Origin of the sequence: Arthrobacter sp. YAF16, assembly GCF_052113385.1 — a bacterium.
In the GTDB taxonomy this organism is placed as follows: domain Bacteria; phylum Actinomycetota; class Actinomycetes; order Actinomycetales; family Micrococcaceae; genus Arthrobacter.
Genome location: NZ_JBFRDC010000001.1, coordinates 1191195 through 1303143, shown reverse-complemented (window position 1 = coordinate 1303143; position 111949 = coordinate 1191195). Strand labels below are relative to the sequence as shown.

Below are 111949 nucleotides of genomic sequence, written 5' to 3'. Positions count from 1 at the left end.
CTCGCGCTGCTGCACGGACGTCTCGTTGGCGGCGCCCTGGGCTCGGCTGGCGCTCCGGTTCCGGCGCACCCGTCGGGGTCCGGTGGTGTCCGGGGCCTGGGCCTGGGCCGCAGGGGCCTTGCGGGCTTCCTGGCGTACCGGGGCCTGGGCCGCAGGAGCCTTGCGGGCTTCCTGGCGGGCCGGCGCCTGGGCCGCGGGGGCCTTCGCAGCTTCCTGGCGAGCCGGGGCCGGGGCCTCGGCCTCGGCGGTACGTACACTCGGCGGCTGGATCCGCGCCGTCCTGGCGCGGCCGCGGCCCCGGGTGGCGCGGGACGGCGCTGCAGCTGCAGGCGCAGCGTGCTCCGCCGCGTGCTCGGCCGTGGGAACCTCGGCTGCGGGCGACTCGGCAACCGGAGCCGCGGCGGCTGGCTTGCCGGTCTCGGCGTCGCCCAGGTGGGCGAACGCTTCGGTCAGCAGGTCCAGGGTCAGCGCGGGCTGCGGGGTTTCCTCGGCGTGCTCGACGAAGGGCAAGGCAACCTGTTCGCCGCCGAAGGTCAGCACGGCCGCGGGACGACCCGCTGCCTCCTCCGACGAAGCGAGTTCCACGGCGGCGTCGAGCGCGGCCTGGCGGGTTTCGGCGTCGGGAGCTGCTGTCGCTTCACCATCGTGCAGGTGGGCAGCGTGCGCCGCGGCGGCGATGTTGGCCAGCGCGGCGCGCGTCGCCTCTGCCTTGGCGTGGCGCTCCGCCTCGGTGGGCTCGGCGTGCACGGCGACGGGTGCGGACGGCATGGCTTCGCCGCCCTGGCCGCCCTTGCCGCGGCGACGCTTGCGCTCACTGCGTGCGGCGGGCTGGTGCTCGGTCCGCGGGACGTGGTGTTCTGCGGCGACGGTGTTGGCACGGCGGTGTTCCACGGGCTCGTCGTGGGTGACGATGCCGCGGCCGGCGCAGGCCTCGCACTGTTCGCCGAAGACTTCGAGCAGCCCGGTGCCCATCCGCTTGCGGGTCATCTGCACGAGGCCCAGCGAGGTCACCTCGGCAACCTGGTGCTTGGTCCGGTCCCGGCCTAGGCACTCCACCATGCGTCGCAGCACGAGGTCGCGGTTGGATTCCAGCACCATGTCGATGAAGTCGATCACGATGATGCCGCCGATGTCACGCAGCCTCAGCTGCCGGACGACTTCCTCGGCCGCTTCGAGGTTGTTCTTGGTGACGGTTTCCTCGAGGTTGCCGCCGCTGCCGGTGAACTTGCCGGTGTTGACGTCCACCACGGTCATGGCTTCGGTGCGGTCGATCACGAGCGAGCCGCCGGAGGGCAGGAAGACCTTGCGGTCCAGTGCTTTGTGGATCTGCTCGTCGATGCGCCACGCAGCGAAGATGTCTGTGTCCTTGGTCCACTTCTCAAGCCGGCCCACCAGGTCCGGTGCCACGTAGGTGACGTAGGCCTCGATGGTGTCCCAGGCTTCCTCGCCGGAGACGATCAGCTTGGAGAAGTCCTCGTTGAAAACGTCGCGGACCACCTTGATGGTCAGGTCAGGTTCGCCGTAGAGCAGCTCGGGGGCGAGGATCTTGGTGGACGTGGACTGGCTTTCGATGCCCTCCCACTGGGCTCGCAACCGGTTGATGTCATGCGTCAGCTCTTCTTCCGAAGCGCCCTCGGCCGCGGTGCGGACAATGACACCGGCGTCTTCCGGCAGGCGGTCCTTGAGGATCCGCTTGAGCCGGTTGCGTTCGACGTCGGGCAGCTTGCGGGAGATGCCGGTCATGGAACCGCCGGGCACGTACACCAGGTAACGGCCGGGCAGCGAGATCTGGCTGGTCAGGCGGGCACCCTTGTGGCCGACCGGGTCCTTGGTGACCTGGACGAGCACGGAGTCGCCGGACTTGAGCGCATTTTCGATCCGCCGCTGCTTGCCTTCGAGGTTGACGGCGTCCCAGTTGACTTCGCCGGCGTACAGCACGGCGTTGCGGCCGCGTCCGATATCGACGAACGCGGCTTCCATGGACGGCAGCACGTTCTGGACCTTGCCCAGGTAGACGTTGCCGATCAAGGAATCCTGCTGGGTCTTGGAGACGAAGTGCTCGGCCAGCACGCCGTCTTCCAGGACGCCGATCTGGATTCTGTCGTCGCGCTGGCGGACGATCATCTGGCGGTCCACGGATTCGCGGCGGGCCAGGAACTCGGCCTCGGTGATGACGGTGCGGCGGCGGCCGGTGTCGCGGGACTCGCGTCGGCGCTGCTTCTTGGCCTCCAGGCGGGTGGAGCCCTTGACGGAGGTGACGCGGTTGTTGACCGGGGCCTCGCTGACCGAGCGCGGCGCCCGGACGCGGGTTACCGTGTTGGGCGGATCGTCGTCCCCGCCGCCGGTCAGTTCGAGATCCTGGTCGCCGCGGCGGCGACGGCGACGGCGGCGCGAGGTCACGCCGTCTTCGAGGGTGCTCTCGGAGTCCTCGCCGGTCTCCGCTGCATCTTCGGCTGCGCCGTCTGCGTCGGTGTCGGCTTCGCCGGTCCGGCTGCGGCCACGGCGTCCACGGCTGCGGCGGCGACGGCGGCTGCCGGCATCCTCGCCCTCGGCTTCTTCGTCTTCTTCTTCTTCGGCTTCCTCGGCAACAGCAGCGGGGGCCGGGGCCGGGCGGATGACGGTGCTCAGATCCGGGGCCTGGAAGATCATCGAGGTGACGGCGCCCGGTGCGAGGAAGAGCGAGGGGGCTCCGGATGTTTCTACAGACGCCTCGGCAGCGGGTGCAGCGTCGGCCGGGGCCTCGACGGGCGCGGCCTCAGGGGCCGGCGCGTCGGAAGCCACGGCGGCGGGAGCCTCGGCCGGGGCCGGGGCTTCTTCCGTCGCTGCAGGCGTCACGGCTGTCTTCGCGCGGGAGGCGCGGCGGCGGACCGGCTTCTCCGGTGCCGCCTCGGCGGCCGGCAGCTCGGCAGGCGCTTCATCGGCGGGAACCGCAGTTTCCGTGCTGGCGGCTGAGTCAGCGAAGGCGGGCAGCACCTCGGGTTCGACCTTCTTCCGCGACCGGCTCCGGCGGGCCGGGGCCTTCGCTTCCGGGGCCGCTTCGGGATTGTCGACGGCGGGGGCGTCAGCAACGACGTCGGACGCGACGGCCGCATCGGCGGCCTCCGCCTTTGGGGCCGCCTTGCGGCGGGACCGGGTGGCCTTCTTGGGCGCCTCCGCGGCGGCGGCTTCCGGTGCTACTTCGGCAACAGCGGCTTCGTCGTTACCGGCTACAAGCTGGTCATTATCCATATGTGGCGACACTCCTGCCCCTGATGTACCGCCACATCCGGCACCCGTGGGGCAAATATTTGTCAACACCCGCAGGCATTGACAGAAGTCAATTGGATACCTCCAGGTTCGCACCGGCAGTGGGGTGCGGCAGCCCTGGAAGGCCGGCAAGATTGCTCTGAACCCGTTGATCTCTCTGTCACAACCAGGTGCCGTCCAATGGCATTGCGGGATAGGCCGGATCGAGGGATCCGAAGTATGCCCTGCTCATCATTGGCGGTCTTGAAAGCAAAGTCGCCGGACCGAAACCCGAATGTGGATCGGGCCCCAGCCAGGTTCATTGTCTCACAGGAGCCGCCAAAGCAGGGCTAAGCGGGACATCCAGTCCGCGCCGCGGACCGAATCACCGGTGAGGGCACGACTCCTACCCGGTTACATCCAGCCTCCGGCGATAGAATCGGCCCAAGAGCACCCGACGCAAAGGACTGAAATCCCATGCCCAGCATCTCCCACGCCCCCGGCGACGTGACCGCCCACGAGCGCGGCACCGGCGCGGCAGCTGCGGAGCGCCCGCTGCCCCCGATGACGCGCGACCGGCCCTTCGCCTGGCTCCTGCTGATCACCGGCGTCGTCGGCTGGCTCGCGTCCGGCACGCTGGTGCTGGAGAAACTGGCTGTCCTGAAGGACCCCAACCACGCCACGGTGTGCGACGTGAACCCGTGGATCTCCTGCGGCCAGGTAATGCAGACCTGGCAGAGTTCGGTCTTCGGCTTCCCGAACATGTTCATCGGCATTGTCGCGTTCGCGGTCATCATCACCACGGCCATGGGAATCCTCGCCGGGGCCACGTTTGCCCGCTGGTACTGGATCGGGCTGCAGGCCGGTGTGACGCTGGGCTTCGCCTTCGTGGTGTGGCTGTGGTCCCAGGCGCTGTACTCGATCCACATTCTCTGCCCGTTCTGCATGATCGTCTGGGCCGCGATGATTCCGCTGTTCGTCTGGGTGACGGTCCGCAACGTGAGCCACGGCGTCATCCGGGTGCCCGCCGCTGCCGCCCGCATCCTGGCGGACTCCGGCTGGATCCTCACGGCCCTGCTCTACGTCGCCGTCGTCGCCACGATCTTCTTCGCCTTCATTCAGGTGTTCATCGGAACCTCCGGCTACTGAGCGTTCCGCAAACGCCGCGAGGTGACAGATGAGGCCAATGTTCAACGCGAACATTGGCCTTATCTGTCACCTCGGTGTGGTGCCGCGGGTTCTTAGAACCAGATCTTGATCTCGCGTTCGGCGGACTCCGCCGAGTCTGAGCCGTGGACCAGGTTCTGCTGGACCTTGAGGCCCCAGTCGCGGCCGAAGTCGCCGCGGATGGTGCCGGGCGCCGCCGTCGTCGGGTCCGTGGTGCCGGCGAGCGAGCGGAAGCCCTCAATCACGCGGTGGCCTTCGAAGATCGCGGCAACGACGGGCCCGCTGAGCATGAACTCGACGAGGGGCTCGTAGAACGGCTTGCCGACGTGCTCCTCGTAGTGCTGTTCGAGGAGTTCGCGGCTGGCGTTGACCTTCTTGAGTTCGGCCAGGGTGTAGCCCTTGGCTTCGATCCGGGCGATGATGCTGCCGGTCAGGTTGCGGGCGACGCCGTCGGGCTTGATCAGGACTAGGGTGCGCTCAGTGCTCACAGCTGCTCCAATGTGTTGGGGTGGGGTTCGGGACAAGTCTAGTTGCTTTGGCCCTCGGGGTTCGCGGCCTCCCAGGCCGCCTGCTCGCGTTCGCGTTCGGCGGCTTCGCGGTCGATCCGGATGCCGGTGCGGATGCCGTACCACCACGTGATCGCGAAGAGGCCGCCCACCACGAACATCGTGGGCTCCACAATCCCGGTGAGGACCAGCACCAGCTGCAGGATCCAGCCCAAGGCCACGCCCCACGGCTTGGAAAGCACCGCGCAGGTCAGCACAAGCACCGCACTGAGTCCGATCCCGACCCCGAAGACCAGCAGCGGCGGGAACTCGCCGCGCCGGAGGCCGAAGACCGCCAGGGTGCCGAAGAGGGCCACGAAGGCCTCCAGCAGGAGCACCGTGGAGGCGAACATGACCTTGGTGGAACGGCGTTTCTTGGGCATGCCCGGACGCCATTCGCGCTGGGCTTTGGTGAGTCTGGCCATGGGTTACGCCTCGGTCTTTCCGAGCAGGATCCGGGCTTCGGCAACGAGCGTGATGGACCCCGTAACCAGGATCCCGGCTGCAAGGTCGTCGTTGGACTCGGCCCGCTCCACGGCCCATTCCAGGGCGTCGTCGAGCTTCTCGGCCACGTGGACGTGGTCCTCGCCGAAGCCCAGGTCCAGCGCCAGCTCCGCGAGGTCCTCGGCCGGTACGGCGCGGGGCGAGTTGGACTGGGTGAAGCAGTAGTCCGAGGCGAGGTCGCCCAGGGATTCCTTGAGCTGGCGGAGGATTTCCTCGGAATCCTTCTCCTCCAGGACGCCCACCACCACCACGAGCTTGCTAAAGCTGAAGGCCTCGTGGATCGCCTCGGCGGAGACCCGGATGCCCTCCGGGTTGTGCGCGGCGTCCACGATGATGGTCGGCGCGGTGCGGAGCACCTCCAGCCGGCCCGGGGAGGTGACAGAGGCGAAGGCCTCCTGCAGCACCTCGGAGTCGAGCGGCTTTTCGGCGCCGAAGAAGGCTTCCAGCGCGGCGACGGCGACGGCGGCGTTCTCCGCCTGGTGTGCGCCGTGCAGGGGCAGCAGCAGGTCTTCGTAGCGACCCGCAATGCCTTGGATGTTCACCATCTGGCCGCCGACGGCGACGGTGCGGGACTCGACGCCGAACTCCACGCCCTCGAAGCGGAACGGCACGTTTGCTTCCTTGGCCTTTTCCAGCAGCACCTGGGCCGCGTCGACGGGCTGCGCGGCGCTGATGAGGAACCCGCCGGGCTTGATGATGCCGGCCTTTTCGTAGGCGATCTCCTCGGTGGTCTCGCCGAGCAGCTCCGTGTGGTCCAGCGAAATCGGGGTGACCACGGCAACCTGGCCGTCGCCGACGTTGGTCGCGTCTGTGATGCCGCCGAGTCCCACCTCGATCACGGCGACATTGACCGGCTGGTCCGCGAACACCGCGAAGCCGAGGATGGTCAGGCATTCGAAGTAGGTCAGCCGCGGCTGGCCCTCGGCGACGAGCTCGCTGTCCACGATTTCCAGGTACGGGCGGATCTCGTCCCAGATCCGGACGAACGTCTCATCCGGCACCGGTTCGCCGTCGATGCTGATCCGCTCGGTGACCTTGGACAGGTGCGGGCTCGTGTACCGGCCGGTGCTCAGCCCGTGGGCGCGCAGGCCGGCCTCGATCATCCGGGCCGTGGAGGTCTTGCCGTTGGTGCCGGTGACGTGGATGATCGGGAACGCCTTGTTCGGCTCCCCCAGGATGTCCATGGCCCGGTGCAGCGGAGCCAGCCTCGGCTCCATCTTGTTTTCCGGCGCCCGGCCCAGCAGCTCGGCGTAGACGCTCTCTACGGAAAATTCGTCGCTCATGAATTATGCCCCTGCTTCAACGGTTACTTTTTCGACGCTGACCTGAGGTTCCTTGACCTCGGCGGGAACGGTGTCCAGCTCCACGGTCAGGGTCTCGGTCTTGACCAGCGCGGCGTGGGCCAGCAGCGCCTCGACGGTGTCCTGCGCCGCGGTGACGGTGGTGCGGATCCGGTCGCTGACGTTCAGCCCGGCGTCCTTGCGGGCCTGCTGGATGGCGCGGACCAGGTCGCGGGCGGTCCCTTCGGCTTCCAGCTCCGGGGTGACCTCGGTGTTGAGCACCACGAAGCCGCCGCCCGGCAGCACTGCCGCTGCGCGGGAGCCCTCGCCTTCGGCTGCTTCTGCCACCACGGTTTCCAGGGTGTATTCCTGCGGCTCGAGGGCGAGGCCACCGGCGGTGACCACACCGGCGTCGTCCACGGACCAGTCGCCGGACTTGGACCCCTTGATCGCCTGCTGGACGTTTTTGCCCAGCCGCGGGCCGGCCGCGCGGGCGTTGACCACGAGCTTCTGCTCGATGCCGAACTCCTCCGGGGAGGCGCTCTCGGCGTCGAGCAGGCGCACGGAGCGCAGGTTCAGTTCATCGGCGACGACGGCGGCGAAGCCTGCCAGCGCGTCCGCGCCGGGTGCCACGACCGTGAGTTCCTGCAGCGGCAGTCGCACGCGGAGGTTGGCGGCCTTGCGCAGCGAGGAGCCGGTGGAGCAGATCTGCTGGACCCGGTCCATCGCCTCAACCAGGCCGGCGTTGGCCGGGAACAGGTCCGCGTCCGGCCAGTCGGCCAGGTGCACGGAGCGCCCGCCGGTGAGGCCGCGCCAGATTTCCTCGGAGACCAGCGGCAGCAGCGATGCCGCGACCCGGCAGACGGTCTCCAACGCGGTGTAGAGCGCGTCGAAGGCGTCGACGTTCTCGTCGAAGAAGCGCTGGCGGCTGCGGCGGACGTACCAGTTGGTGAGCATGTCCAGGTAGCCGCGCAGTTCGTCGCAGGCCCCGGAGATGTCGTAGCTGTCCAGCTGCGCGGTCATGTTCCGGACCAGGTCCCCGGTGTTGGCCATCAGGTACTGATCCAGGGTGTCGGCGTAACCGTCGTAGCGCAGCTTCGCGTCGTACCCGTCCCCGCCGTTCGCGGCGTTCGTGTAGAGCGTGAAGAAGCTGTAGACGTTCCACAGCGGCAGGATGACCTGGCGGACGCCGTCCCGGATGCCCTGCTCGGTGACCACGAGGTTGCCGCCGCGCAGGATCGGGCTGGACATCAGGAACCAGCGCATCGCGTCGGAGCCGTCACGGTCCAGGACCTCGGAGACGTCCGGGTAGTTGCGCAGGCTCTTGGACATCTTCTGCCCGTCGGAGCCGAGCACGATGCCGTGGCTGATGACGTTGCGAAAGGCCGGCCGGTCGAACAGCGCGGTGGAGAGGATGTGCAGCATGTAGAACCAGCCGCGGGTCTGTCCGATGTACTCGACGATGAAGTCCGCCGGGTTGTGGGTGTCGAACCACTCCTCGTTCTGGAACGGGTAGTGGACCTGGCCGTACGGCATGGAGCCGGAATCGAACCAGACGTCCAGGACGTCCTCGACGCGGCGCATCACGGACTGGCCCTGTTCCGGGGTGCGGGGGTCGTCGGGGTTCGGGCGGGTGAGCTCGTCGATAAACGGCCGGTGCAGGTCCACCTGGCCGTCGTTGTTCAGCGGCAGCCGGCCAAAGTCGGCTTCGATCTCGGCGAGTGAGCCGTAGACGTCTGTGCGCGGGTAGTCCGGGTCGGTGGACTGCCAGACCGGGATGGGGCTGCCCCAGTAGCGGTTGCGGCTGATGGACCAGTCGCGGGCGTTGGCGAGCCACTTGCCGAACTGGCCGTCCTTGACGTTGCCCGGGATCCAGTTGATCTCCTGGTTCAGCTCGGACATGCGGTCCTTGAACTTGGTGACCTCGACGTACCAGGAGGACACCGCGCGGTAGATCAGCGGGTTGCGGCAGCGCCAGCAGTGCGGGTAGGAGTGCTCGTAGCTGGCCTGGCGGACCAGGCGGCCCTGGGCGCGGAGCACCTGGGTGATGGGCTTGTTGGCTTCGAAGACCTGGAGTCCGGCGATTTCGGCGAGGTCGCCGTGGCCGAAAAGCGGCAGGAACTTCGCGCCCTCGTCGACCGAGAGGACCACCGGGATCCCGGCCTCTTCACAGACCTTCTGGTCGTCTTCACCGTAGGCCGGCGCCTGGTGGACAATGCCGGTGCCGTCGGTGGTGGTGACATAGTCCGCCACGAGGACGCGCCAGGCGTTCTCGGTGCCGTACTTCTCGGCGTCGTGGAAGTAGTCCCAGAGCGGTTCGTAGCTCAGGCCTTCCAACTCGGCGCCGGTGTGGCGGGACGTGACGGCGGCCTCGGCCGCTGCGGCACCCTCGGCGCCGTCGCCGTAGCCGAGGTCCTTGGCGTAGGCGCCCAGCAGGTCCGCGGCGAGCAGGAAGCTGCCCGTGACGGGGGCCTCGGCCGAGGCGGCCTTGATCCCGTGCGGGCCGGCCGGCAGCACGACGTAGTTGATCGCGGGCCCGACGGCGAGCGCCAGGTTGGTGGGCAGCGTCCAGGGCGTGGTGGTCCAGGCGAGCGCCTGCACCCCGGCCAGCTGGCGGGACAGCGCCGACTCCCCCGCGGTGATCGGGAAGGTGACGGTGACGGTCTGGTCCTGGCGGTTCTTGTAGACATCGTCATCCATGCGCAGTTCATGGTTGGACAGCGGCGTCTCGTCCTTCCAGCAGTACGGCAGCACGCGGTAGCCGTTGTAGGTCAGGCCCTTTTCGTGCAGCTGCTTGAAAGCCCAGAGCACGGACTCCATGTACTCGACGTTGAGCGTCTTATAGTCGTTCTCGAAGTCCACCCAGCGCGCCTGGCGAGTGACGTAGCTCTTCCACTCGTCGGCGTACTTCATCACCGAGGCGCGGCAGGCGTCGTTGAACTTGTCGATGCCCATGGCCTCGATCTGGGTCTTGTCCGTCATGCCGAGCTGCTTCATGGCTTCCAGTTCGGCAGGCAGGCCGTGGGTGTCCCAGCCGAAGCGGCGCTCGACGCGGCGGCCGCGCTGGGTCTGGTAGCGGCCCACGAGGTCCTTGGCGTAGCCGGTCAGCAGGTGGCCGTAGTGCGGCAGGCCGTTGGCGAAGGGCGGGCCGTCATAGAATACGAATTCGTTGGACCCGTCTTTACCCGCATCCCGCTGGTCGATGCTGGCCTGGAAGGTGCCGTCCTGGTCCCAGTACTTGAGGATGCGCTCTTCGATCTCCGGGAACTTCACGGAAGCGGACACGCCTGAGGTGTTGGAAGCGGAGGTGCTGGCGCCTGACGGTGCGGCTGAGGCCTTTGGGTAATGGGTCATCTCGACATCCTGGGTTGAGCTGGTGAACAACGGGATTCATTCAGGATGCGAGGACGGCCCGTGTGTTGTCGGAACAACACCGGCACCGCGGTACCACCTCACTTACCGGCGCCGGTCCCGCCCTTTCCCTAAGAATCCAAGGAAAGCGCTGCACCGGCGGCGGCCGCTCGTTGACTGCTGTGACGGGCTTACCCGTCCGGTTCTACCGGCCCCGGCGCACAATGCTGCTGCGCCGGGGCGTTCTTCCGGAAGCTCACCGGTGATGGCCGGGTCAAAGCTGATACGTCGATGTTACCGGAAACTCCCAGCGGCTACCCGACGGACGGCGCGGGCTTGGGCAGTTTCATGCCGGACTCGGCCATGACGTCGCGCAACAGGTTCGGGTAGTCGGTGATGAGGCCGTCGACGCCGGCGCCGATCAGGGCGCGCATGGTGGGCTTGTCGTCGACAGTCCATGGAATGACCTGCATGCCCGCCGCGTGGGCGCGCCGGACCATGTCCGGGGTGACGTAGGGGACGTAGTCCGGGTCGGTGACCTTGCCGTTCTGCGGCGTGCCGTGCACCGGCGAGATGGCACTGAAGCCGAGCGACGCGGCCGAAGCGATCAGGTCGCCGCCAAAGTCGTCGGCGTCGATGCCGCCAAGCCAAGGGGACTTCCCCGGCTGGCCTGCCTGCAGGAAGTCCTTGTTGGTCAGTGCCACGGTCGGGATCTGCGGCGCGCGCTGCTGCACCAGCCGCAGTGCACCCCAGTCGAAGCTCTCGATCGAGACGCGGTGCTGCATGTGGGCCTTGCTGATCTCACGCAGGGCCACGTCAACGAACTGCTCGCGCGGGGCGGTTTCCTGGGGAGCACCGGCTTCGACCTTGGTCTCGATATTGAACTTCACCTGGCTGGCCCGGTGCGCGTTCGTCATGGCGAACACCTCGGCAAGGGTCGGCATTTTGGCGCCCGGGGCGGCCTGCTGGCCGGGGAACTCGGGCTGGGTGAGTGAGCCGCAGTCCAGGCTGCGGACCTGCGCGAAGGTCAGGTCCTTGATGTACTTACCCACGTACGGGTACTGAGGGTCGTTCGGCGTGACCGGCGCGGTGTCCAGGCATTTCTTGCCGCTGATCTTCCGGTCATGGGTGATGACTTCACGGCCGTCCTTGGTGATCTGGAGATCCAGCTCGAGGGTGGAGACGCCGGTCTCGATGCCCTTGGCAAAGGACGCCAGGGTGGACTCGACGGTCAGGCCGATGCCGCCGCGGTGGGCCTGGAGGTCGAAGTGGTTGTCGCCGCCGTTCGGGTTGGTGTCGGCAGCATGGGCCTGGACGGAAGTGGCAAGGAGCAGGGCCGCGCCGAGTGCGGCGGCGCCGACAATCGAACCAGCGGGCTTCGTGGGGGTGCGCATGGGAAGGAGTCTCCACTCTGGTGGTGTGCAGTTGCCCACCCACGGTGTCCTCCGCCGGCCAACTCCCAGCCACCCCTGTCCGACTACCGTGCAACGCATGGGTGAACGTCCGGGGGCGGCCCGCTGGGCCCGACGACGGAGCCCGGTGCGCCCCGGCGGTTGCCGCTAGCCCTTGCGGATCACCTTGAAGTTGGAGGCCTGCGCCACCGGGCGGATCACGATCTGGTCCAGGTTGACGTGGTGCGGCGCGGCGACCGCAAAGCGGACGACGTCGGCGACGTCGGCGGCCGTCAGCGGCTTCTCGACGCCGGCGTAGACCTTTTCCGCGGCGCCCTGGTCACCGAGCCGGTTGAGTGAGAACTCCTCGGTCTGCACCATGCCGGGGGCCACCTCGATCACCCGCAGGTTGTGCTCGGCCTCTTCCAAGCGCAGGGCACCGGTGAGGGCGTGCTGGGCGAACTTCGCGGCGTTGTAGCCGCCGCCGCCCTCGTAGGCGGACAGCCCCGCCGTCGAGGTCAGGTTCAGGACGGTGCCTTCGCCGCAGGCACGCAGCATCGGCAGGAACGCGCGGGTGAGCTTCATGGTGCCGAGCACGTTGACCTCGTACATCCACGCCCAGTCCTCGGTCTTGGCCTCGGCCACCTTGTCCGCGCCGCGGGCACCGCCGGCGATGTTGATCAGGGTGTCGATGCCGCCGGCGCGGGTCACCTCATCCACCAGCCGCGCGACGTCGGCGTCGTCTGTCACATCGGCGGGGACCGCGACGGCGCCGGTCTCGGCGGCGAGCGCCTCCAGCCGTTCGGCACGGCGGGCGACGGCGAAGACGGTCCAGCCTTCCTGCCGGAGCGCGCGCACGGTGGCCTGCCCGATCCCGGTGCTGGCGCCGGTGACGACGGCGGCTTTTGCTGTAGTTGCAGTTCCTGCGTTGTGGATTCCCTCAGTCATGGCACCACCCTATGGGAATCGGCGGCTCATTTCCTGCCCCGCCCGAGGAACTCCAGCAGCACCCGGGCGTGGTTGGTCTCCGGGTCCCGGGCGCCGAACAGCAGGGTCACCTTCCCGTGTTCGGTCGCCAGTTCCCGCAGGGTGCCAACGGCGGGGTTGGATTCGAGCTCCGCCTCGTAGGCGGCGCGGAAGTCCGCGAAGCGTTCCTGCATGTGCGCAAATTCGGTGCGCAGCGGCGGCGAGGGCGCCACTTCCTTGAGCCACAAGTCCAGTCGCGCCCGTTCTTTGCTGACTCCGCGCGGCCAGAGCCTGTCCACCAAAACCCGGCAACCGTCGTCGTCGGCGGTCTCGTCGTAGATGCGCTTGATCGCGAAACTTCCGGTATTTTCCTCCATAGTGGTGCAGGTTATTGCACTTAGATTCGCGAAACTAGCGAAGCGCGGTGAAGCGAAGTGTAAAGAACTGCAAGAATTGACCCATGGCTGAAGACACTCAGGGTACAGACACGCCCACCACTGCCCCCATCAACGTTCCGGACAAGCCCGCCCTCGAGGGGCTCGAAGTCGCCCTCACCCGGCGCTGGCTTGACGAAGGGACCTACAAGTTCGACCGGGAGACCGCCCGGGAGCAGGTCTACTCGATCGACACTCCCCCGCCCACCGCGTCGGGGTCCCTGCACGTGGGGCACATGTTCTCCTACACCCAGACCGACGTCCTGGCCCGCTACCAGCGGATGACCGGCAAGAACGTCTTCTACCCGATGGGCTGGGACGACAACGGCCTGCCCACCGAGCGCCGGGTGCAGAACTACTACGGCGTGCGCTGCGATCCGGCCACCCCCTACGACGCCGGGTACCGGCCGCCGGCGGAGCCCGCCAAGAACCAGCGCGACTTCGACGTCGTCTCGCGCCGGAACTTCATCGAACTCTGCGAGGAACTCGCCGTCGAGGACGAAAAGGTCTTCGAGAACCTCTTCCAGACCCTCGGCCTGTCGGTCGACTGGGACCTGACCTACCGCACCATCGACGACAAGTCCCGCGCCATCTCGCAGCGGGCGTTCCTGGCCAACCTGACCGCCGGGGATGCCTACATGGCCGAGGCACCCACGCTGTGGGACGTCACCTTCCGCACCGCAGTGGCCCAGGCCGAGCTGGAGGACCGCGAGGTCGCCGGCGCGTACTACCGCTACCCGTTCTTCACCGCCGAGGGCGAGAAGATCTACATCGAGACCACCCGCCCCGAGCTGCTCGCCGCGTGTGCCGCCCTGGTGGCGAATCCCGACGACGAGCGGTACCAGCCGCTCTTCGGCAAGACGGTGACCTCTCCCCTGTTCGGCGTCGAGGTGGAGGTCAAGGCCCACCCGCTCGCGAAGGCGGACAAGGGTTCCGGCATCGCCATGGTCTGCACCTTCGGCGACCTCACTGACGTCACTTGGTGGCGCGAGCTGCAGCTGCCAACCCGCGCGATCGTCGGCCGCGACGGCCGCATCATCGGCGAAACCCCGGACTGGATCACGTCCGCGGAAGGCCGGGCCGCGTTCGAGGCGATCGCCGGCAAGACGGTCTTCAGCGCCAAGGAAGGCGTGGTGGAGCTGCTCGCCGCCGCGGACCTGCTCGACGGCGAACCGAAGAAGATCATGCACCCGGTCAACTTCTTCGAAAAGGGCGACAAGCCCCTCGAGGTCGTCACCTCCCGCCAGTGGTACATCCGCAACGGCGGCCGTGACGAGGAGCGGCGCAAACGCCTGGTCGGCCGCGGCAACGAGATCGAATTCCACCCGTCCTTCATGAGGTCCCGCTACGAGAACTGGATCACCGGTCTGAACGGGGACTGGCTGGTCTCCCGCCAGCGGTTCTTCGGCGTGCCGGTGCCGGTCTGGTACCCGCTCGACGCCGACGGCAACCCGGACTACGACGCGCCCATCCTGCCCGCCGACGGGCAGCTGCCGGTGGACCCCGCCGCGGATGCGGCCCCCGGCTACGAGGAGGCCCAGCGCGATGTGCCGGGCGGCTTCACCGGCGACGCGGACGTCCTGGACACTTGGGCCACCTCGTCGCTGACCCCGCAGATCGTGGGCGGTTGGAGCACCGATGAGGCACTCTTCGCCAAGGTCTTCCCGTTCGACGTGCGCCCGCAGGCGCACGACATCATCCGGACCTGGCTGTTCTCCACTGCCGTCCGCGCCGATGCCCTGCAGGACGTCGCACCGTGGAAGCACGCGGCGATCTCCGGCTGGATCCTGGACCCGGACCGCAAGAAGATGTCCAAGTCCAAGGGCAACGTGATCGTCCCGACCGACGTGCTCAACGAATACGGCTCGGACGCCGTCCGCTACTGGGCGGCCTCGGCCAAGCTCGGCGCGGACACCGCCTACGAGATCGCGCAGATGAAGATTGGCCGTCGTCTGGCGATCAAGCTCCTCAATGCGTCCAAGTTCGTGCTGAACCTCGGCGCCACCGAGGACTCGGTGGTCTCTTCCGACCTCTCGGTCCTCACCAATCCCCTGGACCGCGCCGTGCTTGCCCAGCTCTCAGACGTGGTCCAGCAGGCCACCAAAGCGTTCGAGAACTACGACTACGCCCGGGCGCTGCAGATCACCGAAAGCTTCTTCTGGCACTTCACCGATGACTACGTGGAGCTGATCAAGGACCGCGCCTACGGTGCCGCCGGCGAGGCCCAGCAGGCGTCCGTGCTGGCCGCGCTGGCGACGAGCCTGGACACCCTGCTGCGGCTTTTTGCGCCGTTCCTGCCGTTCGCCACGGAGGAAGTCTGGGGCTGGTGGCGGACCGGCTCGGTGCACCGCGCGCAGTGGCCGGCCGCCGTGGACATCGACGGCGACACCACCCTGCTCGCCACCGTGGGCGCGGCGCTGGGCGGCATCCGCAAGGCCAAGTCCGAGGCCAAGGTCAAGCAGCGCACCGAGGTGCTCTCCGCGACCATCACGGCGTCGGAGTCCCTGACCACGCAGCTGAAGGCCGGACTGGGCGACCTCAAGGCCGCGGCCAACGCGCGTGAGCTGGCGCTGGTGGCCGGCGAGGGCGAACTGACCGTGAGCGACGTCGTGCTGGTCCCCGCCGAGGAGCCCGCCCAGGCGTAACCCACGCAAAGCGACAACAAAGAAGAAGGCCCTCCGGCCGGCTCACGCCGGGCGGAGGGCCCTCTTCTGTTCTGGGTCTTCTGTTCTGGGTCTTCTGCTCTGGGTCTTCCGGGCTCAGATCCCGGTGGTGGCCTCGAAGTGCGTCAGGACCGGCGGGGCGGCCAGGAGGTCTCCCAGCCCGCTGGCTCCCTCGCCCGCCCGCCAGGCGCGGTAGGCGGAGTCGTGCTCCAGGGACGCCCACTGTTCCACGACGAGGATGTGCGCCGGATCCGCATTGTCGACCAGCACATCGACGCCAAGGCAGCCGTCGAACGCCCGGGTGTCGGCGAGAATGTCGCGGAGCACGGCCGGCGCCGTGGGCAGGGATTCCGCTTTGAGGGTCAGGTCAAGGTGGGCTGTGATGGGCATGGCACTCCAATGGTCGCGTGGTCAGCTTGCTCACTGGAGGCAACAGCGGCGCTTCCGGACTTGTTCCCTCGACGCCGTGCCGGTCCTCTGCCGCCCTTAGGTGGCAGAACCCCGGCCTCGCCGTTCCGCCTCGCTGATGGCCCAGGCCGCGTTGACCAGTCCGATGTGGCTGAACGCCTGCGGGAAGTTGCCCAGCAGCTCACGGCTGTCCGGGGCCACCTCCTCGGCCATCAGTCCCAGGCCGGTGGCGAATCCGGCGGCCCGCTCGAAGACCGCCCTGGCCCTTTCCGTCAGCCCGGCCAGGGCAAGGGCGTGTGCGAGCCAAAACGTGCACAGCAAAAACGCGCCCTCCTCGCCCGGGAGCCCGTCGTCGCCGTGGTACCGGTAGACCAGCCCGCGGGTGTCGGTGAGCCGGTGCTCGATGGCCTCGATCGTGGCCAGGAACCGGGGATCGCCGGCCGGCAGGAATCCGACGATCGCCAGCATGAGGGCAGAGGCGTCGAGTTGCTCGCTCCCGTACGCCTGGGTGTACGCGCCCGCGGCCTCGCTCCAGCCGTTGTCGCGGATGGAGGCGGCGATCTGTTCCCGGGCGTCCGTCCAGCGGGGCACCCGGTCGCTCGCCTGCAGCATCCCGGCGAGGGTAATCGCACGGTCCACCGCCACCCAGCACATCAGCTTGGAATACAGGTAGTGCCGGGGGTCGCCGCGGACCTCCCAGATCCCCTGGTCCTGATTCTGCCAGCGGGCCATGGCGGCGTCGGCCGCGTCGGCGAGGAAGCGCAGGGTCTCCGGTGCCAGCTCCGCCAGGAATTCCGGCATGGTGGCTGCGGCGTCCAGCAGTTCGCCATAGACATCGAGCTGCCGCTGGTTCCAGGCGCCGTTGCCGACGCGCACCGGTGCACTGGACCGCCAGCCGGGGAGGTGGTGCAGCACCCGTTCGGGCAGGTCCCGTTCTCCCCCGATCCCGTACATGATTTGCAGCTCTTCGCCGCCGGCGAGCTGGCGGGCGGCGGCCGTGGCGAGGAACTGGAAGAACTTGCCCGCCTCGTCCGGACAGGCCGCCACCCACAGGGCCTGCAGCGTCATGCTGGCGTCCCGGACCCAGGTGTAGCGGTAGTCCCAGTTGCGCGTGCCGCCGGCAACCTCGGGCAGCGAGGTGGTCGGTGCGGCCACGATCGCACCGCTCGGGTAGTAGCTCAGGGCCTGCAGGACCCGGCCGCTGCCTGCCACCAGCGCCTGCCACGGACCGCTGTAGCTCTGGTGGATTCCGGACCAGCTTGTCCAGCCCTCGACGGTGTCCGTAAGCCGGCCGGCCATCTCCTGCTGGCTCCAGAACGACGGCGCTTCGTCCTGGCCGCGCTGGCGGTGCAGGGCGAAGCCAACAGCGTCACCGGCGCGGAGGCGCAGGACGGCGCGCGCCGTGCCGCCGTCGAGCTCGAACGGCACCGGGGAGGAAAGGGCGAGTTCCTCGGCGTCGGCGCGGGCCAGGACGCCGCCGTCGACGTTGTGAAGCATTGGAAGGATGAGGCCGTAGCCGGGCCGCGGCGCGAAACTGACCTCAACCTCCACGGTCCCCGCGGTGCAGGCCAGCCGGCGCAGCAACGTTCCGGGGGACGCCTGGCCGAGGTCGTGGCCGCGCCGGCCGGAGCCGAGGACCAGGGCGTCGCTCACCGTCAGTCGCCCGCGGGCGGTGGTGTGGAGCGACTCCAGCACCATGGACGGGCCCACGTACCGCCGGGTGGTTGTGTACTGGCCGGCAGGCCGGATGGACCAAAAGCCGGCCTCCTCGCCCAGCAGCCGGCCGAAGACCGAGGGGCTGTCGAAGCGGGGGAAACAAAGCCAGTCCACGGAGCCTGCGGCGCTGACCAGCGCGGCGGACCAGCAGTCGGACAGCAGGGCGTAGTCCGCGATGGGCTCGGTGCTCATGGCACCAATCTGAGGCCATTTTTGGGCAAAGGGGAAGCCCCATCAGCTTTTTGCGGTTGGTGGGGCTTCGACTTTTCGATCACCACGTGACGTCTTAGGTAATCTGGCGGGATCCTTGGAATTTCAGGTCTTCCTACCTCGTCACTGGTAGCCATCATCTGACTTTGCCGAAGGCTGCGTCGGATGAGTGTCACTGAATCTTTGGTTCCTGCGTCCCGCTTCTTTCGAAGTGGGTAAGTTCTATTGTTCTCCCGAGGTTGTGGATGCACAAGGGCCCCGGCGGAACTACATGGGAGTAGTTCTTCCAGGGCCCTCGCGGTCGCTGCCGGGGGCTGCCTAGCTGAAAACGGGGCTCTCGGTGCGGCTGCGCTTGAGTTCGAAGAAGTACGGGAAGGAGGCGAGGGCGACGGTGGCGTCCCACAGCTTGCCAGCGTCCTCGCCGCGCGGGATGCGGGTGAGCACGGGGCCGAAGAACGCCGTGCCGTTGAACGCCACCACCGGGGTGCCGACGTCCTGGCCGACCAGGGAGATGCCGCCTTCGTGGCTGGCGCGCAGCTGGGCGTCGAACTCGTCGCTCTGGCCGGCGGCCGCGAGCTCGGCCGGCAGTCCTGCCTCGGCCAACGACTTGGCGATGACCTCGGCGATGTCCTTGTTGCCCTCGTTGTGGATCTTGGTGCCCATGGCGTCATAAAGCGGCTTGATGTACTCGGCGCCATGCTTCTCGGCGGCGGCCACGATCACCCGCACCGGGGCCCAGGCCTTGACCAGGAATTCCTTGTACTCGGCCGGCAGCTCGTCCCGGCCTTCGTTCAGGACGGCCAGGCTCATCACGTGCCATTCGGTCTTGATGTCGCGGACATCTTCCACTTCGCTGATCCAGCGCGACGTCACCCAGGCGAAGGGGCACATGGGGTCAAACCAGAAGTCAGCTTTATTCGTCATGGTCTCAGGCACAGGAGTTCTCCTTTGGAAGTCAACGGGGACGCGGAACCGCGGCGGGCCGGCGGAAATGGCCGCGGACGGCACGGAGCATCAGTTAGTCATAGCGAAGCTGCCGGCGGATTTATTCCGGAACTTCCCCGGCGCGCTGCGCGGTTCGGATCAGGCGGACTTACGGCGTTTGACGTCGTGGGCGATCAAGGTGGGCGGGGCCTTCTTGGCCACAACGTCCTCGGTGATGACCACGCTGGCGACGTCGTCGCGACTCGGCAGGTCGAACATCACCGGGAGCAGGACTTCCTCCATGATGGCCCGGAGGCCGCGGGCACCGGTGCCGCGTTCCAGAGCCTGGTCAGCGATCAGGTCCAGGGCCTCGTCCTCGAACACCAGCTCGACGCCGTCGAGCTGGAACATTTTCTGGTACTGCTTGACCAGCGCGTTCTTGGGCGTGGAGAGAATCTGGATCAGCGCCGGCCGGTCCAGGTTCGAGACCGTGGTGATGACCGGGAGCCGGCCGATGAATTCGGGGATAAGGCCGAACTTCAGCAGGTCCTCGGGCATGACTTCGCCGTAGGAGTCCGCGTTGTTCTTGACCTCGTTCAGCGGGGCGCCGAAGCCGATGCCCTTGCGGCCCGAGCGCGACCCGATGATCTCCTCCAGGCCGGCGAAGGCGCCGGCCACGATGAAGAGCACGTTGGTGGTGTCGATCTGGATGAATTCCTGGTGCGGGTGCTTGCGTCCGCCCTGCGGCGGGACGGAGGCGACCGTGCCTTCGAGGATCTTCAGCAGCGCCTGCTGCACCCCCTCGCCCGAGACATCTCGGGTGATGGAGGGGTTCTCGCTCTTGCGCGAGATCTTGTCGATCTCATCGATGTAGATGATGCCCTGTTCAGCCTTCTTGACGTCGTAGTCCGCGGCCTGGATCAGCTTGAGCAGGATGTTTTCGACGTCCTCACCCACGTAGCCGGCCTCGGTCAGGGCGGTGGCGTCAGCCACGGCGAAGGGGACGTTGAGGCGCCGGGCGAGGGTCTGCGCGAGGTAGGTCTTGCCGCAGCCGGTGGGTCCGATCAGCAGGATATTGGACTTGGCGATCTCGACGTCGTCGTGGTGGCCGCCCTCGGCAAGGGTGCCGCTCTTGGGTGCGTGGCCGGCCTGGATCCGCTTGTAGTGGTTGTAGACGGCGACGGCGAGGGACCGCTTGGCGGGCTCCTGGCCGATGACGTATTCCTGCAGGAAGTCGAAGATCTCGCGGGGCTTGGGCAGCTCGAAGCTCCCCAGGTCAGCTACTTCGGCGAGTTCTTCTTCAATGATCTCGTTGCAGAGTTCAATGCACTCGTCGCAGATGTAGACGCCGGGCCCGGCAATGAGCTTGCGGACCTGCTTCTGGCTCTTTCCGCAGAAAGAACACTTCAGCAGATCGGTGCTCTCGCCAATCCGAGCCATATGTGAACCCCTTAGTATCTTGCTGCCGGCTGGGTCGTGCTCCTGTGCAGCGCTGCACCCGTTACTGGAATCACGGACGTTCCTCGCGGGACGTGAGGCCGTGACAACTTCCACTCTAGGTCACTTTCGGCCTGATGGGTGGAAAGGAGACGCCGGTGCGGCCCATTTCTGCTTGAGCTGCACCGGCGTCGTGGTTGAACTGCCGTGTTGCTACTTGGTGATCGCCTGCGGCTTGATCTTGCGGGAGTCAAGCACCTGGTCGATCAGGCCGTAGCTCATGGCCTCGGCGGCCGTGAGGATCTTGTCGCGTTCGATGTCGTTGTTGACCTGCTCCGAGGTGCGGCCGGAGTGCTTGGCCAGGGTGTCCTCCAGCCAGGAGCGCATCCGCATGACCTCGGCGGCCTGGATCTCCAGGTCGGAGGCCTGTCCGCCCTGGCCGCCGGAGAGGGCCGGCTGGTGGATCAGGACGCGTGCGTTCGGCAGGGCCAGGCGCTTGCCCGGGGTGCCCGCGGCGAGCAGCACGGCGGCCGCACTCGCGGCCTGGCCCAGGCAGACCGTCTGGATCTCCGGGCGGATGTACTGCATCGTGTCGTAGATCGCCGTCATGGCGGTGAAGGAGCCGCCCGGGGAGTTGATGTAAAGCGTGATGTCGCGGTCCGGGTCGGTGGACTCGAGCACCAGCAGCTGCGCCATCACGTCGTCGGCGGAGGCGTCGTCGACCTGGACGCCCAGGAAGATGATGCGGTCCTCGAACAGCTTGGTGTAGGGGTCCTGGCGCTTGAAGCCGTAGGGGGTCCGCTCTTCAAACTGCGGCAGCACGTAGCGGCTGGTCGGCAGGTTACCGGCAGTCGATCCGAAGTTGTAGTCCATGTTCATTGCTCCTGAAGTCGGTTCTGTCTGCGTGCCGGTTAGTTTTCGGTGCCGGCGTCGGCGTTGGTTCCGCCGCCGCCTGCCACGGACCCGGCGTGCGCCGCGATCTTGTCGAAGAAGCCGTATTCGAGGGCTTCGGGCGCCGTGAACCACTTGTCGCGGTCGTTGTCCTTGAGGATGGTCTCCACGGTCTGTCCGGTCTGTTCGGCGGTCAGTTCGGCCATGACCTTCTTCATGTGCAGGATCAGCTCGGCCTGGATCTTGATGTCCGAGGCGGTGCCGCCGATGCCGCCGGAGGGCTGGTGCATCAGGATGCGGGCGTTCGGAGTGGCGTAGCGCTTGCCCTTGGTGCCGGAGGAGAGCAGGAACTGGCCCATCGAGGCGGCCAGGCCGGTGGCGACGGTGACGACGTCGTTCGGGATGAACTGCATCGTGTCGTAGATGGCCATGCCGGCGGTGACGGAGCCGCCGGGCGAGTTGATGTACAGGTAGATGTCCTTCTCGGGGTTTTCGGCCGAGAGCAGCAGCAGCTGCGAGCAGATCGCGTTGGCGTTCTCGTCGCGGACCTCGGAGCCGAGCCAGATAATGCGCTCTTTCAGCAGGCGGTTGTAAATGTAGTTATCCTGGGCTGCCGGATCGACGGTAGCCATCCGGGGTGCCCCTGCTTGCTGTGACATGTGTACTTACCTCTCGCTGGCGACGGTGACGCCACTGGACGGCATCACTGAACTTTCCTACATGGACACTAACGGTTTTCGCGGCTGCTTTGTGCTCAGGCGCAGGGCTGTTCGCTGACGGCGCACGATTGCCCGGAAGGGTTCATTGCAGGCTTAAAAAGCCGCACCCCCGGATCAGTGATCCGGGGGTGCGGGCAGGAACTGCGGGAACCGTGGGTGCTAGAACTTCACGGCCGCGGGGTCGTCGTTCTTGGGCGCTTCGGCAGCTGCCGCGTCGTCGGTGGACTCGGCGGGTGCTTCGGCTGCGGCTGCCTCGTCGGTGGCGTCGGCTTCGAAGGAGGCCTCTTCGCCGCCGGGGCGGACGAAGTCGCTCAGGTCAACCTTGTTGCCCTCGGAGTCGGTGACCTCGGCCTGGCCCAGGACCACGGCGAGTGCCTTGCGGCGGCGCACCTCGGAAACCATCATGGGAACCTGGCCGCTCTGATCGATGATCTGCGCGAACTGGTTCGGATCCATGCCGTACTGGCCGGCGGTGGTGACGATGTAGTCGATCAGCTCGTTCTGAGTGACGTTGACTTCTTCCTTTTCGGCGATTGCGTCAAGGATGATCTCGTTCTGGAAGGCACGCTCCGTGTTGGCCTTGACCTCGGCGCGGTGTTCCTCGGTGTCGTGCTCGCCTTCGCCGTGGGAGTTCTCGGCGCTGAAGTGCTGCTCAAGCTGCTCTTCGACGACGGATTCCGGAACCGGCACCTCTACGAGCTCGACGAGCTTGTCCAGGACCTTGTCGCGGGCCTCTACGCCCTGCTCGACCGTCTTGGAGTCGGCGGCCTGCTTGGCGAGGTCCTCGCGGAGCTCCGCCAGAGTGTCGAACTCGGACGCCAGCTGGGCGAAGTCGTCGTTGGCCTCGGGAAGCTCGCGCTCCTTGACGGCCTTGACGACAACCTTGACCTGCGCGGCCTCGCCGGCGTGGTCGCCGCCCACGAGGGTGGTGTCGAAGATGGCGTCTTCGTCGGCGCTCAGGCCGGTGACGGCTTCGTCGAGGCCTTCGAGCATGGTGCCGGCGCCGACCTGGTAGGACAGGCCTGACGCAGAGTCGACCTCGGCGCCGTCGATCGAGGCGGTGATGTCGATCGTGAGGAAGTCACCGTCGGCGGCGGGGCGGTCAACGGACTTGAGCGTGCCGAAGCGGCCGCGCAGCTCGTCGAGGGCCTTGTCGACGTCGGCGTCGGACGACTCGGCAGCCGCGACCTCGACCTTGATGCCGGAGTAGTCCGGGAGTTCGATTTCGGGGCGCACGTCGACCTCGGCGTGGAACTTCAGTTCGCCGTCGGTGGCGGACGGATCCGGCACCTCGGTGATTTCGACCTCGGGACGGCTCAGCGGGCGGATGCCGGTTTCCTGCACGGCAGCCTGGTACCAGCCGTTGAGGCCTTCGTTGATGGCCGTTTCCAGGACGTAGCCGCGGCCAACGCGCTGGTCAATGAGCTTGGAGGGGACTTTGCCCTTGCGGAACCCGGGAACCTGGATCTGCGAAGCAACAGTCTTGTATGCCTCTGCGATGCTGGGCTTCAATTCCTCAAAGGGGACCTCAACATTGAGCTTGACCCGCGTAGGGGTGAGGTTCTCGACAGCGCTCTTCACAGTCTAAGTACTCCTGGTTTTGGGGGATGGGGTTCTGCAACGCCACATATCTGGCAGTTGCTGCAGAGTCGGGGTGACAGGATTTGAACCTGCGACTTCCTGCTCCCAAAGCAGGCGCTCTAGCCAAGCTGAGCTACACCCCGTAAGTGCACAGAACAGTCTACGGTCATACTGTGCTGATTTGCACATTTGACACTGGGGGCCTGAATTGGGTTTAGTTGTATCCGGCTTCAACAGCCGCCCGGAAGTTTTGCTGAAGTTCCAGCAAATTCCCGGGGACGTAGCTTAATGGTAAAGCCTCAGTCTTCCAAACTGATTACGCGGGTTCGATTCCCGTCGTCCCCTCCGAATATGACGAAGCTTGGGCCCCTCCCCGGAGGGGCTTTTTTCGTGTCCACCCCGCCATGATCCGTCACGGGGACGCGGTGCACCGGCCGGTTCAGGCCCGCTGGCAGGCCGGGCACCAGTAGAGCTTCCGGGCGGCGTGCTCGGTCAGTGCCACGGCTGCGCCGCAGTCCCGGCAGTCCAGGCCCTGCCGGCGGTAGACGAAGTGCGCTTCCTCAGGCTCCGGCAGCCTGTCGCCCTGCCCTTTCCCGTCGCCCTGCCCTGCCCCGTCGCCCCGCCCTGTCCAGTAGCTTGCCGGGGTGGTGATGATCCGGCCGTCGCGGACGCCATCGGACATCATCGCCACGGTGTCATCCCAGAGCAGCCCGGCGGATTCTGCCGGCAGGGCGCTCCCGGGCAGCCAGGGGTCCAGCCGCTGCCGGAACAGCAGCTCGGCGCGGTAGACGTTGCCGACGCCGGCAATCACCTTTTGGTCCATCAGCAGGGTGGCCAGCGGCGTGCGCTTTTTCGCCAGGGCGGCGATGAAGTCCTCCCGGTCCCCCGGGAGGTTCCGCAGCGGATCCGGGCCCAGCCGTGCCGTGACGGCTTCGGCCTCGGTTTCGGTCAGCGTCTCGCAGGTGGTCGCCCCGCGCAGGTCCGCCCACCCGTGCGTGCCGGCCAGCCGGACCCGGACCGCGCCCACCGGAGCCGGTGGGCCCGCGTACACGGGATCCGCGCCGCCGTCACTGTAGACCTCCCGCTCCCCTACTTTTCGGGGCGCGCCAATGCTGGAGGCCCCGCGGAAGTCCGCATCGCCGCCGAAGTCCCACGCGCCGTACAGCCCAAGGTGGACATGCAGGACCAGCCCGTGGTCGAAGTCGAGGAACAGGTGCTTCCCATGCGCCACGGACCCGGTGAGGACGTGGCCGTCCAGCAGGGCGGCACCGTGCACAAAACGTCCCTGCGGGCTGGACACGGCGAGCCGCTCCCCCGCGAAGACGTCCGCGAACTGGCGCGCCAGCCGATGGACCGAATGCCCCTCCGGCACTACTCGACGACCTCGCCGGTGGTTTCGTAGCTGGCGATCTTGCCGATCCGGCGGACGTGGCGCTCATCGTTGCTGAAGGGCTCGGTCAGGAAGGCCTCGATGATGGCGGTGGCCTCGTCGACGCTGTGCTGGCGGCCGCCCACGGCCACGACGTTGGCGTCGTTGTGCTCACGGGCCAGCTTTGCCGTGGAGAGGTTCCAGGCCAGGGCGGCCCGGGCGCCTTTGACCTTGTTGGCGGCGATCTGCTCGCCGTTGCCGGAACCGCCCAGGACGATTCCCAGCGCGGGGGTGCCGGCTTCCTGGTCGGCCACAACGGCGCGGGCGGCGTTGATGCAGAACGAGGGGTAGTCGTCCAGGGCGTCGTAAACCTTCGGCCCATGGTCCACCACGTCGTAGCCCTTCGCTCGGAGGTGGGCCACCAGATGGGCACTGAGCTCCATACCGGCGTGGTCGGTGGCGATGTGGACGCGCGGGAAATCCGGGGCAGTGGTCACGGCGTATCCGTTCTGTGGGGCGCCGGTGGACTCTCGGCGCGGCTGATCAGGGCTCGTCCCAGCCTACTAGGGCTACGCCGCGGGCGCCCCGCCGTTGCGGCGAGCCCGCGCCGCCACGCGGGAGAGCACCTGCGCGACGTTGTCCGCCGTCGTTGCGCTGCCCCCGCTCACCGCCAGCCGTCGGCCGTCGGAGCGGTCGACGACGACGGCGGGGCCGCTGCTGACCAGCATCGCCGTCGTGGCGCCGTGGCTCCGGTAGCCCCAGCCGCCGTAGTCGGCGGCCTTGACCTCTTTCGGCGTCGCCGAATCGATGGCCGCCGCTGGAACATCCATGACCCGGACGAACCCGGCCGCGAACACCCGCAGGCCGCTCCGGTCCACCCGGATGCGGGCGAAGAGGAACACGGCGGCCAGCAGAGCGACCGCCACGAGCAACGCGGCCAGCCACGGCACGGCAACGGTGAGCAGGGCCGCGGGGAACAGCGTGGCAATCCCGAGCATCACAAACACCGAGCTGCGGGCGTGGACCCAGAGGCTCACGGAATCGCCGGCCAGTTCGGGGTCCAGCTCCCGTTCCAGCGCGGCCTGCGCGGCTCTTTCGTCCTCGGTGGACCACCGCTCGTCCGCCTTGAAGACGAAGCCCATCACCACCCCGAGGCCCAGGGCCGCGCCGCTGCCCATGGCCAGGACGGCCACGTCCACGCGGGACTCCCGCGCATCGGCCAGCCCCAGCTGGCCCACGAGTACGGCGGCAAGGACGGTGGTGACGAAAAGGCTTACCGCCAGCCCGGCGCCCATCATGAACCGGCGCATCAGGGCCGGCCGGGACAGCGGCGCCGCCTGCAGCAGGACGGCCCAGCCGACCAGAACGATCATTGCCGCACCAACCCCCACCACTGCTCCAAAGGGCGCAAAATCGGCGGCGCCGGCGCCGGTCCAGCGGACGGCCAGCGGCTCGGGCAGGTCCACACGGATCAGCAGCGCGCACACCACGAAGGCGACGGCCAGCATGAGCGGGAAACCCACGGCGAAACGCAGGGCCCTGGCGTCAACGGAATCCCGGATCTTTCCCATGAACCCAACGCTACCCCTGCCGGGGCCCGCCGGAGGGGACGCGCTGTGAGGTGGACAACTTGCCAACGCACCACAACGTGAAAGAATAATTTCACAGTATCGTTTCCACCGTTCCCACCATTTCTGGAGGCACCTCTTGCCCGGTATGAACCTCACACGCGCCGAAGCCCGCGAGCGCGCCGAACTGATCGCCGTCGACTCCTACGAGGTCAGCCTCGACCTGACCCGTGGCGAAAAGGTCTTTGGCTCCACCACCGCCGTGAAGTTCACGGCCAAGCCGGGGTCCTCGACTTTCATCGACGCCGTGACCCACACGGTGCACAGCGTCACGCTCAACGGCCGCGAGCTGGATCCCGCGGAGGTCTCCGACGGCATCCGGATCCAGCTGACGGACCTGGCCGCCGAGAACGAGCTCCTGGTGGTCGCGGACGCGCCCTACATGAACACGGGCGAGGGACTGCACCGCTTCGTGGACCCGGTGGACAACGAGGTCTACCTGTACACCCAGTTCGAGGTTCCGGATTCCCGGCGCATGTTCGCCGTCTTCGAGCAGCCAGACCTCAAGGCCAGCTTCAGCTTCACGGTCACCGCGCCCTCCCACTGGGACGTCGTCTCCAACTCCCCTACCCCGGTGCCGGTGGAAACCATCCCCGGCGAGGACGGCGGTGCGCGCTCGGTCTGGGAGTTCGCCCCCACCCCGCGGCTCTCCTCCTACGTCACCGCCCTGATCGCCGGTCCGTACCAGTCGGTCCGCAGCGAAGTGAAGTCCGCGGACGGAAAAGTCACCCCGCTGGGCGTTTTCGCCCGCAAGTCCCTCATGCAGTACCTCGACGCGGACAACATCTTCGACCTGACCCGCCAGGGCTTCGAGTTCTTCGAGGCCCAGTTCGGCTGCCCCTATCCGTTCGAGAAGTACGACCAGCTCTTCGTCCCGGAGTTCAACGCCGGGGCCATGGAGAACGCCGGGGCCGTGACCATCCTGGAGGGCTATGTCTTCCGCAGCAAGGTCACCGACGCACAGGTGGAACGCCGCGCCATCACCGTGCTGCACGAGCTGGCCCACATGTGGTTCGGCGACCTCGTGACCATGCGCTGGTGGAACGACCTCTGGCTCAACGAGTCCTTCGCCGAGTACATGTCCCACCTCGCCGCCGTCGAGAACGCAAAATTCGACCACGCCTGGACCACCTTCGCTTCGGTGGAAAAGTCCTGGGCCTACCGCCAGGACCAGCTCCCCACCACGCACCCGATCTTCGCCGAGATCAACGACCTGCAGGACGTCGAGGTGAACTTCGACGGCATCACCTACGCCAAGGGTGCCTCGGTGCTGCGGCAGCTGGTGGCCTGGGTGGGCCCGGAAGAGTTCATGGCCGGCGTCCGCGAGTACTTCCGCAAGCACTCCTGGCAGAACACCGAGCTCAGTGACCTGATGGTCGAGCTGGAAAAGGCCAGCGGCCGCGACCTGGACCACTGGGGACGGCTCTGGCTGGAGACCGCCGGCGTCAACACGCTCAAGCCGGAGCTGTCCGTCGGCGAGGACGGGAGCATTTCCTCGTTCGCCATCCTGCAGTCCGCCACCGAGGCGCAGCCGACCATCCGCCCGCACCGGCTCGCCGTCGGCTTCTACAACCTGGACGGCGCCGGGAAGCTGGAGCGCGTCCACCGCGAGGAGCTCGACGTCGACGGCGAGCGCACCGAGGTTCCCGCCCTGGCGGGCCTGGCGCAGCCGGACCTCATCCTGCTCAACGACGACGACCTCGCCTACGCCAAGGTCCGGCTGGATCCAAAGTCCCTCGCCACCGCAACGGCGCACCTGAAGGACTTCGGCCAGAGCCTCCCCCGCACGCTGGTCTGGGGTTCGGCCTGGGACGCGGCGCGCGACGGCGAAACCCCGGCCCGCGGCTACGTGGAACTGATTCTGGCCAACATCGCCGAGGAATCCGATTCTTCCGTGATCCTGGTCCAGCTCCGCCAGCTCGCCACCACGCTGAACTTCTACGTGGCCGCCGAGCACAAGGACGCCACCGCCACCGCCGCCGCGGACCGGCTCTGGGAGCTTGCCTCCCGCGTCCCGGCCGGGTCGGACGCGCAACTGCAGTTTGTGAAGTCCTACGCCCTGCTGGCACGCAGCGCGACCCAGCTGGACACCGTCGCCGGCCTGCTGGACGGCTCGCGCGAGCTGCCCGGCCTCGCCGTCGACCAGGACCTGCGCTGGGAGCTGATCGCGTCCCTCGTGGTGGGCGGTCGCGCCGGGCAGGAGCAGATTGACGCCGAACTGGAGCACGACAACACCGCCACCGGACAGAACGCCGCGGCCCTTGCCAAGGCGGCCATCCCCACCGCCGAGGCCAAGGCCGCGGCCTGGGAATCGATTGTGGTCAAGGGCGAGCTGTCCAACGCCCTGCAGGGTTCGGCGGTGGCCGGCTTCACCCGCGTGCTGGACACCGCGCTGCTGGAGCCGTACGCCGAAAAGTACTTCGAGGCCGTGCCGGGCATCGTCAGGGACCGCACCCACGCCCTGGCCCAGCAGATCGTCGTCGGGCTCTACCCGGCGCAGCTGACCACGCAGGCCACGGTGGACCGCACCGACGCGTTCCTCGCCTCGTTGCCGGAAGACAGCGCGGCGCTGCGCCGGATGATGTTGGAAAACCGCGACGGCGTCGCCCGCGCCCTGCGCGCACGTGCGGCTGACGTCTAGGCCCGGCGGAAACTAGCCCGCACTTCAGGACCAGCAGTTCAGGACCCCGGCACCGCTCTCGGCGGCGCCGGGGTCCTGCCGTTCCTGCGCCGTTAGACTGGCCGCATGAACCTCGACGAGCACCACTACGCCCTGACGGTTCGCTGGACCGGGAACCTGGGCAGCGGGACGTCCTCCTACCGGGGCTACTCGCGCGACCACGACGTCGAGATCCCCGGGCTGCCGGTCTTGAAGGGCTCTGCGGACCCCACGTTCCACGGCGACCGGGAGCGGTACAACCCGGAGCAGCTGCTGCTGGCGGCGCTCTCGCAGTGCCACATGCTGTCCTTTTTGCACGTCGCCGTGAAGCACGGCGTGGTGGTGACCGGCTATGAGGACCGTGCCGAGGGCGTGATGCGGACCAACCGCGACGGCAGCGGCCAGTTCGAATCGGTCACGCTCAAACCCCGGGTCACGACGGCGGCCCCGGTGGCCGGGGAACTTTTCGAGGAACTGCACCGCGGAGCGAACGCGGTGTGCTTCATCGCCCGGAGCGTCAACTTCCCGGTCCGGCACGAGGCCTCAGCCGCCGTGGAACCGGTTCCCGGTGCACCGGATCCGGCGGATCCGGCAGCAGATGCTCAGGCGGACTGAAACTCGGTCTGGAACTCGAGTAGCAGCCGGCGCTCGACGTCCGGGGTGAGCCCCGCCTGGCGCTCCCGGTGGAGTCCGCGGCGGCGCTCGTCCGCCAGCGTGTCCCGCAGCGTCCGGGTCCACGGCCGCAACTGCAGTCCCGCGGCGCGGGCCGCCGCGTTGCTGCGGGCTGCAAAGCCCTCGTGGCCGGGCGGGAGCCACAACGGAAGCGAGTCCGGACCGGCCCAGTAGTTCACCCCGCGTTCGGCGAGCCAGTCGGCCGGGGCGGCCACCACCTCCGCAGCTCCCCCCGACAGTTGCCGTGACTCTTCGAGGTACTCGGCGAACGGCACCGGTTCGCCGACCGCGTTCAGCGCCCCGGTGACGCCGGCCTCCGCCGCCAGCAGCAGCCAGGCGGCGAGGTCCCGGACATCGATGATCTGGGTGGGATCCGCCGGAATGTCCGGAACCAGCACCGGCCCCGGGTCCCGGGCGAAACGGGCGGGCCAGTAGCCGTAGCGGTCCGAGCCATCCCCCGGCCCTCCGATCAGCCCGGCCCGGCAAAGGTGCGCCCGGTCCCCGGCTAGTTCCGTTGTCAGTTGTTCGATGGCCGACTTTGCCTCGCCGTAGTTCTCCATGGTCGCCTCGATTCCCGCCGCCAGCGGGGCGAGCACGGCGGCGTCCTCGGCCGTGCCCGGGACGGAAGGGTCCGCGTAGACCGAACAGCTCGAAACGAAGGTCCAGTGGCGGGCGGTTCCGGCCAAGGTTTCGAGTGCCTCCCGCGCCTGGCGGGGGTCCCGGGCGACGTCGATGACGGCGTCCCAGTCCCCAGCGCCGGCGGCGCCGGCGTAGGCGGCAGGGCCCAGCGAGCGGTCCGCTTTCAGCCAGCTGGCGCCCTCCGGCGGGGCCGACCGACTCCCGCGGGCCAGGCACATGACGTCGTGCCCGGCGGCGACGGCCTGCCGGGCGATTTCTGCTGACAGGAAGGCGGTGCCGCCGAGGACCAGGATGCGCATGGGGCCACGCTACGGCGCTAATGTGGAAGCTGAACAGAGTGTTATGCGCCCGGCGAACGCGGGCGCCCCTAAGGAGTAAACCCTGCTGATGTACAGCCTGACCACCGCCGAGCCCCTCACGCCGCCGGACATCTCGGCAGTCAACCTGCCGGGCGTCCTGATCAGCATCGGCGTTGGCGTCGCCACCTGGCTGGTGGCGTCCTTCGTGATCGCGGGCATCACGAAGCGGGTTGCCGCCGGAACCACGTTCTTCAAGAAACCGCATTTCCGCTGGGTGGCACCCGCGCTTCGTGCCCTGGACCATCAGCGGCGCGAGCAGCGCGCCAACACAATCGGTTCGCTGCTCAACAGCGTGGTCAGCGTGCTCGTCGTCGTCATCACGGTGATGTACGTCCTGCAGAACCTCAACGTGAACATCGCCCCATTGCTGACCAGCGTCGGCATCCTCGGCGTCGCGATCGGTTTCGGCGCCCAGCAGCTGATCCGCGATTTCCTGGCCGGCATCTTCATCACCATCGAGGACCAGTACGGTATCGGCGACATCATCGAAACGTCCGAAGTGGTGGGAACGGTCGAGTCCATGGGCCTGCGCATCACCCGGGTCAGGGCCGAGGACGGCACCGTCTGGTACCTGCGCAACGGCGAAATCCTGCGGGTGGGCAACCGTTCGCAGGGCAGCTACGTGGCGCCCGACAGCGGGCTGGCGGACGACGCCGGCTCCTCAACCCAGCAACAGGCCGGAGAATAAAATGTCGATCCCCATTTCCGGCGAACCCCGCCAGCCCAAGATGCTGATGCAGAACGATCCGTTCAGCCAGCCCGGTTACACCGACAACTTCTATGACGCCGTGGGCGGCCACGACACGTTCGTGAAGCTGATCGATGTGTTTTACGACGGCGTCGCGACCGACCCGCTGCTGCGCCCGATGTATCCGGAAGAGGACCTCGGGCCGGCCAAGCGGCGGTTCCTGATGTTCCTGGAACAGTACTGGGGCGGCCCCACCACGTATGGCGAGGAGCGCGGCCACCCGCGGCTGCGGATGCGGCACCAGCCGTTCCGCGTCACGCCCGAGGCGAAGGATGCTTGGCTGCACCACATGCGCACCGCCGTCGATGCGCTGGACCTGCCGCCGCTCTACGAGGGGACCCTCTGGGACTACATGGAGCGGGCCGCGCTCTCGATGGTCAACAGCCCTTCCGGGGCCTAGGACCGGACGTGGAAAGACCCCGGAGGCACTTGGGGGAATGCCTCCGGGGTCTTTCTGCGTCCAGAATACCCTGCCGGGTATGGGTCGGCAAGTATTCCGTCCCAGGACCATCGCGGGGATTAGTAAGGTACTTCCCATGCCAATAATCCGCGACGAATGGCCCGGGGACCGCCCCGCCCTTGCAGCGCTCAGGGCCACATGGGCCGCGGAACAGGAGCCGGAACCGCAGGACGGTCACGGCTTCGAAGAGATCTACGGCGACTGGATGGACGCCAACCCGCGGAAGTTCTTTGTCGCCGAGGTGGACGGCCGACTGGTCGGGATGCTCAACCTCCTGGTCTTCGAGCGGATGCCCAAACCGGGGAAACCGCCCTCCTGCTGGGTCTACCTCGGCAACGTCTATGTGCTGCCGGATTTCCGGAACGCCGGCATCGGAGCACAGTTGGTCCAGGCGGCGGTTGAGTTCTCGCGGGGCCTCAACGCGGGCCGGATGGTGCTTTCGCCATCGCCTGCGTCCCGGAACTTCTACGCCCGGCTGGGGTTCCAGCCTGCCGAAGAACTCAGCGTCCTCCGGTTCTGACCGGGACGGCACCCCGGTCCGGCTAGGCTGACGATCATGGCGATCATTCATCAGGCTGAGCTGCAGCCCACAAAACTTGAACTCCTCCAAGGCTGGCTGCCGCGCCAACCCTGGTTCACGGCAACCGCCGCGGCGCTGGGGAAGGTGGGCGCCTTCCGGTTCGACGACCCGGAAGGCGAAGTTGGCATCGAGACGATCCTCGTCGCCGCTGACGGTAGCGTGTTCCAGGTGCCGCTGAGCTACCGGGGATCGCCCTTGCAAGGCGCCGAAGCGTCCTTGATCGGCACCATGCAGCACTCGGTCCTCGGCGAACGGTGGGTTTACGACGCCGTCGGCGATCCCTGCTACCTGGACGCCTTGGCTGCCGCCATCCTGACGGGCCAGTCACAGGCGCAGCACTTTTTGGACGTCGATGGCAGGCTCGAGGCGATGCCGGAGTCCGTTCTCGTTGGCAGCACCGGGCCGCTACGTTCCGCGGCGCCGGCCCTCGGCCCCGGCACAGCCTCCAGCACGGACGCGGAAACAGTGGTCCGGACCGGAGCGCTGGAACTGCTGGTCATCCGCCGGCTTCAACTGGCGGAACAGACCGCTGGCCCTGAGTCCCTCACCGCTACCTGGGCCGGACAGCGGATCCCGGTCAAACTCGCGTCCGTCACGGCGGACTGAGCAGGTAGTCCGCCAGCCGGCCGCCCCTCTGGACCTGGCGGCTCTAAAGTCCCGAGCCGGCGCGGACCAGGACGTGGCCGCGGGGGCTGCTGAGCCGGAACCAGCGGCCCGAACGGAAGAGGCTTTGTTCGCCGTCGGCCAGGAAGCCCAGGGTCAGCGCGGCGAACGCGGCCCCGGCGGGCAGTCCGCCGGCGTCGGGCAACTCCCGGCCCCAGACGGTCGCCCGGGCGTTGTTCACGATCAGGGCGCCGGGCTTGTCCGGGATGATGGCTGCGATCTCGGTGATGCCTGCCTCCGCGGCCTGCCGCAGGACAGTGTCCGGCAGCGCGCCGAGCGGCTCCCAGCCGGTGCGGGGTGCGCCGACGCCGGCCCACGATTCGGTGACGGCCATCGGCGGCACCGGGAGTTCGACGTCGTCGGCGCCCGCGCGGGCCAGACGGTCCAGCACGGCAGAGAGCGGGACGGTCACATCGAGCTCGGCCGGCGCTGCCAGCGCCACGGTCCGGAGCCCCAGGATGGTGGGGGTTGCCTCCCCCAGCAGCCGCGGCCGGAGCACGCAGACGTACGCGGCCAGGACCGGCCCGCTGGCGTTCAGCCGGATGGCGCCGTCCTCGACGGCCCGGGCGCGGGTGGCGAAGGTGCGCAGGTCGGCGAGGTCGCGGGGATCGGTGAACTGCAGGGGCTGGGTTAGGACGTCAGACACAATCTTGACTCTACCGGCTGTGCCTCTTTTGAGCCGTGCCGGGGTGCCGTCTAGAGTCAAACCATGACTGAAGCCGAAGCCGGATTGCAGGCGATGCCCACCGAGGACCCCACCTCCTCGCTCATCCAACTCCTGACCCTCGGCGAGCTGGAGGGCGCACGGACCGACGAGGACATCTTCATGGGCCCCTCGCAGAAGCAGCCGCGGCAGCGCGTCTTCGGCGGCCAGGTGCTGGCCCAGTCCCTCGTGGCGGGCAGCCGCACTGTTCCGGACGGCCGCGGGGTCCACTCCATGCATGGCTATTTCCTCCGGCCGGGCGACGCCAACAAGCCCATCACCTTCGGCGTCCAGAGGTTGCGCGACGGCCGTTCCTTTTCCGCGCGCCGGGTCCACGCGTACCAGGAGGGCATGCCCATCCTGTCGATGATCGCGTCCTTCCAGGACGAGGATGAAGGAATCGAGCACCAGACCCAGATGCCCACCGGGATACCGGACCCGGAGTCGCTGCCGAGCACGGCCGACCTGCTGGGCAAGTACGACCACCCGGTGGCCCGCCACTGGGCCTACGAGCGCCCCTTCGACATCCGCCACGTGGATCCGGCCCTGTACGTCTCCGCGAAAGGCCCGAAGGAAGCCCGGAACGCGGTCTGGATGCGTACCTTCGGCCCGATGCCCGATGACCCGGAGATGCACCGCGCCGCACTGGCCTATGCCAGCGACTACACGCTGCTGGAATCCGTCCTGCGCAAGCACGGCATGAGCTGGATTACCCCCGGAATGTCCGTCGCCAGCCTGGATCACGCCATGTGGTGGCACCGGCCCGTCCGCGTGGACGAGTGGTTGCTCTACGTCCAGGAATCCCCCAGCGCGCAGGGTGCCCGCGGCCTGGCTACCGGCAAGATCTTCAGCCGCGACGGCCGGCACGTCGCGACGGTGGCCCAGGAAGGCATGATCCGGGTGCCGACCGACTTCAAGAACAAGGTCAAGGGCGCCGTCCAGACCAAGGTGCTGGAGCACCAGATGCGCAAGGCCGACCGCGGCTGACGCGGACACGCGAAAGGCCCGGCTCCCCGTGGGGAGCCGGGCCTTTCGCGTAGGCCCTGGCGGGACCGCCTTGCGGACTTAGTCGCGGGTCAGGCGGCGGTGCGTCACCCGGTGCGGCTTGGCCGCGTCGGGGCCGAGGCGCTCGATCTTGTTCTCCTCGTAGGATTCGAAGTTGCCCTCGAACCAGTACCACTTGGAGGGGTTCTCCTCGTCGCCTTCGTAGGCGAGGATGTGCGTGGCCACCCGGTCCAGGAACCAGCGGTCGTGCGAGACCACGACGGCGCAACCCGGGAATTCGAGCAGGGCGTTTTCGAGGCTGCTGAGAGTCTCGACGTCGAGGTCGTTGGTCGGTTCGTCGAGGAGCAGCAGGTTACCGCCCTGCTTGAGGGTGAGGGCCAGGTTCAGGCGGTTGCGCTCACCACCGGAAAGCACGCCGGCCTTCTTCTGCTGGTCCGGGCCCTTGAAGCCGAACGCGGCAACGTAGGCGCGGGACGGCATCTCGACCTGGCCGACCTGGATGAAGTCGAGGCCGTCGGAAACGACCTCCCACAGGGTCTTGTTCGGGTCGATTCCGCCACGGCTCTGGTCAGCGTAGGAGATCTTGACGGAGTCGCCGATCTTCAGTTCGCCGCCGTCGAGGGGCTCCAGCCCGACGATCGTCTTGAACAGGGTGGTCTTGCCGACACCGTTCGGGCCGATGACGCCGACGATGCCGTTGCGCGGCAGCGTGAAGGACAGGCCGTCGATCAGGGTGCGGTCCTCGAAGCCCTTCTGGAGGTTCTTGGCCTCCAGGACCAGGCCGCCCAGCCGCGGTCCCGGCGGGATCTGGATCTCTTCGAAGTCGAGCTTGCGGGTACGGTCCGCCTCGGCGGCCATTTCCTCGTAGCGTGCCAGACGGGCCTTGGACTTGGTCTGGCGGCCCTTGGCGTTGGAGCGGACCCACTCGAGTTCCTCGGAGAGGCGCTTGGCCTGCTTGGCATCCTTCTTGCCCTGGACCTCCAGGCGGGCACGCTTCTTCTCGAGGTACGTGGAGTAGTTGCCCTCGTACGGGTACAGGTGGCCGCGGTCCACCTCGGCGATCCACTCGGCCACGTGGTCCAGGAAGTACCGGTCGTGGGTGACGGCGAGGACTGCGCCCGGGTAGGAGGACAGGTGCTGTTCAAGCCACAACACGCTCTCGGCATCGAGGTGGTTGGTGGGCTCGTCAAGGAGCAGCAGGTCCGGCTTCTGCAGCAGGAGCTTGCAGAGGGCGACGCGTCGGCGCTCACCACCGGAGAGGAGCGTGACATCGGCGTCGGCCGGCGGGCAGCGCAGGGCATCCATGGCCTGCTCGAGCTGGGAGTCGAGATCCCAGGCGTCGGCGGCGTCGATGGCTTCCTGCAACTGGCCCATTTCCTCAAGGAGAGCGTCGTAGTCAGCGTCGGGGTTGGCCATCTCTTCGGAGATCTCGTTGAAGCGCTGGATCTTGCCGTAGATCTCGCCGACGCCTTCCTGGACGTTGCCCAGAACGGTCTTGTCCTCGTTCAACGGCGGCTCCTGCAGCAGGATGCCGACGGTGTAGCCGGGGCTCAGCCGGGCCTCGCCGTTGGAGGGAGTGTCCAGGCCGGCCATGATCTTGAGAATGGTGGACTTACCGGCACCATTCGGGCCAACAACACCAATCTTGGCCCCCGGGAAGAAGGACATGCTCACGTCGTCGAGGATAAGTTTTTCGCCAACGGCCTTGCGGGCCTTGGTCATTGTGTAGATAAATTCCGCCATGCCTACAAATCTAGTGGCTTGACGCGGATAACTCACATTCCGGTCCCCCGGCCAGCCGGCGGCCCGGCACCTGGTCTGCGGACGGTCTCTAGGCGGGTGTGCCCGCGAAACAGCGGCCATCCGCCAAGACTGTCAACACGGTCACCGCCACCGTACCGTTGCGCAGTTGGGCAACGACGCAGTCCCGGTCTTGCCGGACCGCAGCCTCTACAGCGTCAGCCTGCAGCCCGGTAGGGGTTCGGCTCGCCGTGACTTCGATGCCGTCCCGCGGGAATCCGGCTTCGACGAGGGCCGCCCGGATCTGTTCCGTTCCGGGCTCGGCCTCCCTGGCCAGCTTCGCCAAAGCTGCCTCAAGCCGGGCGGCGGCCGCGGAGGTGGCAGGGCGCGCTGTCGCTGCCGCGGAAGGGATCCGGGCGGGTGCGGGCCGGGCCGTGCCCGGCGGTGTTTCCGCGGAGAGGACGCCCCCCGGCGCTCCCCCATTGCCCCCAGCGGCCGCCGAACAACCCGCCATTGATGCAAGCAGCAGGATAAGCGCCCCGAGCACTGGCAGCACCGCCTGATCTTGAGAGTTCGTCCGGGCTCGCTTCACCCGGCAATTCTGCCATGGGCGGCCGTCCGGCGGCCTCAGGCGGCGGCCCCCTTCAATTCGCCGGTCTCTGCGTCAAAATCCTGATCGTCGTCGTCCGACCCGGCATCGTCGGCCCCTGCATCGTCCGCGTCGGCGTCCACGCCGCGGTCGTCGTCATGGGCGTCGTGGCCGCTCCCGGTGCGTTCGGGGGCTGCGGCGTCCTGTCCGGGCACCGGGCCATTGGCGGCGGTGCGCGTGAAGTTGGCGGACCCCCACATCAGGTCGTGGCCGACAGACTCGGCGTCGATTTCTGCCACGTGATAAACGCGGCCGTCCTTTTCCCAGCTGCGCATCTTGAGCCGGCCAACGATGATGACGCGCTGGCCCTTTTTGATGCTGCAGCCCATGTTTCCGGCCAACTGGCGGTATCCCTGCACCGTGAACCAGTTGGTGTTTCCGTCCACCCATGCGTTTGCGGAGCGGTCAAAGCGCCGCTCCGTCGAGCCCAGCCGGAAGGAAGCGGTGGCGACCCCGCCCGGCGTCGTCGTGCTCCTGATCTCCGAGGCGACGAAGCCGCGGACCGTGATGCTGTCGTTCATTGGTCTGTCCTGTCTTGAGTAGTCGCTGTCCTGAACAAGCCCTGTCTTGAGTACGCTCGCTCGATTTGGTCTTGCCCCACCGAGCAGTTCCAGCTTCACGTGCGGGCGCGCCGGACGGCAGTGCGGGATTCCGCTATGTGGAAAACCTGGTCGGCCAGGCACAGGCATTTGCGGGCACGCGTGACTGGCGGAGCGCGCGGGGCCCTGTAAACTTCTTGAGGCGTCCCCGGCAGTAGCCTGTCGGCACGCCGAACGTGCCCCAGTAGCTCAGGGGATAGAGCAGCGGCCTTCTAATCCGCCGGTCGGGGGTTCGATTCCCTCCTGGGGCACAACGTGCGGCCCTGGTCGCGGCTTATCCGCCGCCCAGGGCCGCACCCCTGCCGCCCCGAAGCCCGCTCTGACGCGAAGCCCGGCCCCTTCAGATCCATTTGTTGTGCCGGAAGGTCAGGTAAAGGGCCACGCCCATCACCAGCATCAGCCCGAGCGCCATCGGATAGCCGAATACCCAGTCGAGCTCCGGGATCAGGCGGAAGTTCATCCCGTAGATCGACGCGATCAACGTGGGCGCGAAGAGAATGGCGGCCCAGGACGAGATCCGCTTGGTCTGTTCGTTCTGGGCGATGCTCGACTCCGTGAGGAGCCGCATTTCATCGTTCTGTCGCTGCGCCACGAGGGCGGCGTTGACCGCGAGAGCGTTCTGGAGCAGGGCGCGGAACGCAGTGATCCGTTCACTCAGGCGCAGCACATGGTCCAGCACATCGCGGAAGTGGTCCTGCAGTTCCGGGCCCGGCACGTGGTTGGGGGCGCCGGCCCGGAGAGCCTGCAGGATGCCGGTGAGCGGCGCCGTAGCGCGCTGGAACATGATCACCTGCCGCGAGAGTTCGTAGATCCTGCGGGAGACTCCCGGATCTGCCGCGAACAGCTCGTCTTCAATCTCGTCGACGTCGTTCTCCAGGCCGGCGGCAACGGGCTCGTACTCATCGACCACCTGGTCGAGGATGGCGTACAGCACGGCATCCGGCCCAAGGGCCAGGAAGTCCGGCTGGGACTCCATCCGACGGCGCACCCGGGCCAGGTCCGGTGATTCCGCGTGGCGGACGGTGACCACAAAATCGGGACCGGTGAAAATATGAATCTCGCCGAACTGGACCTTTTCCACCTCATCCAGGTACCGGGCCGGGCGCAGCACCAGGAAGTGGGTGTCGCCGTAGTGTTCCAGCTTGGCGCGCTGATGGCCGGCGAGCGCGTCTTCCACCGCCAGATGGTTCAGGTCAAATTCCTCGGCCACCGAGCGAAGCTCCGCTGCGTCCGGACGGTAGAGTCCGATCCAGGCCATGCCCTGGCGCTGCCGCAACAGGAAATACGTCTCGTCCAGGTCCTCAGGGTCCGCGGTCCGGTACCCGTCCACGTAGACGGCGTTGTCGACGATCGTCACGGCCATGCCTCCTCGCCTGAACCGCCCGCTCCGGGCGCCCCTTTGGCTGTGACGCTATACCCCCGCCCGCCCGGTGCCAACAGCCTGCCTTCCTGCGTTTGCCGCGGCCCGACTGAGCCGCAACGCACCCCTAGGCTGCAAGCCTCCCGAGCCATGAGCACGCTTAGTATTGAGGTGACAGGCGGGGCACCAGGGAAAGCCTGAGCGACCCGCCCGCAATCGAAAGGTACGGCCGCCATGACCCAGACACCCCACGGATTCGATCCCCAGGATCCGCGCAACGCCGCTCCCGCGCAGTACCCGGTGACTTCTGAGGCCCCGTCCGGCTCCGTTGAGGGCTACCCCGCCGGCGGCACGGCAGACAGCACCGACCCCGGCGCCGGGGCCCCCGTCGACGCCATAGCCGTTCCGCGCGAAGAAGCTCCCCGTGCCGGTACGCCGGCACCGACGGCCGCCGCACCGGAACCCCGCCGGGTCACCCGCGCGGGCATGGTGTGGACTGCGGTTGCCAGCGCGCTGGTGGTGCTGATCCTGCTGATCGTCTTCATCCTGCAAAACCAGGTCTATGTCCAGGTGAAGTTCTTCGGCCTGGAGGGCTCCGTCCCGCTCGGCGTTGCCCTCTTCATCGCGGCGGTCGGCGGCGGTGTGCTGGTCGCGATCGCCGGGGCGGCCCGCATCATCCAGCTGCGGCTCGCAACGCACCGCCAGCGCATCCGACTGGCTGGCCAGGCCACGCGGAGCCGCTGACCACCAGCGGGCGCGGCGCCGTCCGCCGGCCCTATGGCAGCGTCAATATGACCGGGCCCTCCGCGGTGATCGCCACGGTGTGCTCGCTGTGGGCGGCGCGGCGTCCGTTGGCCGATCGGAGGGTCCATTCGTCGTCGTCGTGGTAGTAGTCGCCGTTGCCGCCGAGGATCAGCATGGGTTCGATCGCGATGACCAGACCTTCGGTCAGCTTGATGCCCCGGCCCGGCCGGCCGTCGTTGGGCACGGGCGGCTCTGCGTGCATGGTCCGGCCAATGCCGTGGCCGCCGTGGTCGGCGAGCAGCCCGTAGCCGGCCCGGCGCGCGGCCCCGCCGATCGCGTACGCCACGTCGCCCATCTTGTTGCCGATCCGCGCCGCTTCAATGCCGCGGGCCAGCGCCTCGTCGGTGGCGTCGATCAGCGCCTGGTCCACCGGGTCTGCCGTGCCCACAATGAAGCTGACGGCGGCATCCCCGCACCAGCCCGCCAAGAAGGCACCGCAGTCCACACTGAGCAGGTCGCCGTCCTCGAGCCGGTAGTCGTTGGGGATGCCATGCACCACGGCGTCGTTGACCGAGGTGCAGATCACGCCGGGGAAAGGGACGGAAGCCCAGCGGGGACGGTAGTTCAGGAATGCCGGCGTGGCGCCCGCCTCGGCCATCACTTGCGCGGCCACGCCGTCGAGCTCCTTGAGGGACACGCCGACGGCGGCAACCTCGCGTACCTGCGCCAGCGCGTTAGCCACCACCCGTCCGGCCTCGCGCATCAGGGCGATCTCTTCGGGGCTCTTGATCATGGACATGGGGCTTCCTTCCGACGCGGGAGCAGGTGGCTCCGGAGGCTCAGATGACGGGCCGGGTGGTCACCGGTTCCGATGGCTTGCTGAACAGCTGTTTGGTTTTCGGGTCGAGGAAGATCAGGTACAGCGCGAACAGCAGGGCGATGATGGCAGCGGCGTTGCGGGCCAGGGCGAGCGCGAGGCCCAGGTCGTCGGTCTGCAGGTAGGGGAAGACTTCCAGCTGGTCCGAAATGGCGTAGACCATGAAGAAGGACACCATGAAGTACAACGCCTTGACCTGCCAGTCGTCCCGGATGCCGGTCACCGCAAAGAGCGGGATGAGCCAGACGACGTACCAGGACTGGATCATCGGTGCCAGGAAGACGACGGCGGCGAAGGCCAGGGTGAGCCGGCGCATCAGCCGGTCGAAGTCGCCGCGGAAGATCTGCCAGCCGACGATGCCGAGCGCCAGCAGCTTCCCGGCGTCGTACACCCACTTGGCCATCCCCCAGCCGTCCAGGCTGAAGGCGTTGAAGATCGAGGCGACAATGAGCCCCAGCAGGCCGACCGGTGCGTACCAGATCCAGATGCTGCCCGGGGCGGAGAGCCCGTTGATCCAGCCGAAGCCGAAGCCGTTTACCAGGCTCATCGCGTACAGCAGCGCCAGGCTGAGGCCGGCGGTGAGCGCCCAGAAGACGAACTTGCGCGGCCAGCTGGCGTTCTTGCCGGCCCACAGCAGGCCAATGAACGGCAGGAACACGATCGTGATGGGTTTGACCGAGATGGAAAGCGTGACCAGGACCAGGCCCAGCAGCACGCGTTTGGTGGCGCAGTAGTAGAGGCCGGCGAGGGCCAGGCCGATCATCAGGGCATCGTTGTGCACACTGGCGATGAAGTTGGTCAGAAACAGCGGGTTGGCGGCGGTGAGCCAGAGGGCACGGTGCGGGTTGACGCCGTGCAGCTCGGCCAGTTTCGGCACGTAGATCACGCAGAGCACGATTCCGAGCAGGGCCGCGAGCCGGAACAGCATGATGCTGGCCTCGGGGTGGACGTTCGTGGACCAGACCACGAACTGTTCGATCCAGAGGAAGAGCTGTCCGTACGGCACGGGAGCCTCGGTCCACATCTTGTCCGCGCCCAGCTGGAAGTAGTTCGACAGCGCCGAGATGCCGTTCTCGTAGGGGTTGAACCCTTCGACCATCAGCCGGCCCTGGCCGATATAGGCGTAGACATCGCGGCTGAACAAGGGGACGGAGAACATCATCGGCAGCCCCCACGCAGCCACCGCCAGCAGCGTCGCCTTGCGGGCCCCGGGGCCCCAGCTCCGCACGCGCTGCCCCAGCCGGAGCCAGGCGCGGACCAGGAGCATTCCGCCGACCGCCAGGAGCACAATGCTCAGCCCGACACCCACCGCCTCGGTCCGCATCCAGATGAACAAGGGTAGGCGCCGCAGTTCGGACACCGGAGCGAGCCAGCCGACGCCCAGCGAGCCGACCGCCATGAACACGGAGCCAAGGAATCCGGCAAGGATCGGCGACCTGGCATTATCCACATCGGCAACAACGGCCTTCGGAGACTGGCGGGAGGTACCGGCAGCCGTTTCCCCCGCCGCAGGTACAGGCGCCGTCATCTCAGGATCGTCCAATCTCTTGTGGGGCTCGTTTTGGCCCGCAACGGACCGACAAGCCGGCCATGGGGCACGCCGCGATGACGAAAATCTTCGACGGCCGCGTACCCGAAATCCTAGCACCGGACCGCTCAGCGGCGGCGGAACGGTAGGCTGGGCGGGTGCCTATATCTAATGAACGCATCGTGTGGATCGACTGCGAAATGACCGGCCTGGACTCCAAGAACGACGCCCTCATCGAGGTTGCGGCCCTGGTGACGGACTCGGAACTCAACATCCTCGGTGACGGCGTGGACGTCGTGATCAAGCCGGACGACGCCGCGCTGGCCCAAATGAACGACTTCGTGCGCGACATGCACACCCGGTCCGGGCTGCTGGCGGAACTCCCCCACGGCAAGACCATGGCCGAAGCCCAGGCCGCCGTGCTCGAGTACATCAAGAAGTGGGTGCCGGACCCGAAGAAGGCCCCGCTGGGCGGCAACTCGGTGGGCACCGACCGCGTGTTCCTGGTCCGCGACATGCCGGAACTGGTGGAGCACCTGCACTACCGCGTGATCGATGTCAGCACCATCAAGGAACTCTCCCGGCGCTGGTACGCCCGGGCGTACTTCCAGTCCCCCGCCAAGCTCGGCGGCCACCGTGCCCTGGGCGACATCAAGGATTCCATCGACGAGCTCCGCTACTACCGGGAGGCGGTCTTTGTGCCCGCACCGGGTCCGGACAGCGCCACGGCGCAGCGGATCGCGAAGTCGATCATGGCCCCTGCGGACGCCCCCGCCGAGGCGCCGGCAGCAGCACCCGCGGAGTAATCTCCACCACGTTTAGGGAAAATTTCGTCGAATTCGAGGAAAGTGGCAAAACCACCCCCAAACAGCAGGTAAGCTATTTGTCGTTGCCTTTTCAGCCAGACGGTTCGCCGGAAGGCATGGCGGGGCACATGGTGGGCGTAGCTCAGTTGGCAGAGCGCCTGGTTGTGGTCCAGGAGGTCGCGGGTTCAACCCCCGTCGCTCACCCTCACAAAGGACGGCAGAATTGTCCGACCTTTTCCAAAGGCCGCACCGGATATCCGGTGCGGCCTTTGTTGTCTGTCCAGTCTCGTCCGTGCGTGGAAGGAACCGCGATGAAGCGCCAGCTCTTTGAAGAAGACCACGAGATGTTCCGTGAGATGGCTGCGGAGTTCAACGCGCGGGCGGTGGCCCCGCACTACGGCCAGTGGGACCAGGACCACATGATGCCCCGTTCGCTCTGGACCGCGGCCGGCGAGCAGGGCCTGCTGGGGCTCGCCGTTCCCGAAGAATTCGGCGGCCTGGGCATGGACGACTACCGCTTCCGTGCCGTGCTGGACGAGGAGTTCGCCAAGAGCAACCACCTTGCCGTGGGGCTGGCCTTCCACCTGCACGATGACATGGTCCTCCCCCACCTGCTGGCCTACGGCTCCGACGATCTCAAAGCGCGCTGGCTGCCCGGCATGGTCTCCGGCGAGACGGTCACCTCGGTCGCCTGGACCGAGCCCGGCGCCGGATCGGACCTCCGCGGCATCCGCACCAAGGCCGTGCGCGACGGCGACGACTGGCTCATCACCGGCCAGAAGACCTTCATCGGCAACGGCATCTCCGGCGACGCGTCCCTGGTCTTGGCCCGCACCGACGGCAGCACCGGGCGGGGCGGCCGCGACTCCTTCTCGCTGTTCATGGTGCGCAAGTCCGAGGGCTACAACACCGGCAACCAGCTGGACAAAATGGGGCTGAAGGCCTCGGACACCGCTGAGCTGTTCTTCGACAACGTCCGGGTACCGCACGCGGACCTGGTCGGCGAAGAAGGCAAGGGGCTGCAGTACGCCGCCGAGCAGCTCCCCCAGGGCCGGCTGGCCATCGCCGTCGCCAGTTCCGCCGTCGTCCGCGCCGTCTACGAGGCGACCGTGACGTACACAAAGGACCGCAACGCGTTCGGCGAGCGGATCATCGATTTCCAGAACAGCCGCTTCGAACTGGCCGACATCCTCACCGAGGTCGAGGTCACTGAAACCTACGTGGACCAGGCCATCCGGGCTTTCAACGCGGGTGAACTCGACGCCGCCTCGGCGGCGCGGGCCAAGCTCTGGGCCTCCGAACGGGCCAAGTCCATCACCGACCGGTGCCTGCAGCTGCATGGCGGCTACGGCTACATCCTGGAGTACCCGGTGGCGCAGGCCTTCCTCGCGGCACGGTTGCTCACGATCTTCGGCGGCACGAACGAAATCATGCGCGACGTCGTCGGCCGCACCATCGCCGGCTGACCGTCGCAGCACCAGCAGCCAACAGCACTAAAGGAACTTTTTCGACATGACAGTCCTACCCATCACGATCTGGGGCGAACCCGTGCTGCACCGCCGGGCCGCCGAAGTTGAAGTCTTCGACGACGAACTCCGCACCCTGATCGCGGACATGTTCGAGACCAACGACGCCGCCAACGGCGTCGGCCTGGCCGCGCCCCAGGTCGGTGTGGGCAAGCGGCTTTTCGTGTACAAGTACGCCAACGACGACGGCGCCCCGCCCTCCGGCGTCGTCGTCAACCCGGTGCTGACCCTCTCCAAAGTCTCCGGGGCGCTGCCGGACCCGGACGAGGAAGAGGAAGGCTGCCTGTCCTTCCCGGGCGGGCAGTACCCGCTCAAACGCGCCGAATGGGCCCGGGTGCAGGGCTTCGACGGCGACGGCAAACCCGTCGAGTTCGAGGCAACGGGCTGGTTCGCGCGCGTGATCCAGCACGAGTACGACCACCTGGACGGCAAGCTGTACGTCAATCGGCTGATCGACCGCTACGCCCGTAAGGCGATGAAGCAGGCCAAGAAGAGCGGCTGGGGCGTCCCCGGTTTGACCTGGATGCCGGGTGTAGACCCGGATCCCTTCGGCCACTAGCCCCGGCGGGCTAGTCCCCGTTCGGACTGCGCCAGCAGGCGCGGAGTCTCCCCACCTTTGACGCCAACACGCAGGAAATCGCCGCGAATTTCGCGGGACGCGCCGGCGGCCGCCCCCAAAAGTGGGGAATTTCCGCCGTGGAGTTACGCCCCGGCGGGCTAGTCCTCGTTCGGTTTCAGCAGCTGGGCGGCATGGTCGGGGACGTAGCGGAACAAGTCCCGCGGCGGCCGGGTGTAATTGACGGCGCGCGGCCTCTGCGGGAGGGTAACCGGCTCCGTCCTGACTTCGGTGTAGTCGATGCTGGAGAGCAGGTGGGCGATCATGTTGATCCGGGCCCGGCGTTTGTCCTCTGCCTCCACCACAAACCACGGCGATTCCGCGGTATCCGTCTGCATGAACATGTCGTCCTTGGCCCGCGAGTAGTCCTCCCACCGCAGGATCGCCTCCCGATCCATCGGCGAGAGCTTCCATTGACGCAGCGGATCCTCCAGCCGGGACCTGAAACGCCGTTCCTGCTCCGCGTGGCTGATCGAGAACCAGTATTTGAACAGCAGGATCCCGTCCTGGATCAGCAGCCGTTCAAAGACCGGGCACTGGGCCATAAAGCGTTTGTGTTCCGCGGGCGTGCAGAATCCCATCACCCGTTCGACGCCGGCGCGGTTGTACCAGGAGCGGTCCATCAGCACGATTTCCCCGGCCGCCGGCAGGTGCTGTACGTAGCGCTGGAAGTACCATTCACCGCGCTCCCGCTCGGTGGGTACCGGCAGCGCCACGATCCGGGCAACGCGGGGATTCAGGTACTCGGTGACCCGCTTGATGGCGCTGCCCTTGCCGGCGGCGTCGCGCCCTTCAAAGATCACCAGCACCCGTGCGCCCGTGCTGCGGACCCATTCCTGCAACGCAACCAGCTCCGCCTGAAGCCGCGCCAGTTCCGCGGTGTAGACGCCGAGAGGCAGCCGGCCAGGCTGCCCCGGCTCCTCCCCCGGGCCGTCCTTATGGCGCGTGGGCTCCCGCCCGGCGCTACCCTTGCCCGTGTTTCTCTTGCGATGTGCCATGCGTCCCGCCCGGTCGTGGCGGCTGAATTCCAGCCTCCTGTCCTGCCGCGCCCATTCTTGCGGAGCGCCCCACTGCCCACAAGGGGATCTAGGCCCGGGGACAGTGTGAACGCCGTGCTCTTATGCTTGGCCCCATGGAAGCCACCACGCCGGCACAGCCCATCCTCACGGTCACCGTGAATCCAGCATTGGACATCAGCACCACCACCGGGGTGGTCACCAGCGGTCATAAGCTCCGTTGCGGACCCAGCCGCCTGGATCCGGGCGGCGGCGGCGTGAACGTGGCCCGGGTGGTCCAACGGCTCGGCGGACGTCCCCTGGCCATCTACACGGCGGGCGGCCCCACGGGCGAGGCCTACCGGAGACGGATCGAAGCGGAGCGGCTCCCCACACTGGTGGTTCCGATCCAGGGCAGCACCCGGCAGGACTTCACTGTCGATGAGACCTCCACCGGCAAGCAGTTCCGCTTTGTCCTGCAGGGACCCGAGCTGAGTGAACCCGAGTGGCGGCTGTGCCTGGCGCTCGTGGCGGATTCCATCCAGCCCGGCGGGTACGTGGTGGCAAGCGGCAGCCTGCCCCCCGGTGTACCGGATAACTTCTACGCCGAGGTGGCCAGGCTCGCGCGCGAGCAGAATGCGCGCTGCGTCGTCGACGCCTCAGGACCGGCCCTGGCCGCCGCCTTGTCCGAGGGGGTCTTCCTGGTCAAACCGAGCCGGCGGGAGCTCGGGCTGCATTTCGGCACGACCCTGGAGACCGAGCAAAGCGAGCTCGACGCCGCCATGGCGCTGGTGGCCGACGGATCCGCCGAACATGTCGCGCTGACCCTGGGCGGCCAGGGAGCAGTCCTGGCGTCCCAGGGCGGCACGCTCCGTCTGGCCGTGCCGCCGGTACGGGTGCAGAGCACGGTCGGTGCCGGCGACAGTTTCCTGGCAGCCTTCGTGCTCCGGCTGGCGCAGGGGCGCACGCTGGCTGATGCGTTCCGTTCGGCGGTCGCTGCCGGCAGCGCGACTGTCACCACACGCGCCACCGAGCTCTGCCACCGGGCCGACGTCGAGCGGCTCGAAGCAGAACTCGCGGAACAAGCCGCCCGGGCCTAGCCGGGAAACCGGCACTCCGCTGGCATGATGTGGCGCATGGGGGAAACCGAAACAAGCTCAAGACCGAGGCCGCGCACCTTCAAGGAGCCATCCGGCCGGGTGGTATCGCTCCTGGTCTGGGGAGGCAGCGCTGCCGGCATGGGCTGGCTGATGCTCGCGGGAAGGGGCGGGGCTGCCGTGGCGGCCGCGCCGTGGCTGGCTGCCGCGGCCCTGCTGGTCTATCTGACGCAGTGGCAGCCGAGGCTGATCGTGGGAGCCGACAAGTTTGACGTGGTCAACGGGCTCCGACGGCACCGGATCCCGTTCGCCGCCGTGGACGACGTCGAGGTCCGCTACTCCGTCACGGTGAGGGCTGCCGGTAGGAAGTATGTCAGCTGGGGTGCCCCGACGCCGCCCAGCGCCTTTGGCACCGGGTTCGAACAGGCCCGGGACTGGAAGGAACGCCCCTTCGGGATGCTGCCGTCCAATGAGCGCATGGGCCAGCCTCCGACGTCGGGCGGACGGGATGCGATTGTCCGGGCCTGGCAGGATGCCAGGCAGCCGGGCGCAACCAGCGGCCCCGGCCAGAGTTCGGCCGAGCGCACGGTCGTGTCCGAGTGGAACGTCCCGATGCTGGTCGTGGGGCTGGTCGTGGCCTGCTGGTGCCTCGTCTCATTGCTGTTCTGACTGCCGGACGGCCTGTGTCCTAAGGCATCACCTTGTAAAGCTCAATGACGGTCTCTTCCGGCGGGGATGTGAAGCCGCCCTCGATGCCGGCCTGCATTTTGGGCATCAGGATGCCGTCACGGAATTTCTCCCAGCTCTCCTGGGAATCGTGGACCGCCATGATTGTCCATCCACCGGCCGATGCGCCGCCGGCATGAAAGACCTGCCCCTCCGGCAAGCGGCCTTCGCCGGGATGAACCGCGGCAATGGACGCCTCGTACTGTTCCTTGGTTCCTCCCGGAAAAAAGTGCACAACTCCGTAGGCCATTTCTACTCCTCGAGTGGTGGGCCGTAGCTGACGATTCCAGTCCTAGACCTGGCAGTGTCGGGTGTCAATGAGCCGGGAATCGTTCCGCTCCCAACAGCGCAGACAGCAGCGCGAATCAGCCCGGACATCAGCGCGGCACGATGGTCTGCTGCCCCGGGCAGGCACCGAGAACCCGTTTCATCGCGTCCTTTTCGGCCGGCGTTACCCACAGCCCGTAGGCGGCCTTCACCGAGATTTGCCGGGCGACGTAGTGGCAGCGGAACGCCTTGTTCGGCGGCAGCCAGGTGGCGGCGTCGGACGCGCTCTTGTCCTGGTTGGCCTGCCCGTCCACGGCAATGAGGTTCAGCGGATCGTTGGCGAGGTGCTGGCGCTGCAGCGGACTCAGCTGCTGGGCCCCCTTTTGCCAGGCGTCCCCCAGCGCCACGACGTGGTCGATCTGCACGGCTTTGCTGGACGCCGCACCGCGCTGGAAGGCGATGGTCCGCCCGGTGTAGGGCTCCTGGAAGGTCCCGGATCCGACCCGGCAGCGGGAGCCTTCGGTGAACATGGCGCCGGCCAGGTCTCGGCGGAGGATGTCGTTGCGGGTGTCACAGCCGTTACGGTCGACGTCGAGCCACGCCTGGCCAAAGGCACTGCGGTTGTAGTTGCCGCTGGCTGCGCGGCCCTTGACCGGCAGCACCGACAGGAGGTCCACGGCGAGACCGGACGGCACGGCCCGAACCGGCGCGACCGGTTTCATCCAACCCGCCGCCAGCACGGGAGCCTCGGTGGGCCCCGCCACCCTCGGCTCTGCGATCGCAAATTGGCCGGCGGTGAAGAACCAGCCGAGGCCAGCCAGCAACGCCAGCATCGTGGCGCCCAGCAATGCCCAGGCCTGGCGCGACCGGCGCCGGGCGCGCCTGAAGTCGCGCCAGGTGACGGTCACGGAAGTTCCGGGGAGGGATGGGGCTGCTGCACCTCATCAGCCTAGGCCGGGGCACCGACAGCGGCCCGGTTGTCCACAGTGTGCAGGACAGGACAGGCTATGCCCCGGGGCTGGCGGCCGGACGGCCGCCGGCTGGTCAGTGCCGAGCGGTCACTGTTCCTTGGTGACCCGGCGGAGGTCCTCCTCGGCGAGATTCAGCAGCGCTTCCAACTGGCTGACCCGCGCGTCGTCGATCTCGCCGGCCTCGCGTTTGGCTCGGGCGTCGTCGAGGAGGCGCTTGGCTTCCTTGGCGTTCCGCCGGGCTACGTCGAGGGCATGTTCCAGGGTGGTTTCGTGCTCCACAGCCGAGTTCTGTTCCATGGCTCCATTGTGGTTCCCTTTCCCGGCCGATTCCAGCGAACCGGCCGGGAAGGTCCAAAGTGGGGCTACCCGACCTCGACCGGCAGCCCGGCAGCTTCGAGGGTCGCGGCCGCGTCCTTGGCCGGGAACGACGGCGGGTTCACGCCGGCCATTTCCTCCATCACACGGACCACCTGGCAGCTGTAACCGAATTCGTTGTCGTACCAGACGTAGAGGACAAGGTTCTTCTCGTTGCTGATGGTGGCGAGGCCATCGACGATGCCGGCGCGGCGGGAGCCGACGAAGTCGGTGGAGACAACCTCGGGCGAATCGATGTAGTCGACCTGCTTGCGCAGCTCCGAGTGCAGCGACATCTCGCGCAGGTAGTCGTTGACCTCATCCTTGGTGGTGCCGTTTTCCAGGCTCAGGTTCAGGATGGCCAGGGAGACATCCGGGGTGGGGACGCGGATGGAGCTGCCGGTCAGTTTGCCCAGGAGCTCGGGCAGGGCCTTGGCGACAGCCTTGGCGGCACCGGTCTCAGTGATGACCATGTTCAGCGCGGCGGAGCGGCCGCGGCGGTCACCCTTGTGGAAGTTGTCGATCAGGTTCTGGTCGTTGGTGAAGGAGTGGACCGTCTCTACGTGGCCGTGCACGACGCCGTAGCGGTCGTTGATCGCCTTTAGTACCGGCGTGATGGCGTTGGTGGTGCAGGACGCCGCCGAAACAATCTTGTCCGAATCCGTGATGGTGGCGTGGTTGATGCCGTGCACGATGTTTTTCAGCTCGCCCTTGCCCGGGGCGGTGAGCAGAACGCGGGAAACGCCCTTGCTCTGCAGGTGCTGGGAGAGGCCCTCGGCGTCGCGCCAGCGGCCGGTGTTGTCGACCACCAGTGCGTCGTGGATGCCGTAGGCGGTGTAGTCCACCGTGGCCGGGTTGTCCGAGTAGATGACCTGGATCTGGACGCCGTTGGCAGTGATGGTGTCGTTCTCGAGGTCCACCTTGATGGTGCCTTCGAAGGACCCGTGCACCGAGTCGCGGCGCAGCAGGCTGGCGCGCTTGGTGAGGTCGTTGTCCGACCCGCGGCGCACCACGATCGCGCGCAGCCGCAGGCCGTGCCCGCCGCCGGCCTTCTCGATCAGGAGGCGGGCCAGGAGCCGGCCGATGCGGCCAAAGCCGTAGAGGACGACGTCGGTGCTGGTGCGGTCGTCGCCGCCGCGCTTGCCGACCACTTCGGCCAGCTCCTCGCGCAGGAAGTCGTCCAGGCTGATGCCGTTGCCTTCTACGCGGTACTTTTCGGTCAGGCGGGCAATGTCGATGGCTGCCGCGCCGAGGTCCAGCTTGGTGAGGGCGTCGAGCAGGGGCGCGGTCTCTTCGAGGCGCAGCTCTTCCTTGCTCATCCGGCGGGCAAAACGGTGCGCCTTGAGGATGTTCATGGTGGACTTGTTGATCAGGCTCCGGCCGTGGATGGACGTCACCACGTTGTTTTCGCGGTACAGCCGGCCGATCACCGGAATCATGGCCTCGGCGAGCGCCTCCCGGCCCATCCACGTATCAAGACAAGAATCTGACGTCTGGCTCACAGAACTACCTTCCTAAAATCCACCACATACGTCCTCGTATGCGGAAGTCGGCTGCCGGCGGATCTCCGGAACCTGGACGCGGCGGGGATTCGGTCCACCCCGGGCGCCTGCATGGAGCGCAAAGAAAAAGCCACCGGCGGCGAACGCAGACCCGGTGGCAGAACATCTACGTTCGCTATCCATTCTAGAGCGGGGCGCCGGTCCAGGGGGCCGGAGGCGGCGTGAAATCACTCACACGAGCGGGGTCCGCCGCGTCACGCAGCCCTTGACGTAGGATGTCCAGATGGGACTCATAGTTGCACTACTTGTCATCTGGCTCATTCTTTCGATCCTGGGCTTCGTCGTGAAGGGCCTGCTTTGGCTGGCCGTCATCGGCCTGGTCCTGTTCGTCGCCACGGCGGCGTGGGGCTGGGTGAAGCGGAAGGCCAAGGCCTGATCCGAAACCTACACCTCGATCCAAACGGCAAGGACCGGCACCACACGGTGCCGGTCCTTTTCGTTTGGTTGGATGGGTTGACCGATACGCCGGGTTCTGTGTTCCCGCGCTGTTGCCGGCGCGGGAGTAGCGGCCATCCATCTACGGACGCCGTTGCCGACGCCCTCCAGCGGCCTACCCGGACACTCGGGCGGGCAGCCCTCAAACGTGTCCTGTCTGGCCTTGCTCCGGGTGGGGTTTACCTAGCCTTCCCGGTCACCCGGGAAGCTGGTGGTCTCTTACACCACCGTTTCACCCTTACCTGCTCCCCCGACCGTGCGGACACGGCCCTGGGGCAGGCGGTCTATTCTCTGTGGCACTGGCCTGCGGGTTACCCCGAGTGGGCGTTACCCACCACCCTGCCCTGCGGAGCCCGGACGTTCCTCGAGCCACTTGCGTGACGCGCGGCCGCCTGGTCAACCCATCCGGTTCTCATTCTACGGGCTGCCCCCGCAGGCTCACCGCACCGGCGCCTTTTGGGCCTGCCGGTGGGAGAATGAAAGCAGCAACCCCGCCAGGCAAGGAAGCGATTCGGATGGATTTCACCGCCGTCGTCATTTGGCTGATCATCGCCGCGCTCGTGCTCATCCTGGCCCGGGCCTCGATCCGGATTGTGCGCCAGTATGAGCAGGGCGTGCTGTTCCGGCTGGGCCGGGTGATCGGAGTCCGGATGCCCGGGCTGCGCTTTATCATCCCGGTGATCGACCGGCTGCAGCTGGTCAGCCTGCGGATCGTGACCATGCCGATCCAGTCGCAGGGCATCATCACCCAGGACAACGTCAGCGTGGATATCTCCGCGGTGGCCTACTACCGGGTGATCGACGCCGTGAAGTCGGTGGTGGCGATCGAAAATGTGGCTGCCGCGATCAACCAGATCGCCCAGACGACGCTCCGCAAGGTGGTCGGCCGGCACAGCCTGGACCAGACCCTGTCCGAAACGGAACACATCAACAGCGACATCCGCGAAATCCTGGACGCACTCACCCTGGAGTGGGGCGTCGAAGTCACGCTCGTGGAGCTGAAGGACATCCAGCTTCCCGAAAGCATGAAGCGCGCCATGGCCCGGCAGGCGGAGGCCGAGCGGGAGAAGCGGGCCAAGATCATTGCCGCCGAGGGCGAGTCGATCGCGGCGGCGGCGCTCGGTGAGGCTTCTGACATGATGATGGCGCATCCGCTGGCCCTGCAGCTGCGGAACCTGCAGTCCCTCGTCGAGATTGCGGTGGACAAGAACTCCACCGTGGTCTTCCCGGCGCCGCTGATGAGCACCATCGGCGAGCTGTCCGCGTTCCTGGCCCGGGAGACCAAGGCCGCCCAGGCAGCGGTAGCGGCGCCGACCCAGGCCGCCGGCCCCACCCCTGTGGCGACCACGGCGCCTCCCCCTGTTCCGGCGGCGCCAACGAAGGTAGCCTGACCGCATGGAACTGCTGCTTCTTGCCGTCGCCGCCGGACTGCTGGTCGTCGCGACCGTCGTGCGTGACCTCCTGACCCGCCGGAAGCACGCGCGGCTGGGCAGCGACCCGGAATCCGAGCGGGCACGGCGGGACATCCAGCGGGCCAAGACAGTCGGCCAGTCGAATTTCGTGGGCCTCGACAACACCGGACATCGGCGCTAGCCCGACGCCGGGCCGCGCGCGGCTGCAGCCGCCTGGCCGCCGGTAGGATCGTACGGTGCTAATTCTGCTGCCGCCCTCCGAAGGCAAGACCCCCGCGACCGGCGGCGACGCCGTCGACGCGGCTTCGCTCAGCTTCCCCGGCCTCAACGCCTACCGCGCAAAGGTGCTCGAGGCGCTCGGCACCGTCAGCGCGCACGAAGACGCCCTGGCACTGCTGGGCGTCGGCGCCTCGCTGAAGGCCGACGTCGAACGCAACACCCGCTTGCACGCCGAGCCTGCCGCGCCCGCCCACCAGGTGTATTCCGGCGTCCTCTACGACGCCTTGGACTACCGCTCGCTGACTCCGGCGCAGCGGAAGAAGGCGGACGAAAACGTGCTGGTGATCTCCGCGCTCTGGGGCGCGATCCGGTTTGCGGACCGGGTGCCGGCGTACCGGCTATCGATGGGCACGTCCCTGCCCGACGTCGGACGGCTGGCCTCGTTCTGGAAGCCGCAACTGACTGAGGCCCTGGCCGCCGCAACGGACGGCGAGCTGCTGGTCGACTGCCGCTCCAGCACCTACGCCGCGGCCTGGGCTCCCCCGCCCGAGCGGACCGTGGCGGTGAACGTCTTCACGGAGGTCAACGGCGTCCGAAAGGTGGTGAGCCACTTCGCCAAGCACACCCGCGGAGAGCTTGCCCGGCACCTGCTGGCCCGCCGCGGCAAGACCCCGCAGACCCCGGCGCAGCTGCACAAGGCCGCCGCCGAGAAATGGTCCGCGGAGCTGGTCCAGGGCACGGCCCGGAAGCCGCACACCCTCAACCTCATCCTGCCCAACTAGCTGGCAGTTGTTGTCGTTTAGACGCCTCTAAACGACAACAACTGCGAGTCACTTGGGGACTAGGCCCACTCGGCGGAGCGGACCAGGATGCACCCGGAATCCGGGCAGAAGACGATGTCGTCCTCGGCGGCGGCCTTGATCTCGGCGAGGTCACCGGGGCTCAGCTGCATGCCGGATCCTTCGGAGGTGCCGTGGAAGAGCCGGGCCGCGCCGACGCCGCGCTTGGCGAGCGTCTTCTCGTAGACGGCGAGCATTCCCGCGTCCAGTCCCTCGGCGAACTCGGCGCGCTGGCCGCGCACCACGGTCATCTCCGCGGCCACTTCGGCGAGCTGTTCGTCCAGTTCGGCGCGGATGGTGCCAAAGGAACCCTGGATATCGTCAACGATCTGCTGCTGGCTGGCCTGGCGCAGGCGCAGCGAATCCAGCCGCTCCAGGACCTCGAGTTCAACGTCCTCAAGATCCGAGCGGCGTTTGTTCAGGGACGCGATGTCGCGCTGCAGGGCCACGAGGTCCTTGGACAGCCCGGTGCCGCTGTTGAGCCTGGCCTCGTCGCGTTCGATCCGGGAGGCGACCTGCTCGACGTCGGCCTCGGCGCGCTTGAGTTCCAGTTCGGCGTCGTGCACCGCCACCTTCGCGGTCCCGAGTTCTCCGTTGGCCACACTGAGGGCAGCCTCCAGGTCGGTGATCCGGGAGTCGCTTTCAAGGCTGCGGCGGCGGTTGGACAGGGACTTGAGCCTGGCATCGAGTCCCTGCAATTCGAGCAACTTCAACTGTTCCGCCGGTGCTGCCTTGGCCACTATTTCCTCCGCTTGTTCACTTACCGGCCGGAGCCGGGCACCGTACCGGCGCTCCCTAGACTCTAGTCGCCGCCCGGAGTCAGAATGAAGTCCCAGGGGTCGCTGTTGGTGCTGCTGACCCGGATCTCAATGTCGTGGCCCTGGTCGGTCAGCACATTCCCCAAGGCCTCGGCGGCCGCCGGCAGCCACAGCCACTCGCTCGCAAAGTGCGAGACGTCGATCAGGTACGGCCGGTCATTGACGGCAGCCTCGCGGGCCTCCGACGCCGGATGGTGGCGCAGGTCCGCGGTCAGGTAGACGTCGGCGTTGCTCGCGCGGACCTCGTTGAACAGCGAGTCGCCCGCGCCGCCGCACAGGGCCACACGTCGCACCAGGCCGTCCCGGTCGCCGGAAACACGGACGCCGCCGGCCACGGAGGGAAGGATGCCGAAGACCCGCGCGGCGAAGTCCCCCAGCGTCTGCACGTCGGCGAGGTCCCCGACCCGGCCGATCCCTTCCTCCGGAAGGCCGTTCGCGGCCGGCGTCAGCGGCACCACGTCCTGCAGGCCCAGCGCGTCGGCCAGCACGTCGGAGACGCCCCCGACGGCGGAATCACCGTTGGTGTGCACTGTCAGCAGTGCGGTCCCGGACTCGATCAGCCGGTGCACCGCCTTGCCCTTGGGGGTGTTGGCGGCAACGGAGGTGACGCCCTTGAGCAGCAGAGGATGGTGCGTAATGAGCAGTTCGGCGCCCCAGGCGACGGCTTCCTCGATGACTTCGAGGGTGGGGTCCACGGCGAAGAGAATCCTGCTCACCTCGGCGGACGGGTGCCCGGCCACCAGGCCTACCTCGTCCCACTCCTCCGCCAGCGATTCGGGCCAGAGCTCCTCGACGGCCAGCAGGATCATGCCCAGCGTGGCAGCCTCGCCGGTGCGGGTAGCTTCGTCGGGCTGCGCTGAAACGTCGGTGTTCTCAGGTTCCATAACCTCATTTTTACCCTATCCGCGGTGCCAGCCACCCCTGCCGGGAGTCCCGGATGCTGGCGGAATGCCGGGTTCGGGAATGATCCGGGCCCTTCGTCCATTGAACAGGACATGAGAACTTTCGTCCTCGGCGGGGGCTGCTTCTGGTGCCTCGACGCCGTCTATCAAAAGACCAAGGGTGTCAGCTCGGTCGTCTCCGGCTACACCGGAGGCCACGACCGCAACCCCGACTACTACAGCGTGTGCTCCGGCACCACCGGCCATGCCGAGGTGGTGGCGGTGACCTTCGACGAGGAGGTGATCCCGGCCGAGGTCATCCTGGACATGTTCTTCGCCCTGCACGATCCCACGACGCTGAACCGGCAGGGTTACGACGTCGGCACCCAGTACCGGTCCTCGATGTTCTACGAGACCACTGAGGAGAAGATCCTTTTCGAGGAAGCGATCGGCCGGAACCAGGAGCTGTGGTCGGACCCGATCGTCACCGAGGTGAGCCGCCTGCCGGTCTTCCACGTGGCGGAGGATTTCCACCAGGACTACTACGCGAAGTACCCCGAACAGGGCTACTGCCAGGTGATCATCAACCCGAAGCTGGCGAAGGCCAGGAAATATTACTCTGCATGGCTTAATGCTTAGCTAGGGCCTGAGCGCCCTCGTTACGCTGACCTTAGAATTCCTCCTCACAGATAGGCACACCTACCCATGGCACGGATCTATGACGATGTTACCCAGCTGGTCGGCGGCACCCCGCTGGTCCGCCTCAACCGGCTGAGCGAAGGCCTGGACGCCACGGTGGCGGTCAAGCTGGAGTTCTACAACCCGGCCAACAGCGTCAAGGACCGGATCGGCGTCGCCATCATCGACGCCGCGGAGAAGTCCGGTGCACTCAAGCCCGGCGGGACCATCGTCGAGGGAACCTCCGGCAACACGGGCATCGCCCTGGCCATGGTCGGCGCCGCCCGCGGCTACAAGGTCATCCTCACCATGCCCGAGACCATGTCCACGGAACGCCGCGTCATGCTCCGCGCCTACGGCGCAGAAATTGTGCTGACCCCCGGTTCCGAGGGCATGCGCGGAGCCGTGGAGAAGGCCCAGGAGATCGTCGCGAACACGGAGAACTCCATCTGGGCGCAGCAGTTCGCCAACGAGGCCAACCCCGAGGTGCACCGCCGCACCACCGCCGAGGAAATCTGGTCGGACACCGACGGCAAGGTGGACATCTTCGTCGCCGGCGTCGGCACCGGCGGAACCGTCACCGGTGTCGGCCAGGTACTCAAGGAGCGCAAGCCCGACGTGCAGATCATCGCCGTCGAGCCCAAGGACTCCCCCATCCTCAACGGCGGCGCCCCGGGCCCGCACAAGATCCAGGGCCTCGGCGCCAACTTCGTGCCGGAAATCCTGGACACCAACGTCTATGACGAGGTCATTGACGCCACCCTGGAGGACTCGGTCCGCGTGGCCCGCGAGCTGGGCGTCAAGGAAGGCATCCTCGGCGGCATCTCCTCCGGCGCGATCGTCTGGGCGGCCCTGGAGCTCGCGAAGCGCCCGGAGAACGCCGGTAAGCTGATTGTTGCCATTGTCTGCGACTTCGGGGAGCGCTACATCTCCACCGTGCTGTACGACGACATCCGCGGCTAAGCCCAGCCCTGTCCCAAGATTTCGTAGAAAGGTCTTTGTGAGCTTCTTCGCAAGACTGAAGGAAGACCTCGACGCCGCCCGGTCCCACGACCCGGCGGCGCGCGGTTCTTTCGAAAACTTCTTTGCCTACTCCGGCCTGCACGCGATCTGGGCGCACCGCCTGACGCACCGGCTCTGGCAGAACCCTTCGCTGCGCTTCCCTGCGCGGCTGATCTCCCAGCTGGCCCGCTTCCTGACCGGCATCGAGATCCACCCCGGCGCCACGATCGGCCGCCGCTTCTTCATCGACCATGGCATGGGCGTTGTGATCGGCGAAACCGCCGAGATCGGCGAGGATGTCATGATCTACCACGGTGTCACGCTCGGCGGCCGTTCGCTCGCAAAGATCAAGCGGCACCCCACCATCGAGGACCGCGTCGTCATCGGCGCCGGAGCCAAGGTCTTGGGCCCCATCACGATCGGCCGGGACAGCGCCATCGGCGCCAACGCCGTCGTAGTCAAGGACGCCCCGGCCGAATCGATCCTGACCGGAGTGCCCGCCACCTGGCGGCACCGCGACGCCCAGCGCGAAACCAAACCCGCCGTCGACCCGGCCGAGTACCTGATCGAGTACCGCATCTAAGGCACGCAGTCATAAAGACAGCGGCCGGCGGCCCCAAAMCGGGGCCGCCGGCCGCTGTCGATTAACCGGTCTGGATTAGTGCGTGTCCACTGCCGAGATCTCGGACTTGTCCTCGCCCCAGAGGGTGTGGAAGGTGCCCTCGGTGTCGATGCGGCCGTAGGTGTGTGCACCGAAGAGGTCGCGCTGGCCCTGGATCACGGCGGCCGGGAGGCGCTTGCGCCGCAGGCCGTCGTAGTACGCCAGCGAGGAGGAGAACACCGGCACCGGGATGCCCAGCTGCACCGCGGTGGCCACCACGCGCCGCCAGGCCGGGAGGACCTCGGCGATCGCCTTGGTGAAGGCCGGCGCGAACAGCAGGTTCGCCGGCTTCTCGTCCGCGGCGTAGGCCGTGGTGATCTCCTTCAGCAGCTCTGCGCGGATGATGCAGCCGCCGCGCCACAGCGAGGCGATCTCGTCCAGCTTGAGGTCCCAACCGTATTCCTTGGCGGCGGAGGTGAGCATGTCCAGGCCCTGCGCGTAGGAGACCAGCTTGGAGGCGTACAGTGCCTGCCGGACGTCCTCGACGAAAGTCTCGGGGACCTCGACGGCGGCCTCGCCGCCGGCCAGCAGTTCCTGGGCCAGCTTGCGCTGCTCCGCCTGCGAGGACAACGCGCGGGCGAAGACCGATTCGGCGATGCCGGAAGTCGGGGAACCCAGTTCAAGGGCGGAGATGACCGTCCAGCGGCCGGTGCCCTTCTGGCCGGCGGCATCCACCACGACGTCGACGAACGGCTTGCCGGTCTTGGCATCGACGTGGCCGAGGACTTCGGCGGAGATTTCGATCAGGAAGGAAGCGAGCTCGCCCTTGTTCCATTCGGCGAAAATCTTTGCCTGCTCGGCCGGCTCAATGCCCGCGCCGGAGCGCAGCAGGTCGAAGGCCTCGCCGATGACCTGCATGTCGGCGTATTCGATGCCGTTGTGCACCATCTTGACGAAGTGGCCGGCGCCGTCGGTGCCGATCCAGGCGCAGCAGGGCTGGCCGTCGACGTGGGCTGCGATCTTTTCCAGCAGCGGGCCGAGCGCCTCGTAGGACTCCTTGGAGCCGCCGGGCATGATCGAGGGGCCGTTGAGCGCGCCTTCCTCGCCGCCGGAGACGCCGATGCCGACGAAGTGGAGGTCCTTCTTCGCGAGGGCGGCCTCGCGGCGGCGGGTGTCCTCGTAGTGCGAGTTGCCGGCATCGATGATGATGTCGCCGGCCTCCAGCAGCGGCTCGAGCTGTTCGATCACGGAGTCCACCGGCTTGCCGGCCTTGACCATGATCAGCACGCGGCGCGGCTTCTCCAGCGAGTCGACGAGTTCCTGCAGCGTTTCGGTGCGGACGAAGTCGCCGTCCTGGCCGTGCTTTTCGAGGAGCGCGTCGGTTTTCTCCACGGAACGGTTGTGCAGGGCAACGGTGAAGCCGTTACGGGCCAGGTTCCGGGCCAGGTTGGCCCCCATCACCGCAAGGCCGGTGACACCGATGTGTGCTGACATCAAAACTCCAATTCATTCTGTGCATCGAGTGCAGTTCGTCCCGCAGTTGCTGCGGAACACGCTTCTTGGGATCAGTGGCTGTCAATAAACCATATGTATTTCCGCTGACTGCAGGAAAGCAGCGCCCACGTGGCGGAATACGGCGCGTCACAAACAGTCTATGATTTTCGGCGGCCACTGCGCCTGTAGCCCCGGGATTGCGGCCTGCGCCACTATGCTTACGACTATGTCGACCAGCCTGCATCACCGCGCCATCGAGCATCTGGGAGCCCGCATCGTCGCCGGCGAGCTCCCCGCCGGCCATGTCATGCTGGCCGAGCACCTCGAGGATGAGCTGAAGGTCTCTCGCTCGGTGGTCCGCGAGGCGGTGCGCGTGCTGCAGTCCCTGGGGCTGGTCGAGACCATCAAACGTGTCGGCATCCGGGTGCTCCCCGCCAGCCGCTGGAATCCCTTCGATCCGCTCGTGATCCGCTGGCGCCTGGCCGGCGAGGGCCGCGGCGCCCAGCTGCGCTCCCTGGCCGAGCTGCGGACCGCGGTGGAGCCGGTGGCGGCCGAACTGGCGGCCGGCAACGCCCCGGATGAACTCCGCAGCCAGCTGGTGGAAATCTCCCACGCCATGCGGGAGGCCGGTGTGGCCGGCGACGTGCCTCGGTTCCTCGAGCTGGATATCCAGTTCCATTCCCTGCTGTTGACCGGTTCCGGCAACGAAATGTTCGCCAACATGGTGGGCCAGGTGGCCGAGACGCTGACCGGCCGCACCGTCCACGGTCTGATGCCGGACCATCCGCGGGCTTCCGCGCTGCAGTGGCACGTGGACGTGGCGGAGGCGATTGCGGCCGGCGACGGCGTGGCCGCCCGCGAGGCCTCCAACAAGATCATGCGCGAGACAATCGCGGACATGGAACCCAGCTGGAAGGACCAGCCCCGCGTCTTCGTCCCGGTCCAGTCCCGCTAGTCCGCCCGCACGGCAGCGGCACGGCTTCCGATAGACAGCCGCGGGGCCCGGATTAGTCCCGTCGATGGTCAAATTCAACCGCTAGGCGTTTCACATTTGGACGCATTCACGGTATATTTCTAACAAGCCTTCCACCGCGGCATCCCCCAATAGTCGCGGTGGAAGGCTTTTCCATTGCCCGGAGGCTTTTCCATTGCCCTCAGGCTTTTCCATTGCGCGGAAGCTTTTGCCGCGGGTGAGCGCTGGTCAGGCGGCGTCCGCCACCGCGTCCCGGAGCCGCCAGCCTCCGCCGAGGCCGTCCCGGATGATTTCCATCGTAGTTAGGGCCGATCCGCTGTTCCGGCCCAGCCTGGCCTGGACCTGCCACACCTCGACATCGACCCGGCTCAGTCCCTTCGGCATCCGGCGCTCGGCCTCCCACCAGCTCACGCGCTCAAACCACCGCACGGGTTCCGCGCCAACCACCCATTCGCGGCCACCGCGGACCACGGCCCGCGGATGTCCGTCAGGGCCGGTTTTTACGATCACATGTTCCATGCCGGTGACGGTACGGACAGGCACCGACATTTTGGTGCAGTCCGGACTTGGATGGCCCACAGCGCATGGGCAGCGGGGCCGCGCTCCACTACCAGGCGTTTGCGGATTCGAACTCCGTCTGGTGCTGCTCCTTGCAGTAAGGGACCCGGGAATCCGGAACAGGAATCCCGCATAGCCGGCATTTTGTAGCCCAAAACCTGGCAAAAAAAGAACGTAAACCTAACAAGTCGCCCCCCAAATAAGTAAGATAACAATATCACTTAGCTTATTATCGGTTCGGAATCCCCCACTCCCTGCTCGGCCGGGGCGCCCCCTGCCGACCCCCGCGGCGAGCAGTGGCCCTCGGGGCCAGCAGCGTAGCGCCCGCGCGTTGCCAACCGATATGTGAGCACACAGATAGTTCCGGCTACTTTTAGGCGCGGGAATAGTGCAGGACACAGCACATGGAGAGCAAAAAACCCCGCCGCGGCGGGCGTTTAGGCCTGCCGCGACGGGGTTTTCCTTGGTGGGTCCTACCGGGATCGAACCGATGACATCCACGGTGTAAACGTGGCGCTCTACCAGCTGAGCTAAAGACCCAAGATGCTGTTTCCGCACTTCAGTGCGTCCACCAACGAACAATGACTCTACCCGAAACGGCGCCGGAAACGCCAATCGCCGGCCGGACCGGAACGCCTCACAGTGAGGGGAGCTCCGCGGCGAGCCAGGTCAGCGATTCGCTGACGCCTGCCTCCAGCTTGATGGTGGCCAGGTCATCGCCGCGGGTCTGCCCACGATTGATGATCACCACCGCCTTGCCTTGCTTGGCGGCGTGCCGGACGAACCGCAGTCCGCTCATCACGGTCAGGGAGGAACCGGCCACCAGCAGGGCCGCGGCGTCGTCCACCATGGCGTAGGAGCGCTCAACCCGGTCCTTGGGCACGTTCTCGCCAAAGTAGACAAAGTCGGGTTTCAGTGTGCCGCCGCAGGCCGGGCAGTTGGCAACGACGAAACCCGCGATCAGCTCCGAATCTTCCACGGTGGCGTCGGCGTCGGGGGCCATTTCCACGACACCGGCGGCGAGTGCTTCCGTCAGGAAGTCAGGGTTGAGTTCCTCCAGCACGCCGGCCAGCAACGAGCGGCTGTAGCGGCGATGGCAGGCCAGGCAGACCACCCGGTCGAAGCGGCCATGCAGGTCCACCACGTTGACGCTCCCGGCGTCCTCGTGCAGCCGGTCCACGTTCTGGGTGATCAGGCCGGTGAGGAGCCCGCGGTGCTCGAGTCGGGCGGCGGCCGCATGGCCGTCGTTAGGATCGGCGCGGCGCAGATGGGACCAGCCGATGTGGTTCCGCGCCCAGTAGCGACGGCGATTCTCGGGGTCGCCAATGAATTCCTGGTAGGTCATCGGCGCCCGCGGAGCCGCCCCGGGGCCCCGGTAATCCGGGATGCCCGAATCCGTGCTGAGCCCGGCGCCGGTGAGCAACGCGAAGCGCTCCCCCGCGAGGACGCCGTGGATTTCCCGCAGGACCTCGAGTTCGCTCCGCGCCGGTTCGGCGGCAACGACCGGCGGCAGGCTGGCAAAGCCAGTCATGCCGACGCCGGGTCGCCGCTGCCGCATCGCGCCTGTCCCCGTCAATTCCCTGCGAGCCCCGCCAGGGCGGCGCGGTACTCGGTGAAATCCCGGGCCTGGCCGCGGGGGTTCACCACGACGTAGCGGACCGTTCCGCGGGCGTCGATGATGAAGGTGCCGCGCTTGGCCATGCCGCTGTCGGGGTCAAAGACGCCATAGCGCTCGGCCACGGCACCGTGCGGCCAGAAGTCCGCCAGGAGGTCGAAGGAGTAACCCTCCTTTTCCGCGTAGGCGCGCTGCGCGAACTTGCTGTCCACCGAAACCCCCAGCACGGCGGCGTCGGCGTCCTCGAAGAGCGCAAGGTTGTCCCGGATTTCGCAAAGTTCGCCCGTACAAATGCCGGAGAACGCGAACGGGAAGAACACGAGGACCACATTGCGTCCGCGCAGTTCCGACAGCCGGACCGGCTCGCCGAACTGGTTGACCAGCTCAAAGTCGGGGGCGGGCTGGCCGACCGCCGGCACGGCGGTTGCCAGCGCCACTCCTGCGCCGGGTTGGGTCACTTGTTTTTCCGCGTGACCAGCCGGGTGGCGCTCCACTCCTTGGAGACGCCAGCGGACGTGGTGTAGTGCAGGCCTGCGGTGGGCGCGGCATCCTGGATGTCGGCCGGCGAGACGTAGCCCACCCGGCCGTTCTTCGGGGTGAGCACCCAGACCACGCCGCCCTCGGTCAGGGTGGTGCGCGAGCCGACCAGGGTGTCAACGAGGTCCCCGTCGTCGGACCGCCACCAGAGGATCACGGCGTCGACCACCTCATGGTCGTCCTCGTCGAAGAGTTCCGAGCCGGTGAGGTCCTCGATGTCGTCGCGCAAGTCGAAGTCGACGTCGTCGTCATAACCGAATTCTTGAATCAGATCTCCATTTTTGAAACCCAATTTTTCCGCCACATTTACCGAAGTGGCGGCGTCGGCCTCGCTCACGTGTTGCTCCTATGCTGTTTGTACTTCTTGGTGTACTGCTTGGTGGACCCAATGGTGCTAGTGATTTCCATTACTACAAGCCAACACCCTTTGGGCCTTTGCTTCAAGCTGCTAACGCCGCGATCCGCCATATTCTGCGTCACACCGGCCGTTCCGCGGGCCCCGGAGGGGGTCCACGTCACAGAACCAGTATGCCCGTGAAATACGGCGGTGGCCCCATAGGACAGCTACGCATCCGCGGACTGACACGGCTAGAGTGGCTGATGACGACTTTGCCTGCGCGGACAACCGACCGCTAATACAGGCAGGCATGGTTGTGATTGGACCTAGCCCGGCGTACAGGACCGGGCTGCTGTTACCGATATGTCGCACACGTCGCGTTCACGCCAGGCAGTTACCCTGCCGGAGCTGAGGGTGCCGATGAATGCGCTCAAAGAGAGGTTGGACGTGGCTGCAGGAGAAGATACCTCCCATATCCTCAGCGGGTTGACTAACCAGCTGCCTGATCGTGATCCGGAAGAGACCGCCGAATGGCTGGAGTCCCTGGACACCCTGATTCAGGAACAGGGCACCGAGCGTGCCCAATACATCATGCGGAGCCTGCTCCAGCGGGCCGGCGCGCAGAGCGTGGGCGTGCCGATGGTGACCACCACCGACTACGTCAACACCATCCCGGTGGACCAGGAAGCGCCGTTCCCCGGCGATGAAGAGATCGAACGTAAGTACCGCGCCTGGTTGCGCTGGAACGCCGCCGTCATGGTGCACCGCTCCCAGCGTCCCGAGATCGGCGTCGGTGGCCACATTTCCACCTACGCCGGTGCGGCGACCCTCTACGAGGTCGGCTTCAACCACTTCTTCCGCGGCAAGGACCACCCCGGCGGCGGCGACCAGGTCTTCTTCCAGGGCCACGCCTCCCCCGGCATGTACGCCCGCGCTTTCATGGAAGGCCGGCTGACCGAGGAGGACCTGGACGGCTTCCGCCAGGAGAAGTCCAAGGAGGGCCACGCCCTCTCCAGCTACCCGCACCCGCGCCTCATGCCGGAGTTCTGGGAGTTCCCCACCGTGTCCATGGGCATCGGCCCGATGAACGCCATCTACCAGGCGCAGTCGAACCGCTACCTGCACAACCGCGGCATCAAGGACACCTCGGACCAGCAGGTCTGGGCGTTCCTGGGCGACGGCGAAATGGACGAGCCGGAGTCCCGCGGCCTGCTGCAGCTCGCCGCGAACGACAAGCTGGACAACCTCAACTTCGTCATCAACTGCAACCTGCAGCGCCTCGACGGCCCGGTCCGCGGCAACGGCAAGATCATGCAGGAGCTCGAGGCGTTCTTCCGCGGCGCCGGCTGGAACGTCATCAAGGTCGTCTGGGGCCGCGAGTGGGACAACCTGCTCGCCAAGGACGAAGACGGCTCGCTCGTGAAGATCATGAATGAGACGGTCGACGGCGACTACCAGACGTACAAGGCCGAATCCGGCGGATTCGTCCGCGAGCACTTCTTCGGCAAGACCCCGCAGACCAAGGACATGGTCGCGGACATGACGGACCAGGAGATCTGGAACCTCAAGCGCGGCGGCCACGACTACAACAAGGTCTACGCCGCGTACAAGGCCGCCACCGAGTTCAAGGGCAAGCCGACGGTCATCCTGGCCCACACGGTCAAGGGCTACGGCCTGGGCACCCACTTCGAGGGCCGCAACGCGACCCACCAGATGAAGAAGCTCACGCTGGCGGACCTGAAGGCCTTCCGCGACCACCTGCGCATTCCGGTCACGGACGAGCAGCTCGAGGCCGACCCGTACCAGCCGCCGTACTACCACCCCGGCGCCGACGCCCCGGAGATCCAGTACCTGATGGAACGCCGCCGCGCCCTCGGCGGGTTCGTCCCCGAACGCCGCTCCAAGCACACCGACGTCACCCTGCCGGGCGACAAGGCGTACGAGGTCGCCAACCGCGGTTCCGGCAAGCAGCAGGCCGCCACCACCATGGCGTTCGTCCGGCTGCTCAAGGACCTGATGCGGGACAAGGACTTCGGCTCCCGGATCGTGCCGATCATCCCCGATGAGGCACGCACCTTCGGCATGGACGCGTTCTTCCCGACGGCGAAGATCTACAACCCGAACGGCCAGAACTACCTGTCCGTGGACCGCGACCTCGTCCTGGCCTACAAGGAATCCATTGCAGGCCAGATCGTGCACGCCGGCATCAACGAGGCCGGTTCGGTCGCCGCCTTCACCGCGGCGGGCACGTCCTACGCCACGCACGGCGAACCGCTGATCCCGATCTATGTTTTCTACTCGATGTTCGGTTTCCAGCGCACCGGCGACTCCTTCTGGGCCGCCGCCGACCAGATGACCCGCGGGTTCATCATCGGCGCGACCGCCGGACGGACCACGCTGACCGGCGAGGGCCTGCAGCACGCCGACGGCCACTCCCCGATCCTGGCCTCGACCAACCCGGCCGTCGTCACCTACGACCCGGCCTACGGTTACGAGATCGGCGTCATCATGCGTGATGGCCTGAACCGGATGTATGGTCCGGGCCCGGCGGACAACGACCCGGCCCGGAACCTGATGTACTACATCACGGTTTACAACGAGCCGATCGTCCAGCCGCCGGCACCCGCCGAGCTCGACGTCGAGGGCATCATCAAGGGCATCTACCTGCTGGCACCGGCCAAGATCGACGGCCCGCGCACGCAGATCCTGGCCTCCGGTGTGTCCGTCCCCTGGGCCCTCGAAGCCCAGCGGCTCCTCGCCGAGGACTGGGGCGTCTCCGCCGATGTCTGGTCCGTGACCTCCTGGACCGAACTGCGCCGCGACGCCATGGCCGCCGAGGAAGACGCCTTCCTCAACCCGGGCCAGCCGGCCCGCGTCCCGTTCGTCACCGAACAGCTCGCCGGCGCCACCGGCCCGATCGTGGCGGTCTCGGACTACATGAAGGCCGTTCCGGACCAGATCCGCCAGTTCATCCCGAACGAGTTCGCCTCGCTCGGCGCTGACGGCTTCGGCTTCTCGGACACCCGCGCCGCCGCTCGCCGCTTCTTCAAGAACGACATCCACTCGATCGTGGTCCGTTCCCTGCAGATGCTGGCCCGCCGCGGCGAGGTCGACGCCCAGGCCCCGGCCCAGGCAATCGAGAAGTACCGCCTGCTCAACGTCAACGCCGGCACCACCGGCAACGCGGGCGGCGACTCTTAGTCACCAAAGCGAACGCACGACGGCGGTTCCCACCTTCGGGTGGGGGCCGCCGTCGGGCGTTTAAGCCTGTGACGCAGCCCAAAGGGACTTGTAGCCTTTGCACAAATGGAGCTTGGACGGCGGGCACCGTATGCTCGATGCATGGCAGAGCCCACCACCACTCCCGCAAAACGCAAGCCGTCCGTGCGGGCGCTCACCCCGGAGAAGGCCGAGACGCTGAAGAAGCTCCGGGCCAGCGTGGGCCAGCTGTCCACCACGACCCTGCGGCAGCTGGAGAAATCACTGCCCTGGTACAGCCGGCTGAACTCCGACGAGCGCTCCGCCCTGGGCATGGTCGCGCAGAACGGCATTGCCGCTTTTGTCACCTGGTTCGAGCGGCCCAGCTCTCCGTCCTGGATCCTCTCCGATGTCTTTGGCACCGCCCCCACCGAGCTGACCCGCTCGATCAGCCTGCAGAAGGCGCTGCAGCTGATCCGGATCGTCGTGGAGGTGGTCGAGGAGCAGGTGCCGATCATCGCCCCGGAAGCCGACCAGGCCGGCCTGCGCGAGGCCGTGCTGCGCTACTCCCGCGAGGTGGCCTTCGCCGCGGCCGACGTCTACGCCCGCGCCGCCGAGACCCGCGGTTCCTGGGACACCCGGCTGGAGGCGCTGATTGTCGACGCGATCCTGCGCGGCGAAAACACCGACGCGCTGCGCTCCCGGATCGCCGCCCTGGGCTGGAAAGCCCAGGAACGCTTCACCGTGATGGTGGGGAATTCCCCGTCGGAACCCAGCGCCAGCTACGTCAGCGAACTCCGCCGCACGGCCGGGCGCTTCGCCGAGGACGCCCTCGTCGGGATCCAGGGCGACCGGCTGATCCTGATCCTGGGCGGCGTGCAGGACCGCGAAACGGCCTGCCAGAAACTCAGCGAGCTCTTCGCCCCGGGGCCGGTGGTCTACGGCGCCGAGGCCGGATCCCTGCTGGAGGCCAGCAGCTCCGCTCAGTCCGCCTTCGCCGGCCTGACCGCAGCCAAGGCGTGGCCCTCCGCGCCGCGTCCCGTGGCTGCCGATGACCTCCTGCCCGAGCGCGTGATCTCCGGTGACGACGCGGCCCGGCGTTCCCTGGTCAAGAACATTTACCGGCCGCTGGTCGCGGCGTCCAACGGCCTCGTGGAGACCCTCGGGACCTACCTCGAACTCGGCCACTCGCTTGAAGCGACCGCCCGCGAGCTTTTCGTCCACGCCAACACCGTGCGCTACCGGCTCAAGCGTGTCTGCGACGTCACGGGCTGGGATCCGTTGATCCCCCGGGAGGCTTTTGTGCTCCAGGCGGCGCTCGTGGTGGGCCGGCTCTCGGCCCCGCCCAGGCCCTCCGCGGAACGCCAGCCGTCGCGCAACAACTCCTGACCCGTTGTAGACTTCCTACAATCTGACCCAGTGAGCTTGGTGCATGAGAGTACCGATGAATCACGCGGCAATTTGGAAAGCTGGATACGTGCTTGCAATCGTTTGCCCTGGACAGGGCTCCCAGACCCCTGGTTTTCTAGCCCCCTGGCTGGAACTGCCTCCCGTCGCAGGCCATTTGGCCTCCCTTAGCGAAATAGCAGGTATCGACCTCACCGCCCACGGAACCACCTCCGATGAGGAGACCATCAAGGACACCGCCGTCGCGCAGCCCCTGATCGTCGCCGCCGGACTCGTGGCCGCCAAGTCGCTCTTCGACGTCGAACTGGGCACCCTCCCGGTCATCCTCGCCGGACACTCGGTCGGCGAAATCACCGCCTCCGCCCTGGCCGGTGTCCTGACCGAGACCGAAGCGATGACCTTTGTCCGCGAACGCGCCAACGGCATGGCCGCGGCCGCCGCGGCCACCCCCACCGGCATGAGCGCAGTCGTGGGCGGGGACCCCGCCGAAGTCCTGGCCGCGATCGAGGCCTGCGGCCTCACCCCGGCCAACGTCAACGGCGCCGGCCAGACCGTCGCGGCCGGCACCCTGGAGCAGTTGAAGGCCCTCGCCGACAATCCCCCGGCCAAGGCCCGAGTGATCCCGCTGAAGGTCGCCGGCGCGTTCCACACCTCGCACATGTCCCCCGCGGTCGCCGCGCTGCAGGCCCTCCGGCCCTCGCTGCACCCGCGGAACCCGCAGGTCCCGCTACTGTCCAACTTCGACGGCGCGGAGGTCACCGACGGCGGTGCCGCCGTCGACAGCCTGATTGCCCAGGTCTCCCGCCCGGTCCGCTGGGATCTCTGCATGGAGACCCTCGTGAAGCGCGGCGTGACCGGAGTGATCGAACTGGCCCCGGCCGGGACGCTGGCCGGCCTGGCCAAGCGCGGCATGCCCGGCGTGAAGACCGTCACCGTCAAGACCCCGGATGACCTTTCCGCCGCCTTGGCCCTATTCGCAGAACTGGAGGGAGGGGAATGAGCGCTCCTACTCTGAAGCAGGCTCCCCTGCAGGAAAACACCCGGGTGATGGGCGTCGGCGCGTACCGGCCCAGCGTCATCGTCACCAACGAGGACGTTTGCCAGTGGATCGACTCCTCGGACGAGTGGATCCGGCAGCGCACCGGCATCATCACCCGCCACCGGGCCCCCGCCGACGTCAGCGTGATCGACATGGCCGAGGGCGCGTCCCGCGAGGCCCTGCAAAAGGCCGGCATTGAGGCCTCCGAGCTCGGCGCGGTAATTGTCTCCACCGTCACCCACCCGTATGCGACGCCCTCGGCCGCCGCAAGCCTGGCCGACCGCCTCGGCGCCACCCCGGCACCGGCGTTCGACATCTCCGCCGCCTGCGCCGGCTACTGCTACGGCATCGCCCAGGCCGACGCCCTGGTCCGCTCCGGCGCGGCCAAGTACGTGCTCGTGGTCGGTGCGGAGAAACTCTCCGACGTCATCGACAACACCGAGCGCACCATCTCCTTCCTGCTCGGCGACGGCGCCGGCGCGGTCGTCATCGGCCCCTCCGACACCCCGGGCATCGGCCCCTCGGTATGGGGTTCGGACGGCAGCAAGTGGGACGCCATCGGCATGACCCACTCGATGCTGGACATCCGCGACTTCGCCGCCGCCGACAAGCGCGACGCCGCCCTCAGCGAGGGCGAGGCCGCCGTCACCGAGGCGGCCCTGTGGCCCACGCTGCGGCAGGACGGCCAGACGGTGTTCCGTTGGGCGGTCTGGGAAATGGCCAAGGTGGCCCAGCAGGCCCTCGACGCCGCCGGGATCAAGGCCGAGGACCTCGCGGCCTTCATCCCGCACCAGGCCAACATGCGGATCATCGATGAGATGGCCAAGAAGCTCAAGCTTCCGGAGACCGTCAAGGTCGCCCGGGATATCGCCGAAGCAGGCAACACCTCGGCAGCCTCCATCCCCCTCGCCACCCACCGCTTGCTTCAGGAAAACCCTGAACTGAGCGGCGGACTGGCCCTGCAGATCGGGTTCGGAGCCGGACTTGTCTTCGGCGCCCAGGTGATTGTGCTTCCGTAGGCGGCCACCGCACTTCCCTAGCTGAACGCATTCCTCAACAGCACGGATTCCCAACCAAGCCGAACCCTCGGTTTGAATCATTTCGCCCGACGTTCCCGGAACAACCACCGGAAGCCGACGGCAACAACAAGAAAAGGAGCCATCAATGGCTAACAACGAAGAGATCCTGGCCGGCCTGGCTGAAATCGTCAACGAAGAGACCGGCCTGGCCCCCGAGGCTGTCGAGCTGGACAAGTCCTTCACCGAGGACCTGGACATCGACTCCATCTCCATGATGACCATCGTGGTCAACGCCGAGGAAAAGTTCGGCGTGCGCATCCCGGACGAAGAGGTCAAGAACCTCAAGACCGTCGGCGACGCCGTCAGCTTCATCGCCAACGCCCAGGCCTAATTCCGCCTGCGCCTTGGCTCCGGCCGGCAACCGGCCGGAGCTTGTGGCCGGCAACGGCCGGGCTTGTTCCGGTCCGGGACGCTTCGACAGCGTCCCGGACCGGAACACCACAGTTCAATCCCTGATTTCTGCATGACCACCGAGTTTTCCCTACGCAGGCCCCGGCCGCCTTCACCAGGTTCCGGATACGGCAGGCGCACCGACAGAGAGTGATCCCATGGCACGCAAAGTAGTCATTACCGGTCTGGGTGCCACCACACCCATTGGCGGCGATGTCCCCACGATGTGGAAGAACGCGCTGAAGGGCGTCTCCGGCGCGCACACGCTTGAGGACGACTGGGTGGCCAAGTACGAGCTGCCCGTGCACTTCGCTGCTCGGGCCTCCAACCCCGCCACCGAGGTCCTGAGCCGCGTCGAGGCCAAGCGCATGGACCCGTCGACGCAGTTCGCCGTCGTCGCCTCCCGCGAGGCATGGGCCGACGCCGGCATCACCGACATCGACCATGACCGCCTGGCCGTCGCCTTCGCCACCGGCATCGGCGGCGTCTGGACCCTCCTGGACGCCTGGGACACGCTGCGCGAAAAGGGCCCCCGCCGCGTCCTCCCCATGACCGTGCCCATGCTGATGCCCAACGGCCCCGCCGCGGCCGTCAGTCTGGACCTCGGCGCCCGTGCCGGCGCCCACACCCCCGTCTCCGCCTGCGCGTCCGGCACCGAAGCCGTGCACATGGGCCTGGACCTGATCCGCTCCGGCAAGGCCGACGTCGTCGTCTGCGGCGGCGCCGAAGCCGCCATCCACCCGATGCCGATCGCCGCGTTCGCCTCGATGCAGGCGCTGTCCCGCCGCAACGACGATCCCGAGCATGCCTCGCGCCCCTACGACCGCGACCGCGACGGCTTCGTGATGGGCGAAGGCGCCGGCGCTCTGGTGCTCGAGGCCGAGGAGCACGCCCTCGCCCGCGGCGCCCGAATCTACGCCGAACTCGCCGGCACCTCGGTAACCGCCGACGCGTACCACATCACGGCCCCGGACCCGGAGGGCCTCGGCGCCACCCGCGCCCTGAAGGCGGCCATGTTCGACGGCCGCATCCAGGCCGAGGACGTGGTGCACGTCAATGCGCACGCCACCTCCACCCCGGTCGGCGACAAGCCCGAGTACACCGCCCTCAAGGCCGCCCTCGGCAGCCAAGTGGATAACGTGGCCGTCTCCGCCACCAAGTCGCAGATGGGCCACCTGCTGGGTGCCTCCGGTGCGGTGGAGGCCGTACTGACCGTCATGGCCGTATACGACCGCAAGGCGCCCGTGACGATCAACCTCGAGAACCAGGATCCGGAGATCCCCCTCGACATCGTCACCTCCGAGCGCGCCCTGCCCGGCGGCAGCATCGTGGCACTGAGCAACTCGTTCGGCTTCGGCGGCCACAACGCCGTCATCGCCGTCCGCAGCGTCTAACCCGCCGGGCCCGCTCAGCTGGGCCGCACGCCGAAATGACAGATGGCGGCAATGTTCCTGGTGAACATTGCCGCCATCTGTCATTTGGCGTTGCTATGGAGTGTGGTGCGGTACGTCCAGGGTCGTGGGAAGAGCCCCCGGGTGGCTAGCCGACCTGGTGGAGCCAGCGTACGGGGGCGCCTTCGGCGGCGTGCCGGAAGGGTTCGAGTTCCTCGTCCCAGGCCTCGCCGAGGGCCAGCGAGAGCTCATGGTAGACCGCGGAAGGGTCGCCGGCGCCGGATTCGTAGGCGTAGCGGATGCGGTCCTCGGAGACCATGATGTTGCCGTGCACGTCCGTGACGGCGTGGAAGATGCCGAGTTCCGGGGTGTGCGACCAGCGGCCGCCGTCGACGCCCTGGCTGGGCTCCTCGGTGACCTCGTAGCGCAGGTGAGCCCAGCCGCGCAGCGCAGACGCCAACTGAGCCCCCGTGCCCGGTGTTCCGGTCCACGACAGCTCGGCCCGGAACATTCCGGGCGCAGCGGGCTGGGCAGTCCACTCAAGGTCCGTGCGCTTGTCCACGACAGACCCAATGGCCCACTCAACGTGGGGGCACAGGGCGGTCGGGGCCGAGTGTACGAACAGGACACCGCGGGTTAGTGCAACAGACATTCCATCCTCCATAGCTATAGGTACGTCTTCCCCAACGACCTCTGCCTGGATGCCTGTCTGCTGCGTGGATCCGCGTGCGGGGCTCTTGGCCCCTGCCAGACTATTCAGTTTCTTCAAAACAACAATATGCAAAAAATATGTCCGGTTCTCAGGTGGTAAATCGATGCTTTAGCGGTTCAAGCACCACTTGAAAGTTGCCGGGCGTGAGTCTCATTGTGCCGTACCCCGCCTAATTACGCCAGTGCAATTCGGCGCGTCGCTCCCGGCGAGTCGTTCCGGCTTTGCTAATGGTCCACAGGTGCCCTTGACACGCCCCGGAAGGGCCCCCGGGAGCCCTGATGGCCCAGGTCGCGGCGCCGTGCCGGACGGCGGCCGGTCAAGCCCGCGGATGCGCCTGCTGGTAGCTTTTCCGGAGCCGGTCTACGGAGACGTGGGTGTAGATCTGGGTGGTTGCCAGGCTGCTGTGCCCCAGGATTTCCTGCACCGCGCGGAGGTCCGCCCCGCCGTCGAGCAGGTGGGTTGCCGCCGAGTGCCGCAGTGCGTGCGGACCCGTGGCCGAGGTGTCCCCCAGCCCGTCCAGCAGCCCCTTGACGACGCTACGGACCTGCCGCTGGTCCACCCGCTTTCCGCGCGCCCCGAGGAAGAGCGCGGGGCCGGAGCCGTCCGCCGCCAGGGCCGGGCGTCCACGGCGCAGCCAGTCGTCGACGGCGACCGCGGCCGGGAGGCCGTAGGGAACCGTCCGCTCCTTGTTGCCCTTGCCGAGCACCCGCAGGGTCCGGCGGTCCGGGTCGAGATCGTCGATGTCCAGGCCGGCCAGCTCGCCGACGCGGACGCCCGTGGCGTAGAGCAGCTCCAGCATGGCGCGGTTGCGCAGGGCCAGCGGCTCCCCTTCCGCGGCGGCCGACTCGGCTCCGGCCACCAGCCGCTGCACCTGCCCCTGCTGCAGCACGCCGGGCAGGGACTTCTCCCGTTTCGGGGCCTTCAGCCGCAGGGCGGGGTCGGCGGCGATGAGCTCCTCGCGGACGGCCCACGCGGTGAAGGCCCGCGCGGTGGCCGCGCGCCGGGCCAGCGTGGCTCGTGACATCCCGGCTTCGCTCTGGGTGCCAAGCCAGCGCCGCAGTGTGCCGAGTTCCAGGTGTGCCAGATCCTCCGCGCCCTCCGAGACCGCATGCGCCAACAGGCTTCCGACGTCGGAAAGGTAGGCGCGGACGGTGTGGGCGGAGCGGCCCCGCTCAGCCTCCAGATACCGGCCGAAGCCGTGGGCGGCCGCAGCGAGCGCTGGGGGAAGTTGCTGTGTTGACACCCTCCCACTCTCCCAGCAATTTGGCCGGCGCCAGCGCAGTCCGGCGGCGCGCCGCCAACGCCCGCGTGCTTGCTCCGCACCATGCTGGAAGTCGCGGCGCGGGGCGGCATGGCGTTTTGCCCCCGGGCGGTGATGCGCCACCGAGCTGGTGCATCGCGTCAGCCCGCCTTGGCGGAGCGTTTCCAGCCGCCACGGTGTGATTCGGCCAGGCCCAGCAGTCCGAGCCGCCCAAGACCAGCCCTGACCGATTCCGGGCTCAGCCCGGCGACCACGGAAAGCTTCTCAATAGTGCTGGTGATCCGCAGCGGAAGGGCGTCCAGGAGAATGAGGTCTTCGAGGGTCAGCCCGTCGTGGGCCTCCGCCCGGCCCGCCTTGGCCTCCGGCAGCGCCTCGCCGCTCGGCGAGGCCAGTTCCGCGATCTCGGCCGCGTCCGTGACGCACACTGCGCCGCCTTCGCGCAGCAACCGGTGGCAGCCGGCCGAGTTGGCACTGTGCACCGAGCCCGGCACCGCGCCGACCGCCCTGCCCAGGGTCTCGGCATGGTGGGCGGTGTTGAGCGCCCCGGATCTCCACCGGGCTTCGACCACCACCGTGACGGCGGCCAGCGCAGCGATGAGCCTGTTGCGTTGCAGGAAGCGGTACCGTGTGGGGGCAGAACCCGGCGGGACCTCGGCCAGCACGGCGCCCTGGTTGGCCACCGCACGGAGCAGATCCTCATTGCCCGCGGGGTAGAACCGGTCCACTCCCCCTGCCATGACGGCGATAGTTGGCAGGCCCGCGGCGGCCCCGGCCAGGGCGGCCCGATGGGCGTGGGCGTCAATCCCGTAGGCTCCGCCGGAGATGATCGTGAAGCCCCGCTGGGCCAGCCCATAAGCGAGGTCACCCGTTACTGCAGAGCCGTAGGCTGTGCTGTCGCGGGAGCCCACCAGCGCAATGGCTTTGTGAACTCGCGGCAACTCCTGTTCCACGCCCCGCCACCAGAGGCAGAGCGGCTCCTGCAGCCCCAGGTCCGCGAGCTGGCCGGGCCACGAGTTGTCCGCCGGGATAATCAGGCGGCCGCCGAGGCGTTGCATGGTCGCCAGGTCGCGCTCCGGCGCCAGGTCGGGTACCCGCGGTGCCCAGCGCTTCAGTGCCATGCCCAGGCCGGTCCAGCCGCCGCCGGCGCCGTTCTGCTCTAGCACCTGGGACAGTTCCTGCTCCAGCCTCGGGCCGGCCGGCAGTTGCCCGGTGGCGATCCGCAGCGCATCCTCGGCGCCGGCAACCCGGACGAGCGCCAGGCCGGCGGCGTCCTGGGGTTCCAGAAGCCTGGACAGCGCCGCCCGGGCGGTCCTTTCGTTCTGTGTCATGGTGCTGCTCTCTCCTCTTCCGGTGCTGCTGTGGTGCTGATAGCGGGGCGTGGCGGGATGGGACAGCTCGGCGCCGTCACGCGGCAGCCGACGCGGATTGCCGAAGATTGAGCGCTTGACCGATGTCATCCGCGTCCGGCCCGTCGCGGCCGGAGAGATCCGCAAGGGTCCACGCCAGACGCAGCACCCGGTCATAGCCGCGGGCCGTCAGGGCGCCGCGTTCCAGCGCATGGTCGAGGATCCGCGTTGTCGGTCCCGAGAGCCGCAGGGGGCCGCGGAGCACCCGTCCGGGAACCTGCGAGTTCGTTTCCAGTCCGAGCGGCCGGAGCCGGTCCAGCTGGCGCTCCCGGGCGGCGCGCACCCTGGCGGCGATGTCGGCTGTGGCCTCTTCGGCCCGGGGCTGGCCGAAGTCTGCGAGTGCGACGCGCTCGACCTCCAGCTGGATGTCGACCCGGTCCAGCAGCGGCCCCGACATCCTAGCGAGATAACGGCGCCGCATCATCGGGGTGCAGGTGCAATTCACGCCCTTTCCGGAGGCTTTGCCGCAGGGACAGGGGTTGGCAGCGAGGACCAGCTGGAACCGGGCCGGGTAGGCAGCGGTGCCCGCCGAGCGGTGGATGACCAGTTCGCCGCTTTCGAGTGGCTGCCGGAGTGCGTCGAGGACCCGGCGCTCGTATTCGGGGGCTTCATCGAGAAACAACACGCCGCGGTGAGCCCTGGACGCCGCGCCGGGCCGAGGCAATCCGGATCCTCCGCCGATAATGGCAGCCGCGGTGGCGGTGTGGTGCGGATTCTCGTAGGGCGGCCGCCGCAGCAGCGTGACGGAAGCCGAGGTGAGCGAACTGAGGGAATGAATGGCCGTCACCTCCATGGCTTCCCGGTCACCGAGATCAGGGAGCAACCCGGGCAGGCGCTCTGCCAGCATGGTCTTGCCTGCCCCGGGCGGGCCGGTGAACAGCACGTGATGCGCTCCGGCGGCGGCCACTTCCAGGGCCCGGCGCCCGTCAGACTGGCCGGAGACGTCGCACATATCCGGTGCCAGGCCGGCCGGGGCCATCCCGTCGACGTCGTCGGCATCCGCGGTGTCCGGCTCGAAGTCCAGGGCAAGGTCCTGCGGGTCGGCGCCGAAATCGAACGCCAGCCTGGCCAGGGTCCGGTAGCCGCGGACCCTGGCGCCGGGCACCAGCTCTGCTTCGGCGGCGTTGGCTTGGGCCACCACAACGTCGGGATACCCCGCCTGAACAGCCGCCATCACGGCCGGCAGAATGCCGCGGACCGGACGCAGCCGCCCGTCCAGGCCAAGTTCGGCGATGAAGACATGGCGTCCGGTGGAGCGCACGTCGTTGGCGGCCAGCAGCACCGCCATGGCGATGGAGAGGTCGAATCCGGAGCCGCGCTTGGGCAGCGACGCCGGAATGAGGTTCGCGGTGATCTTCCGGCGGCTGAGCGGGATCCCGGAGTTTTGCGCCGCAGACCGGATCCGTTCCTTGGCCTCATTCAGCGAGGCGTCCGGCAGGCCGAGGATCACGAACGCGGGCAGGGTCTGGCCGATGTCGGCCTCGACCTCGACGATGTAGCCGTTCAGGCCGACCAGCGCCACCGAATAGGTCCGTCCCAGCGCCATCTACCCCACCCCTCTGAGGTGTTCGATGGCCGGGGAACCGGTCCCGTCGTCGACCACGGCGATGACGTCTACGCGGCGCAGCGGCATCCGCAGCTCATGGTCCCGGCACCAGGCCGAGGCCAGCCGGTGCAGCCGGGCGAGCTTGTCCACGCCCACGGCTTCGAACGGGTGCCCGTAGGCGAGGGATCTTCGGGTCTTGACCTCGGCGATGACCAGGGCGTCGCCGTCGAGCGCGACGATATCGATTTCACCCTCGGGGCAACGCCAGTTGCGGTCAACAATCCGCATCCCCTGGGCTTCGATAAAGCCGGCGGCGAGTTCCTCGCCGCGCCGGCCCAGCATGTCCTTAGCTCTCATGCCTCCAGCGTGGATCGCAGGGCGGCCAGCACGCGGACAAAAATTCGGCTATGTGGGTAACTTCAGGTCACGCGAGGCAGGAATCAGTTGCCCAGGCCCTCGACCTTGGGCAGGGCGAGCTCCTCGCTGCGCGGGAGTTCCTCGACGTTGACGTCTTTGAAAGTGATGACGCGGACGCTCTTGACGAACCGGGCGGAGCGGTAGACATCCCACACCCAGGCGTCCTGCAGGGTCAGGTCGAAGTAGACCTCGCCGTCGGCGCTGCGCGCTTGCAGGTCCACGTGGTTGGCCAGGTAGAAACGCCGTTCGGTCTCGACCACATAGCTGAACAGCCCGACGACGTCGCGGTATTCGCGGTAGAGCTGTAGCTCCATGTCGGTCTCATAGTTTTCAAGGTCCTCGGCACTCATGGTTCCATCTTGCACCATCGGGCGCCGGGCGCGCGCCACCGCTCAGTCGCCGAGCAGTTGCCAGCTCACCCGGTGGTACGGCGTGGGGCCGGCGGCGCGGAGGGCCTCCTTGTGCGCAGCGGTGCCGTAGCCCTTGTTCTCGTTCCAGCCGAACGCCGGGTACTCGGTGTGCAGGACAGCCATCTGCCGGTCACGTTCGACCTTGGCCAGCACGGATGCGGCGGCCACGCTGAGGCACTGCATGTCGGCCTTGACCAGGGTGTGGACCGGCGCGTCACAGCCCGGCTCCTCGGGGCCCTCGTCGAACAGCGAGGCCTGCGCCACGGGTGAGAGCCAGTTGTGGCTGCCGTCCAGGAGCACCACGTCCGGTGTCACACCGGCGGCCAGCACCGCGAACCAGGCACGGTTGCCGGCGAGCCGGAGCGCGCCGATGATCCCCAGCGCGTCGATTTCCGCCGCGCTGGCGTGCCCCACGGCCGAGGCGACGCTCCAGCTGCGCACCAGCGGTTCGAGCCGTTCCCGGTCCGCGACCTTGAGCAGCTTACTGTCCCGCACGTCGGCGAGCAGCTTCTGCTTATGCAGGTCCACGACGGCGATTCCGACGCTGACGGGTCCGGCCAGGGCACCACGTCCCACCTCGTCGATCCCGGCGAGCAGCCGCGCGCCGGAGCCACGGAAGCGGCGCTCGTAGTCGAGGGTTGGAGCTTCGGACACTGCTGTCCCTACTTCTTCACCGGAGCCGGGACGCCGCGGAACACGTCCGGATAGTTGTCCAGCGACGTGATCCGGTTCAACGGCCACGCGATCACGGCCGCCTTGCCTTCGATGTCGGCCACGTCGATGAAGCCGCCGTTGCTTTCCATGTGGGCGCGCGAGTCGGCGGAGTGGTTCCGGTTGTCGCCCATGACCCAGACCTTGCCGGCAGGGACGACGACGTCGAAGTCGCGCACCTGCGGGACCTCGGCGCTGTTGACGTATTTCTCGTTCAGGGGAGCCCCGTTGACGGTGAGCCGGCCGCTGCCGTCGCAGCAGACGACGTGGTCGCCCGGCAGGCCGATGACGCGCTTGACCAGGTGCTGCTCGGAGTTGTCGGGGAGCAGGCCCACAAACGTCAGCGCATCCTGGACACCGGTCAACGGACCGGCCGGCTTCACGGCGCTCGGGACAAGCCATCCCTTGGTGTCCCGGAACACCACGACGTCCCCGCGCTCCAAGGCGATCGGCTCCGGCACCAGCAAGTTGACGAAGATCCGGTCGTTGACGTCCAGCGTGTTCATCATGGACTCGGACGGAATATAGAAAGCCCGGAACAGGAAGGTCTTGATCAGGAAAGACAGTACGACGGCGATCACCACCACCGTGGCGATCTCCTTAAGCCAGAGAAGCATCGGGTTGCGGCCCTGGCGGGCTTTAGCCTTTCGGGCACGCGCCGACGACGGTCCGGCATGTGAGGGACCGGCCAATGGGGCGCCCTCGGCCCGCTCGGGCTGCGCGGGCTGTGGGGGCGCCGAGTGCACCGGTTCAGCGTGCACCGATTCAGCGGGCACCGGCCGAGTGTCCGGCGCGTGTTCGGGCCTCGGCGCGGCGGGCAGCCGCGTCGTCGGGTGTTCGGCGCCGGGGATGGGCGAGGAGGTCACTCGGGGCTCGTCGTGCCCCCGCGGATCAGGAGTCCGGGGTCCGGTCTCGGGCATCTACTGTCCGTTCTTCATCGTCGTGGCGGCCTCGTTGGGCCGCGGAATTGCTGCAAATCTATCAAGCGGCCAGATGATCTGTACCGGGCGGCCGATCACGCGCTCCAGCGGGACCATACCGCCTCCCGGCGCGCCCAGCAGGCTGCGCGAATCGGCCGATTTCGAACGGTGGTCTCCCATCAGCCAGAGCCTGCCGTCCGGGACAATCACGTCGAACTTCAACTTACTCGGGGCGTCGCCTTCATACAGATAGCGTTCCTCAAGTTGCTGGCCGTTAACTGTGAGCCGGCCGTCCGCGCCGCAGCACACCACGCGGTCGCCAGGTAGCCCGATGACGCGCTTGACATAGGTGGTGTCGCTGCCGGTCAGGCCCAGCCAGTGGCCAGCGCCGGTCAGGACGTCAGCCGCAGGTCCTTTGCCGCTGCTGAGCGGGGCAAAAGAGCCGCGGCCGTCGAAGACCACGACGTCGCCGCGGCGGACCGGGTCGAACGCGAAGTCGGTGCGGGACACCAGGATCCTGTCACCGTCGCGGAGCAGCGGCTCCATCGACGCGGACGGGATGAAGTAAACATCCAGCCACAGTGACCGGACCAGGCCGCTGATTGCCACGGCCAGCACCAGGCCCAGAAGCGCAAAACGCCAGCCCAGTTTCCTGGGCCGGCGTCTTGTCTGTTCCATGATCCGTGTCCTCTAACGCTTTTCTAATTGAACGGCGCAGTGGGGACGGTTCCGGCAAACGCCGGAGCCCTCCGTGGACCCGCTGGAAAGTCCGAAGGACTTACTTGGCGGTCTGGAAGTCGCGCTTTTCCTTGATCTTCGCAGCCTTACCGCGCAGTGCACGCATGTAGTAAAGCTTGGCGCGGCGCACGTCACCCTTGGAGACGAGCTCGATCTTGTCGATGATCGGGGAGTGTACCGGGAAGGTACGCTCCACGCCGACGCCAAAAGAGACCTTGCGGACGGTGAAGGTTTCGCGGACGCCGTCGCCCTGGCGGCCCAGGACGAAGCCCTGGAAGACCTGGACACGGGAGTTCTTGCCTTCGATGATGTTCACGTGCACCTTGATGGTGTCACCCGCGCGGAACTCGGGAACATCGTTGCGCAGCGAAGCTGCATCTACGGAATCGAGGATATGCATTGATCCACTCCTGGTGAACGCCACAGGTCATTCACGTTGGGTCACGGCGGCCAAGCCCGGGTGCTGTGCGCACCGGAAATTCCCGCCGAAAGTTTTGTCGTTCCGGCTCCGTCAGGAATTGACGGGGCCGGGGTGCCGCGCTGTTGGTGACGCTCCCCCTGTGGCAGGTTCGCACCCAGCAGGCACAAGGACTAATTTTGCCACATTCCGGCACGTTTTGGTGAATTGGCGGAGCGAATGGGCTTCGCGAATCGGCTCAGCTCAGGCGTCGGGGCGGCGCCGGAGCCGGCCGTCCACGACGTCGTAGCCCAGTTCCCCGAACGCGGTGCGGTCCGCGCGCGGCAGCTTGCCGGCGTCGAACGCGTCGAGCAGGTCCGGCCGGCGTTCGGCGGTGCGCCGGTACTGTTCGTGACGCCGCCACTGCGCGATCTTGCCGTGGTTGCCGCTCAGCAGCACGGGCGGAACCTCGCGGTCCCGCCAGCTGGAGGGCTTGGTGTACACGGGGTACTCGAGCAGGCCGTCGGAGTGGGATTCCTCCACGAGCGATTCGGGGTTTCCGACGACGCCGGGCAGCAGCCGCCCCACGGCTTCGACCATGGCCAGCACGGCCACCTCCCCGCCGTTCAGCACGTAGTCACCGAGGCTCATGGGCCGGACGGTGAAGTGTTCCGCAGCCCACTCCAGGACCCGTTCGTCGATACCCTCGTAGCGTCCGCAGGCAAAGACGAGCTGCTCTTCTTCCGCGAGTTCGTGGGCAATCGCCTGGCTGAAGCGCTCCCCCGCCGGCGACGGGACGATCAGTACGGGCTTCCGGACGGCCTCCGCCCCAGGCGCTTTCGGGCCGGCCTCGGCAATGGCGGTCAGGGCCTGGGCCCACGGTTCGGGCTTCATCACCATGCCGGCCCCGCCGCCATACGGGGTGTCGTCCACGGTGCGGTGCCGGTCCGTGGTGAAGTCGCGGAGGTCGTGGACGTTGAGGTCCAGCAGCCCGTCCTGGCGGGCCTTTCCGATCAGCGAGAGTTCCAGCGGTGCCAGGTATTCGGGGAAGATGCTGACGACGTCGATCCGCATCTTAGGCGTTGTCCCCCGCGCCACGTTCGGCGTCGCTGGCTCCCTCGGCGTCGGCGTCTGTTTCGGTGCCGCCGTCGTCGGGGGTCCCGCCGGCCTCGGTGTTGACCTCGAAAAGGCCGGCTGGCGGGGTGACGAGGACGTACTTGTCCGCGACGTTAACCTCAGGCACGATCTGCTCCACGAACGGGATCAGGATTTCCTTGCCGTCCCGGTCAGTCACCACGAGCAGGTCCTGGACCGGCATGGTGTGCAGACCGGAGACCTTGCCGACCACCTGGTCGCCGATGCGGACGTCCAGGCCCACCAGCTCGTGCTCGTACCAGCCCTCGTCGTCGTCCTCGTCCAGTTCTTCGGTCTCGACGTAGAGCTTGGCTCCGCGGAGGGCTTCCGCCTCGTTGCGGGTCTCCACCTCCTCGAACGCCAGCAGCAGGATGTCCTTGTTCCAGCGGGCGCTCTCAACGGTCAGCGGCCCGGCCGACGCCGGTTCCACCACGAACTGGGTGCCGGGAACAAAGCGGTCACCGGGGGCGTCCGTCAGCACCTGGACGGTCACTTCGCCGCGGATGCCATGGGGCTTGCCGATTCGTGCCACCTGAAGCTGCATCTGTTCCTCTGTTCGGGTTCTCGTAAAGTCTGGGATTTGTTGGTGCATTTGCTGCGCAAAACAGTCCGGCCCCTCCACCATAAGCTGGTGAAGGGGCCGGACTAAAGACAAATAATGCTGGTCGCGCTACCGGCGGCGGTCGGTGTCGACGACGTCGACCCTGACCGGCTCGCCGTCGGCCAGCGCCGCCACCACAGTGCGCAAAGCGCGTGCGGTGCGGCCCTGGCGTCCGATCACCCGTCCCAGATCGTCCTGATGAACGCGCACCTCGAGGGTGTCCCCGCGGCGGTTGTTCTTCGCACTGACCTTGACGTCCTCGGGGCTGTCAACAATCCCGCGGACCAGGTGTTCGAGCGCTTCTGCCAGCAATTTACTCAGCCTCGGTGGTCTCTGCTTCGGCGTCGGCGGGAGCCTCGGCTGCGTCGTCCTTCTTAGCCTTCTTGGTGATGGCTTCCGGGATGATCACGGAACCCTTTTCCGGGGTGACGAAGGCTTCCTTGGGAGCCTTGGTCTTCAAGGTGCCCTCCTGGCCCGGGAGACCCTTGAACTTCTGCCAGTCACCGGTGATCTTCAGGATCGCGGCAACCTGCTCGGACGGCTGTGCGCCGACGCCGAGCCAGTACTGGGCACGGTCCGTGTCGACCTCGATGTACGAGGGCTCTTCGGTCGGGTGGTACTTGCCGATCTCTTCGATGGCACGGCCATCACGCTTGGAGCGTGCGTCCATGACGACGATGCGGTAGTACGGTGCGCGCATCTTGCCGAAGCGCTTAAGGCGAATCTTTACGGCCACTTTTGTGGTCACTCCTGTTTCTGAAACGGGGTCGAGCCCGGCGTTCTGCACCCGTGGGGCGGGCCGTACTAGGGGGTTCTAAAAGGACAAGATCCGGACGCGGAGAGAGGGGCCACGCAGATCGAGTACCTGTTCATTGTGCCAGATCACCGCGCGGATTTCGACTTGACGCCCTAGGGCTGCGTGTCCGGGCACTTTTTCGAGCCGTCGGCTTGGGCGCGTCAGGAGGTCCAGACGTAGAGCCCGGCCTTGGTGGCGGGGTCAACGCCGGCAGCGAGTTCGGCGAGCTGGCGGACATAGCGGGCGGCCTGGTCGGCACCGAAGGGCATGTCCTCCTCCGCGGCCCAGCCTTCGGCGACGTCCGCTAGGACATCACCCTCGCCCTCGGTCTCGTAGCTGAGCAACTCGGCCAGGGCACGGACCATGGCGGCCGGCACGCCCAACAGGGAGTCGCTGGCCACGTCCACCATGGCCAGCTCATAGTCGGCCCCGGCGGCATGCACGGCAGTCCCGGCCAGGTCACCCAGGCGTTCGACTTCGAAGTCGCTGATGTCCGGAATCCGGACCGCGCCGGGGGCGACCGCGGCGCCGCCGTCGAGGGCCGCTGCACGCTTGAGGGCGGCGTCATGGGTGGCGACGAAGATTTCAGTAAATCCCAAGGAAGTGCTCCTCATGAGGGTTGGCGGCGCTGGCCGCGTTTTTGGCGTCGCTTTCAGCCTATCCGCTCCAGCCCGGCCGCGCCCGGACCGGACATGCCCTGCCCCGGCCGCGAGCAATGGACATAATCCCACTATGTCCATCCCTGGCCGCGGCGGATGGACATGCCCGGCGTCCCGATCGGCGGACGGACATGACCGGGCGACCCCATGCCGCGCCCTGCCTCGCGCACTCCCGCCAGCGGAAATGCCCACCCCTGGCCGCGAGCAATGGACATAATCCCACTATGTCCATTCCCCGACGCGCACACAGGACATGTCCGCGGACCCTGCCGTCGAAAGTTGGACATGCCCGGAGTGGGCTTCGAGGATTGGACATGTCCAACGCTGGCGCTGCAGGCTGGGCATGTCCGGATGATCAGCGGACGGCGACGCGGATGCTGTTGCGCCACGGATCCTCGAAGCGCAGCTCGGCTCCGGTGTGGTGCGACTGGACGCCCGCGGTCTTGAGGCGGTCGGCGAGGGCGCCGACGTCGTCGCCGGACGGTACTTCAACCAGCACTTCGCCGAGGCCGAGGGTGTCACGGCGGGGGCCGGCGCCGCGGCTGTTCCAAACGTTCATGGCCATGTGGTGGTGGTAGCCGCCGGCTGAGACGAAGAGCGCCTGGCCGTGCCAGCCCGCGGTCTTCTCAAAGCCGAGGGTGCCGACGTAGAAGTCGTGCGCGGACTGCACGTCGCCGACCTGCAGGTGGACGTGCCCGACGCCGGCGTCGGCCTCGCGCTGCCCGGCGAGCGACGCCTCGGTGAGGTGCTGCTCGAGGTAGCGCTGCGGCGGCAGGGCCAGGCTGTCCATCACGACGTTCTTGCCGTCCCAGGACCAGGCTTCGCGGGGGCGGTCCCAGTAGAGCTCGATACCGTTGCCCTCCGGGTCATTGAAGTAGAAGGCCTCGCTGACAAGGTGGTCGGCGCTGCCGGTGAAGGATTGCGGCTCATACTGCGCGGCGGACGCGACGGTGGCGGCCAGCGAGGGCTGGTCCTCAAAGAGAAGGGCGGTGTGGAAGAGGCCGGCTTCGCCGCGGGAGGGCAGGTTCAGCCCGGGTGCCGGTGCCAGGTGGACCAGCGGCTTGAGCTTGCGTCCGAGGTAGAGCCCGCCGTCCTGCTCGGCAACGATGTCGAGGCCGAGGGCGCGCTGGTAGTAGTCCGTCATCAGCTTCATGTCGCCGACCTTGAGCATCACGGTGCCCATGGTGAGTTCGGCAGGAAGGAGATCCTGGGTGCTGGCTTCTACGGTCATTGAAACGCTCCGGTGGTTCTGTGGCCCCCGACCTTCGGCGACCCTCGTAGAGTTAAATTACTTGAAGCTTCAATTTATTCCTAATGGCCGGGGATGCTCCCCTGTACCAGTTCGCCGCGGAGCACGATGCCCCTGAGCTCGCGCAGGGTGCCGAGATTCCCGCGCGGATCCTCGGCGCAGACCAGGACGTCGGCACTGGCACCTTCTGTGATCGCGTCGGCTCCGAGCCAGTCGCGGGCGGCCCAGGCCCCTGCGTCGAGGGCGGCGCCGGCGGGGAGCCCGGCGCCGTGCAGGGCCTCAAGTTCGTCGACGATGCGCCCGTGCTTGATCACACTCCCCGCGTCCGTCCCGGCGTAGATGGCGACCCCGGCCTCATACGCCTCGAGGATCCGTTCGGCGCGGCGTTCCCAGAGCCCCAGCATGTGCGCCGCGTAGCGGGGGAACTTTGCCTTGGCCTGGGCCGCGATGTCCGGGAAAGTGGCGATGTTGATCAGGGTGGGGACAATCGGGACACCCTGTTCGACGAAGCGCGGCAAGTGCCGGGGAAGCAGCCCGGTTCCGTGTTCGATGCAGTCGATGCCGGCGTCGAGCATGTCATCGAGGGTGTCCTCCGCGAAGCAGTGCGCCGTGACGCGGGCGCCTTCGTCGTGGGCGGCCCGGACCGCGTCCCTGACGCTCCGGGCCGGGAAACTCGCAGCGAGGTCGCCGGCGTCGCGGTCGATCCAGTCCCCCACCAGCTTGACCCAGCCGTCCCCCGCGCGGGCCTGCTTGCGTACGGCCTCCACGAGGTCCTCGGGTTCCACCTCGACGGCGAAGCCCCGCAGGTACCGCCGCGTCCTGGCGATGTGCCGCCCGGCGCGGAGAATGCGTGGCAGCTCGCGCCGTTGCTGGATCCAGCGGGTGTCATGAACGGCGCCGGCGTCGCGGACCAGCAGGGTACCGGCGTCGCGATCGGTCAGGGCCTGCCGCTCGGCAACGTCCTCGGGAACATCCCCGCCGGGTCCGAGCCCGATATGGCAGTGCGCATCGACCAGCCCGGGGATCACCCAACCGTCCAGGACCAGGTCCGGCGCGGCCGCGGGGCGCCGGAAGGTCAGGCGGCCGTCCACGGCCCACAGCCCGCGCCGCTCTTGGTCGGCTCCGGTGAGGACCGGGCCGCTGAACTCGATGATGCCGCTCATGGCCTAAAGCCTAATCCGCATCGCGATCCGCGGGCCAAGCCCGCCCAGCCCCCCAGCCCCTCGACGGCTTCCCGTCGGGCTGTGGTAGCTTCGTCTACGACCACACGGGTGCCCTTGCAGGGGCTGAGATCGGGCTGACGCAGCCTGCGACCGTTGAACCTGTCCGGGTAATGCCGGCGAAGGAAGTGAGTATCTCTTTGAGCGCAACAAATCCACAGCAGAGCCCTGCCCAGAATGGGAACAGCGCCGCAGCAGCTACCGTGACGCAGTCCCTGAAGTCGCATGCCCTCGCGTACGTCGAGGACGGCGGGATCCGCGTCCCGGTAACCGAAATCGCCCTGGCACCGTCCCCTGGCGGCGTCGGGAATCCTCCGTTCCGGGTCTACCGCACCGCGGGCCCGGGCAGCGACCCGGTGGTGGGACTCGCCGCTTTCCGCCGTGACTGGATCGCCGGGCGCGCGGACACGGAGCCGTACAGCGGCCGGGAACGCACTCTGCTCGACGACGGCAAGTCCGCGGTCAGGCGCGGCGCCGCCTCGGCTGAATGGCGGGGCGCACCGCCCGAGCCGCGTCGCGCCGTCGAAGGCCGAACGGTTACCCAGATGCATTATGCGCGGCACGGCATCGTGACACCGGAGATGCGTTTCGTCGCGCTGCGGGAGAACTGCGACGTCGAGCTTGTCCGCGGCGAAGTCGCCGCCGGCCGGGCCATCATCCCAAGCAACATCAACCACCCGGAGTCCGAGCCGATGATCATCGGGAAGGCGTTCCTGGTGAAGATCAACGCGAACATCGGCAACTCCGCGGTAAGCAGTTCCATCGCCGAGGAGGTCGACAAGCTCCAATGGGCCACGCAATGGGGGGCGGACACGGTGATGGACCTTTCGACCGGGGACGACATCCATACGACCCGCGAATGGATCATCCGCAACTCGCCCGTCCCCATCGGCACCGTCCCGATCTATCAGGCACTGGAGAAGGTGAACGGCGAAGCAAACGCCCTGACCTGGGAGATCTTCCGTGACACGGTGATCGAACAGTGCGAGCAGGGCGTCGACTACATGACGATCCACGCCGGGGTGCTGCTGCGGTACGTCCCGTTGACCGCCAACCGGGTCACCGGCATCGTGTCCCGCGGAGGTTCCATCATGGCTGGGTGGTGCCTCGCACACCACCAGGAGAACTTTCTCTACACGCATTTCGACGAGTTGTGCGAAATTTTCGCCCGCTACGACGTCGCCTTCTCACTCGGCGACGGCCTGCGGCCGGGGTCGACGGCGGACGCCAACGACGCTGCCCAGTTCGCCGAACTGGACACCCTGGCGGAGCTCACGCAACGGGCCTGGGACTTCGATGTCCAGGTCATGGTGGAGGGCCCGGGACACGTGCCGTTCCACCTCGTCCGGGAAAACGTGGAGCGCCAGCAGGAACTCTGCAAGGGCGCGCCCTTCTACACGCTGGGGCCGCTGGTCACGGATATCGCACCGGGCTATGACCACATCACCTCGGCGATCGGCGCCACCGAGATCGCCCGCTACGGGACCGCCATGCTGTGCTACGTCACGCCGAAGGAGCACCTCGGCCTGCCCAACAAGGACGACGTGAAGACCGGCGTGATCACCTACAAGATCGCCGCCCACGCCGCCGATCTTGCCAAGGGCCACCCCGGAGCGCACGAACGCGACGATGCCCTATCCAAGGCCCGGTTTGAATTCCGTTGGCGGGACCAGTTCGCGCTGTCCCTGGACCCGGTGACGGCTGAGGCATTCCACGACGAGACTTTGCCGGCGGAGCCGGCTAAGACAGCCCATTTCTGTTCGATGTGCGGGCCGAAGTTCTGCTCCATGCGGATCAGCCAGGACATCCGGGACGAGTACGGTTCGGCGGATTCCCGGGCAGCCTTGGCACAGCTGGCGGACGGAATGCGGAGGAAAAGCGACGAATTTCTGGCGGCCGGAGGCAAGGTCTACCTGCCCGAGCCCACCGTGGGCGCACAGTCAGCGGTACAGGCCTAGGCACAGGCACAGCCCTAGGCCGCGGCCGGGCGCCGGCCCTGCGGGGTAGGCGTCCGGCCGGCCACTCCTACGAGGCGTGGGCGTGCCGGCTGCGGTTGACGTCGGCGATGAACGTGCGGATGGCGCGGTCGCCCTCTTTTGAGTCCTGCGGCCGGTGCCCTCCGGGTGCGGTGCGGTGCAGGGCGCCCGTCTCCCTCAGGTAGCCGGCGATTTCCTCGTAGAGCGGCTCCCAGCCACCGGTAAGGACCAGGGTGGGCACGCCGGGAACGATGTGCAGCGGCGCTTCCCACGGCGGTGCCTGCAGCCGCAGCCGGCGCGCCGCCCGGAGGGCCTCCGGCGTCATGGCTCCCGGGGCGCCGGCGGCGAAGGCACGGCGGACGAATTCCCGCTGGAAGTCGTCGTCGCTGAGGCTGTGCCGGACGTCGAAGAGCGGCTGCATGAGCGCCCGGTGCGCAGCGCTGGCCGGGAGCTCCGCGGTCAAGGACAGGCAGGCCGGCTCCACCAGGGTCAGCGACTGCACCAGGTCGGGGCGTTCGACGGCCGCCATCATCGCCGCGATCGCACCCTGCGAATGGGCCACCACGTGGCCGCCGGCAGCGCCGCGGCCGTCGTCGGCCAGGGCCCGCAGCACAATTGCGGCGTCGGCGGCGAAGTCCGTCTCCTGCGGCTCGGCGACGGCGTCAAAGCCGTGCCGCCGCAGGAACAAGGCGTCGTAGCTCAGCGCCATGCCGTGCTGCTTCGGCCACGCCGCGGCGCCAAAACTGCCGGCCCCGTGGACGAAAACTACGCGCTGCTTGAACATGCCCTAAGCCTATGGCACCGGTCCGTCATCGAAGCCGACGACATCCTGCACGCCGGCATCCTGGCCACCGAGATGCGGCCGGCGCCAAGGTGGCTTCCGCTACTTGCTGCCGCCGAGGAACTTGTCGAAACCCTTGGGCAGGTTCAGCTGGGACGGGTCGAATTCCCCGCCCTGCTGGCCGAAGGCCGCACCGGTGGGCACAGCCTTGGGGCCAGCGGCGCGCCGTGCCTCCGCGTCCTTGAGCTCCTGAGCGGCCTTGGCCGGGTTGCCGGAGCGGGCCTTCTTCTTCGGTGCGTTCTTGGCCCCCTTGCGGGCTCCGCCGCCGCCCATGCCGGGCATCCCCGGCATCCCCGGCATACCTCCGCCGGCGGCCATCTTCTTCATCATCTTCTGTGCCTGCGCGAAGCGTTCCAGCAGGCCGTTGACCTCGGAGACGTGCACGCCGGAACCGCGGGCGATGCGGGCGCGGCGGGAGCCGTTGATGATCTTCGGGGCCACCCGCTCGTGCGGGGTCATGGACCGGACAACCGCCTCGACCCGGTCAATCTCACGCTCGTCGAACTGCTCCAGCTGCTGCCGGATGTTCTGCGCGCCCGGCATCATCATGAGCATTTTCTTCATCGAGCCCATGTTGCGGATCTGCTGCATCTGGGCGAGGAAGTCCTCGAGGGTGAAGTCTTCCTGGTCGGCGAACTTCTTCGCCATCCGGGCCGCTTCGTCCTTGTCCCAGGACTTCTCGGCCTGTTCGATCAGGGTGAGCACGTCGCCCATGTCGAGGATGCGCGAGGCCATCCGGTCCGGGTGGAAGAGCTCGAAGTCGTCCAGGCCTTCGCCGGTGGACGCAAACATGACCGGCTTCCCGGTGACCGACGCGACGGACAGCGCGGCACCGCCGCGGGCGTCGCCGTCGAGCTTGGAGAGCACGATGCCGGTGAAGTTGACGCCTTCATCGAAGGCCATCGCCGTGTTGACGGCGTCCTGGCCGATCATCGAGTCGATCACGAACAGGACTTCGTTGGGGACGATGGCCCGGCGGATCTGGCGGGCCTGTTCCATCATTTCGGCGTCGACGCCAAGCCGGCCGGCAGTGTCCACGATCACGACGTCGTGCAGCGTGCGCTTGGCTTCCTCGACGCCGGCACGGGCGACGGCGACCGGGTCACCGGCAGGGTGGTCCAGCTCGGAGGAGGTGGCCCCCGGGTGCGGGGCAAAGACGGGAACGCCGGCGCGCTGGCCGACAACCTGCAGCTGCGTCACGGCATTGGGGCGCTGCAGGTCGCAGGCGACCAGCATGGGGCTGTGGCCCTGCGCCTTGAGGAACTTGGAAAGCTTGCCGGCGAGGGTGGTCTTACCGGCACCCTGGAGGCCGGCGAGCATGATGATGGTCGGCCCGGTCTTGGCCAGCCGGATCCGGCGGGTCTCGCCGCCGAGGATCTCGACGAGTTCCTCGTTGACGATCTTCACGATCTGCTGGCTCGGGTTCAGCGCACCGGAGACCTCGACGCCGAGGGCCCGCTCGCGCACGCGGGCGGTGAACTCCCTGACCACCGGGACGGCAACGTCGGCGTCCAGCAGGGCACGCCGGATCTCGCGGACCGTGGCGTCAACGTCCGCCTCGGTGAGGCGGCCCTTGCCACGGAGGTTCTTGAAGGTTGCTGTCAACCGGTCAGAGAGTGAATTGAACACGCGCCGTGCACTTCTTTCAGTGGATCTACAGCTGGCGGCCAGTGCGGCACGCCAGAGTCGTGACTGTTTCGCCGGAACGAACTGCCTCGACAACGGGACTCGACTATCTAGGGTACCAAGACCCGCCTTCAAGATGGCATGCTGGCTTAGGTGACCAGTCAACCAACAGTAAAAACCCTGCTCATCCTCGGCGCCTCGGGCGACCTTACCGGCAGGCTGCTGCTGCCGGGGCTGGCCCGGCTGGTGGCGAGGGGCCACGCATCCGGCCTCACCCTGGTGGGCGCGGGCTCGGACGACTGGACTTCGGAACAGTGGCTGGAACGCCTTGAGACCTCCTTCGCCGACGCCAACTCCCAGGCCGACTCCAGCGGCAAGCGGGAGCTGAAACGGATCCGCGAAAGCACCAGCTACCACCAGCTGGACGTCACCGCCGAAGGGCAGCTGGCCAGCCTCTTGGCCACGCTGGAAGGACCGGTGGCTGTCTATTTCGCCCTGCCGCCGAAGATCAGCCAGCTGGCCTGCGAAGCCCTGACCCCGGAGCAGGTCCCCGCCGGGACCCGGCTGGTGATGGAGAAGCCGTTCGGGTCCAGCGAAGAATCGGCACGGGACCTGAACAAGACCCTGGCCGCACTGGTCCCGGAGGACCACATCCACCGGGTGGATCACTTTCTGGGCAAGGCCACGGTACTGAACATCCTGGGCCTGCGCTTTGCGAACACCTTCCTGGAGCCGGTGTGGAACCGGGACTACGTCGAGAAGGTGGAGATCATCTTCGATGAGGACCTCGCGCTGGAAGGCCGGGCCCGCTACTACGACGGCGCCGGCGCCCTGCGCGACATGATCCAGAGCCACCTGCTGCAAATCATGGCCCTGATGGCAATAGAACCGCCCGCCTCGGTGGACGAGCGGGACCTGCGCGACGCCGTCGCCACGCTCCTGCGGGCCAGCAGCATCAAGGCGCCGTACGCCAAGAACACCCGCCGCGCCCGGTACACGGCAGGCTCCATCGACGGCCGGAAGGTCCCGGACTACGCCAAGGAAGAGGGCGTGGACGCGTCCCGCAACACCGAGACCCTTGCCGAGGTGCAGGTGGACATCGACAACTGGCGCTGGCAGGGCGTGCCGTTCATCCTCCGCTCAGGCAAGGCGCTGGGCGCCATGCGCAAGGAAGCCGTGGTCACGTTCCGGCCGGTGCCGCACCTGCCCAAGGGCTTCACCGGGGTGGACTCCCCCAACCAGCTGCGCATCGGCTTCGGCCCGGACACGCTGCAGTTCGACGTCGACGTGAACGGCCCCGGCAACGTGCTCAGCCTGGACCGGGCCACCCTGAAGGCGGAACTCAGCGCCTCCGAGCTGCTCCCCTACGGTGAAGTGCTTGAAGGGGTGCTCACCGGCGACCCGCTGCTGTCCGTGCGCGGCGACACCGCGGAAGACTGCTGGCGCATCCTCGAACCCGTGCTCAAGGCCTGGGCCCGGGACAGCGTCCCGCTGGAGGAATATGCCGCCGGCACGCCCGGTCCGGAGGGCTGGCCGGCGTAAGGCAGGCGGCGCCCGACGTCGGGCGCTCCCGCAGGCGCTAGCGGCCCCAACGCACGCAACAAAAAATGCGGGCCGGGCACCTTTCCAGGTGCCCGGCCCGCCGTCGCAACCCCCGATCGCGGTCCGCTCGCGCGGCAGCGGCTGGAGGGCTGCAGCCTAGATGGCTGCCGCGCCGCGTTCACCGGTTCGGACGCGGACCGCCTCGAACACGTCCATCGTCCAGACCTTCCCGTCGCCGGCCCGGCCGGTGTTCGAGCTGGCGATGATGACGTCCAGGATGTCGTCCGCCTGTTCGTCGGTGGCCAGGACCTCGACCCGGATCTTGGGCAGCAGGTCCACGTTGTACTCGGCGCCGCGGTACACCTCGGTGTAGCCGCGCTGCCGGCCGTAGCCGCTGGCCGCGCTGACCGTGAGGCCCTGCACGCCGTAGGCCTCCAGGCCTTCCCTGATGGTGTCGAGCTTTTCCGGACGGACGATTGCGGTAATCAGTTTCATGCTTCCACGCTTTCCTTGCCAGCTGCGGACTTCTTGCCGTTCGACTTGACGTCCACGGCCTCGGCTGCCGGTACTTCAGCACTGTCGCCCAGCGACTTGCCGGTGATCAGTTCGTGCAGCGGCTGGAAGCTTCCGCCGTGGCCGCCGACGCCGAACTCGTAGGCAGTCTCGGCGTGCAGGCTCAGGTCCACACCCACGACTTCCTGCTCCTGGGACACCCGGAAGCCCATCAGCTTGTGGATCGGGAAGGCGATGATGAAGGTCATGATTGCGGTGAAGGCTACGGCGAGCAGCGCTGCGAGAACCTGCGCCACGAGCTGCGTCGTGCCGCCGCCGTAGAACAGACCCGCGGTGCCCTGGGCCGGGGTGGCCAGGAAGCCGATCGCCACGGTGCCGACGACACCCGAAACCAGGTGCACGCCGACGACGTCGAGCGAGTCGTCGTAGCCGAACTTGAACTTCAGGCCGACGGCGAGGGCCGAGGCCACACCGGCGACGACGCCCAGGGCGATCGCGCCGAGCGGGGAGACGTTGGCGCAGGCCGGGGTGATCGCGACCAGGCCGGCCACCACACCGGAAGCGGCGCCCAGGGAGGTCGGGTGGCCGTCGCGGAAGCGTTCGACAGCGAGCCAGCCGAGCATCGCGGCGGCCGGAGCGGCGAGGGTGTTGATCCAGATCAGGCCGGCCTGCTCAACCGTGGCGGCGGCACCGGCGTTGAAGCCGAACCAGCCGAACCAAAGGATTGCGGCGCCCAGCATGACGAACGGGACATTGTGGGGGCGGTGGTTCGGGTCCTTGCCGAAGCCCTTGCGGTTGCCAATGATCAGAACCAGGATGAGCCCGGCGACGCCGGCGTTGATGTGCACCACGGTTCCGCCGGCGAAGTCGATCACCGGGGCAAACGTCTGGCCGAACCAGCCGTCCTTGGAGAAGAGGCCCCCGCCCCAGACCATGAAGGCCAGCGGCGCGTAGACGAGGGTGGCCCAGATGGGCGTGAAGATGACCCATGCGGAGAACTTGGCCCGGTCAGCGACCGCGCCGGAGATCAGTGCCACCGTGATGATGGCGAAGGTCGCCGCGTAGCCCACCTTGAGCAGGTCCGCCGGCTCCGTGAAGTTGTGCAACCCGAAGTGGCTGAAAGGGTTAGCGAAGATCTGGAAGAAGTTGTCGGTGTTGCTCGTAGCCATCGAAGCGCCCCACAGGACCCACATGATGCCAACGGTTCCAATGGCAACGAAGCTCATCATCATCATGTTCAAAGCCGACTTGGCGCGTGTCATGCCGCCATAGAAGAATGCCAGGCCCGGGGTCATGAACAGCACGAGGGCTGATGCGACCAGGAGCCAAACGAGACCTGCGGTGAGTTCCATGGTCTGCGTCCTCTCTTGCTCTTAGGTGCGGACTTGTCCGCCGGTCCAACGCGTTTTGCGTTCTAAGAAGAGTTTGCTGGCGCCGTGTTTCACCGGCAGAGGATTTACATTGCCGGGTTGTTACAAGAACCTCCCGGAAGTAAATGGTGCGTCTCGCGCTTGTTACGGTTATGTTTCACGCGTTCAATCACGCCCCTGGCTGCCCTTGGGCATCAGAAGCAGCACCGAAAGCAGCACCATGAGCAAAGCAACCCGTTCCGCCAACGGCTCCCGCCCGCTGGCCGGCCTCCGCCGCCCCGGCGGACCCCGCCTCCCCCGGGACATCAAGGTGATGCTGGTCGCTGCCTTCCTCATCGCGCTGGGCTTTGGCCTCGTCGCGCCGGTGCTCCCCCAGTTCGCCACCACTTTCGACGTCGGCGCGACAGCGGCGGCGGTGATTGTCAGCATCTTCGCGTTCATGCGGCTCGTCTTCGCTCCGGCCGGCGGGGCGCTGATCGTGCGGCTGGGCGAACGCCCGGTGTACGTGGCCGGTCTGCTGATCGTGGCGGCGTCCACGGCAGCCTGCGCCTTCGCCCAGGACTACTGGCAGCTGCTGGTCTTCCGCGGCTTGGGCGGTGTGGGGTCAGTGATGTTCACGGTGGCGTCGATGGCCCTCGTGGTGAGGCTGGCGCCGCCGGAAAGCCGGGGACGCGTCTCGGGTGCCTACGCCTCAGCCTTCCTGATCGGCAACGTGTGCGGCCCGATCGTGGGCGGGCTGCTGGCCAGCTTCGGCCTGCGGGTGCCGTTCCTGGCCTACGCGGCCGCGCTGGTGCTCGCCGCCGCCGTCGTGCAGACCCAGCTCAGCCATGTCCCGGCAGGTTCCCGTGAGGCGGGTGCGGCGGCCCCGGCCATGCTGCTCCGGGAGGCGCTGAGGGACAGCGCCTACCGGGCCGGGCTGGCCTCCAGCTTCGCCAACGGCTGGGCCACCTTCGGCGTCCGGATGGCCACGGTGCCGCTTTTCGCCGTCGCGGCGCTCGGTGCAGGGTCCTCGTCCGCGGGCTGGGCACTGGCCGTGTTCGCCGCCGGCAACGCCGCGGCGCTGACCTTTTCCGGGCGGCTCGCGGACAATCTGGGTCGGAAGCCGATGATGCTCGCCGGGCTCGTCGTCACCGGCCTCGCCACCGCCGCCATCGGCTTCACTCACGAGCTGCCCTGGTTCCTTCTGGCCTCGACCGTCGCCGGCATCGGGTCCGGCCTGCTCGGGCCCGCGCAGCAGGCGGCGATTGCCGACGTCGTGGGCAACGAGCGCTCCGGCGGCCGGGTGCTTGCCGTGTTCCAGATGACCGCGGACAGCGGCGCGATCGTGGGGCCCGTGATCGCGGGGCTGCTGGCGGACCGACTGGGCTACGGCTGGGCGTTCGGCGTGACCGGCGGGGTGCTGCTCGCGGCGGCCGCGGGCTGGCTGCTCGCCCGGGAGACCTTCCAGCGCACCCCCGCCCGGGGCTAGCCGAGATGCCCCGGACCGACCACCCGGCACTCGACGCGGAACCAGTCTCCCGCAGACGCCGCCCTCCCCGAAAAATCACCCGCCTCCTCGCGACAATTGCGGTCCTTGCCGCCGTCGCGCTCGTTGCCGGCATGCCCACCGTGTCGTCGAACCCCAGTGCGACATCGGAACCCAATTCGACGTCGGAAAAGGCCGAACCCACGCCCCGGGACAGCCCCAAGCAGCCTGCCGAGAAGGACAAGAGCACAGACGCCACCTTCTACAAGCAGATCCCGCCCCCGCCGGGCTCCCCCTTGATGCAAGTGGCTCCGCTGACGCTGGCGGTAACGGACGTGCCGGTCGGAACGAGCCTGAACAAGGGCACCGTCGGAATTTCCCTGGAAGCGACCGACCTCGCGGATCCCGCTTTGGGCGCGGAGAATGCCTCGATGGTGAAGCTCCTCAAAGGCTCGGACGGCACCGTCCTGCGGTTTGGAGGTAACTCCGTTGACCGTCGATTCTTCTGGACGTCCTCAGGCGAAGCACTGCCAAAGAACTACAAAGGTGACAAAGCCCACCCGGCCAAGGTAGTCACGCCGGCCGACCTGCAGCGGGTGGCGGCCCTCCTGAATGCGACCAATGCCAGGATCAGCCTCACGGTGGACCTGGGACACAACAACCCCCGGCGGGCAGCGGACATGATCAAGAACGCGTCCCGGATCTTCGGCCCGCGGCTGCTGAGCTTTACCGTCGGGAACGAACCGAACGGGTTTGCCGCCACGAAACTGCGGCCGGCCAGCTACGGCGTCGAGCAGTACGTCGCTCAGCTCAAAGCCTATGCAAAAGCCATACATGCGGTCGCCCCCGGCGTCACCATTTCAGGGCCCGGCGTCTACGACCAGAAATGGTGGAAGCCCTTTGTCGACGCCAAGCTGCCGCAGAAGAAAGTCCTGTCTTTCCACAACTACCGGCTCTCCAGCTGCAAGGACGCGAAGTCTCCGGACTTCCCCACAATCTCCAACCTTCTGGGACGGCTCAACCGCCAGCGCGCCGCAATTTACCAGGAGAGTGCCCTTAAGGTGGCCAAAGCCGCCCGAGTAGAGACCTGGCTCGCGGAGACGGGCATGTCAGCCTGCCCAGGGTCCAACCAGACCACCAAGACGCATGCGGCGGCGCTGTGGGCCGCGGACTACGCGCTCAATGCCGCCCGCCTGGGCGTCACCCGGCTGGGCTTCCACAGTTCCCTGTCGACCTGCAAGGGTGGGCCTCCCATGTCCGTTTTGTGCAGCGGCGGAACCTACCTCAAGCCCAACGGCCAGATGGTCCCTCGAGCGAACTACTTCGGGATGGCGATGGTCGCTGACCTGGCGCCAGGGAAGTTCCTGCAACTCGGGAGCAAGGGCGGAGGCTTGACCAACAGTTATGCACTGCGCAACGCGGACGGAAGCACCACTGTGGTCATCGTCAACGAAAACGACCCCGCGAAGTACGGCCAGACCGAAGTTTCGCTGAAGCTGCCCGGCCGAGCCCGACGCGGAACCATGACACAGCTCAGCGGGCCCCGCTTGAACGCGCAGGACAGCACGGTGATCGACGGGGCCAAGGATTCGCCGGTCCCGGCCGCCAAGCGTCTGACGGTGCCGGGCTTCGCCTACGGCTCGGCTACGCAGAAGTTAAAGCTGACGGCCGGCACCGTCACGGTGCTGAACTTCAGCTACTGACCGGACGCTACGGATTAACCCGAACTAGCTCGCACTAGTTGTCGTTTTGAGCGCTGAAAACGACAACAAGTGCGAGCTAGTTGGACTGCTGAGTTGCTAGTTCAGCAGCGCGTCCACGAAGCTTTCGGCGTCGAAGGGCGCCAGGTCGTCCGCGCCCTCGCCGAGGCCGATCAGTTTGACCGGCACCCCGAGCGACTTCTGGATCGCGACGACGATGCCGCCCTTGGCGGTGCCGTCCAGCTTGGTCAGCACGATGCCGGTGATGTTCACGACCTCGGCGAAGACGCGGGCCTGGTTCAGTCCGTTCTGGCCGGTGGTCGCGTCCAGGACCAGGAGCACCTCGTCCACCTCGGCGAGCTTTTCGATCACGCGCTTGACCTTGCCGAGCTCGTCCATCAGGCCGACCTTGTTCTGCAGCCGGCCCGCGGTGTCGATCATGACGACGTCGACTTCCTGGTCGATGCCGGCCTTGACCGCCTCGTAGGCGACGGACGCCGGGTCCGCCCCGTCGATGTCGGACTTGACCGTGGGGACGCCGACGCGCTGGCCCCAGGTGGCGAGCTGCTCAGCCGCGGCGGCACGGAAGGTGTCGGCCGCGCCAAGCAGCACATCCTTGTCCTCGGCTACGAGAACGCGGGCGAGCTTGCCGACTGTGGTGGTCTTACCGACGCCGTTGACGCCGACCACCATCATGACGGCGGGCTTGTCCGCGTGCCGCTCGACGTTCAGGCTGCGGTCCATCGTGGGGTCCACGAGCTTGATGAGTTCCTCGCGCAGCAGGGCCTTGACCTGCTCGGGCGAACGGGTCCCGAGCACCTTGACGCGTTCGCGGAGGGCATCCACGAGCTGCATCGTCGGTTCGGTACCGAGGTCCGCCAGCAGCAGGGTCTCCTCGACCTCGTCCCAGACGTTTTCGTCGATTTTGTCCGCGGAGAGCAGGGCGAGCAGGCCCTTGCCCAGGATGTTGTTGGACTTGACCAGGCGTTCGCGCAGTCGGGTCAGGCGGCCTGCCACCGGCAGCGGGGTCTCGACCGGAACGGTCTCGAGGCCTGCGACGTTGTCCGGCACCTCGACGGTTTCGAGGCCTTCGAGGTCGACGGCGTCCGGCGCCGTGGCCCCGCGGGGCGGAGCGGGACGGTCCTCCAGCAGCGTGCCGCCGCCGGTACCCTGCACGGGGTCGTTCGCGTCGCGCTGCGACGGGTAGTTGGTGATGTTCTTCCGGGTCTTCATGAGCACCGGAATCAGCGCACCGAGGACCACCAGGGCAACGAGGATGGGCAGGATGATGGGGAGGATGTCGTTCACTCCCCTAGCTTCTCACAAACCCCAAACGCCCCGGTTGCGGCCCCGGCTCCGTCCGGAGCAGGCCTTCAGGCGCCCGGACCTCAGACCTCGGCCCCCAGCCGCTGGCTGATCACGGTGGAGACGCCGTCGCCGCGCATCGTGACGCCGTAGAGTGCGTCCGCGACCTCCATGGTGCGTTTCTGGTGCGTGATGACAATCAGCTGGCTGGACTCGCGCAGTTCCTCGAAGATGGTGATCAGGCGGCCCAGGTTGGTGTCGTCCAGGGCGGCCTCCACCTCGTCCATGACGTAGAACGGCGAGGGCCGGGCCTTGAAGATCGCCACCAGCAGGGCCACCGCCGTCAGCGACCGTTCACCGCCGGACAGCAGGGAAAGCCGCTTGATCTTCTTGCCGGCGGGGCGCGCCTCCACCTCGATGCCGGTGGTGAGCATGTCCGAGGGGTCGGTCAGCACCAGCCGGCCTTCGCCGCCCGGGAATAGCCGGGCGAAGACGCGGACGAACTGCGCCGCGGTGTCCTCGAAGGCCTCGGCGAAGACCTTCTGCACGCGTTCGTCGACTTCCTTGATGATGTCCAGCAGGTCCTTGCGGCTGGACTTGAGGTCCTCCAGCTGCGTGCTCAGGAACTGGTGGCGCTCCTCGAGGGCCGCGAACTCCTCCAGCGCGAGCGGGTTGACCCGGCCCAGGGCGGAGAGGTCGCGTTCGGCCTTGCGGAGCCGCTTTTCCTGCTCCTGGCGGACGAAGGGTTTGCCGTCGACGATCTCGTGTCCGTCCTCGTCCACGGGGGCGCGGAGGGCCGCCCACTTGTCCGCCGACTCGCCGGCCGGCAGCGGTACGGGCTGGTCGGGGCCGAAGTCGGCGACCAGCTGGGCCGCGGTCAGTCCGAGTTCCTCGACGCTGCGCAGCTCAAGGGCTTCGATCCGCAGGCGCTGCTGCGCGCGGGCCAGTTCGTCCCGGTGCACAGAGTCGGTCAGCTCAGCCAGTTCACGGGCGAGGGCGTCGTTGCCGGCGCGGACCGCGGACAGTTCACGCTCCATTTGCTCGCGGCGCTCCTCGGCGCGGTCGCGTTCGCGGCGGGCCAGTTCCACCGACACGTCGATGAAGCCGATCACTCGCCCGACGGCGGCGGCCACGGCTGCGGCGCGGCCGGCCTGGAGCCGGCGGCGGCGGGCCCGTTCGGCGGCCTCCTCGCGGGCGCGGCGTTCGGTGGCGGCGGCCCGTTCCAGCGACGCGGCCCGGTTGCGGAGGGCGGTCAGTTGCTCCTCCGCGCTGCGCAGCGTGAGGCGGGCCTCCATTTCAGCCGCGCGGGCCGCGGATGCCGCGAGGGCGAGGGCGTCGCGGTGTTCCGGCGAGGGCTCGTCCTCGGCGGGGGCCTCCTGGGCCGCGGCCAGCCGGGCGGCGACAGCTTCCAGCGACTCCTGCTCCGCCTGGATGTTCGCCTCCGCCCGGGCCAGCGACGCGGCGAGGCGTTCGCTTTCCCCGACGGCGCTGCGCAGCACCGAGTTCAGGTGGCCCAGCCGTTCGGCCACGGCGGCGAGCCGGGCGTCCGAGTCGTGCAGCTTTTCAAGGGCGGCGTCGGCGCGGTCCTGGGCGGCGGCGCGGCGGGATTCGGCGGCGGCCAGGGCGAAGCGGTTGCGTTCCAGCCCGGCCGCCACGCCGGCGAGCCGGGCGGCGGCGTCGTCGACGGCGGCCTGGACTTCCAGCAGCGACGGCGCCGTGGAGGAGCCGCCGCTGACGCTCAGTGCAGTGAACACGTCCCCGGTGCGGGTCACCGCAGTCAGTTCCGGCCGGGCGGCTATGAGCCGGGCCGCGGCGTCGAGGTCCTCGACGACAGCGGTGCCTTCGAGCAACTGCCCCAGCGGCAGGCCGGTGCCGCCGTTCTTGTCGCCGGCCGGGCTGACGAGTCCTGCGGCCCAGCGGGCCTCCGCAGGCAGTTCTCCCTCCGGGGCTTTTGCGGCTGTCCCGGATCCGTCGGCGAGCAGCAGTGCGGCGCGGCCGGCGTCGTCGTCCTTCAGCAGCTGCACGGCCGCGGCGGCCGCGGCGGCGTCGCGGACAACGACGGCGTCGGAGCAGCTGCCCAGCGCGGCGGCGATGGCGGCCTCGTAGCCGGTCTCCACGCTCAGCATGCCCGCGAGCGGACCCAGCACGCCGGGCAGCCCCGCGGCAACCACATGTTCGGAGCCGTCCTTGCGGTTCAGGCCAAGCTGCAGGGCGTCCCGGCGGGCCACAAGGGCGTCGCGTTCCCGCTCGCCTTCGCGTTCGGCCGCCTTGAGGGCGTCGATTTCGGCTACGACGGCGTCGAGGGCATCGCTTGCGGCTTCGTATTCGGCGTCGAGGGTTTCCTCGCCGTCCTCGACGCCGGCCACCTGGGATTCGAGGGCGGTGAACTCGCTTTGGGCGAGGCGGCGCCGTTCCTCACCGGACTTCTGCGATTCCCTCAGCCGGCCGAGTTCGGCCTGGGCGGATTCGACCCGGGACCTCGCGGCACCCACCTGGCCGGCGAGCCGGGCAAGGCCCTCGCGGCGGTCGGCGGCGGCCCGGAGCAGGGTGGCGAGGCGTTTGTCCTCCGCCGCGGCTGCGCTTTCGGCGTCCTGCTTGGCGGCGGTGGCGGCGTCGAGGGCGGTTCGCTGCTCGACAATCTGCTCTTCCAGCCCGGCCTGTTCCGCGCGGACCCGGGCTGCCTGCTTGTCGAGTTGCTCGGGGTCGCGGCCGGTGTCCGGGGCCGCATCGGAGGTCCCGAGCAAGCGGCGGCGTTCCTCGGCGAGCGATCCGAGGGAGCGCAGCCGTTCGCGTCCGGAGGAGAGCTGGTACCAGTTGTCCCGGGCGGCGTTGAGCTTTGGCGTGGCCTCTGCGGCGAGCTGCTCCAAGCCGGCCTGGCGCTGGCGGCCGCTTTCGAGTTCCTGTTCGACGACGCCGCGGCGGGCCTTCAGCGCGCTCTCATCCGCGACGTCCTGGGCCAGCACCGACTGCAGCTGGACCAGGTCGTCGGCCAGGAGCCGGGAGCGGGCGTCGCGGACCTCGAACTGGACGGTCTGGGCGCGGCGGGCCACCTCGGCCTGCTTGCCCAGGGGGGTGAGCTGGCGCCGGATTTCCCCGGTGAGGTCGCTGAGCCGGGCGAGGTTGGCCTGCATGGCTTCGAGTTTGCGGACCGTCTTTTCCTTGCGGCGGCGGTGCTTGAGGATGCCGGCGGCCTCCTCGATGAAGCCGCGGCGGTCCTCCGGGGTGGCGTGCAGGACCTTGTCCAGCTGTCCCTGCCCGACGATGACGTGCATTTCACGGCCCAGGCCGGAGTCGGAGAGCAGTTCCTGGATGTCCAGCAGCCGGCAGCTTGCGCCGTTGATGGCATATTCCGAGCCGCCGGTGCGGAACAGCGTGCGGGAGATCGTGACTTCGCTGTAGTCGATCGGCAGCGCGCCGTCGCTGTTGTCGATGGTCAGCGAGACGTGGGCGCGGCCCAGCGGCGGCCGGCCGGAGGTTCCGGCGAAAATGACGTCTTCCATCTTGCCGCCGCGGAGCGTCTTGGCCCCTTGTTCGCCCATCACCCAGGACAGTGCGTCGACCACGTTGGACTTGCCCGAGCCGTTGGGTCCGACCACGGCGGTGACGCCGGGTTCGAATTCGAACGTCGTCGCGGAGGCGAACGACTTGAATCCGCGGACGGTCAGGCTTTTGAGATGCAAGGTGTTTCGGGTCTCCTGTATGGCGGACGCGGGGGTGTTTCCTGCCCTAAATCTACTGGCACCACAACGAATTCAGCGGATTTACGCTGCCTTCAGGGTTACCAGCGTCCGTTCCGCGGCCGCGGCTGGCAGACCGGGCAGGTGTAGGAGGAGCGGTTCATGAACTGTTCGCGCTTCATCAGGCTCACGATGCCCGCCTCCGCGCAGCGCCGGCATTCCTGGCCCTCGCGGCCGTAGGCGTTCAGGGACCGCTCGAAGTAGCCGGAGGCGCCGTTGACGTTGACGTAGAGCGAATCGAAGCTGGTTCCGCCGGCGGCGAGGGCGTCCGTCATGACCTGCCGGGCCGCGTCGAGCACCCGCAGCGCCTCGGACCGGCGGAGGGTATCCGTGGGCCGGGCGTAGTGCAGTTTGGCCAGCCAGAGCGCCTCGTCCGCGTAGATGTTGCCGATCCCGGAAACCAGCGCCTGGTCCAGGAGCGCCCGCTTGAGGCCGGTCTTGCGTGCCCGGATCCGCCGGTAGAAGACGTCGAAGGAAAAGTGCGGGTCCAGCGGGTCCCGGGCAATGTGCGAGGCTTCCTCGGCGATCAGCGGCAACGGCATCTCCGCGAGGCCGCCGGGACCGCCGTCGGGCGTGGGGATCAGGGCGGTGAGGAACAGCCCGCCGAAGATGCGCTGGTCCACGAAGCGCAGCTGTTCGGGCATGCCTGCTGCGGGACTGAGCCTCAGCCGGATCTTCAGGTGCTTCTCGTCCGCGACGGCGGCGTCCTGCATCAGGAGCTGCCCGGACATGCCCAGGTGGGCCATCAGCGCGACGGCGGGGGCAGGCCCTGCAGCCGCGCCGTCGCCGCCCGGGGCCGCACTGCCGGCTCCCGCGGGGGTGTCCGCCAGCGGCAGCCACAGGAACTTTCCGCGACGGACGACGTCGAGTACCCGGGCACCTTCAAGGTTTCCGGCAAAGTCCTCGACGCCAAGCGCGTGCCGGCGGATGGAGCGCGGATCCAGCACCTCCACGGAAATGATGGTCCGGCCGCGCACCCAGTTCACCAGGCCGCGCCGGACCACCTCGACCTCGGGCAGTTCAGGCAAGGGTGGCGCCTAGCTGCCGGTCTGGGTCTTGAACGGCGCGGCGTCGGCCGGTGCCTCGGCCGGCGCGTCCGAGGCCTCGGCCTGAGCGGCGTCCGCGGTCCGGGCGGGAGCGGGGGCGGAGAGCCGGCGCCAGGCGTCAGCGGCTGCTTCCTGTTCGGCTTCCTTCTTGGAATTTCCCGAGCCGGTGCCGTAGTCGTTGCCACCGATCCGCAGCACGGCCTCGAAGGACCGCGCATGGTCCGGGCCGGAGCCCTCCACGGCATAGTTGATCGTGCCTAGCTGCCGGCTGGCCGCGAGCTCCTGGATGCTGGTCTTCCAGTCCGTGCCGGCGCCCAGCGCGGCAGCGTCCTGGAGCAGCGGGCCGACCAGCCGCATGACGAGCTGGCGCGCGGTCTCCAGGTCGTTGGACAGGTAGGTGGCGCCGATCAGCGCCTCCATGGTGTCCGCCAGGATGGAGGCCTTGTTCTTGCCCTCGGTGAGCTTCTCGCCCTGGCCCAGGTAGATGTACTCCCCCAGCCCGATGCTGCGGCCGATGCCGGCCAGCGCCCGGGTGCTGACGACGGCGGAACGGCGCTTGGCCAGGTCACCTTCGGGCAGCTCGGGGTTGTCGCGGTACAGCGCATCTGTGACGGAGAAGCCCAGGATGGAGTCGCCGAGGAACTCGAGCCGTTCGTTGGTGGGGATCCCGCCGTTTTCGTAGGCGTAGGAACGGTGTGTCAGAGCAAGACGAAGCGTCCCGGCGTCAATAGAGACACCGAGACGCTTCAGAAGCTCTTCAGTTGAAGACATCTTAGTCAGCCTGTTGGCGGATTAGACGTCTGCGACCTTGCGGCCCTTGTACTCAAGGAACAGCGCGGTGCCAGCCGAGTCGGTAACGACCTTTGCCTGGTGCGGCAGGCTGTAAACAACCTGTCCGTTTTCCACGGTCTTCACCAGGTGGGGGGCAGTTGCCTTCCACTGGGAGCGGCGGGCGCGGGTATTCGAGCGAGACATTTTCCGCTTCGGGACAGCCACGGCTAACTCATTTCTCTCTAGTCCAACACTTACAAATCAGTTTTGCCGGTCAGGCTTAGCCAGATCAGCTAGGGCAGCCCAGCGAGGATCTACGACCTCGTGGTGGTGCCCCGGCTCGTCTTCCAGGCGAACTCCGCATTCGGAGCAAAGGCCCTGGCAGTCTTCCCGGCACACCGGCTGGAACGGCAGCATAGTGACAACTGCGTCCCGCAACACCGGCTCAAGATCGATCAGATCGTGCTCGACTCGACGTTGCTCTTGTTCGTCTTCTTCGTCCGGGAATTCAGCATCCCCGTAGAAGAAAAGTTCTTGCACATTGACCTCAAGGTCATACGCAAGGGGATCCAGGCATCGACCGCATTCGCCGGTTACTTCGACGTTTGCGGTGCCCGATACCAGAATTCCTTCGTGTACGGCCTCCAAGCGCAGATCCAACTCGACGTCCGAGCCTTCCTGCACACCAATGAGCGCCACACCAAGGTCACTTGGTGCGGGTACATGTTCCGTCAGTGTCCGCATGCTTCCCGGACTGCGTCCGAGGTCCTTGACGTCGAACGCCAGGGGCGAACTAGCATCTCGCTTAATGAGAACTCCTGTTGAACATATGACCGACGTACCATCTTAGCCTGATCTTCCGGACGGACTCAAACCGGGCGGCAGCGCGCGGAACAGCTCCGCACACGAGGCCCGGTCAGGGCCGCGCAACCGGCAGCAGGCCGCCGAGTACCGATCAAGCTTACCCTCTGCGGGGCGGATCCTGGACCGGCTCGCCGGACCTCAGCCGTTTCAGCACGGACTTCGGCACGAAGTCCGCGACGTCGCCGCCGAGGGTGAAGACTTCCTTGATCAGCGTGGAGGACAGGTGCAGGTAGTGACCCTCGGCCGGAATGAACACGGTCTCCACGCCGGTCAGCTGCCGGTTCATGGTCGCCATCGGCAGCTCGTAGTCGAAGTCCGAGGAGGAGCGCAGGCCCTTCACGATCGCATTGGCTCCGCGCTGCCGGCAGTACTCGGCGAGCAGCCCCTCCCCCACGGGTTCCACCACGATCCCGCGCAGCGAGGCCAGGGTTTCCCGGGCCATGTCGAGCCGCTCCTCGAGCCCGAAACGGTATTTCTTGGCGTAGTTGGTGGATACGGCGACGATGACCTCGTCGAAGAGGCTGGCCGCCCGGGCTATGACTTCCAGGTGGCCGTTGTGAATAGGGTCAAAGGAGCCAGGGCATACGGCGCGTCTCATGCTCCGAACCTACCGCATGGGCCTTGCGGGCCGGGATAGCATGGCGGAATGTCAGCATCTAAGAGTTCCCCCGCCGAGCCCACGCCTGAACCGTTCACCGTTGCCGGCGGGGTCGTCCTCGTGACCGGAGCCGCCATGGGCATGGGGCGGCTCTACGCCCTTCGCGCCGCCCGGGAGGGGGCCGGCGTCGTCATTCTCTGGGACGTCGACGCCGACGGACTGGCCAGCACCGCCGCCGAGGTCACGGCGCTTGGCGCGCGCGCCGTCGTCCGCCGGGTTGACCTGGCCAGCCGGGAGGCGATCGCGGAGGCCGCCGCGGAGACGCAGTCCGAAGGCCCGCTGACGCTGTTGGTCAACAACGCCGGGATCGTGCGAGGCGCCCTGTTCTGGGACCACGAACCGGCCCGCGACATCGCCCTGACCATGGACATCAATGCCCTCGCCCCGATGTATGTCACCCACGCCTTCCTCCCGGCCATGATGGCCGACGCCGGCCGGCCGCGCCGGATCCTGAACATCGCCTCCGCCGCGGGCACCGTGTCCAACCCGCGGATGAGCGTCTATGCCGCCTCCAAGTGGGCGGTCATCGGCTGGAGCGACTCGCTGCGGCTGGAGCTCGAACAGCAGGGCTACGGCCACCTCAAGGTGACCACGTTCTGCCCCAGCTACATCTCCACCGGCATGTTCGCCGGCGCCCGCGGCCCGCTCTTCACCCCGCTGATGACCCCGGACGACGCCGTCAACCGCGCCTGGCGCGCCACCGTGGCCGGCCAGCCACAGCTGATCGCCCCGGCGACGGCGCAGCTCGGCAAGGTGCTGCGCGGGGTGCTGCCGGTCCGGGCCTGGGACTTCGTCGGCGGCAAGGTCTTCGGCATTTACACCACCATGGACAAGTTCACCGGCCGCACGGCCAGTGCCTCCAACGGCGCCGGCGACGGTGCCGGTGAAAACCCCAGCCAGGCGGGAACCCGGTGAGCGGGCAGCCGCTGGCCCCCTGGCAGCGTGCGGCGACCGGCGCCAACCTGCTCTCCCCCGGCGGGGACCTGGGCGTCACCATCTTCGAGGAAATGACCACGCTGGCGCTCAGGACCGGTGCCATCAACCTCGGCCAGGGTTTCCCGGATGAGGACGGCCCGGCGGAGATCAAGGACGCGGCCCAGGCCGCGATCGCCGCGGGGGCCAACCAGTACGCCCCCGGCAAGGGCATCCTTGAGCTGCGCGAGGCCATCTCCCTGCACCAGGAACGGTTCTACGGGCTCACCCCGGATCCGCAGACGGAAATCATCGTCACCACCGGCGCCACGGAAGCCATCGCCGCAGCCCTCCTTGCCCTGGTCGGGCCCGGCGACGAGGTCATCACCTTTGAACCGTTCTATGACTCCTACGGCGCCATCATCGGGCTCTCCGGCGCCACCCACGTCACCGCCCCGCTGCTGGCTCCCGATTTCATGCCTGACCTCGACGCCCTGGCCGCGGCCTTCAGCGACCGCACCAAGGTGGTGCTGGTCAACAACCCGCACAACCCCACCGGCGCGGTCTTCCCGCGCGAAGTGCTGGAACGGGCCGTCGAGCTCGCCATCAAGCACGACGCCGTCATCATCACCGACGAGGTCTACGAGCACCTCACCTTCGACGTCGCGCACCTGCCGATCGCCACGCTGCCCGGCGCGGCCGACCGCACCCTGACCATTTCGTCCGCCGGAAAGACGTTCTCCTTCACCGGCTGGAAGATCGGCTGGCTCAGCGGCCCGGAACACCTTGTTGCCGCGGCCCGGACGGTCAAGCAGTTCCTGAGCTACAGTTCCGGCACCCCGTTCCAGAGCGCCATTGCGGTCGGCCTGGGCCTGCCGGATGAGTTCTACGCCGGCATCGCCGACACCCTGCGGCTCAAGCGGGACATCCTCAGCGAAGGCCTGCGTGCGGCGGGGCTGGAGGTCTTCACCCCGCAGGGCACCTATTTCGTGAACGTGGACACCGCCCCGCTGGGGATTTCCGATTCGGTGGACCTCGCCCGCCGGCTGCCGGAACTGGTGGGCGTTGCCGCCATCCCGGTCCCGGTCTTCTGCCACGCCGAGGGAGCCGAGCGGACCCGGAGCCTGCTCCGCTTCGCGTTCTGCAAGAAGACCTATGTGCTGGAGGAAGCGGCCGAGCGGCTCTCCACGCTCCGGGACAGGCTGTGAGCACAGAGGGCAGCCCTGCGGCCACGCGGTTCCTGCGGACCACCAGCCAGCACGCTGTGATCGAGGCCGACGAATTCACCGAGGGCGGGTTCGTGCTGAGCATCGGCGGGGCCGAACAGTCCCACGTCAACCTGGCCGACCCCGGCGACATTTTCTACGAGTACCTGCGCCGGATCGGCCACGTAGTGGACCTCGCGGCGCCGTGGGGCGAACCCATCACCGCCCTCCATCTGGGCGCCGGGGCGCTGACGCTGGCGCGCTATATCCAGGCGACCCGTCCGGGTTCCGTGCAGTACGCCGTGGAGCTGGAGCGGGAATTGCTGGACTTCGTGCTGCGGCAGCTGCCGATGCCCGACGGGACCGAACTGCACACCGTCATCGGCGACGCCCGCGAATCCCTGGCGACGCTGCCCGCGGAACTGCGCTTCGACGTCGTGATCCTGGACATCTTCTCCGGCCCGGAGGCACCCGAACACATCGCCTGCACCGGGTTCTACCGGGAAGCGGCCGCCAGGCTGACCCCGCGGGGCGTACTGATCGTCAATGTCGGCGACGAGCCGGGCCTGACACTGGTCCGCAGCCAGGTCGCGGCGCTGCGCCGGGCGATGGCCGATGTGTCCGCGTTCGCAGAGACCGGCATGTTCGCTGGCCGGCACCCTGGGAATATCATCCTGACCGGCACCCAGGGACCGTGGCCCGAGGTCTGGACCGCGGCGCTGACGGCCCGCGGCCCGCACCCGGCCAAGGTGCTCTCCGGCGTCGAGCTGGACGTCCTCTCGGACTAGTCCACGGCCCGGGGCAGCGGTACGGAACTCAGCTGAACGCGATCTTCCGCAGCAGGACCCGAAGCTGGTCCCGTTCCCCACCGTCGAGCGATGCCAGGGACGCATCTTCAGCCACCCGGACGGCCGCCGCCGCACGTTGATGCAGCTCCGCGCCGGCTGTCGTCGCGCGGATGACCTTGGACCGCCGGTCGCGCGGATCGGGCGCGCGGAAGACGAGCCCGCGCTGTTCCAGGGCGTCAACCAGGGAGACAATCTGGCTCGGGTCCAAGCGCAGGAAATCGGCGAGCTCGCGCTGCGACGGCTCGGTGTCGCTGCAGGCCATCGCCAGGACCGAGTAGGACCGCACCTTCAGATCCAGCGAGGCGAGCATGGCATTTGCGTGCGCGCTGCCCAGGGCTCGCGCCCGCGCTGCCAGGAATTCAATTTCGTCCACCAGATCGCTGGTGAGAAAGCGGTCGGGGACGGCCGGAATCGCGGCGCCTTCAAACAAATCCTCGCCGTGCTGGGTTGATTCGGCCACAGATCCTCGCAGCTTCTGGTTGGCGCCTCGGAACGCTTGACAGCGTCAACGATACCGCCGCTGGCCCGCACCCTGGAAAATAGTTGAGAAAATTATCATTGACTTTGTCAATTATATGGGTTGTCATTTATGTAGCTTCGGGGCCGGCCGCCGGGTGGTCTGCCCGGCAAGTGTCCCGACCGCCTAATAACTCACCCCAAGGAAGTGGACTGTTATGAAGAGACTCACATTTGCCGCCGTCGGAGTTGCCGCGGCGTTGCTGCTCACCGGTTGCGGCGCCGGGTCGCCGTCCGGGTCGGCCTCCAACTCCTCGGCCGCCGGTGGCGATGGTGTCCGCAACATCAGTGTGGGTGTGATCTCGATTGCGCCGTCTGCCGCTGTGCAGCTGGGCATCGACGAGGGGATCTTTGCCAAGCACAAGCTCAAGGTCGAGTTGCAGAGCGGGCAGGGCGGGGCGGCAATGCTCCCCGCCGTCTCCACCGGAACCATGAACTTCTCCGTGGGAAACCCGCTGTCCGTGCTCCTGGCCAAGAACAAGGGCCTGGACATGAAGATCGTCTCCGGGTACTCAAACTCGCTCCCCACCGGGGATGACATCAACGGCGTCGTCGCCAAGGCGGGCTCGGGCATCACCTCGGCCAAGGACCTGGTCGGCAAGAAGGTCGCAGTCAACACCCTCAATGCGCAGGGAGACCTGACCATCAAGGAGGTCGTGTCCAAGCAGGGCGGCGACCCGAACGCGGTCCAGTTCCTCGAACTGCCCTTCCAGGACATGGGTGCCCAGCTCGCCAAGGGGAACGCCGACGCCGTCTGGGTTCCCGAACCGTTCCTCTCCAAGCTGCTGGCGGAAGGCAACAAGCTGGTGACGTACAACAACCAGGCGGCGCTGCCGGGTCTTCCCACCATGGTCACCTTCACCAGCGGCGGCTATGCCCAGCAGAATCCGCAGGTGGTTGCCGACTTCAAGGCGGCCATGACAGAGACCCTGGCCCTGGCGCAGAGCAACCCGGACAAGGTCCGGGCACTGCTGCCTGCGTTCATGAAGATGCCGGAGGCCGTGGCCAAGAAGCTGCGGCTGGAGGAATTCAACGGCAAGCTCGATGAACCCACCCTGGGCAAACTGGGCGAGCTGATGGCCAAGTACGGAATTGTGCCCTCGACGCCGGACGTCTCGGGCACGATCCTGAAATAACGGCTCTCGCCACACCGGACGAGGACGACGGCGGTAGGTTCCGCCGTCGTCCTCAGACAGTCTGCGGGACTACTCCGCCACTTCCGCTGCCCCCGCCTCCGCGGGCTCCACGCCGGGCTCGGCGAACCAGAGCCGGGTTTCGCCGTACTTCTTCTCCGCGAACCGCTCCAGGCCGTCCGGCCAAGTCGGTTCCGGGGTGCGGGCGGAGCGTTCCACCACGACGACGGCGCCCTCGGCCAGGTGCGGCAGCAGCTTGGCCAGGACGGCGGCCAGTGCGACCTCGTCCAGCGGGTAGGGCGGGTCCAGGAACACCAGGTCCCAGCGGGTCCCCTCGGCGGCCCGGTCCAGGAACGATTCCACTTTGGAGCGGTGCACGGCAACGACCTTGCGCCGCGCCACGGTGTTGACCAGGTCCGCGTTGCGCTGGCAGACCTCGCTGGCCTTGCCGTCGAATTCCACCAGGTCCACGGTCAGGGCGCCGCGGCTGGCGCTTTCCACGCCGAGTGAACCGGAACCCGCGTAGAGGTCCAGCACCCGCGCGTCCGCGATGACCTCGAAGGCGTCCAGCCGGGAGAAGAGGGCCTCCTTCACCCGGTCCGTGGTGGGGCGGGTCAGGGATCCGGGGACGCTCACCAGCGGCGTGCCGCCGGCGGCTCCGGCGATGATCCGGCTCATGGTTTAGCCGTGCCCGCTGGTTTAGCCGTGCCTGGTGTTCTAGCCGCGTTCAAGGAACGCCTCCTTTTCAGGGTTGAGGTAGTCGTCGATGGCCGCGGCGAGGCCGGCGTGGCGGGCCAGGTCCGGGTCAGCGCCCACGATCGCCTGGGCGTCCTGCCGGGCCCGGGCGATCACGTCCTCGTGTTCCAGCACCCGCAGCAGCTTCAACGTCGAGCGGCCGCCGGACTGGGAGGCGCCGAGGATGTCGCCTTCGCGGCGGAGCTTCAGGTCCTCCTGCGAGAGTTCAAAGCCGTCGGTGGTCGCCGCCACGGCATCCAGCCGGCGCCGGCTGGGATGTCCCGGTTCCAGGGTGGTGACCAGCAGGCAAGTGCCCGGCAGCCCGCCGCGGCCCACCCGGCCGCGCAGTTGGTGCAGCTGCGAAATGCCGAACCGGTCGGCATCCAGGATCACCATGAGCGTGGCGTTGTGCACGTCCACGCCGACTTCGATCACCGTGGTGGAGACTAGCAGCTTGGTCTGGTTGGCCGTGAACGAGGCCATGGTCTCCGACTTCAGCACGGGGTCCTGCCGGCCGTGCAGGGGCGCCACGGGCACGCCGGCCAGTGACTGTTCGTCCCGCAGCTGTTCGATGACGCCGGTCACCGAGGCGAGCTCCCGGGCGCCGGTCTCCGCCAGGTCGGCGTCGGTGGGTTCGGCCTCGCCCGGGGTGAAGTCGCCGTCGTCGTCGGTGCCGATCTTGGGGCAGACGACGTAGACCTGGTGGCCGGCGTCGATCTCTTCGCGCGCGCGGGACCAGATCCGGGTGGCCCAGGCCGGGTGCTCGGCAAGGCCCACCACGTGGGTGGAGAT

Annotated in this window: 106 protein-coding genes, 5 tRNA genes, 1 other RNA gene and 1 riboswitch (2 of these 113 only partly in view); of the genes, 40 read left to right on the top strand and 72 right to left on the bottom strand. The window is 67.6% G+C overall.

The features are described 5' to 3' along the window. Positions 1-3228, bottom strand: partial view of an Rne/Rng family ribonuclease gene (locus AB4Y91_RS06085; RefSeq protein ID WP_441417574.1) — the 5' portion only. 129 nt of this gene lie to the left of the window's left edge; the window shows 3228 of its 3357 coding nt (coding positions 1-3228); the start codon lies at positions 3226-3228; the stop codon falls past the left edge of the window. Between the two features lie 474 nt (positions 3229-3702). On the opposite strand from AB4Y91_RS06085, the gene AB4Y91_RS06080 reads away from it, so the two are divergent. Continuing rightward, positions 3703-4374, top strand: coding sequence for a vitamin K epoxide reductase family protein (locus AB4Y91_RS06080; RefSeq protein ID WP_441417573.1), 672 nt, complete (start codon positions 3703-3705; stop codon positions 4372-4374). A gap of 92 nt (positions 4375-4466) precedes the next feature. Here AB4Y91_RS06080 and ndk read toward each other — a convergent pair whose 3' ends face one another. The 7 genes from ndk to AB4Y91_RS06045 form a co-directional block, all read right to left on the bottom strand. Beyond that, positions 4467-4880: a nucleoside-diphosphate kinase gene (gene ndk, locus AB4Y91_RS06075; RefSeq protein ID WP_441417572.1), complete on the bottom strand. Its 414-nt coding sequence runs from the start codon at positions 4878-4880 to the stop codon at positions 4467-4469. Positions 4881-4918: 38 nt separating this feature from the next. After that, a complete protein-coding gene (locus AB4Y91_RS06070; RefSeq protein ID WP_441417571.1) occupies positions 4919-5362 on the bottom strand; it encodes a DUF4233 domain-containing protein in 444 nt (147 codons plus the stop codon). A 3-nt stretch (positions 5363-5365) separates the two neighbouring features. After that, positions 5366-6724 carry a bifunctional folylpolyglutamate synthase/dihydrofolate synthase gene (locus AB4Y91_RS06065; protein WP_441417570.1) on the bottom strand — a complete coding sequence of 453 codons (1359 nt, stop codon included), beginning with the start codon at positions 6722-6724 and terminating at the stop codon, positions 5366-5368. Between the two features lie 3 nt (positions 6725-6727). Continuing rightward, complete coding sequence (ileS, locus tag AB4Y91_RS06060) at positions 6728-10075, bottom strand: isoleucine--tRNA ligase (RefSeq protein ID WP_441417569.1); 3348 nt, start codon at positions 10073-10075, stop codon at positions 6728-6730. 311 nt (positions 10076-10386) lie between these two features. Further along, positions 10387-11466, bottom strand: a complete 1080-nt coding sequence (locus tag AB4Y91_RS06055) for a glycerophosphodiester phosphodiesterase (protein WP_441417568.1) — start codon at positions 11464-11466, stop codon at positions 10387-10389. Positions 11467-11631: 165 nt separating this feature from the next. Next, positions 11632-12411, bottom strand: coding sequence for an SDR family oxidoreductase (locus tag AB4Y91_RS06050; RefSeq protein ID WP_441417567.1), 780 nt, complete (start codon positions 12409-12411; stop codon positions 11632-11634). Between the two features lie 26 nt (positions 12412-12437). Next, positions 12438-12806, bottom strand: coding sequence for a DUF488 domain-containing protein (locus AB4Y91_RS06045; RefSeq protein WP_441417566.1), 369 nt, complete (start codon positions 12804-12806; stop codon positions 12438-12440). A gap of 83 nt (positions 12807-12889) precedes the next feature. On the opposite strand from AB4Y91_RS06045, the gene valS reads away from it, so the two are divergent. Next, complete coding sequence (valS, locus tag AB4Y91_RS06040; protein ID WP_441417565.1) at positions 12890-15508, top strand: valine--tRNA ligase; 2619 nt, start codon at positions 12890-12892, stop codon at positions 15506-15508. 114 nt (positions 15509-15622) lie between these two features. On the opposite strand, the gene AB4Y91_RS06035 is transcribed toward valS, so the two are convergent. The 8 genes from AB4Y91_RS06035 to AB4Y91_RS06000 all read right to left on the bottom strand — a co-directional run bounded on the left by AB4Y91_RS06035 (position 15623) and on the right by AB4Y91_RS06000 (position 23555). Continuing rightward, positions 15623-15916, bottom strand: a complete 294-nt coding sequence (locus tag AB4Y91_RS06035) for a putative quinol monooxygenase (RefSeq protein WP_441417564.1) — start codon at positions 15914-15916, stop codon at positions 15623-15625. Between the two features lie 96 nt (positions 15917-16012). Beyond that, the gene (locus AB4Y91_RS06030; RefSeq protein WP_441417563.1) at positions 16013-17842 is read right to left on the bottom strand and encodes a glycoside hydrolase family 15 protein; all 1830 of its coding nucleotides are present in this window, start codon (positions 17840-17842) and stop codon (positions 16013-16015) included. A 336-nt stretch (positions 17843-18178) separates the two neighbouring features. Then, positions 18179-18784 carry a mycothiol-dependent nitroreductase Rv2466c family protein gene (locus tag AB4Y91_RS06025; protein ID WP_441417562.1) on the bottom strand — a complete coding sequence of 202 codons (606 nt, stop codon included), beginning with the start codon at positions 18782-18784 and terminating at the stop codon, positions 18179-18181. Between the two features lie 159 nt (positions 18785-18943). Beyond that, positions 18944-20224, bottom strand: a complete 1281-nt coding sequence (gene clpX, locus AB4Y91_RS06020; protein WP_441417561.1) for an ATP-dependent Clp protease ATP-binding subunit ClpX — start codon at positions 20222-20224, stop codon at positions 18944-18946. Between the two features lie 210 nt (positions 20225-20434). Further along, positions 20435-21094, bottom strand: coding sequence for an ATP-dependent Clp protease proteolytic subunit (locus AB4Y91_RS06015; RefSeq protein WP_441417867.1), 660 nt, complete (start codon positions 21092-21094; stop codon positions 20435-20437). A gap of 38 nt (positions 21095-21132) precedes the next feature. After that, positions 21133-21744: an ATP-dependent Clp protease proteolytic subunit gene (locus tag AB4Y91_RS06010; protein WP_175321079.1), complete on the bottom strand. Its 612-nt coding sequence runs from the start codon at positions 21742-21744 to the stop codon at positions 21133-21135. 246 nt (positions 21745-21990) lie between these two features. Beyond that, the gene (tig, locus tag AB4Y91_RS06005) at positions 21991-23412 is read right to left on the bottom strand and encodes a trigger factor (RefSeq protein ID WP_441417560.1); all 1422 of its coding nucleotides are present in this window, start codon (positions 23410-23412) and stop codon (positions 21991-21993) included. A gap of 68 nt (positions 23413-23480) precedes the next feature. Continuing rightward, a tRNA-Pro gene (locus AB4Y91_RS06000) sits at positions 23481-23555 on the bottom strand. A gap of 131 nt (positions 23556-23686) precedes the next feature. Here AB4Y91_RS06000 and AB4Y91_RS05995 point away from each other — a divergent pair. Continuing rightward, positions 23687-23757: transfer RNA gene (locus AB4Y91_RS05995), tRNA-Gly, on the top strand. A gap of 94 nt (positions 23758-23851) precedes the next feature. Here AB4Y91_RS05995 and AB4Y91_RS05990 read toward each other — a convergent pair. The 3 genes from AB4Y91_RS05990 to AB4Y91_RS05980 all read right to left on the bottom strand — a co-directional run bounded on the left by AB4Y91_RS05990 (position 23852) and on the right by AB4Y91_RS05980 (position 26352). Further along, positions 23852-24784 (bottom strand): Fpg/Nei family DNA glycosylase, encoded by a 933-nt coding sequence (locus AB4Y91_RS05990; protein WP_441417559.1) that lies wholly within the window; start codon positions 24782-24784, stop codon positions 23852-23854. After that, positions 24784-25278 (bottom strand): ribose-5-phosphate isomerase, encoded by a 495-nt coding sequence (locus AB4Y91_RS05985; protein WP_441417558.1) that lies wholly within the window; start codon positions 25276-25278, stop codon positions 24784-24786. Before AB4Y91_RS05985 ends, AB4Y91_RS05990 begins: the two co-directional genes overlap by 1 nt. Before the next feature lie 72 nt (positions 25279-25350). After that, on the bottom strand, positions 25351-26352 hold the full coding sequence (locus AB4Y91_RS05980; RefSeq protein WP_441417557.1) for a hypothetical protein: 1002 nt from the start codon (positions 26350-26352) through the stop codon (positions 25351-25353). A 145-nt stretch (positions 26353-26497) separates the two neighbouring features. Between AB4Y91_RS05980 and pepN the strand changes: the two genes are divergently transcribed. Both pepN and AB4Y91_RS05970 read left to right on the top strand, forming a co-directional pair. Continuing rightward, positions 26498-29050, top strand: coding sequence for an aminopeptidase N (gene pepN / locus AB4Y91_RS05975; RefSeq protein ID WP_441417556.1), 2553 nt, complete (start codon positions 26498-26500; stop codon positions 29048-29050). Between the two features lie 105 nt (positions 29051-29155). Then, positions 29156-29683: an OsmC family protein gene (locus AB4Y91_RS05970; protein ID WP_441417555.1), complete on the top strand. Its 528-nt coding sequence runs from the start codon at positions 29156-29158 to the stop codon at positions 29681-29683. On the opposite strand, the gene AB4Y91_RS05965 is transcribed toward AB4Y91_RS05970, so the two are convergent. Beyond that, the gene (locus AB4Y91_RS05965) at positions 29671-30678 is read right to left on the bottom strand and encodes an NAD-dependent epimerase/dehydratase family protein (RefSeq protein ID WP_441417554.1); all 1008 of its coding nucleotides are present in this window, start codon (positions 30676-30678) and stop codon (positions 29671-29673) included. The two genes, AB4Y91_RS05970 and AB4Y91_RS05965, sit on opposite strands and share 13 nt — an antisense overlap. An 88-nt stretch (positions 30679-30766) precedes the next feature. On the opposite strand from AB4Y91_RS05965, the gene AB4Y91_RS05960 reads away from it, so the two are divergent. The 4 genes from AB4Y91_RS05960 to AB4Y91_RS05945 all read left to right on the top strand — a co-directional run bounded on the left by AB4Y91_RS05960 (position 30767) and on the right by AB4Y91_RS05945 (position 33132). Then, complete coding sequence (locus AB4Y91_RS05960) at positions 30767-31426, top strand: mechanosensitive ion channel family protein (protein ID WP_441417553.1); 660 nt, start codon at positions 30767-30769, stop codon at positions 31424-31426. 1 nt (position 31427) lies between these two features. Further along, positions 31428-31886, top strand: a complete 459-nt coding sequence (locus AB4Y91_RS05955) for a globin (protein ID WP_441417552.1) — start codon at positions 31428-31430, stop codon at positions 31884-31886. A 136-nt stretch (positions 31887-32022) separates the two neighbouring features. After that, entirely contained in the window at positions 32023-32466 is a 444-nt protein-coding gene (locus AB4Y91_RS05950; protein WP_441417551.1) for a GNAT family N-acetyltransferase, read from the top strand. 36 nt (positions 32467-32502) lie between these two features. After that, on the top strand, positions 32503-33132 hold the full coding sequence (locus AB4Y91_RS05945; protein WP_441417550.1) for a CG0192-related protein: 630 nt from the start codon (positions 32503-32505) through the stop codon (positions 33130-33132). A 43-nt stretch (positions 33133-33175) separates the two neighbouring features. Here the strand turns inward: AB4Y91_RS05945 and AB4Y91_RS05940 are convergent, their stop codons facing one another. Continuing rightward, entirely contained in the window at positions 33176-33835 is a 660-nt protein-coding gene (locus AB4Y91_RS05940) for a hypothetical protein (protein WP_441417549.1), read from the bottom strand. A gap of 63 nt (positions 33836-33898) precedes the next feature. Between AB4Y91_RS05940 and tesB the strand changes: the two genes are divergently transcribed. Next, complete coding sequence (tesB, locus tag AB4Y91_RS05935) at positions 33899-34879, top strand: acyl-CoA thioesterase II (RefSeq protein WP_441417548.1); 981 nt, start codon at positions 33899-33901, stop codon at positions 34877-34879. Positions 34880-34957: 78 nt separating this feature from the next. On the opposite strand, the gene ettA is transcribed toward tesB, so the two are convergent. The 3 genes from ettA to AB4Y91_RS05920 form a co-directional block, all read right to left on the bottom strand. After that, positions 34958-36640, bottom strand: a complete 1683-nt coding sequence (gene ettA / locus AB4Y91_RS05930; RefSeq protein WP_346960802.1) for an energy-dependent translational throttle protein EttA — start codon at positions 36638-36640, stop codon at positions 34958-34960. Positions 36641-36728: 88 nt separating this feature from the next. Further along, entirely contained in the window at positions 36729-37151 is a 423-nt protein-coding gene (locus AB4Y91_RS05925) for a DUF6993 domain-containing protein (RefSeq protein ID WP_441417866.1), read from the bottom strand. Positions 37152-37264: 113 nt separating this feature from the next. Further along, on the bottom strand, positions 37265-37807 hold the full coding sequence (locus AB4Y91_RS05920) for a single-stranded DNA-binding protein (protein ID WP_441417547.1): 543 nt from the start codon (positions 37805-37807) through the stop codon (positions 37265-37267). Positions 37808-38063: 256 nt separating this feature from the next. Between AB4Y91_RS05920 and AB4Y91_RS05915 the strand changes: the two genes are divergently transcribed. Continuing rightward, positions 38064-38136: transfer RNA gene (locus AB4Y91_RS05915), tRNA-Arg, on the top strand. Between the two features lie 89 nt (positions 38137-38225). Here AB4Y91_RS05915 and AB4Y91_RS05910 read toward each other — a convergent pair. Next, the gene (locus AB4Y91_RS05910) at positions 38226-39242 is read right to left on the bottom strand and encodes a magnesium and cobalt transport protein CorA (protein WP_441417546.1); all 1017 of its coding nucleotides are present in this window, start codon (positions 39240-39242) and stop codon (positions 38226-38228) included. Positions 39243-39479: 237 nt separating this feature from the next. On the opposite strand from AB4Y91_RS05910, the gene AB4Y91_RS05905 reads away from it, so the two are divergent. Then, positions 39480-39989, top strand: coding sequence for a lipopolysaccharide assembly protein LapA domain-containing protein (locus tag AB4Y91_RS05905; protein ID WP_441417545.1), 510 nt, complete (start codon positions 39480-39482; stop codon positions 39987-39989). 31 nt (positions 39990-40020) lie between these two features. On the opposite strand, the gene map is transcribed toward AB4Y91_RS05905, so the two are convergent. Next, entirely contained in the window at positions 40021-40788 is a 768-nt protein-coding gene (gene map, locus AB4Y91_RS05900; RefSeq protein ID WP_441417544.1) for a type I methionyl aminopeptidase, read from the bottom strand. A 40-nt stretch (positions 40789-40828) separates the two neighbouring features. Continuing rightward, a complete protein-coding gene (gene mptB / locus AB4Y91_RS05895; protein WP_441417543.1) occupies positions 40829-42394 on the bottom strand; it encodes a polyprenol phosphomannose-dependent alpha 1,6 mannosyltransferase MptB in 1566 nt (521 codons plus the stop codon). A gap of 158 nt (positions 42395-42552) precedes the next feature. Here mptB and orn point away from each other — a divergent pair, with 158 nt between their 5' ends. From orn to def, 4 genes are all read left to right on the top strand, one after another. After that, complete coding sequence (gene orn / locus AB4Y91_RS05890) at positions 42553-43200, top strand: oligoribonuclease (RefSeq protein WP_441417542.1); 648 nt, start codon at positions 42553-42555, stop codon at positions 43198-43200. Between the two features lie 131 nt (positions 43201-43331). Next, a tRNA-His gene (locus AB4Y91_RS05885) sits at positions 43332-43404 on the top strand. Positions 43405-43511: 107 nt separating this feature from the next. Next, the gene (locus tag AB4Y91_RS05880) at positions 43512-44666 is read left to right on the top strand and encodes an acyl-CoA dehydrogenase family protein (RefSeq protein WP_441417541.1); all 1155 of its coding nucleotides are present in this window, start codon (positions 43512-43514) and stop codon (positions 44664-44666) included. A 46-nt stretch (positions 44667-44712) separates the two neighbouring features. Next, a complete protein-coding gene (gene def, locus AB4Y91_RS05875) occupies positions 44713-45285 on the top strand; it encodes a peptide deformylase (protein ID WP_306909767.1) in 573 nt (190 codons plus the stop codon). Positions 45286-45443: 158 nt separating this feature from the next. Here the strand turns inward: def and ppk2 are convergent, their stop codons facing one another. Further along, entirely contained in the window at positions 45444-46340 is an 897-nt protein-coding gene (gene ppk2 / locus AB4Y91_RS05870; RefSeq protein WP_441417540.1) for a polyphosphate kinase 2, read from the bottom strand. Between the two features lie 134 nt (positions 46341-46474). On the opposite strand from ppk2, the gene AB4Y91_RS05865 reads away from it, so the two are divergent. Both AB4Y91_RS05865 and AB4Y91_RS05860 read left to right on the top strand, forming a co-directional pair. Further along, on the top strand, positions 46475-47437 hold the full coding sequence (locus AB4Y91_RS05865; RefSeq protein ID WP_441417539.1) for a 1-phosphofructokinase family hexose kinase: 963 nt from the start codon (positions 46475-46477) through the stop codon (positions 47435-47437). 99 nt (positions 47438-47536) lie between these two features. Then, positions 47537-48103, top strand: coding sequence for a hypothetical protein (locus AB4Y91_RS05860; RefSeq protein ID WP_441417538.1), 567 nt, complete (start codon positions 47537-47539; stop codon positions 48101-48103). Positions 48104-48122: 19 nt separating this feature from the next. Here the strand turns inward: AB4Y91_RS05860 and AB4Y91_RS05855 are convergent, their stop codons facing one another. The 4 genes from AB4Y91_RS05855 to AB4Y91_RS05840 all read right to left on the bottom strand — a co-directional run bounded on the left by AB4Y91_RS05855 (position 48123) and on the right by AB4Y91_RS05840 (position 51254). Continuing rightward, positions 48123-48410, bottom strand: a complete 288-nt coding sequence (locus tag AB4Y91_RS05855) for a hypothetical protein (protein ID WP_441417537.1) — start codon at positions 48408-48410, stop codon at positions 48123-48125. Positions 48411-48537: 127 nt separating this feature from the next. Then, the gene (locus AB4Y91_RS05850; RefSeq protein ID WP_441417536.1) at positions 48538-49335 is read right to left on the bottom strand and encodes an HNH endonuclease family protein; all 798 of its coding nucleotides are present in this window, start codon (positions 49333-49335) and stop codon (positions 48538-48540) included. 150 nt (positions 49336-49485) lie between these two features. Beyond that, on the bottom strand, positions 49486-49695 hold the full coding sequence (locus tag AB4Y91_RS05845; RefSeq protein ID WP_175320883.1) for a hypothetical protein: 210 nt from the start codon (positions 49693-49695) through the stop codon (positions 49486-49488). Positions 49696-49760: 65 nt separating this feature from the next. Further along, positions 49761-51254, bottom strand: coding sequence for a glyceraldehyde-3-phosphate dehydrogenase (locus tag AB4Y91_RS05840; RefSeq protein ID WP_441417535.1), 1494 nt, complete (start codon positions 51252-51254; stop codon positions 49761-49763). Positions 51255-51537: 283 nt separating this feature from the next. Between AB4Y91_RS05840 and AB4Y91_RS05835 the strand changes: the two genes are divergently transcribed. After that, a complete protein-coding gene (locus AB4Y91_RS05835; protein ID WP_175320881.1) occupies positions 51538-51690 on the top strand; it encodes a hypothetical protein in 153 nt (50 codons plus the stop codon). A 69-nt stretch (positions 51691-51759) separates the two neighbouring features. On the opposite strand, the gene rnpB is transcribed toward AB4Y91_RS05835, so the two are convergent. Then, positions 51760-52153, bottom strand: an RNA gene (gene rnpB / locus AB4Y91_RS05830) — RNase P RNA component class A. A 111-nt stretch (positions 52154-52264) separates the two neighbouring features. Here rnpB and AB4Y91_RS05825 point away from each other — a divergent pair. Genes AB4Y91_RS05825 through AB4Y91_RS05815 form a run of 3 tightly spaced genes read left to right on the top strand, consistent with a single transcriptional unit; the run spans position 52265 to position 54162 of the window. Next, entirely contained in the window at positions 52265-53140 is an 876-nt protein-coding gene (locus tag AB4Y91_RS05825) for a slipin family protein (RefSeq protein WP_441417534.1), read from the top strand. Between the two features lie 4 nt (positions 53141-53144). Next, on the top strand, positions 53145-53342 hold the full coding sequence (locus AB4Y91_RS05820; protein WP_441417533.1) for a hypothetical protein: 198 nt from the start codon (positions 53145-53147) through the stop codon (positions 53340-53342). Positions 53343-53397: 55 nt separating this feature from the next. Then, entirely contained in the window at positions 53398-54162 is a 765-nt protein-coding gene (locus AB4Y91_RS05815) for a YaaA family protein (protein WP_441417532.1), read from the top strand. Between the two features lie 59 nt (positions 54163-54221). Here the strand turns inward: AB4Y91_RS05815 and AB4Y91_RS05810 are convergent, their stop codons facing one another. Further along, positions 54222-54959: a zinc ribbon domain-containing protein gene (locus AB4Y91_RS05810; RefSeq protein WP_441417531.1), complete on the bottom strand. Its 738-nt coding sequence runs from the start codon at positions 54957-54959 to the stop codon at positions 54222-54224. A 62-nt stretch (positions 54960-55021) separates the two neighbouring features. Further along, positions 55022-55921: a Nif3-like dinuclear metal center hexameric protein gene (locus AB4Y91_RS05805; protein ID WP_441417530.1), complete on the bottom strand. Its 900-nt coding sequence runs from the start codon at positions 55919-55921 to the stop codon at positions 55022-55024. Between the two features lie 111 nt (positions 55922-56032). On the opposite strand from AB4Y91_RS05805, the gene msrA reads away from it, so the two are divergent. The 3 genes from msrA to epsC all read left to right on the top strand — a co-directional run bounded on the left by msrA (position 56033) and on the right by epsC (position 58181). Beyond that, complete coding sequence (gene msrA, locus AB4Y91_RS05800; protein ID WP_441417529.1) at positions 56033-56557, top strand: peptide-methionine (S)-S-oxide reductase MsrA; 525 nt, start codon at positions 56033-56035, stop codon at positions 56555-56557. Positions 56558-56623: 66 nt separating this feature from the next. Then, entirely contained in the window at positions 56624-57559 is a 936-nt protein-coding gene (cysK, locus tag AB4Y91_RS05795; RefSeq protein WP_441417528.1) for a cysteine synthase A, read from the top strand. Positions 57560-57596: 37 nt separating this feature from the next. Further along, the gene (gene epsC / locus AB4Y91_RS05790; protein WP_138769044.1) at positions 57597-58181 is read left to right on the top strand and encodes a serine O-acetyltransferase EpsC; all 585 of its coding nucleotides are present in this window, start codon (positions 57597-57599) and stop codon (positions 58179-58181) included. Between the two features lie 75 nt (positions 58182-58256). On the opposite strand, the gene gndA is transcribed toward epsC, so the two are convergent. Continuing rightward, positions 58257-59693: an NADP-dependent phosphogluconate dehydrogenase gene (gene gndA, locus AB4Y91_RS05785; RefSeq protein WP_441417527.1), complete on the bottom strand. Its 1437-nt coding sequence runs from the start codon at positions 59691-59693 to the stop codon at positions 58257-58259. A 226-nt stretch (positions 59694-59919) separates the two neighbouring features. On the opposite strand from gndA, the gene AB4Y91_RS05780 reads away from it, so the two are divergent. Then, a complete protein-coding gene (locus tag AB4Y91_RS05780) occupies positions 59920-60648 on the top strand; it encodes a FadR/GntR family transcriptional regulator (protein ID WP_441417526.1) in 729 nt (242 codons plus the stop codon). A gap of 246 nt (positions 60649-60894) precedes the next feature. Here the strand turns inward: AB4Y91_RS05780 and AB4Y91_RS05775 are convergent, their stop codons facing one another. The 5 genes from AB4Y91_RS05775 to AB4Y91_RS05755 form a co-directional block, all read right to left on the bottom strand. After that, positions 60895-61185: a hypothetical protein gene (locus AB4Y91_RS05775; RefSeq protein ID WP_441417525.1), complete on the bottom strand. Its 291-nt coding sequence runs from the start codon at positions 61183-61185 to the stop codon at positions 60895-60897. 503 nt (positions 61186-61688) lie between these two features. Beyond that, positions 61689-61764 (bottom strand) — tRNA-Val (locus tag AB4Y91_RS05770). A 97-nt stretch (positions 61765-61861) separates the two neighbouring features. Next, positions 61862-62782 carry an NAD-dependent protein deacetylase gene (locus tag AB4Y91_RS05765; protein WP_441417524.1) on the bottom strand — a complete coding sequence of 307 codons (921 nt, stop codon included), beginning with the start codon at positions 62780-62782 and terminating at the stop codon, positions 61862-61864. Between the two features lie 14 nt (positions 62783-62796). Continuing rightward, positions 62797-63297 carry a peroxiredoxin gene (locus tag AB4Y91_RS05760; protein WP_441417523.1) on the bottom strand — a complete coding sequence of 167 codons (501 nt, stop codon included), beginning with the start codon at positions 63295-63297 and terminating at the stop codon, positions 62797-62799. Then, entirely contained in the window at positions 63294-63713 is a 420-nt protein-coding gene (locus AB4Y91_RS05755) for a DUF3052 domain-containing protein (RefSeq protein ID WP_175320867.1), read from the bottom strand. Before AB4Y91_RS05755 ends, AB4Y91_RS05760 begins: the two co-directional genes overlap by 4 nt. 420 nt (positions 63714-64133) lie before the next feature. Here AB4Y91_RS05755 and aceE point away from each other — a divergent pair, with 420 nt between their 5' ends. The 6 genes from aceE (at position 64134) to fabF (ending at position 72220) form a co-directional block, all read left to right on the top strand. Then, a complete protein-coding gene (gene aceE, locus AB4Y91_RS05750; RefSeq protein ID WP_441417522.1) occupies positions 64134-66914 on the top strand; it encodes a pyruvate dehydrogenase (acetyl-transferring), homodimeric type in 2781 nt (926 codons plus the stop codon). A gap of 141 nt (positions 66915-67055) precedes the next feature. After that, a complete protein-coding gene (locus tag AB4Y91_RS05745) occupies positions 67056-68300 on the top strand; it encodes a PucR family transcriptional regulator (RefSeq protein WP_441417521.1) in 1245 nt (414 codons plus the stop codon). A gap of 88 nt (positions 68301-68388) precedes the next feature. Next, positions 68389-69318, top strand: a complete 930-nt coding sequence (locus AB4Y91_RS05740) for an ACP S-malonyltransferase (protein WP_175320864.1) — start codon at positions 68389-68391, stop codon at positions 69316-69318. Further along, on the top strand, positions 69315-70376 hold the full coding sequence (locus AB4Y91_RS05735) for a beta-ketoacyl-ACP synthase III (RefSeq protein ID WP_441417520.1): 1062 nt from the start codon (positions 69315-69317) through the stop codon (positions 70374-70376). The genes AB4Y91_RS05740 and AB4Y91_RS05735 overlap by 4 nt, the downstream gene beginning before the upstream one ends. 145 nt (positions 70377-70521) lie before the next feature. Further along, the gene (locus AB4Y91_RS05730) at positions 70522-70767 is read left to right on the top strand and encodes an acyl carrier protein (protein ID WP_091256299.1); all 246 of its coding nucleotides are present in this window, start codon (positions 70522-70524) and stop codon (positions 70765-70767) included. 217 nt (positions 70768-70984) lie between these two features. Continuing rightward, positions 70985-72220: a beta-ketoacyl-ACP synthase II gene (gene fabF, locus AB4Y91_RS05725; protein WP_441417519.1), complete on the top strand. Its 1236-nt coding sequence runs from the start codon at positions 70985-70987 to the stop codon at positions 72218-72220. Between the two features lie 145 nt (positions 72221-72365). On the opposite strand, the gene AB4Y91_RS05720 is transcribed toward fabF, so the two are convergent. From AB4Y91_RS05720 to AB4Y91_RS05640, 17 genes are all read right to left on the bottom strand, one after another. Then, complete coding sequence (locus AB4Y91_RS05720) at positions 72366-72869, bottom strand: DUF3145 domain-containing protein (protein ID WP_136322385.1); 504 nt, start codon at positions 72867-72869, stop codon at positions 72366-72368. Between the two features lie 376 nt (positions 72870-73245). Further along, positions 73246-74172 (bottom strand): tyrosine recombinase XerC, encoded by a 927-nt coding sequence (locus tag AB4Y91_RS05715; RefSeq protein WP_441417518.1) that lies wholly within the window; start codon positions 74170-74172, stop codon positions 73246-73248. A gap of 158 nt (positions 74173-74330) precedes the next feature. Next, positions 74331-75518, bottom strand: a complete 1188-nt coding sequence (dprA, locus tag AB4Y91_RS05710; protein WP_441417517.1) for a DNA-processing protein DprA — start codon at positions 75516-75518, stop codon at positions 74331-74333. 76 nt (positions 75519-75594) lie between these two features. Beyond that, positions 75595-77142, bottom strand: coding sequence for a YifB family Mg chelatase-like AAA ATPase (locus AB4Y91_RS05705; protein WP_441417516.1), 1548 nt, complete (start codon positions 77140-77142; stop codon positions 75595-75597). Beyond that, positions 77143-77499 (bottom strand): YraN family protein, encoded by a 357-nt coding sequence (locus tag AB4Y91_RS05700; protein WP_441417515.1) that lies wholly within the window; start codon positions 77497-77499, stop codon positions 77143-77145. Positions 77500-77582: 83 nt separating this feature from the next. Further along, on the bottom strand, positions 77583-77909 hold the full coding sequence (locus AB4Y91_RS05695; protein WP_056426737.1) for a DUF2469 domain-containing protein: 327 nt from the start codon (positions 77907-77909) through the stop codon (positions 77583-77585). Positions 77910-77951: 42 nt separating this feature from the next. Further along, a complete protein-coding gene (locus AB4Y91_RS05690; protein ID WP_441417514.1) occupies positions 77952-78623 on the bottom strand; it encodes a ribonuclease HII in 672 nt (223 codons plus the stop codon). An 8-nt stretch (positions 78624-78631) separates the two neighbouring features. After that, positions 78632-79600, bottom strand: a complete 969-nt coding sequence (gene lepB, locus AB4Y91_RS05685) for a signal peptidase I (protein WP_441417513.1) — start codon at positions 79598-79600, stop codon at positions 78632-78634. Continuing rightward, positions 79601-80278 carry a signal peptidase I gene (gene lepB, locus AB4Y91_RS05680; RefSeq protein WP_441417512.1) on the bottom strand — a complete coding sequence of 226 codons (678 nt, stop codon included), beginning with the start codon at positions 80276-80278 and terminating at the stop codon, positions 79601-79603. Between the two features lie 100 nt (positions 80279-80378). Next, positions 80379-80738, bottom strand: a complete 360-nt coding sequence (rplS, locus tag AB4Y91_RS05675) for a 50S ribosomal protein L19 (protein ID WP_056738299.1) — start codon at positions 80736-80738, stop codon at positions 80379-80381. A gap of 261 nt (positions 80739-80999) precedes the next feature. Next, positions 81000-81809 (bottom strand): tRNA (guanosine(37)-N1)-methyltransferase TrmD, encoded by an 810-nt coding sequence (trmD, locus tag AB4Y91_RS05670; RefSeq protein WP_441417511.1) that lies wholly within the window; start codon positions 81807-81809, stop codon positions 81000-81002. A gap of 1 nt (position 81810) precedes the next feature. Further along, entirely contained in the window at positions 81811-82413 is a 603-nt protein-coding gene (rimM, locus tag AB4Y91_RS05665; RefSeq protein WP_441417510.1) for a ribosome maturation factor RimM, read from the bottom strand. A gap of 126 nt (positions 82414-82539) precedes the next feature. Further along, positions 82540-82782, bottom strand: a complete 243-nt coding sequence (locus AB4Y91_RS05660) for an RNA-binding protein (RefSeq protein WP_056426755.1) — start codon at positions 82780-82782, stop codon at positions 82540-82542. Between the two features lies 1 nt (position 82783). Continuing rightward, complete coding sequence (rpsP, locus tag AB4Y91_RS05655) at positions 82784-83206, bottom strand: 30S ribosomal protein S16 (protein ID WP_138769023.1); 423 nt, start codon at positions 83204-83206, stop codon at positions 82784-82786. Positions 83207-83427: 221 nt separating this feature from the next. Further along, positions 83428-83865: a hypothetical protein gene (locus tag AB4Y91_RS05650; RefSeq protein WP_175320852.1), complete on the bottom strand. Its 438-nt coding sequence runs from the start codon at positions 83863-83865 to the stop codon at positions 83428-83430. Between the two features lie 415 nt (positions 83866-84280). Then, on the bottom strand, positions 84281-85156 hold the full coding sequence (locus AB4Y91_RS05645) for a VOC family protein (RefSeq protein ID WP_441417509.1): 876 nt from the start codon (positions 85154-85156) through the stop codon (positions 84281-84283). A gap of 80 nt (positions 85157-85236) precedes the next feature. Continuing rightward, positions 85237-86337, bottom strand: a complete 1101-nt coding sequence (locus tag AB4Y91_RS05640) for an amidohydrolase family protein (protein WP_441417508.1) — start codon at positions 86335-86337, stop codon at positions 85237-85239. A 94-nt stretch (positions 86338-86431) separates the two neighbouring features. Further along, a riboswitch (TPP riboswitch) is annotated at positions 86432-86539 on the top strand. Here AB4Y91_RS05640 and thiC point away from each other — a divergent pair. After that, positions 86508-88352, top strand: coding sequence for a phosphomethylpyrimidine synthase ThiC (gene thiC, locus AB4Y91_RS05635; protein ID WP_441417507.1), 1845 nt, complete (start codon positions 86508-86510; stop codon positions 88350-88352). (Overlaps the previous riboswitch by 32 nt.) A 67-nt stretch (positions 88353-88419) precedes the next feature. On the opposite strand, the gene AB4Y91_RS05630 is transcribed toward thiC, so the two are convergent. Both AB4Y91_RS05630 and ffh read right to left on the bottom strand, forming a co-directional pair. Next, positions 88420-89154 (bottom strand): alpha/beta fold hydrolase, encoded by a 735-nt coding sequence (locus tag AB4Y91_RS05630; RefSeq protein ID WP_441417506.1) that lies wholly within the window; start codon positions 89152-89154, stop codon positions 88420-88422. A 99-nt stretch (positions 89155-89253) separates the two neighbouring features. After that, entirely contained in the window at positions 89254-90840 is a 1587-nt protein-coding gene (gene ffh / locus AB4Y91_RS05625; RefSeq protein ID WP_441417505.1) for a signal recognition particle protein, read from the bottom strand. Positions 90841-90990: 150 nt separating this feature from the next. Here ffh and AB4Y91_RS05620 point away from each other — a divergent pair, with 150 nt between their 5' ends. Next, positions 90991-92379, top strand: a complete 1389-nt coding sequence (locus AB4Y91_RS05620; protein WP_441417504.1) for a glucose-6-phosphate dehydrogenase — start codon at positions 90991-90993, stop codon at positions 92377-92379. Between the two features lie 156 nt (positions 92380-92535). Here the strand turns inward: AB4Y91_RS05620 and AB4Y91_RS05615 are convergent, their stop codons facing one another. Then, a complete protein-coding gene (locus AB4Y91_RS05615) occupies positions 92536-92874 on the bottom strand; it encodes a P-II family nitrogen regulator (RefSeq protein ID WP_175320845.1) in 339 nt (112 codons plus the stop codon). Further along, positions 92871-94244 carry an ammonium transporter gene (locus AB4Y91_RS05610; protein WP_441417503.1) on the bottom strand — a complete coding sequence of 458 codons (1374 nt, stop codon included), beginning with the start codon at positions 94242-94244 and terminating at the stop codon, positions 92871-92873. Before AB4Y91_RS05610 ends, AB4Y91_RS05615 begins: the two co-directional genes overlap by 4 nt. A gap of 238 nt (positions 94245-94482) precedes the next feature. Between AB4Y91_RS05610 and AB4Y91_RS05605 the strand changes: the two genes are divergently transcribed. Beyond that, a complete protein-coding gene (locus tag AB4Y91_RS05605; protein WP_441417502.1) occupies positions 94483-95730 on the top strand; it encodes an MFS transporter in 1248 nt (415 codons plus the stop codon). 5 nt (positions 95731-95735) lie between these two features. Then, positions 95736-97430 carry a hypothetical protein gene (locus tag AB4Y91_RS05600; protein ID WP_441417501.1) on the top strand — a complete coding sequence of 565 codons (1695 nt, stop codon included), beginning with the start codon at positions 95736-95738 and terminating at the stop codon, positions 97428-97430. Positions 97431-97526: 96 nt separating this feature from the next. On the opposite strand, the gene ftsY is transcribed toward AB4Y91_RS05600, so the two are convergent. The 7 genes from ftsY to coaD form a co-directional block, all read right to left on the bottom strand. Further along, positions 97527-98735: a signal recognition particle-docking protein FtsY gene (ftsY, locus tag AB4Y91_RS05595; RefSeq protein ID WP_441417500.1), complete on the bottom strand. Its 1209-nt coding sequence runs from the start codon at positions 98733-98735 to the stop codon at positions 97527-97529. 80 nt (positions 98736-98815) lie between these two features. Next, positions 98816-102412 carry a chromosome segregation protein SMC gene (gene smc / locus AB4Y91_RS05590; RefSeq protein WP_441417499.1) on the bottom strand — a complete coding sequence of 1199 codons (3597 nt, stop codon included), beginning with the start codon at positions 102410-102412 and terminating at the stop codon, positions 98816-98818. Positions 102413-102510: 98 nt separating this feature from the next. Continuing rightward, positions 102511-103497 (bottom strand): bifunctional DNA-formamidopyrimidine glycosylase/DNA-(apurinic or apyrimidinic site) lyase, encoded by a 987-nt coding sequence (gene mutM, locus AB4Y91_RS05585; RefSeq protein ID WP_441417498.1) that lies wholly within the window; start codon positions 103495-103497, stop codon positions 102511-102513. 9 nt (positions 103498-103506) lie between these two features. Next, the gene (rnc, locus tag AB4Y91_RS05580; protein WP_441417497.1) at positions 103507-104286 is read right to left on the bottom strand and encodes a ribonuclease III; all 780 of its coding nucleotides are present in this window, start codon (positions 104284-104286) and stop codon (positions 103507-103509) included. A gap of 21 nt (positions 104287-104307) precedes the next feature. Further along, a complete protein-coding gene (rpmF, locus tag AB4Y91_RS05575) occupies positions 104308-104511 on the bottom strand; it encodes a 50S ribosomal protein L32 (RefSeq protein WP_056738282.1) in 204 nt (67 codons plus the stop codon). A gap of 36 nt (positions 104512-104547) precedes the next feature. Further along, positions 104548-105072: a YceD family protein gene (locus AB4Y91_RS05570; RefSeq protein ID WP_146337283.1), complete on the bottom strand. Its 525-nt coding sequence runs from the start codon at positions 105070-105072 to the stop codon at positions 104548-104550. A gap of 175 nt (positions 105073-105247) precedes the next feature. Further along, positions 105248-105748: a pantetheine-phosphate adenylyltransferase gene (coaD, locus tag AB4Y91_RS05565; protein WP_441417496.1), complete on the bottom strand. Its 501-nt coding sequence runs from the start codon at positions 105746-105748 to the stop codon at positions 105248-105250. Positions 105749-105796: 48 nt separating this feature from the next. Here coaD and AB4Y91_RS05560 point away from each other — a divergent pair, with 48 nt between their 5' ends. Genes AB4Y91_RS05560 through AB4Y91_RS05550 form a run of 3 tightly spaced genes read left to right on the top strand, consistent with a single transcriptional unit; the run spans position 105797 to position 108713 of the window. Further along, positions 105797-106723, top strand: a complete 927-nt coding sequence (locus AB4Y91_RS05560) for an SDR family NAD(P)-dependent oxidoreductase (protein ID WP_441417495.1) — start codon at positions 105797-105799, stop codon at positions 106721-106723. Then, positions 106720-107928 (top strand): aminotransferase class I/II-fold pyridoxal phosphate-dependent enzyme, encoded by a 1209-nt coding sequence (locus tag AB4Y91_RS05555; RefSeq protein ID WP_441417494.1) that lies wholly within the window; start codon positions 106720-106722, stop codon positions 107926-107928. The genes AB4Y91_RS05560 and AB4Y91_RS05555 overlap by 4 nt, the downstream gene beginning before the upstream one ends. Next, complete coding sequence (locus AB4Y91_RS05550) at positions 107925-108713, top strand: spermidine synthase (RefSeq protein WP_441417493.1); 789 nt, start codon at positions 107925-107927, stop codon at positions 108711-108713. The genes AB4Y91_RS05555 and AB4Y91_RS05550 overlap by 4 nt, the downstream gene beginning before the upstream one ends. A 28-nt stretch (positions 108714-108741) precedes the next feature. Here the strand turns inward: AB4Y91_RS05550 and AB4Y91_RS05545 are convergent, their stop codons facing one another. Then, on the bottom strand, positions 108742-109233 hold the full coding sequence (locus tag AB4Y91_RS05545; RefSeq protein ID WP_441417492.1) for a MarR family winged helix-turn-helix transcriptional regulator: 492 nt from the start codon (positions 109231-109233) through the stop codon (positions 108742-108744). A 214-nt stretch (positions 109234-109447) separates the two neighbouring features. On the opposite strand from AB4Y91_RS05545, the gene AB4Y91_RS05540 reads away from it, so the two are divergent. After that, on the top strand, positions 109448-110425 hold the full coding sequence (locus tag AB4Y91_RS05540; protein ID WP_441417491.1) for an ABC transporter substrate-binding protein: 978 nt from the start codon (positions 109448-109450) through the stop codon (positions 110423-110425). 69 nt (positions 110426-110494) lie between these two features. Here the strand turns inward: AB4Y91_RS05540 and rsmD are convergent, their stop codons facing one another. Both rsmD and AB4Y91_RS05530 read right to left on the bottom strand, forming a co-directional pair. Beyond that, entirely contained in the window at positions 110495-111100 is a 606-nt protein-coding gene (gene rsmD, locus AB4Y91_RS05535) for a 16S rRNA (guanine(966)-N(2))-methyltransferase RsmD (RefSeq protein WP_441417490.1), read from the bottom strand. Between the two features lie 39 nt (positions 111101-111139). Next, positions 111140-111949: the end of an ATP-dependent DNA helicase RecG gene (locus tag AB4Y91_RS05530; protein ID WP_441417489.1), read on the bottom strand. 1425 nt of this gene lie beyond the right edge of the window; the window shows 810 of its 2235 coding nt (coding positions 1426-2235); its start codon lies beyond the right edge, outside the window — the gene reads right to left on this strand; its stop codon occupies positions 111140-111142.

Coding starts and splice junctions, on each gene's coding strand:
- AB4Y91_RS06065 (WP_441417570.1), bottom strand. CDS start 6,724: ATGAGCGACGAATTTTCCGTAGAGAGCGTCTACGCCGAGCTGCTGGGC.
- AB4Y91_RS06015 (WP_441417867.1), bottom strand. CDS start 21,094: ATGGACTACAACTTCGGATCGACTGCCGGTAACCTGCCGACCAGCCGC.
- AB4Y91_RS05970 (WP_441417555.1), top strand. CDS start 29,156: ATGAACCTCGACGAGCACCACTACGCCCTGACGGTTCGCTGGACCGGG.
- AB4Y91_RS05560 (WP_441417495.1), top strand. CDS start 105,797: ATGTCAGCATCTAAGAGTTCCCCCGCCGAGCCCACGCCTGAACCGTTC.
- rimM (WP_441417510.1), bottom strand. CDS start 82,413: ATGCAGCTTCAGGTGGCACGAATCGGCAAGCCCCATGGCATCCGCGGC.
- msrA (WP_441417529.1), top strand. CDS start 56,033: ATGAGAACTTTCGTCCTCGGCGGGGGCTGCTTCTGGTGCCTCGACGCC.
- AB4Y91_RS06030 (WP_441417563.1), bottom strand. CDS start 17,842: ATGAGCACCGAGCCCATCGCGGACTACGCCCTGCTGTCCGACTGCTGG.
- AB4Y91_RS05925 (WP_441417866.1), bottom strand. CDS start 37,151: ATGGCGGGTTGTTCGGCGGCCGCTGGGGGCAATGGGGGAGCGCCGGGG.
- rnc (WP_441417497.1), bottom strand. CDS start 104,286: ATGTCTTCAACTGAAGAGCTTCTGAAGCGTCTCGGTGTCTCTATTGAC.
- aceE (WP_441417522.1), top strand. CDS start 64,134: ATGAATGCGCTCAAAGAGAGGTTGGACGTGGCTGCAGGAGAAGATACC.
- fabF (WP_441417519.1), top strand. CDS start 70,985: ATGGCACGCAAAGTAGTCATTACCGGTCTGGGTGCCACCACACCCATT.
- AB4Y91_RS06070 (WP_441417571.1), bottom strand. CDS start 5,362: ATGGCCAGACTCACCAAAGCCCAGCGCGAATGGCGTCCGGGCATGCCC.
- AB4Y91_RS05630 (WP_441417506.1), bottom strand. CDS start 89,154: ATGTTCAAGCAGCGCGTAGTTTTCGTCCACGGGGCCGGCAGTTTTGGC.
- dprA (WP_441417517.1), bottom strand. CDS start 75,518: ATGACACAGAACGAAAGGACCGCCCGGGCGGCGCTGTCCAGGCTTCTG.
- AB4Y91_RS05775 (WP_441417525.1), bottom strand. CDS start 61,185: ATGGAACATGTGATCGTAAAAACCGGCCCTGACGGACATCCGCGGGCC.
- mptB (WP_441417543.1), bottom strand. CDS start 42,394: ATGACGGCGCCTGTACCTGCGGCGGGGGAAACGGCTGCCGGTACCTCC.
- AB4Y91_RS05825 (WP_441417534.1), top strand. CDS start 52,265: ATGGATTTCACCGCCGTCGTCATTTGGCTGATCATCGCCGCGCTCGTG.
- AB4Y91_RS05855 (WP_441417537.1), bottom strand. CDS start 48,410: ATGGCCTACGGAGTTGTGCACTTTTTTCCGGGAGGAACCAAGGAACAG.
- AB4Y91_RS06055 (WP_441417568.1), bottom strand. CDS start 11,466: ATGCGCACCCCCACGAAGCCCGCTGGTTCGATTGTCGGCGCCGCCGCA.
- coaD (WP_441417496.1), bottom strand. CDS start 105,748: ATGAGACGCGCCGTATGCCCTGGCTCCTTTGACCCTATTCACAACGGC.
- map (WP_441417544.1), bottom strand. CDS start 40,788: ATGTCCATGATCAAGAGCCCCGAAGAGATCGCCCTGATGCGCGAGGCC.
- AB4Y91_RS05905 (WP_441417545.1), top strand. CDS start 39,480: ATGACCCAGACACCCCACGGATTCGATCCCCAGGATCCGCGCAACGCC.
- AB4Y91_RS05705 (WP_441417516.1), bottom strand. CDS start 77,142: ATGGCGCTGGGACGGACCTATTCGGTGGCGCTGGTCGGCCTGAACGGC.
- thiC (WP_441417507.1), top strand. CDS start 86,508: ATGCCGGCGAAGGAAGTGAGTATCTCTTTGAGCGCAACAAATCCACAG.
- AB4Y91_RS05540 (WP_441417491.1), top strand. CDS start 109,448: ATGAAGAGACTCACATTTGCCGCCGTCGGAGTTGCCGCGGCGTTGCTG.
- rsmD (WP_441417490.1), bottom strand. CDS start 111,100: ATGAGCCGGATCATCGCCGGAGCCGCCGGCGGCACGCCGCTGGTGAGC.
- AB4Y91_RS05730 (WP_091256299.1), top strand. CDS start 70,522: ATGGCTAACAACGAAGAGATCCTGGCCGGCCTGGCTGAAATCGTCAAC.
- AB4Y91_RS05700 (WP_441417515.1), bottom strand. CDS start 77,499: ATGAGAGCTAAGGACATGCTGGGCCGGCGCGGCGAGGAACTCGCCGCC.
- AB4Y91_RS05945 (WP_441417550.1), top strand. CDS start 32,503: ATGGCGATCATTCATCAGGCTGAGCTGCAGCCCACAAAACTTGAACTC.
- AB4Y91_RS05805 (WP_441417530.1), bottom strand. CDS start 55,921: ATGGAACCTGAGAACACCGACGTTTCAGCGCAGCCCGACGAAGCTACC.
- AB4Y91_RS05600 (WP_441417501.1), top strand. CDS start 95,736: ATGCCCCGGACCGACCACCCGGCACTCGACGCGGAACCAGTCTCCCGC.
- AB4Y91_RS06050 (WP_441417567.1), bottom strand. CDS start 12,411: ATGACTGAGGGAATCCACAACGCAGGAACTGCAACTACAGCAAAAGCC.
- clpX (WP_441417561.1), bottom strand. CDS start 20,224: ATGGCTCGGATTGGCGAGAGCACCGATCTGCTGAAGTGTTCTTTCTGC.
- AB4Y91_RS05865 (WP_441417539.1), top strand. CDS start 46,475: ATGGAAGCCACCACGCCGGCACAGCCCATCCTCACGGTCACCGTGAAT.
- AB4Y91_RS05820 (WP_441417533.1), top strand. CDS start 53,145: ATGGAACTGCTGCTTCTTGCCGTCGCCGCCGGACTGCTGGTCGTCGCG.
- AB4Y91_RS06010 (WP_175321079.1), bottom strand. CDS start 21,744: ATGGCTACCGTCGATCCGGCAGCCCAGGATAACTACATTTACAACCGC.
- AB4Y91_RS05780 (WP_441417526.1), top strand. CDS start 59,920: ATGTCGACCAGCCTGCATCACCGCGCCATCGAGCATCTGGGAGCCCGC.
- def (WP_306909767.1), top strand. CDS start 44,713: ATGACAGTCCTACCCATCACGATCTGGGGCGAACCCGTGCTGCACCGC.
- ettA (WP_346960802.1), bottom strand. CDS start 36,640: ATGGCGGAATTTATCTACACAATGACCAAGGCCCGCAAGGCCGTTGGC.
- trmD (WP_441417511.1), bottom strand. CDS start 81,809: ATGCGGATCGACGTCGTCAGCATCTTCCCCGAATACCTGGCACCGCTG.
- AB4Y91_RS05735 (WP_441417520.1), top strand. CDS start 69,315: ATGAGCGCTCCTACTCTGAAGCAGGCTCCCCTGCAGGAAAACACCCGG.
- AB4Y91_RS06035 (WP_441417564.1), bottom strand. CDS start 15,916: ATGCCCATCACAGCCCACCTTGACCTGACCCTCAAAGCGGAATCCCTG.
- AB4Y91_RS05880 (WP_441417541.1), top strand. CDS start 43,512: ATGAAGCGCCAGCTCTTTGAAGAAGACCACGAGATGTTCCGTGAGATG.
- ppk2 (WP_441417540.1), bottom strand. CDS start 46,340: ATGGCACATCGCAAGAGAAACACGGGCAAGGGTAGCGCCGGGCGGGAG.
- AB4Y91_RS05835 (WP_175320881.1), top strand. CDS start 51,538: ATGGGACTCATAGTTGCACTACTTGTCATCTGGCTCATTCTTTCGATC.
- lepB (WP_441417513.1), bottom strand. CDS start 79,600: ATGCCCGAGACCGGACCCCGGACTCCTGATCCGCGGGGGCACGACGAG.
- AB4Y91_RS05955 (WP_441417552.1), top strand. CDS start 31,428: ATGTCGATCCCCATTTCCGGCGAACCCCGCCAGCCCAAGATGCTGATG.
- gndA (WP_441417527.1), bottom strand. CDS start 59,693: ATGTCAGCACACATCGGTGTCACCGGCCTTGCGGTGATGGGGGCCAAC.
- AB4Y91_RS05745 (WP_441417521.1), top strand. CDS start 67,056: ATGGCAGAGCCCACCACCACTCCCGCAAAACGCAAGCCGTCCGTGCGG.
- AB4Y91_RS05695 (WP_056426737.1), bottom strand. CDS start 77,909: ATGAGTGCCGAGGACCTTGAAAACTATGAGACCGACATGGAGCTACAG.
- lepB (WP_441417512.1), bottom strand. CDS start 80,278: ATGGAACAGACAAGACGCCGGCCCAGGAAACTGGGCTGGCGTTTTGCG.
- AB4Y91_RS06080 (WP_441417573.1), top strand. CDS start 3,703: ATGCCCAGCATCTCCCACGCCCCCGGCGACGTGACCGCCCACGAGCGC.
- AB4Y91_RS05950 (WP_441417551.1), top strand. CDS start 32,023: ATGCCAATAATCCGCGACGAATGGCCCGGGGACCGCCCCGCCCTTGCA.
- AB4Y91_RS05845 (WP_175320883.1), bottom strand. CDS start 49,695: ATGGAACAGAACTCGGCTGTGGAGCACGAAACCACCCTGGAACATGCC.
- rplS (WP_056738299.1), bottom strand. CDS start 80,738: ATGCATATCCTCGATTCCGTAGATGCAGCTTCGCTGCGCAACGATGTT.
- AB4Y91_RS05640 (WP_441417508.1), bottom strand. CDS start 86,337: ATGAGCGGCATCATCGAGTTCAGCGGCCCGGTCCTCACCGGAGCCGAC.
- valS (WP_441417565.1), top strand. CDS start 12,890: ATGGCTGAAGACACTCAGGGTACAGACACGCCCACCACTGCCCCCATC.
- AB4Y91_RS05605 (WP_441417502.1), top strand. CDS start 94,483: ATGAGCAAAGCAACCCGTTCCGCCAACGGCTCCCGCCCGCTGGCCGGC.
- cysK (WP_441417528.1), top strand. CDS start 56,624: ATGGCACGGATCTATGACGATGTTACCCAGCTGGTCGGCGGCACCCCG.
- AB4Y91_RS05960 (WP_441417553.1), top strand. CDS start 30,767: ATGTACAGCCTGACCACCGCCGAGCCCCTCACGCCGCCGGACATCTCG.
- AB4Y91_RS05980 (WP_441417557.1), bottom strand. CDS start 26,352: ATGGGAAAGATCCGGGATTCCGTTGACGCCAGGGCCCTGCGTTTCGCC.
- AB4Y91_RS06025 (WP_441417562.1), bottom strand. CDS start 18,784: ATGACGAATAAAGCTGACTTCTGGTTTGACCCCATGTGCCCCTTCGCC.
- ileS (WP_441417569.1), bottom strand. CDS start 10,075: ATGACCCATTACCCAAAGGCCTCAGCCGCACCGTCAGGCGCCAGCACC.
- AB4Y91_RS05645 (WP_441417509.1), bottom strand. CDS start 85,156: ATGACCGTAGAAGCCAGCACCCAGGATCTCCTTCCTGCCGAACTCACC.
- AB4Y91_RS06045 (WP_441417566.1), bottom strand. CDS start 12,806: ATGGAGGAAAATACCGGAAGTTTCGCGATCAAGCGCATCTACGACGAG.
- AB4Y91_RS05610 (WP_441417503.1), bottom strand. CDS start 94,244: ATGGAACTCACCGCAGGTCTCGTTTGGCTCCTGGTCGCATCAGCCCTC.
- pepN (WP_441417556.1), top strand. CDS start 26,498: ATGAACCTCACACGCGCCGAAGCCCGCGAGCGCGCCGAACTGATCGCC.
- AB4Y91_RS05615 (WP_175320845.1), bottom strand. CDS start 92,874: ATGAAACTGATTACCGCAATCGTCCGTCCGGAAAAGCTCGACACCATC.
- AB4Y91_RS05965 (WP_441417554.1), bottom strand. CDS start 30,678: ATGCGCATCCTGGTCCTCGGCGGCACCGCCTTCCTGTCAGCAGAAATC.
- tesB (WP_441417548.1), top strand. CDS start 33,899: ATGACTGAAGCCGAAGCCGGATTGCAGGCGATGCCCACCGAGGACCCC.
- AB4Y91_RS05720 (WP_136322385.1), bottom strand. CDS start 72,869: ATGTCTGTTGCACTAACCCGCGGTGTCCTGTTCGTACACTCGGCCCCG.
- AB4Y91_RS05920 (WP_441417547.1), bottom strand. CDS start 37,807: ATGAACGACAGCATCACGGTCCGCGGCTTCGTCGCCTCGGAGATCAGG.
- AB4Y91_RS05765 (WP_441417524.1), bottom strand. CDS start 62,782: ATGCGGCAGCGGCGACCCGGCGTCGGCATGACTGGCTTTGCCAGCCTG.